Source organism: Shinella sp. SUS2 (genome assembly GCF_001262505.1).
In the GTDB taxonomy this organism is placed as follows: Bacteria; Pseudomonadota; Alphaproteobacteria; order Rhizobiales; family Rhizobiaceae; genus Shinella.
This window is the reverse complement of the sequence record NZ_KQ410726.1, coordinates 166,723-278,228: the sequence shown is the minus strand read 5'-3', so window position 1 is coordinate 278,228 and position 111,506 is coordinate 166,723. Positions and strand designations below refer to the sequence as shown.

Below are 111,506 nucleotides of genomic sequence, written 5' to 3'. Positions count from 1 at the left end.
CCAGGGCCTGATCCGCGACCTCATGGTCACGCTCTACGAGCAGAAGGCGGATTATACGCTCGCCTTCCGGCGCCTTGCCGACGCGGCCGAAAGCGAGGCAGCGGACGCAGCCCTGGAAGACCTTCTCGAAACGCCCGGCACGCTTGCGCCCTGGCTTGCCCTCTGGCGCGCGCGGCTGGCGCGGGAGGCCGGGACCCCGCAGGCGCGCGCTGCGGCGATGCGCAGCGTCAACCCCGCCTTCATCCCACGCAACCACAAGGTCGAGGAGGCGCTGGCGGCGGCGGTCGACCACGGCGACTTCTCGCTGTTTTCGGCGCTGAACGACGTGCTGGCGCGGCCCTACGAGGACCAGCCCGCCTTCGCCGCCTATGCCCTGCCGCCCAAGCCCGGCGAGGAGATCACCGCAACCTTCTGCGGGACGTGACCGAAATGGGGTTGAAGGCCGCCCCTTCCTTGTAGGCGCCCATCACCCGGGGCGCTTGCCCCTCATCCGGCCTGCCGGCCACCTTCTCCCCGCAAGCGGGGCGAAGGGATACGCCGCGCCGTTTTCCCCAAGCAACACCCGTTCGTGGGGCACGTCCCCTCTCCCCGCTTGCAGGGAGAGGGTTAGGGTGAAGGGCAAGTTCCCCGTGTGATGGTTTCGCCCTCAAAACATGAGTCTAAAAGTATTATTTTCTCTTCTCCCCTTCTCCGGGATTGAAGCGCCACGATTCCGCCCTAATTTCTCCCGTGTCCCTCCTTGAGCCGGACGTCTTGTCGGCCTCCTCCCCGGTCGGCAGCACCAACGGAGATCCCCATGTTGCTCACACTGACCGCCGCCCTCTTCGCCATCATCGGATTGGTGCTGACGGGCGGAGGCGGGTGGCTGCTGTCGCTCGGCGGCAGCCCCTATTATCTCGTCACCGGCCTTGCCTTCCTCGTCACCGCCGTGCTTCTGCTGCGCCGCTCCGGCGCGGCGCTCTGGCTTTACGCCCTCGTCATCCTCGGTTCGCTCGGCTGGGCGATCTGGGAAGTCGGTTTCGACTGGTGGCAGCTCGGCCCGCGCGGCGGCGTCATCGTGCTACTCGGCCTGTGGCTGATGCTGCCGGCCATCCGCCGCCCGCTCGGTTTTGCCAGCCCCACCGGCACGCCCTACCCGGCCTCGGCCCTGCCGCTCGCCGTTGCCGTGCTCGTCTCCGTCGGCGTTGCCGGCTTTGCGATGACGCAGGACCCGCACGACGTGGCCGGCAGCCTGCCGACCGACGTCGTCAACGCCACGCCCGCCCTCGGCGGCAATGTGCCATCCGGTGAATGGCACCAATATGGCCGCACGCAATACGGCCAGCGCTATTCGCCGCTCGACCAGATCAACACGGAGAATGTCGGCACGCTGAAAGTCGCCTGGCAGTACCAGACCGGCGACGTGAAGCTGCCCGACGATGTCGGCGAGACCACCTATCAGGTGACACCGCTGAAGATCGGCGACACGCTCTACATGTGCACGCCGCACAACTGGGCAATCGCGCTCGATGCGGCCTCGGGCAAGGAGAAATGGAAATACGATTCCAACTCCGGCATGAACCCGGACCGCCAGCACCAGACCTGCCGCGGCGTGACGTATTATGCCGATCCGGCCGTGGCCGCCGGCACGACCTGCGCCACGCGGGTCTATCTGCCGACCTCGGACGCCCGGCTGATCGCGCTCGACGCGGCGACGGGCGACGTCTGCACGAGCTTCGCCGAAAACGGCGTGCTGCAGCTCGAGCAGGGCATGCCCTACAATCCGGCCGGCTACTACTATTCCACCTCGCCGCCCGTCATCACCGACGGCAAGATCATCATCGGCGGCGCGGTGAACGACAACTACTCCACCCAGTCGCAGTCGGGCGTCATCCGCGCCTTCGACGTCAACACCGGCGCGCTCGTCTGGAACTGGGATTCCGGCAATCCGGACGTCACGACGCCGCTGCCCGAGGGCAAGGTCTATACGGTCAATTCGCCGAATTCCTGGTCGGTCTTCAGCTATGACGACGCCCTCGGCCTCGTCTATATCCCGCTCGGCAACCGCGTGCCCGACCAGCTCGGCATGGGCCGCAGCGAGCATGTCGAGAAATACGCCTCCTCCATCGTCGCGCTCGACATCAAGACGGGCGCGGTGCGCTGGGTGCGCCAGACGGTTCACCACGACCTCTGGGACATGGACGTGCCGGCCCAGCCGGCGCTGATCGACATCACCAGGGACGGCGCCACCATCCCCGCCCTCGTGGGCCCCACCAAGCAGGGCGACATCTACGTGCTCGACCGGCGCACCGGCGAGCCGATCATCGAGGTCAAGGAAGTGCCGGCACCGACCGGCGCCATCCCCGAGGACTTCACCGCGCCGACCCAGCCGGTCTCCGGCCTCACCTTCATGCCGCCGCCGCTCAGGGAAAGGGACATGTGGGGCATCAGCATGTTCGACCAGCTCGCCTGCCGCATCGACTTCCTGTCGATGAAGTACGAAGGCCGCTACACAACGCCTTCGCTGGAAGGCACGATCGTCTATCCCGGTAATTTCGGCACGTTCAACTGGGGCTCCGTGGCGGTCGATCCGGAGCGGCAGGTGATGTTCGGCATGCCGACCTACCTCGCCTTCACCTCCCGCCTCGTGCCGCGTGACCAAATCCCGCCGAAGGGCCAGGGCGAGAAGGGCTCAGAACAGGGCCTCAACCGCAACGAGGGCGCGCCCTACGGCGTCTTCATGGGCCCGTTCCTCGGCCCGCTCGGCATTCCCTGCCAGGCGCCGCCATGGGGCTATGTCGCCGGAGCGAACCTTGCCACCGGCGAGATCGCCTGGAAGCACAAGAACGGCACGGTCATGGACATGACGCCGCTGCCGCTGCCCTTCAAGGTCGGCGTGCCCGGCATCGGCGGTCCGATGATCACCAAGGGCGGCGTTGCCTTCCTCGGAGCCGCAGTGGACGACTACCTGCGCGCCTACGACCTGACGAGCGGCCGCCAGCTCTGGGAGGCCCGGCTTCCCGCGGGCGGACAGGCCACGCCGATGACCTACACGGCCGGCGACAGGCAATATGTGCTGATCGTCGCCGGCGGACACGGCTCCGTCGGCACCAAGCCCGGCGACTACGTCATCGCCTATACGCTGCCGTAACGAAGACGTGATCCGCCATCCGGCCGGCGCGCGATTGCCACCGCGCGCCGGCCTTTTCACTATGCCGCCTCCTCCTCTCCTCCCGGAGATTCGCCATGCAAGACGACTGGCGGCTCATTGCCGCGCCGGTGAAGATCATCCTTGCCAACTACTGGCGCTCCTCGCGTGGCCTGCTGGCGCTCGTCGCGATCATCGTCTTCCTTTCGGCGATCGCCTCCATCGCCGCGCCCTACCTCTTCTCGCGCCTCATCGACGCCATGGCCGCCGACCGGATGGCGGAGATGCTGGCGGCCGGTCTTGTCGTCTATGCGTTGCTCATCGGCATCGCGGCAGCCCTCCAGCACATGGTGCAGTATCTCTCCTACATGAGCGCGGAGAACCTCAGCTTCATCGCCAGCACCAGCCTGTTCGAGCGGCTGCTGAAGAAACAGGCCGCCTTCTTCACCGAGCACAACCCGGCCGAGATCGAAAGCGCCGGCCAGCGCGGCCAGGGCGCGATGATGACGCTGGTGCAGCTCGCGCTCATCGTCTTCATTCCCGGCATCACCCAGATCACGCTGGCGCTCGTCATGCTCGGGGCGACGATCAATCTCGAGGTCGTCTTGATCGTCGTCGCCTATGGCGGCGTCTTCATCACGCTGACGGCCATCGCCAACCATCGCACACGGCAATATCTCGACGCGGCGATCGAAGCCGGGCAGGAGAACGCCAAGTTCATCGGCAATGCCATGACGGCCATGGAGACGCTGCGCCATTTCGGCAGCCATGGCTGGATGCAGGCGCGTTTTGCCGGAAAGGCCGGAGAGGAGCGCGACAACTGGGCGGCCTTCTGCCGCCGACGCATCGGCTATTCGTCGCTGATGGGCGCCGGGCTCGCTTTGCAGTTCGTCATCACCTTCCTGCTCCTCCTGCCGCGCTACCGGGCGGGCGATCTCAGCGTCGGCGACATCGTGCTGTTCAACACGCTGCTGCTGCAGCTCAACCAGCCCTTCGAGATGATCGGCCATGCGCTCGACGACGTGGTGCGCGCCCGCGCCTCGCTGCTGCCGCTCGCCCGCATCTGGGCCGCGCCCGAAGAGCCGGATACGGGCACGTCGGGCGGTTTTTCGCCCGACGACGGGCGCCTCGCCTTCGAAAATGTCTCCTATGCCCACGAGAACGGCCGCGGCGTCGAGAGGATCGGCTTTGCCGCGACGCGCGGGCGCATCACCTATCTCGTCGGCGAAACCGGCTCCGGCAAATCGACCCTGCTGCGCCTCGCGCTGAAATCCATCCGCCCGCAGGCGGGCCGCATCACCGTCGACGGCATCGACCTCGATGGCGTTTCCCAGCGCGACTGGTATGCCGCCGTCGGCATCGTGCCGCAGGAGGCGGTGCTGCTCAACGACACGCTCGCCGTCAACATCGTGCTCGGCCGCGTCCTCGACCCGCAGCGGCTGCGGCGCGCGGCGGAAAAGGCGGCGATCCTAGCCTTCATCGAAGGCCTGCCGGAGGGATTCGAGACCATGGTCGGCGAGCGCGGCATGAAGCTTTCCGGCGGAGAACGGCAGCGCATCGCCATCGCCCGCGCGCTCTATGCCGACCCGCAGTTCCTCTTCCTCGACGAGGCGAGCTCGGCACTGGACGAGGCGACGGAAGCGGGCATCATGCAGCATATCCGCGGGCTTGCGGGCGACGTGACCATCCTTGCCGTCACCCATCGCAAGAGCGTCATCGCCCCGCAGGACCATGTCGTGCGGCTCGGTTCGGGCCGCATCGAGAGCGACGTGTAAAGGGCGGCAAGGCTCGCAAAAGCTGCAACCTGTAATGGTTCCCGCAATCAAGGTTCCGGGAGCCCTTCCATGAAGATCGACGGCAGCATGCTTTCCGCCTACACCTACGGCAAGCCGCGCGCGACGAGCGGGGAAAGCCTTTACGACGGCACGGGCGGCGGCGGCTCGGGGCGCAACGTCCCGACCGTCAGCCCCACGGCCCCGATCCCCTCCGGTCTTGCCAACGCGCTGTGGCTGACCCAGGCCAAGCTCGACAAGGCCGAGGACGAGAGCGCCAGCCTGATGTCCGAGTTCCTGGAGCTTTCCAAGATGACGCCGGCCGAGCGGCTGCGCAAGGAAATGCTGGAGGCCCGCGGCCTGACCGAGGAGAGCCTGGCGCAGCTTCCCGAGGAAGAGCGATCGGCGATCGAGGAAGACATCCGCCGCGCCATCAAGCAGCAGCTCGGCATCGACGACACCCAGCAGGCAGGCACGGCGGAAGGGCAATCCGTCGCCGGCACGGAGGAAGCGGGGGTCTGACCGCCTCCGCTTTCATCCCGCTTTTTGCAGGTGTCGACGAAAGCCGATTGACAAACGGCGCGATTTCGAGAATATCGCCTCCATGATCAAGAGCACGCACATCGCCGCGACGTATTTTTGGCTGTTCCGATAAGGAGCGGCTGTTCGATCATGTCAACAAGCCGCCATCAGGCGGCTTTGTTGTTTCTGGGCACCTGATGGCACAAAACCCTAGGAGCCCGAAATGCAGAATACCGTCATCAAACTCGACCCCGCCGCCCTTGATCGCCCGCCGATGCTGACCATCCGCGCCGCGCGCCCGGGCGACCTGCAGCAGATTCTCGACATGATCGCCCTGCACGCCGAATGCCACGGCGACACGGCGAAGGTCTCGGCCGTCGACCTCGACCGCGATCTCTTCGGCGCCCATCCCTGGATCACCGCGCTCGTCGCCGAAGCCGGCGGCCGCCTGATCGGGTACGCCCTGCTTGTGCCGATGTACCGCGCGCTCGAAGGCCAGCGCGGCATGGAGCTGCACCAGATCTTCGTGCGCAAGGACCATCGCGGCCACGGCATCGGCCGCCACCTCGTCTCGCGCGCCCGCGAACACGCCCGCATCGCCGGCTGCGGCTACCTTTCGGTGAGCGCGGCGACCGGCAATTTCGGTGCGCACCGCTTCTACGAGCAGATGAATTTCCGCGCCGGCCCGGTGACCGGTATGCGATACGTTCAGTCTCTGGGCTGATCGATTCGAAGAGGAGGACACCGACATGGCGAAGAGACTGGCGATCGTGCTGACCGAGGGATATGCCGACTGGGAATGCGGGCTGCTGATGGCGACGGCGCGCGGCGACTGCGGCGCCGAGACCGTCATCCTGACGCCCGGCGGCGCGGACGTGACCTCCCTCGGCGGCGTCTCCATAAAATCCGCCGGCAGGGCGGAGGATGCCGCGCCCGCCGATTTCGACGTGCTCGTGCTGTGCGGCGGCACGATCTGGCAATCCGGCGAGGCGCCCGACCTTTCGGCTCCGGTCGCGCGCTTCGTTTCGGCCGGAAAACCGGTCGCCGGCATCTGCGATGCGACGCTGGCGCTTGGCCGCCTCGGCCTGCTCGACGACCGGGCGCACACCGGCAACTATCGCGGCCAGCTGCCGGACGTCGTGCCGGCCTATCGCGGCGCGGCGCTCTACCGCGACCAGCCGCAGGCCGTCCGCGACCGCGCCGTCATCACCGCCTCGGGCGCGGCCCCGGTCTCCTTCGCGCGCGAAATTCTCGACGCCATCGGCCTCGGCACCACCGAGCTTTTCGACTATCTGGCAATGTATGGTGACGAGCATCGCAAAGCGCCGGCGTGATGGCATGATCGCCCTCCTTTGCCGTGCCGGTTACCCTCCACTTTGGGCGCGGAGGCGTTACTGCCCCGCTCCTCGGTCATGCTCGGCCGTGAGCCAAGCATCCACGTGCCGGGCGAGCCCTGAATCCTCGGCTCAAGGCCGAGGATGACCACAGTGAAATGGGGTGGAGTGAGATGGGCTGACGCTGCCGAGCCGGAGACCGCCCCGCCTCAATGCGCCGGAATCGCCTTCAGATAGGCCGCGATCGCCTCGCGGTCTTCCTTGGGCAGCAGCACCATGTTCTTCTGCACCGACACCATGGCGCCGCCGACGCTGTCGAATTCCGGGGTGAATCCCGTTTCGAGATAGCTGACGATGTCGCCCGCGCTCCAGCTGCCGAAGCCGCCCTCGGCCGGCGTAATGTTGGGCACCCGCCCCTCACCTTCCGGGTTCGGCCCGCCGGCCAGCCACAGGCCCGTCTCAAGCCCGCCGATGACATCGCGCGGCGTATGGCATTCGCCGCAATGGCCCGGCCCTTCCACGAGGTACTGGCCGCGCCTGACGGTCTCGTCGGCATTCGCCAGCGCCACCCGCGGCGCCTCGTTGAGATAGAGGAATTTCCAGCCGCCGAGCGCAAGGCGTATGTTGAAGGGAAACGGCAGGTCGTGGCCGGGCGCGACATTGCCGCTCTTCGGCAGGGTCTTCAGGTAGCCGTAGAGATCGGCGATGTCCTTGACGGTCATGCGCGCATAGGAGGCATAGGGAAAGGACGGGTAGAGATGCTCGCCGTCGCGGCCAGTGCCGCGCTTCATGGCGTCGCCGAACTCCGCCAGCGTCCAGGCACCGATGCCGGCCGTCTCGTCGGGTGAAATGTTCGGCGCGTGGAAGGTGCCGAACGGGCTCTTCAGCGCAAGACCGCCCGCCAGGACCAGCTTCTGGTCATCCGCCGCGCCCGGCGCGGCGTGACAGCTCGCACAGCCGCCCGCATGGAAGATGCGCTCGCCATTCGCAAGATCCGGCGTGCCCGCCGCGGCCCAGGCCTCCGCCGGCAGCCGCTCCGGCGCGGTGAGAAACAGGAAGGCGCCGGCGCCGACCGCACCGAGCACGACGATCCCGCCGAGAAGTTTCTTGAGTGCCATGAAAATCCCCTATCGTCCCCCGTCACCGCAGCATCCGGAACGCCCGTTTTCACACAACCCGGTGCCGATTGGATCTCGCCGCGGGGAATGTTCAGCAACGCCGCCCCGGCACTCTGCCGGGGTGGTCGCTGTTCGCTTCAGGTGGAATGGTCTACCGCAATCACTTCTTGATGCGGTAGACCTCATGACAGCCCGCACAGTTGGGGCCGATCGTGCCGAGCGCGGCACCGACGGCCGCCTGGTCCGCCGGTATGCCGGCAGCAAGGATCGCATCGGCATCGGCGGCAAGCTTGGCGGACTTCGCCTTGAAGTCGTCCATCGCTTCGAAGATCTTGGGGCTCGCTTCGGTTTCGTTGCCCGCCTCGGAACCGGCCGGGAACTGGTCCGGGAAGGCCTTGGCCACTTCGCTCATGGTGGTCAGCGATGCCTTGACGACCTCCGCATCGTAGGGCTTCTCGCCCTTGCCGATGCCGGCAAGCGCGCCCATGGCCCCGCCGACCTTCTTCATCATCTCCTGACGGACGACCTGCGGCTCATCCGCCGCCACGACGGCCCCCGCGCCGATGACCGCAAGCGCGGCCGCGGCTGCCAAAGTCCTGAACTTCATCGGGTTCTCCCGGTTGCTGGCGGGCGGTTTCCTCCGCGCCGCCGGTTTACGATGCGTGGGCATCTTTGCATTTTAGGAAGTCGAGGAAAGTAAAATATTTTTGAAAACCAAAATGATGGGTGTTCACACACTCACACCGTCCCCCAGCCCCGCCACACCGTAGCCACCGCGATCGCCACGAGCAGCACGCCCGCGGCGCGGCCGACGAGGCGGGTGGCGGCAGGATTGCCGGTCAGGGCATCGCGGCTGCGGGCGGCGGCGAGCGCGAGGCCGCCATAGACGGCAAGCTGCGTGGCCCAGATCATCAGCAGCATGACCAGCGCCTGACGCCACAGCGGGCCGAACTCCGGGCGCAGGAACTGCGGGAAGACCGCGAGCATGAAGAGATAGGCCTTCGGGTTCATCAGGCTCGTCAGCGCGCCCTGGCGAAAGCGGGTCGCAAGGCCGCGCCGGTCGAGACTGCCGACAGCGTCCACCACGATCGAGGAGCGGAAGAGCTGCCAGCCGATGAAGGCGACATAGGCGGCGCCGAGAAGCAGCAGGCCGTTGAACAGGCCCGGCGCGAAATGCAGGAGCATGCCGACGCCGAGCGCCGCATAGAGCGTATGCACGAGGCCGCCCGCCATGATGCCGAAGGTCGCCGAGAGCCCCGCCTTGCGCCCGCCGGAAAGGGAGCTCGCCAGCACGAAGACCATGTCCATGCCGGGCACGATGATGATGCCGGAGACGAGCAGGAAGAAGAGCCAGAGGTTTTCGCTGTAGGTCATGTCAGTTGTCCATTGCCGGTGCACGCCCGGAAGCCCATTGCTCCCTTGTGTTTCAAGCGCTTGAAGCGTGCTATAGCGAAGGCCAACTGACAGGGATGTGTCAGTTGTGAAGGGAACAACCATGCGCAAGGCCTCCCGGCTCTTCGAGATCATCCAGATCCTGCGCCTTGCCCGCCATCCGGTGACGGCGGCCGAGATCGCCGCGCGGCTGGAGGTGACGGTGCGCTCGATCTACCGCGACATCGCCGCCCTGCAGGCGATGCGCGTGCCGGTGGAAGGCGAGCGGGGCATCGGCTATATCCTGCGCCCCGGCTTCGACCTGCCGCCGCTGATGTTCTCCATCGAGGAGACCGAGGCCGTGGTGCTGGCGCTGGCGCTTCTGGAGCGCACCGGCGATGCGGAGCTGCAGGCGGCCGCCCGGCGGGTGGGCGACAAGATCGCCGGCGCGGTGCCGCCGCCGCTGCGCCAGACGCTCTCGGCCCGCGCCCTGCATGCCTGGGGCACCGCGCCGCGCCAGCCCAAGGGCATCGACCTTGCCGCGGTGCGCCGGGCGATCCGCGACGAGGAGACGCTGCGCATCGACTACCGCGACGAATATGGCCGCGCCAGCGAACGCACCGTCCGCCCCATCGCCCTCATCTACTATTCCGAGACCGCCAACATCGTCGCCTGGTGCGAGCTGCGCGAAGCCATCCGCAACTTCCGCGCCGACCGGGTGGAGGCCTGTAAAGCGACTGGCCTGCATTTTCGCGGCGAGGGCGACAGGCTGCGGCAGCTGTGGATTTCCGGCTGGGCGGAGAGCCGGCGGCAGGAGGCGGGGTGAATAAAAACCCCGGCCGTTTCCAGCCGGGGTTTCCTGATTTCGAAAGCGAAGAACGCCTTACTTCGTAGCGGCTTCGTAGCGCTCCAGGACGTAGTCCCAGTTGATCAGGCTGTCGACGAAGGCCTCGAGGTACTTCGGGCGGGCGTTGCGGTAGTCGATGTAATAGGAATGCTCCCAGACGTCGACGCCGAGGATCGGGTTGGCGCCGTGCACGAGCGGGTTTTCGCCGTTCGGGGTCTTGGAGATGGCGAGCTTGCCGTCCTTGACGGAGAGCCAGGCCCAGCCGGAGCCGAACTGCGTGGTGCCGGCGGCGACGAAATCGGCCTTGAACTTGTCATAGCCGCCGAGGTCGCTGTCGATCGCCTTCTGCAGGGCGCCCGGCAGGCTCTTGCCGCCGCCGCCCTTCTTCATCCACTTCCAGAAATGGACGTGGTTGTAGTGCTGGCCGGCATTGTTGAAGAGGCCCTGGTTGGTGCCGTAGGACTTCTTGACGATCTCTTCCAGCGAGAGGTCCTGAAGGCCCGCTTCCTCGGCCAGCTTGTTGCCGTTGTCGACATAGGCCTTGTGGTGCTTGTCATGGTGATATTCGAGCGTTTCGCGCGACATGAAGGGCGCGAGCGCGTCGTAATCGTAGGGAAGCGGCGGAAGTTCGAAAGCCATCGTGGTGTCTCCTCTTGGCGACGGAATTTTTTCAATGAAATCCGTGAGCGGAACATAGGAGCGGCGACCGGAAGTGGCAACCGCCCGGGTTCCAATTTTTCCTGACATGCGACAAAATCCTTCCCGTTTCCCGTGTCAGATCAATGACGAATGGAACCGGAAGCGATTCCGGACATTTTGTCCGACACCCCTGACACGGAGCCTGCCCATGCATCTTCGCCTGCTTTCCGCCCTTCCGCTTCTCCTCGCCGCCCCGCTCGCCCATGCCTCCTCGCCCGATGCCTGGGAGGAATTCCGCGCCGACGTGGAGAAGAGCTGCCTGGCGAGCCTGCCGGAAGCGCTCGGCACGCCGAACGTCTTCGTCGAGCCGACAGGCACGCAATCCTTCGGACTTGCGGCAATCGAGGGGCTTTCGCCGGAATCGAAGAGCCAGATCACCTATCTCTGCATCTACGACAAGGAAAAGAAGACCGTGGAGGTCTCCCCGCCCATCGCGGCCGAGTTCCTGCATGTGGTGCGCGAAAGCGAGCGCGAGGCGGCAGCGGCAGAAAAGGCCAAGACGGGCGACAACAAGACGGTGGACGAGGCCGGCCAGGAATAGCGCCGCGCGACCGCCGCCCCGCTGCGGCAGCAGTGTTTCTATCCGCACCTCCCGCCGGAAGCGCCGTCGTGCAAGACTTGGCCACTGATTCCTCATCCGCCGGGAGGCGCTGTTGGACGATCTCAACGCCCTGCTTTCTTCCGGCGGCTCGACGGCGCTGCTCGCCGTCAGGGGCCGCGAGGTGGTTTTTGCCCGCGGCTTCCATGCCCATCGATCGAGCGTCGCCTCGGTGCGCAAGTCCCTGATCGGCATCCTCTACGGCATCGCCGTTGCGGCCGGTGAAATCGACATCCACGCCACGCTCGACGCGCTCGGCATCGACGATCTCTCGCCGCTGACGGCGCAGGAGAAGCAGGCGACCGTCGCCGACCTCATGAAATCGCGCTCCGGCGTCTACCATCCCTGTGTCTACGGCATGGAGCCGGGCCGCCCGACGCGCGGCAGCCACGCGCCGGGGACCTTCTGGTACTACAACAACTGGGATTTCAACGCCCTCGGCACGATCTACCGACAGGAGACCGGACGCACGCTCGCAGCCGCCTTCCGGGAGCAGGTCGCCGAACCGCTTCAGATGCAGGATTTTGCGGCCGAGGATGTTTCCGATGTCTTCGGCCCGCAATCGCGTCACCCCGTCTACAAGATGCGTCTTTCCGGCCGGGATCTGGCGCGCATCGGTAGGCTGGTCCTCGAAGGTGGCCGCTGGGAAGGCCGGCAGGTCGTGCCGGAGGCGTGGGTGGCGGAGAGCACGCGGCCGCTGACCGATCTCGGCGGCGGGCGCGGCTATGGCTATCTCTGGTGGTCGGCGGAAGCGAACGCGCCGGGCGACGACCTCGCGACGGACTGGCCCATCGTCTATGCCAGTGGCGCCGGCGGGCAATATATCATCGTCATTGCGGCGCTCGACCTCGTCGTGGTGCACCGGGCGGCGGATGTCGACAACGGCATCAGCCATGCACGGATGGGACAGATCCTCCGCGCCCTGCTGCGCACCATCGTCTAACCCGCCCCTTCCCAAACAGCGGCCCGATCCGGTATGGAGAAGCGCGCGCCGGTGCGGCGCCGGGAGCCCTTCATGCAGTCCTCGTCGTCAACCGTCTTCTCGCCGGACTGGCCGGCCATTGCCGCCGTCATTCTCGGCGTCACCGCCTTTTCCGTGGCGCAGGGGCTCACCTATCCGCTGATCTCGCTGACGCTGGAGGCGCGCGGTTTCTCGCCGGCGCTGATCGGCGTCAACGCGCTCGCTTTCGCCACCGGCCTTGCCGCCTCGACGCTGCTCCTCGGCAGCCTGACGGCGCGCTGGCGGGCCGACCGGCTGATCATCGCCAGCCTCGTCGGCTGCTCGCTCTGCCTTGCCACCTTCGCGGCCTCCTCCTCGTTTGTGGTCTGGTTCGTCGCCCGTTTCCTGCTCGGCTTCTTCGCCAGCCTCATCTTCATGCTCGGCGAAGCCTGGCTCAGCGCCGCCTGCCCGGACCGGCTGCGCGGCCGGGTCTCCGGCATCTACGGCGCCGGCATGTGCGCCGGTTTTGCCGCCGGCCCGCTCGCCATTCCGCTGCTCGGCAGCGAGGGCGGGCTCGGCTTCGCGCTGACCGCCGTCTATCTCGCCATCGTCGCTTTTGCGACCGCCATGCTGATGTTCTCGACCAGGACCGTGCCGGAGCCTTCCTCGACGGGCGACGTCTTCCGCTTCTTCAGGGCGGCACCGCTGCTCGTCGGCATGGTCTTCGTCTTCGGCTTCGCCGATATCGCCGCCATCTCGGCCATGCCGGTCTATTTCGTGAAGATGGGGCATACGGAGGCCTTTGCGGCGATCAGCGTGACGGTGCTGGCGCTGCCGACGGCGATCGCCCAGCCCTTCATCGGCCTGCTGCTCGACAAGCTGCCGCGCGAACGCGTCGCCATGGCGGCCGTCAGCACCGCGGCGGCGAGCTATCTCATCCTGCCGTCGATGCAGTCGGAAATCGCCATCCTCTCGGTCTTCGCGCTGATGGGCACGGCCACCTTCTCGCTCTACACCTGCGCGCTCACCATGCTGGGCGAACGCTACAGCAGCGCCATGCTGGTGGCCGGCGCCGCCGCCTTCGCCCTCGCCTATGCGGCGGGCAGCGGGGCAGGCTCGGCACTGACCGGCGCAATCATGGAGGCCGGCGGGCCGAAGGCCGGGCCGCTCTCCGTCGGTATCGGGCTGACGCTCTTCACCGCCGCCCTGATGCTGGCACGCCGGCGCTGAGCCCCTCCCGATCCGGCCGCCGCGATTTGACGCATGTCGCCGGCGAAAAACCGCTGTAGGCTCCTGAACGACAGTTTTCAGGGGTATCATGGCCGTTCCGCAGGACAGGGCCGCGCTGATCGCGGCCATCGACACCGAATTCGGCAAGCTTCTGAAAACGCTGGCGGAGGTTCCGGAGACGCGTGTGCACGAGCGCACGATGGAGGGCCATGCCAAGGACACGCGGATGAGCCCCTTCGACCTCGTCGCCTATCTGACGGGCTGGAACGAGCTGGTGCTAAAATGGCTGGCGCGGGACGACGCCGGTGCGCCCATCGACTTTCCGGAAACCGGCTTCAAATGGAACGAGCTTGGCAGGCTCGCCGGAAAATTCTACCGCGACTACGAGGGCCTGCCCTATCCGCACCTGCTGGACCGGCTGCAAACCGCCAAGCAGGCAATTCTCGCCGCGGTGGAGCGGAAGAACGACGCGGCGCTCTACGGACGCTCCTGGTACGAAAAATGGCCTATGGGCAGGATGATCCAGCTCAACACCGCATCCCCCTATGCCAATGCGCGCGGCCGCCTGCGCAAGTGGCTGAAATCCCCGCCATCCGGCTGAGGCGGGAGGCCATCCCGCCGGCGCGGGATGGCGAAGGCCGGATCAGACGAACTGGCTGAGGCCCGGTACGGAGGCGACGACCTCGTCGACAACGTCGGCGCCGGCATGCTCGCGGGCGACCGCCATGGTTTCCTTGGCAAGGCCGGTGATCTCGCCCATGCCGAGGCCTTCGCTCATGAGCTGCTGACCGAGACCCATGACGCCGCCGCCGCCGATGGCGCTCATCAGGCCGCCAAGCAGACCGCCCCCGCCCGTGCCTTCGCCGTTATACTGGGCGACCAGCTCGGAGGCGCCCGGAATGGCCTCGATCATGCGGGCGACCGGGCCGTCGGCGGCCTCGCGCTGCAGGAAGCCGAGCATCATGCCGATGGCCTTTTCCGCCAGGGCGGCGTCGATACCGACGGCATCGGCAACGCGGGTGACGAGTTCGTTCATGGAAAATCCTCCGAAAGGGAATTGACGTTGACGTCAAGGTAAATGAATTCCCCGGCAAACTCAAGCCGGCTGCACGGGGCGTCCACGACCGGGCGGGCGCCCTTTGAAAGCGTGTTGTTCCCGTGCGGGACTATCCTTATAACCTGCCTGAGACGATTCAATGAAAACCTGCCCGGCGCGGCGATCCGCCCGTGGGCAGCGATCGGATCAGAACGGCTTTCGAAGGAGTTTCAACGTGACGGAATCCATTCTTCAGGACGGAAAACTCTATATCGGCACCAGCCGCAAGCCTGACGATACGAACAACAAGCCGGAATATCTGGAGCTGAAGTTCGGCAACCGCCACGGCCTCGTGACGGGCGCGACGGGCACCGGCAAGACGGTGACGCTGCAGATCCTCGCCGAAGGCTTTTCCAATGCCGGCGTGCCGGTGTTCTGCGCCGACGTGAAGGGCGACCTCTCTGGCATCGGCGCCATCGGCGAGGCCAAGGACTTTTTGCAGAAGCGCGCCGACCAGATCGGCCTTTCGCCCTACGAATTCCAGCAGTTCCCGGTGATCTTCTGGGACCTCTACGGTGAGAAGGGCCACCGCGTCCGCACCACCATTTCCGAGATGGGCCCGCTGCTGCTCTCGCGTCTGATGAACGCGACGGACGCGCAGGAAGGCGTCATCAACATCGCCTTCAAGATCGCAGACCAGGGCGGCCTGCCGCTGCTCGACCTGAAGGATTTCCAGGCGCTGCTCAACTATATGGGCGAGAACGCCTCGACGCTCTCCAGCCAGTTCGGTTTCATCTCCAAGGCCTCCGTCGGCTCGATCCAGCGCGAATTGCTGATCCTCGAACAGCAGGGCGCCGAGCAGTTCTTCGGCGAGCCAGCGCTGAAGATCTCCGACATCATGCGCACCACCAATGACGGACGCGGCGCGATCTCGGTCCTGGCGGCCGACAAGCTGATGATGAACCCGCGCCTCTACGGCACGTTCCTGCTCTGGATGCTCTCGGAACTGTTCGAGGTGCTGCCGGAAGTGGGCGATCCCGACAAGCCGAAGCTCGTCTTCTTCTTCGACGAGGCGCATCTTCTGTTCAACGACGCGCCGAAGGTGCTCACCGAGCGCGTCGAACAGGTCGTGCGCCTCATCCGCTCCAAGGGCGTCGGCGTCTACTTCGTCACGCAGAACCCGCTCGACGTGCCGGAAACCGTGCTCGCCCAGCTCGGCAACCGCGTGCAGCATGCGCTGCGCGCCTATACGCCGCGCGAGCAGAAGGCGGTGAAGACCGCGGCCGACACCTTCCGCCCCAACCCGGATTTCAATTGCGCCGAGGTCATCACCAATCTCGGCACCGGCGAGGCGCTCGTCTCGACGCTCGAAGGCAAGGGTGCGCCTTCCATGGTGGAGCGCACGCTGATCCGCCCGCCGGCCTCGCGCCTCGGCCCGGTTACCGAGGCCGAGCGCAAGGAGATCATGGGCGTCAGCCCCGTCGCCGGCCTCTATGACGAGGATTTCGACCGCGAATCCGCCTACGAGATCCTCACCGCCCGCGCCAAGAAGGCCGCCGAAGCCGCCGCCGCGCAGGAGCAGGCGGAAGAGCAGCAGGCAGACACCCCGTCCTCCGGCGGCAGCCGCTGGACCCTGCCCGGTTTCGGCGACGACGAGCCCGCCGCCCAGCCCGCCCCCAAGCAGCCGAAGGCCCGCTCCGGCTACCAGCGCGAGACGGTGGCGGAAGCGGCGATGAAGTCCGTGGCGCGCACCGTCGCCTCCTCGCTCGGCCGGGCGCTGGTGCGCGGCATCCTCGGGAGCCTGCGGCGGTAGGCGCTGCGGGCGCGGCGCGGCTCCTCATCCGGCTGCCGCCACCTTCTCCCCGCAGGCGGGGAGAAGGGGATGCCGATCCGGTTTCCCGCAAGAGGGGCCGGCGGAAATAGGACGGGACCTTGCCACAAATCCCTTCGCCCCGCTTGCGGGGAGAAGGTGGCGGCAGCCGGATGAGGGGCGCCTCCCCGCGCTTGCCAAACACCGCAGGCCAATGCTATCCCTTCCCCGTTCGCAACACGTAAGAGAGGGCTGCGCGTGAAATACGAATTTCTGCCACACCGTACGCACGGCCCTGATCTTGCCCTGCAGATGCGTTTGCAGGGCTGATCGGAACGAACACACTCTTCTTCTGGTCCGCCTTACCCGGCGGATGCGGTCACTCCGCATCCGTGTCCCCTGAGCCTTTTCGCGTGATCGACGGCCGATGCCGCGCCGCGGGGCTCCGAAGACCAGAGATCGTTCCATGTCGCTCATCAATATCCGCGCCCTCGGCGTCACCGTCTCCACCCCGCTTTTCGCCAATCTCAACCTCGCCGTCGCCGCCGGCGACCGGATCGGCCTCGTGGCGGCCAACGGGCGGGGAAAATCCACCCTGCTCAAATGCATCACCGGCGCATTCGAACCGACGACAGGCGAGATCACCCGCGCGCGCGGCCTCACCGTCGGGCATATGGAGCAGAACCTTCCGACCGGCCTCGACGCGCTGACCTTCCGCGAGGCCGTGCTCGGCGCGCTTTCTGCCGAACAGCAGGAGAGCGAAAGCTGGCGGGCCGATGTCACGCTGGAGGAGCTGGAGGTGCCCGAGACGCTGCGCGAGCGGCCGCTCCGCCAGCTCAGCGGCGGCTGGCAGCGCATCGCGCTGATCGCCCGCGTGCGCGTCGGCGAGCCGGACGTGCTGCTCCTCGACGAGCCGACCAACCATCTCGACCTCTCGAAGATCGCCCGGCTGGAGGGATGGCTCGCCAGCCTGCCGCGCGACATGCCGGTCGTCATCTCCAGCCACGACCGCGCCTTCCTCGACGCCGTGACCAACCGCACGCTGTTCCTGAGGCCCGAGCGCTCGCAACTCTTCACGTTGCCCTATTCGCGCGCCCGGGCGGCGCTCGACGAGGCGGACGCGGCCGAGGAGCGGCGCTTCGAGAAGGACATGAAGGTTGCCCAGCAGCTGCGCCAGCAGGCCGCCAAGCTCAACAATATCGGCATCAACTCCGGCAGTGACCTCCTGGTGGTCAAGACCAAGCAGCTGAAGGAACGGGCCGAGCGGATCGAGGATGCCGCGCGCCCCGCCCACCAGGAGCGCTCGGCCGGCGCCATCCGCCTCGCCAACCGCGGCACCCATGCCAAGGTGCTGGTGACGCTGGAGGACGCCGCCGTGGAGACGCCGGATGGCACCCTCCTCTTCCGCACGGACCAGAAGTTCATCTGCCAGGGCGACCGCATCGTGCTGCTCGGCCTCAACGGAGCCGGCAAGACGCGGCTCGTCCAGCGGCTGCGCGCGGCGATCGCGGCAGCGGGCGCCGGTCAGGAGGGTATCAAGGCGACGCCCTCGCTGGTGCTCGGTTATGGCGACCAGGCGCTTTCGGACCTTTCGGACGCCGAGACGCCGCACGGCACGATCATCCATCGCTTCGACATCGGCGACCAGCGGGCGCGCAGCCTTCTGGCCGGCGCCGGGCTCTCCATCGAGCAGCAGGGGCGGCCGGTCGGCCAGCTCTCCGGCGGGCAGAAGGCGCGGCTCGGCATGCTGGTGCTGCGGCTGACCAACCCGAACTTCTATCTGCTCGACGAGCCGACCAACCATCTCGACATCGAGGGCCAGGAGGCGCTGGAGCGGGAGCTGACGGCAAACGAGGCGAGCTGCCTCATCGTCTCGCACGACCGCGCCTTCGTGCGGTCGGTGGCCAACCGCTTCTGGGTGATCGAGAAGCGGCGGCTCATCGAGGTGGACGGACCCGAGGACTTCTTCGCCGAGGCGGCCCTATCCGCCTGAAACGATGCGCGGGTCGCCACGAAAATCCTCGCGGGAGAAGCCGATGCGGCGCGGCGGGTGGTCGCACAGCGCCTGCACGCCAAGCCGCGAAAGCCGGATGCGCCAGGTCTGGCGCTCCACCGGCTTTGGCGCAGCGAAGGCAGAGGCGGTGAGAAGTGCCATGTTGGTGCCGCCGGCCGGATCGCGCACCGAGCGATAGAGGATGGCGGCAAGGCCGGCCGCCCGCGCACCGTCGGCCAGCGACTGGCAGGCGGCGTAGTCGGTCGGGTGCGTCCACACGGCCGCATCGCGGTCGAGCGGTGGGGCGGTAAGGTCGAGCGCCCCGCCGGTCTCGACCAGGGCGGAAAACGCGGTGTAGTCGGCAGCGTTGGCCGGCAGCGGCGTTGCGGGCGACTCGGCGAAGAACAGCAGCCGGTAGAAGGCCATTTCGGAAAGCGCCGTCTCGACGGAAAGCCCGGCATAATAGATGCCGAGCGTGCGCCCGGCGCGGCGGAAACGCGAGCCGTGCGGATAGACGGCGCCGTAGCGGAACGGGGTCGCGAGCAGATAGTCGAGACCGGCGCACTCCGGCGGCAGCACCGGCTTGCTCTCCTCCAGAAGGTCCTCCAGCAGCGCCTGCTCGTCCAGCGTATCGACGAGTTTCAGCGTCGAGACGCGGTGCTGCGCCTCGACGAAACGCCAGACGGGCCCCGCAAAGGGCCGCGCCTCAGACGAGAGCGCGGCGGGCGTCCAGATAGGCGAGGACATCGACGAGGCCGGAAATGGAAACGATGCGGTCGACAGGGCGTTCGCCGAGCACGGTGTTGTCCGCCGTCATCCAGGCGCGGGCGACAGCCTCGTCGCCACCGGTGACGGCATCGAGCGAGCGGAAGAGGCGCACGAGCAGCACCGCCAGCTCGAACGGCTTGGTGCCACGCTCCAGAAGCACGTCCTGCCGCTTCAGCCGGGAGACCGTCGCCTCCGAGACGCCGATGACCGCCGAGAGGATGCGCGCCGTCAACCCCAGCCGCTCCGCCGCATTGACGGCCGCCTTGGTGAGCACGGCGCCTTCGGCATTGGCCTTTGCGATGGGCTTGCGTTGCATGGCGCGATCTCCTTTCATGAGAAACAATGTAGCAATTCTTTTTCTCATGACAAGCTGATCGAGCGCCCTCCCCGCACGACAAAAGGCCCGGAGGCTGGGGCTCCGGGCCTTTCGCTCAAAGGTCTGTGCCGGGGACGCTTACTTGCAGACCTTGATCTTCTTGATGATGACGTTGCCGTAATAGTCGTAGGACTTCACTTTCTTGATGAAGCAATGCGGCTTGTAGCCATAGCTGTAATATCCGGCCTGCGAGGGGGCCGCGAAGGAAACGGCGGCAACGAGGGCGACGGTGGCGGAAACGATGATCTTGCGCATGGGGTCTCTCCTGATCTCTCTTGGATGAGCCTCTCTCATCCGGTGACCAGAAGGTCGCACATCGCCGCGCCCGCCGCTGTTTCGCATGGAACAGGGCCCGCGGGCCGGCCACGCCACAGCGACTGAGCGATTACCGAAAGGTAAATACAACCATAATTAGATATTTCTAAATTTAATATATGCTAAATAAAATTTCTCTACCGTTTACCATCTCCACGGTTCAGAACGGTAAGGCCTTCCCATGCAGATCTCCACGAAACTCAGTGCGGTGACGCTCGTCCTGACGCTGCTGCTCGCCGGCGCCACGCTTTCCACCTATCTCGTTCTCAATGCCATGTCGGCCTCGATGAGCACCATCGTCGTCGACCGGCTGCAGCCCGCCGCAAGCCTGAAGAAGGTCGGCGACCTCTATGCCGTCAACATCGTCGACACCGCCCACAAGGTGCGCAGCGGCGCGCTCGGCTGGGAGGAAGGACAGCGGCTGAACACGGAGGCGCTGGCGACCATCCAGACGATCTGGGACAGCTATGCCGCCTCCTACCTTACCGACGAGGAGCGCGGCCTCGTCGGCCAGATGAGCGCCGAAATGCAGAAGCAGGCCGGCAGCATCCAGGACCTCATCGCGATCCTGAAGGCCAGGGACAAGGCGGCGCTCGATGCCTATGTGGAAACGCGGCTCTACCCGACGATCGACCCGATCGGCACCTATGTCGCGGCCCTGGTCGACCTGCAGATCCGCGTCGGCGAGGAGGAATTCGCCAAGGCCAGCGCCACCAAGACCTTCAACCTCGTCCTGCTGTCGATCTTCGGCGCGGTGGCGCTCGCCGTCTCCGCCCTCGCCTTCTGGATCATCATCGCCGGCGTCTCGCGCCCGCTGAAGACGATCACCGCGATCATGCAGACGCTCGCCCGCGACGTCACCGATTTCGAGGTGCCCTTCCGCGGCCGCAAGGACGAGATCGGCAGCATTGCCGGCGCGGTCGAGATCTTTCGCCAGTCGGCGATCGACAAGCACCGGCTGGAGCGCGCGGCCGAGGCAAACCGCCTGCAGGCGGAGGCCGACCGGGTGCGCCTGCAGGACGAGGCGGAGGCGGCCGCGCAGAAACGCCTGCAGGAGGCGACCGCCGGTCTTGCCGCCGGCCTGCGCCGCCTTGCCGCCGGAGACCTCTCCTTCCGGCTGAACGATGCTTTCGCGCCGGATTTCGAGCAGCTGCGCAGCGACCTCAATGCCGCCGTGGGCCAGCTCGGCGAAGCGCTCGGCGCCGTCGCGCAGTCGGTCGAGGAGATGGATACGGGCACCCGCGAGATCAGCCACGGTGCCGACGCGCTCTCCCGGCGCACCGAGCAGCAGGCCGCCTCGCTCGAGGAAACCGCCGCCGCGCTCGACGAGATCACCGCCAATGTCGGCAATTCGACGCGACGGGCGGAAGAGGCCCGCACGGTGGCGGTGGAAGCCAACGGCTCGGCCAGCCATTCCGGCGAGATCGTCGCGAGGGCCGTCAACGCCATGCAGCGCATCGAGCAGTCTTCGGGCCAGATCTCCAGCATCATCGGCGTGATCGACGAAATCGCCTTCCAGACCAACCTTCTGGCGCTGAATGCCGGCGTTGAGGCCGCGCGCGCCGGGGAAGCCGGCAAGGGCTTTGCCGTCGTCGCCCAGGAGGTGCGCGAGCTTGCCCAGCGCTCCGCCCAGGCGGCAAGGGAGATCAAGGAGCTCATCCGCAACTCCGAAACCGAGGTGCGCAACGGCGTGAAGCTGGTCAGCGACACCGGCGAGGCCCTGCAGGCGATCGGCGGCCATGTCGCGACGATCAACCAGCACATGGAGGCGATCGCCGTCTCCGCCCGCGAACAGTCCGTCGGGCTCTCGGAGATCAACACGGCCGTCAACCAGATGGACCAGACGACGCAGCAGAATGCCGCCATGGTGGAGGAAACCAACGCCGCCTCCGCAACGCTGGTGGCGCAGGCCGAAAAGCTGCGGCAGCTGATCGGCCGCTTCACGCTCGCGCAGCCGGCCCGCGTGGCACAGGCCGCACCGCAGCGCATCGCGCAGGCCCGGCCCCGCCTTGCCGGCAACACGGCCCTGAAGGCGGAGAGCTGGGAAGAGTTCTGATCTGCCCCAAGGACACAAAAAGGCCGCCCGGGACATGTTCCGGGCGGCCTTTTTCGTTTGGCTCGCAAGCCGATCAGACGACGGTGGTCTTGACGTCCAGATTGCCGCGGGTGGCGTGGCTGTAGGGGCACACGACATGGGCCTTCTTGGCGAGGTCCTCGACCACGGCCTTGTCGACGCCGGGCACGGAGACTTCGAGCGCGGCTTCGAGGCCGAAACCGCCGCCATCTTCGCGCGGGCCGATGCCGACGGTCGCCGTGACCTTGGCGTCATCGGGGATCTTTACCTTTTCCTTGCCGGCGACGAACTTCAGCGCGCCGAGGAAGCAGGCGGAGTAACCGACAGCGAAGAGCTTTTCCGGGTTGGCGCCGGCCGCGCCGTCACCACCGAGTTCCTTCGGCAGGGTGAGCGTGACGTCGACGGTGCCGTCTTCGGTTGCGCCATGGCCGGCGCGGCCGCCGGTTGCAGAAGCCTTGGTTCTGTAGAGAATGGGCATGGGATGTCTCCTTCCGGGTTTCGTTGCTGATGGAATCTAGATAGCGCAAAATTAGATTGCGCGCAATATGATTTTGCAAATTGCAATTTTGGCCGTTTGTGCGACAATGGCACCATGACCGACAAACGTGACGAAGCTGAGACGGACGATATCCCCGCGGGCATGCTGGCCCTCGACCAGCAGCTCTGTTTCGCCGTCTATTCGGCCGCCCATGCGCTGAACCGCACCTACAAGCCGCTGCTCGATCCCTATGGCCTCACCTATCCGCAATATATCGTGCTGATGACGCTGTGGGAGGAGGACGGGCGCACGGTGAAGGCGCTGGGCACGACACTCGGCCTTGATTCCGGCACGCTCTCCCCTCTCCTCAAGCGGCTGGAGGCGGCCGGCTACATCCACCGTGCCCGCGACCGGAGCGACGAGCGTCAGGTCCTCATCACCCTCACCGACAAGGGCCATGCGATGAAGCGCGAGGCCGTGGCGATCCGCATGCAGATCGGCAAGGCGACGGGCTGTTCGGTCGAGGCCCTGCAGGCCCTGACCGCGGATCTGCAAACCCTCACCGGGCAGCTCGACACCGGCACGACGCGGGACGATGCCGCCTGACCGGCGGAAATTTTACCGTATCCTTCCCCTACGGCACCTGTTCGCGATGCAACCTTCACGCTAGAGTGCGCGCGGCGGTCGAACCGCGATGGGGGCACTCTTGAATTCTGCATGGTCCTGGCAAAGGGCGAACGTCGCGGCGGGCCTTTGGTGCATCGTCGTGGGCACCGTCATGGTGGCGATCTGGCTTGCGGAGCCCGTCGACCTGGCGAAGCGCCATCCCTACCTGTTCGGCATGAAGTTCAATGCGGCCCTCGCCTTCGCCATCGTCGGGCTCGCGCTCCTTCTTTCCACACGCGGCCTCGCGCGCCTGCCGGCACTGATGATGCTGCCGGTCTTCCTCTACGGCGCACTGGCCCTCTCCCAGCATGTCTTCGGCATCGATGCGGGCATCGACACGCTGCTGCACACGCCGTTCGTCGATATCGGCACCAGCCTGCCGGGGCGGATCGCCCCCAACACGGCGCTCTGCCTGATGCTGGTCAGCCTGGCTCTGGCGCTGCGGGCCCTGTCCGGCCGCAACAGCATGATGCAGATAGCGCTCGGCTTCGTCACCTTCATCATCGCGGCGGCCGCCCTGATCGGCTACGCGATCTCGCTGGACTTCGCCCACGACTGGGTGCGCTTCACGCGCATGTCCTTCCAGAGCGGGAGCTGCTTCGTCGCCGTCAGCGTCGCGCTCATCTTCGTGGGCACGGAAGAGACCGGCCAGGACCGGTTGACGCTTGCCGGCGTGCTCGGCCTTGCCACCTACCTTCTCCTGCTCGGCATGGCCTATTACGAGCTGGAGCGCTACGAGGCCTCGTTCGGCATCACCTTCTCGGGCGACGGCACGAATGCCCGCGCGACGCTCTCCTCGCTGGTGCTGATCTCCGGCCTTCTCTACGGCGCGCTCGTCGCGCACCTCTATTTCTCGTCCCGTCGTGCGCGGCGCATGGCAGCGGATCTCGCAGAAAGCCGCGCCCGGCTCACGGCCATCATCGACAACGCGGTGGACGGCATCATCACCATCGACGACCGCGGCCTCATCCTCTCGGCCAACCCGGCCTGCACGCGCATCTTCGGCTTTTCGCCGGAGGAGATGATGGGGCGCAACGTCAAGATGCTGATGCCCGAGCCCTATCACGGCGAGCACGACCGCTACATTTCCAACTACAACCACAGCGGCGAGGCGAAGATCATCGGCATCGGCCGCGAGGTGGAGGGCCGGCGCAAGGACGGCAGCATTTTCCCGCTCGACCTTGCCGTCGCCAAGCTGGAGCTCGACGGCGCGGTCATCTACAGCGGCATCGTGCGCGACATTTCCGAGCGCAAGGCGAGCGAGCAGGCGCTGATCGAGGCCAATGCCGAACTGGAGGAGTTCGCCTACCGTACCTCGCACGACCTGCGCTCGCCGATCGCCTCCTCGCTCGGCCTGCTCACCATTTCCAGGGACATGCTGGCGGAAGGCGAGATCACGGCGCTCGGCCAGACATTGCAGCGCATGGAGAAGAATTTCCGCCGGCTCGATCACCTGATCCAGAACATCATCACCATCACCCGCAACCGGCTGATGGAGGAGGAAGAGCGGCCCATCGCGCTGCGGGCGCTCGTGTCCGAGGCGGTCGACGCGCTGTCGCATCTTGAGGATTCCAAGCGGATCCGCATCGAAAATCATGTGCCGGCGGAATTGACAATCCTAAGCAAGCCGTCGAAATTCCAGGTCATCGTCGGCAACATGCTCTCCAACGCGGTCAAGTATCACGACCCGATGGAAGCTGAGCCGGTGATCGACATCCGCGCCTTCCGCTATGCCGGCAAGCTGCGGCTGTCGGTGGAAGACAACGGCCTGGGCGTTCCGCCCGCAAGCCGCCATTTGTTGTTCAAGATGTTCAAACGGCTACACCCGAACCGATCCTTCGGCAGCGGGCTCGGCCTCTACATATTGAGAAAGAGCACGGAAGCCCTCGGCGGCACGGCGCTCTATGAAGCTAGAGATAAGGGCAGCCGGTTCATCATAGAACTGCCCGACGGGGACTGAGCATGAATATCCAATCGATCCTGATCGTCGATGACGATGAGAACGACCAGTTCATCTGTGAATACACCATCCGCAAATACGATCCGTCGATCCGCATCCTGAAGGCGTTCGACGGTGCGGAGGCGCTCGACCTCCTGCACCGCGAGACGCCCAACGCCATCATCCTCGACATCAACATGCCCGTCATGAACGGCTTCGAATTCCTCGACCGCTATGCCGAGGAATTCGAGGTGCACGCCCCCGTCGTCGCCATGCTGACGAGCTCCCATCTCGGCAAGGACCGCGAACGGGCGATGCAATACAGCTTCGTGAAAAGCTATTTCGAAAAACCCCTGCAGGCCGATCACCTGCGCATCATGGCGGAACTGCTCGACGAATAGCGCCGGCGGGAGGGGCGCCGGTCCGGATTGCATACAATTTCCGCGCCCGCCCCGCTTTCCCTCTCCCATTCAGGAAATCCTTCGCCATAGTGGCCGCATGTCCACGATTCGCCCCCTGATTCCCCTTCTCGTCACCGCAGGCATCCTGATCGGAGGGAACGGGCTGCAGGGTACGTTCATCGCGCTGCGCGCCTCGCAGGAAGGCTTTTCCACCTCGGTCATCGGCTTCGTCGGCGCGGGCTATTCCATCGGGTTTGCCATCGGCTGCATCTATGTGACACGCGTCCTGCGCGCCATCGGCCATATCCGCACCTTCTCCGCCATGGCGGCCATCGCCTCTGCCTCGGCGATCGCCATGCTCCTGGTCGTCGACCCGATCTTCTGGTTCGCCATGCGGCTCGTCGCCGGCATCTGTTTCGCCAGCCTCTTCGCCACCGTCGAGAGCTGGCTGAACGCCGCCGTCACCAATGCCAACCGGGCGCGCACCCTCTCGATCTACCGTCTCGTCGACCTCGGCTCCGTGACGGCGGCACAGTATCTCATCCCGGGCATCGGCATCGGCGGCTTCGAGCTCTTCGCCATCGTCGCCATGTCGCTGTCGCTGTCGCTGGTGCCGATCTCGCTTGCCGACCGCTCCAGCCCGACGGTGCCCGAGGCGATCCGCTTCGACGTCAAGAAGCTCTGGAACATCTCGCCGCTGGCGACCGTCGGCTGCATCGTCGTCGGCCTCACCAATGCGGCCTTCCGCAATCTCGGGCCGATCTACGCCCACGACATCGGCCTGACGGTGACGGCGATCGCCAGCTTCATGAGCGCCGGCATCGTCGGCGGCGTGGTGCTGCAATATCCGCTCGGCCTCTATTCCGACCGGCTCGACCGGCGCCTGATCATCCTCATCGCCACCTTCGGTTCGGCACTTGCCGCGCTCTACCTCGCCATCTTCGCCGGCGGCGACGAACTGAAGAACCTTGTCGGCATCTTCGTCTTCGGCGCGTTCGCCATGCCGCTCTATTCGCTCTGCTCCGCCCATGCCAACGACCATGCGGGCGAAGGCGAACATGCGCTGGTTTCCGCCGGCATGCTGTTCTTCTGGTCCTGCGGGGCGATCATCGGCCCGCTCTTCGCCTCGGTTCTGCTGCAGTTCTTCGGCCCGCAGGCGCTGTTCCTCTACACCGCCGTCATCCTCGTCGCCTTCATGGCCTATACGGCGCTGCGCATGAGCGCCCGCCCGGCCGTGCCCGCCGGCGCGCGGCGCAGCCGCTTCCGCAACCTCCTGCGCACCTCCTTCTTCTTCAACAAGCTCGCCGACAAGGACCGCAACGGCGAGCCCTGAGCCTGCGGCAATGTGGTCGAGCGGCACTTATTGCTGAGCCATGCCCTCAGGTTTAGAAGCAAGGGACGCACCGGAGGGACTGCCATGCTGACACGCCGCACGCTGATGAAGGGCGCACTCGTCGCCGGGGCCTATGCCGGCGGCGTCGGGCTGGCCGGCCGCTATGGCGGGCTGGCGAAGGCTGCGGCGTCGACAACGCTCGTCGCCCGCCCCGGCGAGGCGATGCTCACCGGCAAGGGCCCGACCAGGGGCGTCATGACCTATGGCGATGCCGAGATTCCACCGGTGCTGCGCATGCGGCGCGGCGAAGCCTTTGCGCTGCGCCTCGACAACAGGCTCGACGAGCCGACGACGATCCACTGGCACGGGCTTCGCATCGACAACAAGATGGACGGCGTGCCCTTCCTGACCCAGCCCTATGTCTATGGCGGCGACGGGTTCGACTATGCCTTCACCCCGCCCGATGCCGGCACCTTCTGGTACCATCCCCACTGCAACACGCTGGAACAGATGGGCCGCGGCCTTGCCGGGCTCATCGTGGTGGAGGACCCGGCAGATCCGGTCTTCGACGCCGAGATCGTGCTCAACCTGCGCGACTGGCGGCTCGGCGGCGACGGCCAGTTCATCGCCCAGTTCAAGCCGCGCGATGCCGCCCGGGCCGGCACCTTCGGCACGGTGCGCACCGCCAACTGGCGGCAGTCGCCGCAATATGACGCGCCGGCCGGCGGCCTCGTGCGCCTGCGCCTTGCCGCGACCGACGTCACCCGCATCCTTGCGCTCCAGGTGGAAGGCGCGGAGGCCACGGTCATCGCCCTCGACGGCAATCCGGCGGCGACGCGCTTTGCGCTCGACCATCTGCTGATCGGCCCCGGCCAGCGGCTCGATCTCGCGCTGCGCATGCCCGACATGGAAGGCGCCGTCGCGGCGCTGAAGGACCTGCGCGGCACGAAGCCGGCAACGCTCGCCACCTTCCGCGCCACCGGCGCCTCGCTGAAGCGCGACGCGCGCGACCTGCCGTTGCTTTCGCAAAATCCGCTGCCCGAGCCGGACCTTTCCGCCGCCACCGAAATCCCCTTCATCCTCAGCGCCTCGGCGGAGGAGCGGCCGAAGGACGGCATCTGCGGCTCGCTCGGCTACAATTTCTGGGCCATCAACAAGGTGCCGTGGGCGGACGACACGGGCGACCCGACCGCCCCGCTCGCCGAGATGAAGGCGGGCCGGACCTATATCTTCAATGTCGAGAACCCGACGCCGCAGGTCCACCCCCTCCACCTGCACGGCCTCGTCTTCCGGCCGATGAATTCCAACAAGCAGGCGATCCGCCCGCATTTTTCCGACACCTACCTTATCCTGCCGGACGAGAAGGTGCAGCTCGCCCTCGTCGCCGACAATCCGGGCGACTGGGTGTTTCATTGCCACATCATCGAGCACCAGAAGACCGGCATGACGAGCTATGTGCGGGTGACCTGACATCCGGAGGGCCAAGTTTTCGATTGTGGCAAAACCGTGGAACGTCTAAAGCTGCCCGATCCAAGAACGAGAAAGTCCGCCCGAGCCGCTATGCAGATCATCGAGACCACCGCAGCCCTTGCCGAAGCCTGTGAGACACTCGCCCGGTCCGAGTATCTGACCATCGACACGGAGTTCCTGCGGGAAACCACCTTCTGGCCGGAACTCTGCCTGATCCAGCTGGCGGGACCAGAGATCGAGGTGATCGTCGATCCGCTGGCCAAGGGTCTCGACCTCGCCCCCTTCTTCGCCCTGATGGCGAACCCGGCGGTGCTGAAGGTGTTCCATGCCGCCCGACAGGACATCGAGATCATCGTCAACCGCGGCGACCTCATTCCGCATCCGATCTTCGACACGCAGGTTGCCGCCATGGTCTGCGGCTTCGGCGACAGCGTGTCCTACGACCAGCTCGTCCAGAAGATCAAGAGCGTGCATATCGACAAGTCCTCGCGCTTCACCGACTGGAGCCGCCGGCCGCTCACCGAAAAGCAGCTCGAATATGCGCTGGCCGACGTGACGCACCTGCGCGACGTCTATCTCGCACTCAAGGAGAAGCTGGAGGCCGCCGGCCGCTCGCTGTGGCTGACCGAGGAAATGGCGGTCCTGGAATCGCGCGAGACCTACGACCTGCATCCGGACGACGCCTGGAAGCGGCTGAAGATGCGCGTCAAGAAGCCGATCGAGCTGGCCGTGCTGCAGAAGGTCGCCGCCTGGCGCGAGCGCGAGGCGCGCGGCCGCAACGTGCCGCGGTCGCGCATCCTGAAGGACGACACGATCTACGAGATCGCCCAGCAGCAGCCGGCCGATGCCGAGGCGCTGGCGCGCCTGCGTACCATTCCCAAGGGCTGGGAGCGCTCGCAATCGGGTGCCGCCCTGCTGGAGGCCATCACCGAGGCGCTCGCCATTCCGAAGACCGACCTGCCGCGCCTGCCCCGACAGGCCCACGTGCCGGAGGGGGCTGCCGCGGCCAGCGAAATGCTGAAGGTGCTCCTGAAGATCGTCTCGGAGAAGGAAGGCGTCGCCGCCAAGATCATCGCCAACAGCGACGATCTGGAAAAGATCGCCGTCGACGGCGAGAAGGCCGAGGTCGCCGCCCTCTCCGGCTGGCGCCGCGAGCTCTTCGGCGAAACAGCCCTCAACCTCATCACCGGCAAGGTGGCACTGCGCTTCGTCGACAAGAAGATCGAGGCGGTCGCGCTTTAGCGCATTTCCAGCCGAAGCGAGATCGCTTCGGCGTCGGACAATGCGGTAAAAACAAGAATCCAGGACATTTCCGGTGAACCGGAGTTCGCCGGAAATGCCCCAGTCAGGCGTGCAGCTTCGCTCCCTTGGTGATGCGGTCGACCGTCTTCTTGTCGGCGTGCACCGCGATGCCGACGACCTTGGCGTCGGCGGGCCCAAATTCTGAAAAGACGGCGCGGTTGGCGGCGTCGTGGCCGGTCGCAAACATTTCCTCGATATAGACGGAGGCCGGGACGTCGCGTTCCAGCGCCCGGGCATGGATCTTCGACAGCGTCGTTCCGTCCCCCGACAACACGATGACCGGCTGCACGCTCAGCGCATTGTAGACATTGCCGGCCGCATCGCGATAAGCTTCGCCGATCAGCTCCGGTTTCCGGCCGATGACGCCGCCGGACAGGAAGGCGGTCACGTTCAGCTTCTGCCAGACCTCCAGGTCCTCGCGCAGGACAATGGCGAACTTGGTATCGAACATGCAGGTATACTCCCGGGAAGAGGCTGCGGACCATTCCGCGGCCAATGCGATAGCAGGCGCGGTCGAAGGCCCGCTTGAACGTTCGTGCACGGAAAGGGACCGCATCCTCGTGGCGCCGGAACTCGCCGGCATCGAACGCATCGAGGCGCGCTTCCACGGCAAGGGCTTCGAGCCGCACCGGCACGACACCTATGCGCTCGGCGTCACAATGGCCGGCGTCCAGACCTTCTCCTACCGCGGCGAGGCCCGCTTCAGTCCGCCCGGCAACGTGATCGTGCTGCATCCCGACGAGATGCATGACGGGGGCGCGGCCACCGAGGACGGCCTCACCTACCGCATGATCTACATCCCGCCGGAGCGCTTCCTGCCTGCGACCGCCGCACGCGGGCGCTCGCTGCCCTTCGTCGCCGCGCCCGTCATTGACGATCCGAAGCTGGCGGGCCTGCTGCTGGACGCCATCGGCAGCATGGATGCGGCAATCGAACCGCTGAAGCTCGACGAGCTGCTGGGAGAAATCGCCGGCCTTCTGCTCGACCATGCCGGCGCGCCGCAGGCGAAGATGGGCCGGCTCGCCCATCCGGAGGTGCGTCGGGCCTGCGATTTCCTCAGGGAAAACCTTTCCCGGCAGGTGAACTCCGCGGAGCTCGAACAGGTGACCGGACTGGACCGCTTCGCGCTGTCCCGGCAGTTCCGCCAGCTGCTCGGCACCAGCCCGCACCGTTATCTCGTCATGCGCCGGCTGGAGCGGGCAAAAACCCTGATCGCTGCGGGGGAAAGCATCGCCGAAGCCGCCTTTGCCAGCGGCTTTGCCGACCAGGCGCATCTCAACCGCCACTTCAAGAAGGCGCTCGGCATGACGCCCGGCCGCTTTGCGGCGCTCGCCGTCTGATCCCAGAAATCCCCCGGACCGTCACGAAAGCGACAAGCAACTGTCAAGCAGCAGTCATGTGCGCCCCCTATCAACGGCCTCGTTTTGCCAACCCGATGGGGATATTCATGACCAGACATCTTTTTTCGACCGCCGCGCTCGCACTCCTGATGGCAACCGCCGCCGGGGCCAGCGACAAGGAATTTCCGGCCACGCTGAAGGCCCATGCGATCCTGCCGGCCAACACGATCATCGCCGCCCCGGCCGATGCCGCCACCTATCTGAAGACCTCGGGCAAGTTCACCACCGCCGACCGCAAGCGCACCGAGGCGCTCGGCACCGTCATGGGCAAGGACGGCGTGCGCGAGACCGGCCTGTCGCTGCCCTTCAACGGCCAGCCGATGCAGGGTTTCTCCGGCATCAAGGCCATGGAGGACGGCTCGTTCTGGACGCTTTCCGACAACGGCTTCGGCAACAAGATGAACTCCACCGACGCCATGCTGATGCTGCACAATGTGCGCTTCGACTGGGACAAGGGCACGATGGAGCCGGTCAAGACCGTCTTCCTCTCGGACCCGGATAAAAAAGCGCCGTTCCCGATCGTCATGGAAGGCGCTGAAAAGCGCTATCTGACGGGCGGCGACTTCGACGTCGAATCCATCCAGCCGGTTGCCGACGGCTTCTGGGTCGGCGAGGAATTCGGCCCCTACATCCTGAAATTCGACCTCGACGGCAAGCTCACCGACGTGATCGCCACCGAAGTGGACGGCAAGCCGGTCACCTCGCCGGACAATGCGACGCTCGCCGTGCAGGCCGATCCCACCAAGAAGATGCCGGCCTTCAACCTGAAGCGTTCCGGCGGCTATGAGGGCCTGGCGCTCTCCAAGGACGGCACGAAGCTCTACGGCCTCCTGGAAGGCCCGATCTGGGTGGACAGCGAGAGCGTCGAGCAGGCGGACGGACGGCCTGCGCTGCGCATCATCGAGCTCGACGTCGCCTCCAGGGCGTGGACGGGCCGCAGTTGGCTCTATCCGCTCGCCGAGGGCGGCGAGGCGATCGGCGACTTCAACATGCTGGACGAAACGACCGCGCTGGTGATCGAACGCGACAACGGCGTCGGCACTGCGGACAAGGCCTGCGCCGACGCCAAGGACCCCAAGCCCGGCTGCTTTGCCACCGCCTCGAAGGTCAAGCGCATCTACAAGATCGCCATGACCGACGAGAACGCCGGCAAGGCCGTGCGCAAGATCGGCTATATCGACCTCCTGAAGATCGCCGACCCCGACAACAGGAAGCGCCAGGGCGGCGGCGAAGGCTTCTACGACATGCCGTTCCTGACGATCGAGAATGTCGACCGCATCGACGAGACCCACATCATCGTCGGCAACGACAACAACCTGCCCTTCTCCGCCGGCCGCGCCCTCGACAAGGCCGACGACAACGAGTTCGTGCTCATCGAAGCGGGCGACCTGCTGAAGGCCGAGTGAACATCTGCGGCGGCGCCTCCGGGCGCCGCTGCTCCCCTTGATGTCTAGCGCGGATCGACCAGTTGCAGGATGAGCTGGTGGACGTTGCCACCGTCGTTGAGTTCGACCTGGTCGAAGTCGCGGCTGCGGGTGCGCTGGGCCTGGGAGAGTTCGCCGAGCTTTGCCTGAAGCTGCGGGCGGATCTTCTGGCAATTGGGATCGTTTTCGACCGTCATGCCGACACTCGCCGCCTCGATCTCCTTCACCATGTCCCTGATGAAATCCCCATGCACCTTCTCATGGGCGGTCACGCCGGCAATGAAAGTATCCCAGCGGCTCTTCAGCGGCTCGGAGAGCTTCGTCTTCAGCTTGGGCAGCGTATAGGTGATGATCAGCTTCGGCCTGTTGACCGTGATGGTGCAGGCATTGCCCTGGCGCTCGTACTTGCGCGTCCAGGTAAGCTTGAAGCCGGTATGGGCGATGACGCGGGCAACGCCGAGCTTCGGGCCGCGCGCGCCGATCGACTGGTAGATCTCGAGCCCCGTCGAACCCGCGACGCTGTAGGGCTCGACGCGCTCGACCGCCTGCCATTCCTGCGCAGCCGCGCTTGCGGCAAAGAACAGGGCTGAAAGAAGGGTCAGGGCTCTCATCGCGGGCCTCACAGGAACCGGAAGGCGAGCTTCCTGCCCGTCAGCTTGGCAAGCTGCTGGAGGCGGCCGTCGAGCCGTTCGCCGGCAAGCTCGGAAAAATCGGCGGGCACGACGAATTCGAGGTCGGTATCCGGCGCGCTCGACTTGCGGATGGAAAGGTGCGGCACGACGCCGGGCATGGAGGCCGAGAACGGGTAGACGATCCGCAGCAGGGCACCGACGAGTTTCGCCAGCTCACGCAGCCGGGGCGTGGCGATCGCGGCCAGCGAACTGCTGACGGCATCGTCGTTCAGGCCTTCGAAGCGGTAGTAGTTGGTGAGTGCGATGAAGGCGCGGCCCGGATGGGTGATGCCGATGAAGGTGCCGTGTGCGATGAGGTTCAGCGCCTGCAGGCCGCGATAATCGGGATGGGCGCGCCAGCTGATATCGGCAAGCAGGCAGGCGGCCTCGCGGTAGCGGCGCTCCTCCTCCGTTTCGGTGATGCCGAAGAACGGCATCATGCGGCCGGTCCATTCGGCAAGCTCGCGGGCATGTTCCGGCGAGCGGGCGCGCAGGATGGCAAGCTCGCCGGCGGCGGCAAGCAGTGGATCGCGCCCCTTTTCCCGGTCGGGCAAGAGCGAATAGAGAAAACCTTCGCGCACGCCCTGCGCGGAGAAGAAGACCCGGGAGGGCTTCATCAGCGCGATCGTCTCCTGCAGGGCGACGGCGCCGAAGGGAAGCAGGTTGCGGCGGCCCTTGGAGATCGCCGCATAGGCGGCGTCCTTCTGATCCTTGGCCGTCACGATGTCCGTCAGGAAATCCATGGCATCGGCAAAGCCGAGCTCATAGCCCTGGATCATGTGCAGCGGATAGTTCTGCACCTCCATGTGCAGGGCGCCGATGGCGCGCCAGGTGCCGCCGACGGCATAGAAGGCGCGGCCGGTGCCGTTCTTCAGGAGGTTGGCGGTGCGAAGGTACTTGCGCGCGACGATACGGGCCTGGGCGGTCGAGCCGCCGGAGGCTTCCGAGAGGCGGATGCCGCCAAGCGGCAGCGTGATGCCGCGGCCGATCATGGCGCCCGCCACGTCGACCAGCTCCAGCGAGCCGCCGCCAAGGTCGCCGACGATGCCGTCGGGATCGTGAAAACCGCTGACGATGCCGAGCGCGGAAAAATAGGCCTCTTCCTCGCCGGTGAGGACGCGGATCTTCTGGCCGAGGATGAGCTGCGCCTGGTGGATGAAATCCGGACCGTTTTCCGCCTCGCGCGCCGCGGCGGTCGCCAGCGCGAACATGGTGGAGGCGCGTGCCTGCCAGGAGAGCGCCTTGAAGCGATGAAGGGCGGCAAGCGCCCGCTCGACGCTGGCGGGATCCATGCGACCGGTCTTGGCAAGACCCTTGCCGAGGCCGCACATGACCTTCTCGTTGAACAGGATGGCCGGCGAACGGCTCATGCCCTCGTAGATCACGAGGCGAATCGAGTTCGAACCGATATCCACGACTGACACCGGGGCAATTCCAGGCAAACGCCCCTGGGCTTCAGACTCAACCATGCATATCCAGTTTACTTCTTACGGCGGCCTTTCCAGCCCGCGATCGCCTTCGGTGCCGAGGACTTCAGAGCTTCACCCCGGCCGGACAGGCTGGGGTTGGTCATGAAGTAGTGCTGAGCGTTGAACGGCTCGGCACCGGGCTGCACTTCCATGCGCCGGGACGTTCCGTCCGCAAGAATCTCGTAGCTCTGCTGGTTATCGATGAGATTGCCCAACATGATCTGCGAGAGAACCTGCTCATGCACCGTCCGGTTGATCAAAGGCACGAGTGTCTCGACTCGCCGGTCCAGGTTTCGCGGCATCATGTCCGCGGAGCTTATATAGACCAGCGCCTTGTCCGAGGGAAGCCCGTGGCCGTTGCCGAAGCAGAAGATGCGGGAATGTTCGAGGAAGCGGCCGACGATGGATTTGACATGGATGTTGTCGGAAAGGCCGGGAACCTGCGGGCGCAGGCAGCAGATACCGCGCACGACGAGATCCACCTCCACGCCCGCCTGGCTCGCGCGATAGAGCGCGTCGATGATGTCGGGATCGACCAGTGAATTCATCTTCATCCAGATGGCCGCCGGAGCGCCGTTCCTGGCATGCGCAATCTCCTCCTCGATATGGCGGAGAATGCGCGGGCGCAGCGTATAGGGCGAGAAAGCGAGCTTCATGCCGGCTTCGGGCTCGCCGTAGCCGGTGATGAAGTTGAAGATGTTCGCCATGTCGTTGGCGATCGTCGGGTTACAGGTGAAGAAGGAAAGATCCGTATAGATCTTCGCGGTGATCGGATGGTAGTTGCCGGTGCCGAGGTGGCAATAGGTGCGAAGCTTGCCCTCCTCGCGGCGCACGACCATCGACATCTTGGAATGGGTCTTCAGTTCGATGAAGCCGAAGACGACCTGCACGCCGGCGCGTTCGAGGTCGCGCGCCCAGCGGATGTTGGCTTCCTCGTCGAAGCGGGCCTTCAGTTCCACCAGCGCCGTCACCGACTTGCCGGCCTCGGCGGCGTCGATCAGCGCGCGCACGATCGGGCTGTCGTTGGAGGTGCGGTAGAGCGTCTGCTTTATCGCCAGAACGTCAGGATCGCGCGCAGCCTGGAGAAGGAACTGGACCACCACGTCGAAGCTTTCGTAGGGGTGGTGGACGACCATGTCCTTTTCGCGGATGGCGGCGAAGCAGTCTCCGGCGTGCTCTCGGACGCGTTCGGGAAATCGGGCATTGTAGGGCTCGAACCGAAGGTCGTTGCGCGGCGCCTTGGCGATTTCCGACAGCGTGTTGAGGGCGAGAAGGCCGGGCAGAACGGCGACACGGTTGTCCGGCACGTTGAGTTCGCCGACGACGAAGCGGCGCAGCGATTCGGGCATTTCCGAATCGGTCTCGATGCGGATCACCGAGCCGCGACGGCGGCGCTTCAGCGCCGTCTCGAAGAAGCGCACGAGATCTTCGGCCTCTTCCTCCACTTCGATATCGCTGTCCCGGATGATGCGGAAGGTGCCCGAGCCGCGCACGATGTAGCCGGGGAAGAGCCTTCCGATAAAGAGGCCGACCGCGTCCTCCAGCGTGATGTAGCGGATCGCGCCCTTGGCGTCGGGCAGGCGGATGAAGCGGTCGAGCGCGACCGGCAGGCGCAGGAGCGCCGTCATCGGCTCCTTGCCCGTCGTGCTTTCCAGCTGCAGGCCGATCGAGAAGCCCAGATTGGGGATGAAGGGGAACGGATGGGCCGGGTCGATCGACAGCGGCGTCAGAACCGGGAAGATCGACTGGGTGAATTCCTGCTGCAGCCAGACCTTGTCGTCGCTCGACAGCCCGGTCGGGCGCACGATCAGGATGTCTTCCTTGGCGAGATACTGCTGGAGCACGGCAAGCGAGGCCTGCTGCTCCATCTGGAGATTGTCGATCTCCTTGAGGATGTCGTCGAGCTGTTCGGCCGAAGTCTTGCCGTCGGGGCTGCGGATGCCGACGCCTTGGCGCACCTGGCCCTCGAGTCCGGCGACACGCACCATGAAGAATTCGTCGAGGTTGCCCGCCGAGATCGACAGGAAACGCACGCGCTCCAGCAGCGGATGGGCGGTGTTCAGCGTTTCCTCGAGGACGCGGCGATTGAACTGCAGCCAGGAGAATTCACGGTTGATGAAGCGTTCGGGGCTTGCCATCAAGGCTTCGACATCGACGGTCGCGCCTTCCGGCGGCGGCACCTGCTCGACGGGCTTTTCCTGCGCATGTTCCGAAGTCGCTGTATCCATTGGAGAGTCCGCCCCACTTTGCCGCCGGATCGGCCGCATGCTTGCCACGCGGGTTCGGACGGAAACCGATTTCCACTTTTCCCCGAACCGCTTAGCGTAGTTTGACGACGGAACTGTGACAGTCAATCCGGCAGGCCGGTTTAGCCGGCGAAATCCTCGCCCCCGGTCATGTCGCCGAGCACCTCCTGCGCCAGCGCGCGGGTGATCCGGCTGCCGCGGGCAAGCGCCAGCCGGTCGAGGCGCTCGACGAGCGTCTGGGCGGCCTCCAGCGAGCGTTCCATGCGGGCGACGATATAGGCCACAAGCCTTTCATCGACGAAGAGCTGACGGTCGGCGAAGAGCTTTATGATGACCTGCGAGAGCAGTTCGTCGTCCGGCTCGCCGATCTCGACCACCGTGGCGGCCTTCAGGCGCGAGCGCAGGTCCGCCAGCTCGACCGGCCAGGACATCGGCCAGAGCCGGCTGGTGATCATCAGCGTATGGCCGTTCTGGCGCACATTGTTGATGATGTGGAAGAGCGTGCGGTCGTCGAAACCGGCCCGGTCGGCGTCCTCGATCAGCACCGGCCCGCGCTCGGCGGCTTCCTCGGCGCCCCTGCCCGCCTTCGCCTCGATGATCTCGGCCCCCGCCTTCTCGCGCCAGATGGCCGCGAGATGCGATTTTCCCGAGCCGACGGGACCGGCGATCACGACGACCGGCGAGGGCCAGTGCGGCCAGGCGTCGATCATCGTCACGGCGGCATTGACCGGCTCGGCGAGCAAAAGGTCGTCGCGCCCCGTCGCGGGGTCGTGCCCGAAGGCCAGCGGCAATTGTTCGGCGGTCTTGCGCGATGTCATGGTGCTACTCGGTACTAACTCTTCGTTCTGGCGCAAGTCCGGGCAAGACTGCTCCCCTTGGGGCAGCCGCGCCATCGGTCAACCCTCGGGCGTGCTCTCTTCGAGCAGGACGGGTTTGCTCGCGCCGTAGTAAAGGTCGCTGTCAAGGTAACGCTGCAGGCCGAAGCGGACAAGCACGCCGACGGCCGCAGCTGCCGGCACCGCGATCATCAGGCCGACGAAGCCGAAGAGCGCGCCGAAGGCGACCAGCGCGAACATCAGCCAGACCGGATGCAGGCCGACGCGTGAACCGACGAGCTTGGGCTGCAGGATGTTGCCCTCGATGAACTGGCCGGCGAAGAAGATGACGGCGATGAGCACCACCATCCAGTAGTCCGGCCAGAACTGCACGACGGCAACCCCCACCGCCAGCACCAGGCCGACCAGCGAGCCGACATAGGGAATGAAGCTGATGAGGCCGGCGAAGAGGCCGATCAGCAGGCCAAAATTGAGGCCGGCAAAGGACAGCCCGATGCCGTAGAACAGGCCGAGGATGATGCAGATAGAACCCTGCCCGCGCACGAAGCCGGCAATCGCCGCGTCCATTTCGGTCGCGATCTGACGCACGTTGGCGACGTGGTCGCGCGGTACCCAGCTGTCCACCTTGGCGATCATGCGGTCCCAGTCGAGCAGGAGATAGAAGGCAACGACGGGCGTGATGACCAGAAGCGAGACGATGTTGACCAGCGCCATGCCGGAGTTCCAGACCTGCTTGAACACCGTGCCGAGGAAACCCGCGCCTTCGGCGAGGATGGAGGAAAAGCTCTGCTTGATCGTGCCCATCTGGCTGCTGATCCAGGTGGGCAGCAGGTCGGGATTGAAGCTCGCCACCAGCTCCTGCAACTGCGTGACGTAGCCCGGCAGCTTCTCCAGGAAATCCGCCGCCTGCGTGGCCAGCAGCGGGATGACGATCATCAGCGACAGCGCGAAGAGGATGACGAAGGCGACGAGGATGACCACCGTCGCCATCAGCCGGCTGAGGCCCCAGCGCTCCAGCCGGTCGGCGACCGGATCGAGGAAATAGGCGAGCGCCATGCCGGCGATGAAGGGCAGCAGGATATCGCTGAACACGAGGAGGAAGAGGAGGAAGAAGGCGAGCGCGATGAGCCAGAAGACCACCTGCCGCTTCAGTCCCGCACCGCTGATATGGGCTGCCATCGCGTTTCTTCCTCGTGTTTTGCCGCAATGCATGAGGAGATAGGATGCGGGCATGAGAAAGGTCAAGGCTCGGTGGGGTGATGGGGGAATGGCGTTTGTCCTCAATTTTCCCTTCATCCGGCCTGCCGGCCACCTTCTCCCCGCAAGCGGGGCGAAGGAAATGTGCCGCGCCGTTTTCCCCTATTTCCACATCATGCGGGGCAGGTCCGCTCTCCCCGCCTGCGGGGAGAGGGCTAGGGTGAGGGGCAAGCAGCGCCGCCATCCCTGCAAACCGGTGAAAAAATCCCTGCATTCCCGGCATTCTGCTTGCACTTCATCCCCCGTCATGCCAATCGGGCGCGACAAGCCTCAAGCGGGCCTCAAGCCGGAGACGTGAGCATGAGCCAGTCGGAAAAGAACGGTCTGACCTATAGCGACGCGGGCGTCGACATCGACGCGGGCAACCTGATGGTCGAGAAGATCAAGCCGGCCGTGCGCTCGACGCGCCGCCCGGGCGCGGATGGCGAGATCGGCGGCTTCGGCGGCCTGTTCGACCTCAAGGCCGCCGGGTTCAAGGATCCGGTCCTCGTTGCCGCCAATGACGGCGTCGGCACCAAGCTGAAGATCGCCATCGACGCCGACAGGCACGACACGGTCGGCATCGACCTCGTTGCCATGTGCGTCAACGATCTTGTCGTCCAGGGCGCCGAACCCCTCTTCTTCCTCGACTATTTCGCCACCGGCAAGCTCGACCCCGACCAGGGCGCCGCAATCGTCGAAGGCATCGCCGAAGGCTGCCGGCAGGCCGGCTGCGCGCTCATCGGCGGCGAGACGGCGGAAATGCCGGGCATGTATTCGCATGGGGACTATGACCTCGCGGGCTTTGCCGTCGGCGCGGCCGAGCGTGGCAAGCTGCTGCCCTCGGGCGACATCGCCGAAGGCGACGTCATCCTCGGCCTCGCCTCCTCGGGCGTGCATTCCAACGGCTATTCGCTGGTGCGCAAGATCGTGACGCTCTCGGGCCTCGCCTGGGATGCGCCCGCCCCGTTCGACACCGCAAAGAGCCTCGGCGAGGCGCTGCTGACGCCGACGAAGATCTATGTGAAGCCGCTCCTGAAAGCGATCCGCGAGACGGGATCCATCAAGGCGCTGGCGCATATCACCGGCGGCGGTTTTCCGGAGAACATTCCGCGCGTGCTGCCGAAGCACCTTGCCGCCGAGATCGACCTTGCCGCCGTCAAGGCGCCGGCCGTGTTCTCGTGGCTGGCGAAAACGGGCGGCGTGGCGGCCACGGAAATGCTGCGCACCTTCAACTGCGGCGTCGGCATGATCGCCGTTGTACCCGCCGACAAGGCCGACGCGGTTATCGCTGTCCTCGCCCGCGAGGGTGAAACCGCCTTCCGTCTCGGCCGCATGGTCGCGCGCGAAGAGGGCGCCGCCGGCACGATCTACAAGGGCACGCTCGCCCTATGAGCGGATCCCGCAAGCGCGTCGTCGCCTTCATTTCGGGCGGCGGCTCCAACATGCTGGCTCTGGCGAAGGCCGCGGAGGCCCCGGATTTCCCGGCCGAGATCGTCGCCGTCTTCTCCGACAAGGCGGAGGCCGGCGGCCTGGCCAAGGCCGAGGCGCTGGGCATCGCGACCCGCACCTTCCTGCGCAAGGACTATGCCAGCAAGGACGCGCACGAGGCCGCCATTCTGGAAGCGCTCGAGACGCTCTCGCCCGATCTCATCTGCCTTGCCGGCTACATGCGCCTCATCTCCGGCGCCTTCGTCAACCGGTATGAAGGCCGTATCCTCAACATCCACCCATCCCTGCTGCCGCTCTTCCCCGGCCTCCACACGCACCAGCGCGCCATCGACGCCGGCATGCGCGTCGCCGGCTGCACGGTGCATTTCGTGACCGAAGGCATGGATGAAGGCCCGGTCGTCGTACAGGCCGCCGTGCCGGTGCTGCCGGGCGACACGTCCGACACGCTCGCCGCACGGGTGCTGACGGTGGAGCACCGCAGCTATCCGCTCGCGCTGCGGCTCGTTGCCGAGGGCAAGGTACGCATGGAGGGCGGCAAGGCCGTTTCCGCCGGTGACCTGCCGCAGATCGACGGCGCGCACCTGATCTCGCCGGCGGCGGTTTAACGCCGTCCTGCGGTTGCTTTCTCCTGCCCGTTCATTCGGGCGGGCTTGCCCTACCCACCAGCGCCATCCTCGGGCTCGCCCCGTAGATCCATCACCGCACCGGAGTGTGGATGGTCGGGTCAGGCCCGACCATGACGAAGGAGGTTGGCGGGGAACGGTTTGCGCTCAGATCACCAGGATCGGCGCCTTGCCCTTCACGCGATCGTAGAGATCCATCACATCCTGGTTGAGCATGCGTACGCAGCCGGAGGACACGGCCTTGCCGATGGATTTCCATTCCGGCGAACCGTGCAGGCGATAGAGCGTGTCCTCACCGTTCTGGAAGATGTAGAGGGCGCGCGCGCCGAGCGGGTTGTTGAGGCCGCCGGGCATACCGCCATTGGCGGCGGAGTATTTGACGAGTTCCGGCTGGCGCGCGACCATCTCGTCCGGCGGCGTCCATTTCGGCCAGGCCTGCTTCCACTGGATAACGCCGCGGCCCGACCAGGAAAAACCCTGCCGGCCGATGCCGACGCCGTAGCGCATGGCGCGGCCGTTCGGCTGGATGAGGTAGAGGAAGCGGTTGCCCGTATCGACGATGATCGTGCCCGGCCGCTCGCCGAACGGGCTCTCGACCTCCTGGCGGTAATAACGCGCGTCGATCTGCTGGTAGGGCACCGCCGGCACCTGATAACCCCCGTCGGAGACCGGGGCGTAGATCGCGGCGTACCGGGAGGATTCGGGCAACAGGCCCGATGGCGGCGTCTGGCCGTAGATGCTGGTCGGCTGCCTGCCGTCGATATATTCCGGCCGGCCTTCGAGCGCGGGATTGCGGAAATAGGGCCGTGTCTCCTCGCGGAACCGGTCGGTGTTCATCGAGGATGTGCAGCCCGCAAGCCCCGTCGCCATGGCAAGGCCGGAGAACTGCAGAAAACGGCGGCGGGAGAGCGCGGTGTCGGTCATGGAGATCGTCAAATCCGTTGTGCGGAAACGTAGAATGGGGCGAGAGGCTGAATCACTAACTAACAAGCGGCAAATTAGGTCCATAACCCTGCCGCAATTGTGGCAGTTGCGGCTGACCTCAGGCTTGCGCGCCCGCTTTTCGCCGCGCTGTCGCCGCCCGGCCACGGCGGACCCGGTTTGTGAACGCTGTGTCAATCACCGGACGAATTGCCGTTTTCGCGCGCGCGGACTATCCCGGATGGCAACTTCAACCGAAACGAGGGTGGCACGATGCTTGTCAACGGCAAATGGACGGAAGACTGGCAACCCGTCCAGGCAAAGGACGCCAAGGGCGGCTTCGTGCGGCAGGTTTCAAGCTTCCGCAACTGGGTGACGCCCGACGGCAGCGCCGGCCCGACGGGCGACGGCGGCTTTGCGGCCGAGGCCGGGCGCTACCAGCTCTATGTCGCGCTGATCTGCCCGTGGGCCTCGCGCACGCTGATCACCCGCAAGCTGAAGAAGCTCGACGACGTGATTTCCGTCTCGGTCGTCGAGCCGGCGCTGTCCGCCCAGGGCTGGCGCTTCGGCGACTATCCCGGCGCGAACCGCGACGACCTCAACGGCGCGACCTACATGCACGAGCTCTACACCCGCGCCGCGCCGACCTTTACCGGCCGCGCCACCGTGCCGGTGCTCTGGGACAAGGCATCGAAAACGATCGTCAACAACGAATCCGCCGACATCATACGCATGCTGAACAGCGGTTTCGGCGCGCTGGCGGACGAAAGCGTCGACCTTTATCCCGAAGCCCTGCGCGGCGAGATCGACACGCTCAACGAACGCATCTATCCCGCGCTCAACAACGGCGTCTACCGCGCCGGCTTCGCCACCACGCAGGCCGCCTACGAGGAGGCCTTCGACGGCGTCTTTTCGATGCTGGACGAATTGGAGGCACGCCTTGCCGCCGGCGGGCCGTTCCTCACCGGCACGACCTTCACCGAGGCCGACACCCGCCTCTTCGTCACCCTCATCCGCTTCGACGCCGCCTATTTCGGCCTCTTCAAGTGCAACCGCCGGCAGCTTGCCGACTATCCGGCGCTCTCGGCCTATACGAAGCGCGTGCTCGACCTCCCCGGCGTGCGCGAGACGGTCAGCATCGACCACATCAAGCACGGCTATTATTCGATCAAGACGCTGAACCCGAGCGGCATCGTGCCGCTCGGACCAGATCTTTCGGCACTGGGGCTTTAAGCCTCCTTCGCCTCCACCATCGCCATCAGCGTCTCCAGCCGGTCGGCGTCGGCGGGCAGCTTGTCCTGTCGCAGGCGGGCGATGCGGGGGAAGCGCATGGCGACGCCGGATTTGTGGCGGGTGGAACGGTTGATGCCTTCGAAGGCGACCTCCAGCACGAAGCCGTAGCCGGGCTCGGCCCGGACGGCGCGCACGGGGCCGAAGCGGTCTGTCGTGTTGTTGCGCACATAACGGTCGAGCACGTCGAGCTCGGCATCGGTGAAGCCGAAATAGGCCTTGCCGACGGGAACCAGCATGGGGCCTTCCGGACCATCGGTCCAGACGCCGAAGGTGAAATCGGAATAGTAGCTCGACCGTTTGCCGTGGCCGCGCTGGGCATACATCATGACGGCGTCGATGTTGAAGGGATCGCGCTTCCACTTGAACCACGGACCCTTCATGCGGCCGGCCTGATAGGCGCTGTCGAGCCGCTTGAGCATCACCCCTTCGATGACCGGATCGGGCGGATCGCGGCGGATTTTCTCCAGTTCCTCCCAGGAGGTGAACGGGACCAGCGGCGAGAGGTCGAACCGGTCGTGCGGCGCCCTTTCGATGATCGCGCCGAGGCGGGCGCGGCGAGCGGAAAAGCCTTCGGGACGCACATCCCCGTCGCCGTCGAAGAGCACGTCATAGGCCCGCACGAAGGCGGGATAGTCTTCCAGCATGCGCGCGGTGACGGTTTTCCGGTTGAGGCGCTGCTGGAGGTCGGAAAAGGTGCGCGTCGGGCTGTTCGTGCGCGCCGTGCCGCCGACCAGCAGCTCGCCATCCACCACGCCCTCGAAGTTGATCGCGTCGAGCACATCGGGAAAGGCGGCGGAGATATCATCGCCGGAGCGGGAATAGAGGCGGCGCGTGCTGCCGGCCGCGGAGAGTTGCACGCGAATGCCGTCCCATTTCCACTCGGCGGCAAAATCCGCGGGATCGAGCGTGTCGAGGTCCCCCTCGCCCACGGGATTGGCGAGCATGACGGAATGGAAGATGGCGGGCGTTGCGAGCACCGGGCGCTCCGCCCTTCCCTCCAGCCAGGCGAAGAGCGGCTCATAGGGCGGCGCAAGCCCGTGCCACAGCGTCTCGATCTCGGCGACATCCTTGCCCGAGAAATCGGCGAGCGCCTGCTTGGCGAGGCGGGCGGAGACGCCGATGCGCAGGCCGCCGGTCGCCAGCTTCAGGAAGGCGAAGCGGGCGGAGGGATCGAGCCGATCGAGAAGATCGCGCACGGCGCCGCGTACCTCCGTGCGGCCGAGCCCGTTCATGCGCGCGACGACCGTACCGAGCCGGGGCTGTGTTTCGTCCGGCACCCGCTCCTTGCGCTCCTGGTCCCAGACGAGCGCGATGGTTTCCGCGAGGTCGCCGACATAGTCGTAGGAATAGCGGAAGAGCACCTCATCCATCCGCTCCAGCACGAGTTCGCGCAGGAGCGCCGGCTTGACGCTTTTCAGGTCCAGCGTGCCGGCAAGGGCGGCAAGGCCGTAGCCGCGATCGGGATCAGGCGTATCGCGGAAGTAGTCGGCAAGCAGCGTGAGCTTGCCGCCCCGCGACGGGGTGAGAACGAGGCGGTCGAGGAGTGTGGCGAAGGCTCTCATGGATGACCTTTCGCGCGATGGCAGCGGGTGCGTTTCAGCCTCAATCCCCCTCATCCTCATAGCCGACGAGATGCAGCGGCCGGGCCGGGACGCCAGCGAGTTCGCACCAGCGCACCAGTGCCTCCTCACGGCCATGCGTCACCCAGACCTCGCGCGGCGCAAGCTCGCGGATCGTCTCGGTCAATTCAGGCCAGTCACAATGGTCGGAGATGACGAGCGGCAGCTCGACGCCGCCCTGTTTTGCCCGCTGGCGCACCATCATCCAGCCGGAGGCGAAGGCGACGAGCGGCTCGTTGAAGCGCCGCGCCCAGCGGTCGGCGAAGGCGGAAGGCGGGCCGACGACGACGGCGCCGCGGAAATCAGCGGGGCTGCTGCCCTCCGTCGTGGCGGGACGCAGATCGCCGAGCGCGATGCCGCAGCTGACATAATAATCGCAAAGGCGGGCGAGCGAACCGTGGATGTAGATCGGTGCGTCATAGCCACAATCACGCAGCAGGCGAATGACGCGCTGCGCCTTGCCCAGCGAATAAGCGCCGAGGAGATGGCTGCGCTCGGGGAACTGCCGCAGCGAGGACAGCAGCTTGCCCATCTCGCCCTTCGGCTCGGGATGGTGGAAGACCGGCAGGCCGAAGGTCGCCTCGGTGATGAAGACATCGCAAGGCACCGGCTCGTAAGGGGTCGAGGTCGGGTCGGCGCCGCGTTTGTAATCGCCCGACGCGACGATGCGCAGCCCGTTCCGTTCGACGGCAATCTGCGCCGAGCCGAGCACATGGCCGGCAGGATGGAAGGAGACGGTGACGCCGGAAAGGTCGATGCGCTCGCCGAAGGCCGCCGCCTGCCTCGTGCCGCAGAAATCCGCGCCGTAACGGATTTCCATGATGTCGAGCGTCTCGCGCGTCGCCAGCACCGCGCCATGGCCGGCGCGGGCATGGTCGGAATGGCCATGCGTGATCAGCGCCCTCGCCACGGGGCGGACGGGATCGATGTAGAAATCGCCGGCAGGGCAATAGAGGCCGGCGGGCGCCGGATGGAGGAGCTGGTCGGGCTTCATCTGGGAGAAGATAGTGGGTTTCGCGCGCGCCGCCAGTGGCAGGCGCGCGCGGCGGGCCGCAAACCGAGGCTCTCGCCCTGTGCGTCCGCTCAGGCGATCGCCAGCATGCCGGCGCGCAGCACCGCCATGTCGACGTCCGAAAGCTGGCGGTCGATCTTCTCGTGCGTTTCCTTCCAGACCGGGAAGGCCTTCGTCAGCAGCCGGCGCCCCTCGCCCGTCAGGCGCAGCAGCCGACCGCGCCGGTCGCGCGGATCGGCCTCGATGACGACGAGGCCGCGACGCTCGAGCGGCTTCAGCGCGGCCGTCAGCGTCGTGCGGTCCATGGCCAGCACGGCGGCGACCGGGCCCATCGGCGGCGGTTCCGGCCGGTTCAGCGCCATCAGCAGCGAGAACTGGCCGTTGGTAAGACCATAGGGGCGCAGGGCGTCGTCGAACCGCCGGGCCAGCGCCCGCGCCGCGCGCTGGGCATGCAGGCACAGGCAATTGTCGCGCACGAAAAGGGTCGTCTCGTAGGGAATCAGGACATCGTCGGACATGCCTCTTACTGTTGATATCAACATAACAATGTCAAGGCCCATTCGGCCCACAAAGAAATCCCGCCTGCGAAAGCCTGACAATCGTCATTTTTAGACTTTGTTTAACAAGAAAATTCATACTTCGTGCACCAGTCGCCGGCAGCGAGGATTCCGCCCCCATGATGACAGACAAGACGCTTCTCGAGCAGATGCGCATCAACGAGATCGAAATCTTTCATCGCATGCAGCTGCTCGACCTCAGCCAGGACGAGCTGGACCTCATCGCCAGCCTGAAGAAACTGATCGAAAGCGAGATCGAGGATATCGTCGAGGCCTTCTACCGGCACCAGACGGAATTTGACGAGATCTCCATCGTCATCGGCGATTCCGAGACGATGCGCCGGCTGCGCGCGGCCCAGCGCAAATACATCATCGAGATGTTCTCCGGCTACTACGACGGCGAATATGTCAACAGCCGCCTGCGCATCGGCCTGGTGCACAAGCGCATCGGCGTCGAGCCGAAACTCTTCCTGTCCGGCGTGCGCACGCTCAAGCACATCCTGTTCTCCACCCTCGAACGGCATTTCGCCGATCCGGCGATCCTCCGCCCGATCATGGTCGCGATCGACAAGTTGTTCTTCTTCGACATCACGCTCGTCTTCGACACCTATATCGACACGCTGGTAAGCGAGGTCGAAAGCGCCAAGAAGCGCACCGAGGCCTATGCCTATGCGCTGGAAGAAAAGGCCAAGACGCTCGGCAACCACGCCGAACGGGACTCGCTGACCGGCCTCTACAACAAGCGCGGCATGATGAAGATCATGAAGAGCGAGCTGCGCATGGCCCAGCGCCGCCACACGCTGCTCAGCCTCATCTATATCGACGTCAACAAGTTCAAGCACATCAACGATACCTACGGCCATGCCAAGGGCGACGAGATCCTCATCTCGCTCGGCCACTGCATGAGCAACCAGGTGCGCTCGGCGGATTTCGCCTGCCGGGTCGGCGGCGACGAATTCTGCGTGATCCTGCCCGATTGCGACCATGCCGGCGCTCAGCAAATCGCCCAGCGCATCGCCAGCGAATTCTCTCTGGAAAACCCGGATTTCTCGATCAGCATCGGCGTGTCGGAAACCGGCACGCAGGAATATATGAGCGAGGACGCGCTCATCAAGGACGCCGACCAGCGCATGTACCTGCACAAGACCGGTGCGAACCTGCGCGCGGGCGCAGCGCCGGAGCAGACCGCGCAGAAGCGCTACAAGGCCGCCGGCTGAAGGCGAGAGCATTTCCGCCTTTCCTTGAATCGCGAAGGCGCTCCAGCTCCTTGTTTTAACGCTATTCCGGGCGCAAAACCGCTGCGCACTTTTGCTGGAATTGCCCTAGAGACTGGGAATACAGAGGATCGCCTGGAGGGCGCGGGCGTCGATGGGGCGGGAAAGGTAATAGCCCTGGATCTCGTCGCAGCCGGCGTCGCGCAGGAAGTCCACCTGCTCGCGCGTCTCGACGCCTTCGGCGATCACCCGCAGCTGCAGCGTATGGGCGAGCGAGATGACGGCGCGGGCGATGGCGGCATCGTCACCGTCGTCGGGAAGGTCCTGCACGAAGGAGCGGTCGATCTTCAGGCGGCCGACGGGAAAGCGCTTCAGCGAGGAAAGGCTGGAATAGCCGGTGCCGAAATCGTCGATGGCCAGGTGCACGCCGAGCTTTTCGAGACGGTGCATGGTCTCCACCGCCTGCTGGACATCCTGCATGATCAGGCTTTCGGTGAGCTCCAGCTCCAGATAGCGCGCCTCCAGCCCGCTTTCGGCGAGGGCTGCGGCGACGCGCTCGACCCAGTCCTTCTCCTGGAACTGGCGGGCCGAGACGTTGACGCTGACGACGATGGGCGGCAGGCCGCTTTCCTGCCACGCCTTGTTCTGCCGGCAGGCGGCGCGCAGGGTCCAGTCGCCGATCGGGCCGATCAGCCCGGTCTCCTCGGCCAGCGGAATGAAATCACCTGGGCCGATCAGCCCGCGCTCGGGATGGCGCCAGCGGATCAGCGCCTCGACGGCGAAGATGCGCCCGGTCGCAAGATCCATCTGCGGCTGGTATTGCAGGAAGAGCTCGCCCTGGGCGAGTGCGTGGCGCAGTTCCTCCTGGCGCTCCAGCTTCTCGTGCGCCCGGTTGGCAAGCTCGGCGGTGAAGACCTGCATGGCATCGCGGCCGATCTCCTTGGCGCGGTACATGGCGGCATCCGCGCGGGCCATCAGCTCGGTCGCGTTGCGTCCGTGCTCCGGATAGGCGGCAACGCCCATGCTGCAGGTGATCTGGAAGGAACGGCCCTCGATGAGAACGGGCTCGGCGACCGCCTCGCGCACGGCGCGCAGCCGGTCCTCCACGCTCTCGCCCTTGCGCATCGCACCGTTGATCAGCACGACGAACTCGTCGCCGCCGAGACGCACGATGCTGTCGCTCGCCCGCACGCACTGCTGCATGCGCGCGGCGACGATCTTCAGCAGCGCGTCGCCGGCATGGTGGCCGAGGCTGTCATTGACCAGCTTGAAATTGTCGAGATCGAGGAAGGCGAGCGTCATCGAACCGCCGCGCTCGTCCGCCGCCTCGATGGCCGAGGCGACGCGCTCGTCGAGCATGCTGCGGTTCGGCAGGCCCGTCAGCGTGTCGTGATGGGCCATGAACTGGATGCTGTCTTCCGCTTCCTTGCGCTCGATGGCGATGCCGGCAATGTGCGTCGCCATGCCGACGAGCTTCATGCATTCGGCAGTGGGCTCGCCGCTGCTGCGCGAATAGAGCGCGAAGGAGCCGAGCACCTTGCCCTGGTAGGAGCGGATCGGCGAGGACCAGCAGGCGCGGAAGCCATAGGGCGCAACGAGCGCCTTGAAATCCTCCCAGAGCGGGTCGGTCTGGATGTCGGAGACGATGACGGGTTCGCCCCGCCACATGGCCGTGCCGCAGGAGCCGACCTTCGGGCCGATCTCGAGGCCGTCGATCAGCTTGCAATAGCCGGGATCGAGATTGGGCGCGGCACCGCTCAGCATGCGCTTGCCGTCGTGCGCAAGCATCAGGACGGAGCCAAGGACATCGGGCACATGCGCCTCGATGAGGAGGATGAGCGAAGAGAAGACCTCGGTCAGCGGCGCGCCGAGCGCGATCATCTTCAGAAGATGCGCCTGGCCGACATGCAGGCTCTCGGAGCGCTTGCGCTCGGTGATGTCCCGCGCGACGCCGACTAGGCCGATCACCTCGCCCTCGCCGTTGCGCACGGGCAGTTTCGAGGTGAGCAGCCATTTGAGCCGGCCCGTGGAATCGCGGATCAGCTCCTCCATGTCGAGCATCGGGCGGCCGGAACGGATGATCTCCTGTTCGGTCTCGAAGAAGCCGCGCGCGACATGTTCCGGATGGATATCGAAGTCGGAGAGGCCTTCGAGGCTCTCCAGCCCCTCGCGCCGGTTGTCGATGACGATCGCGCGGTTGGCGACGACGAAGCGGCTGTTCCTGTCCTTGAAGTAGAGGTAGTCGGGCACCTCGTCGATCATGGCCTCGAGCCACATCGTGCGCTCGCTCTGCGCGGAGGCGAGCGGGAAGAGCCGGGCCGCCTCGCTGATGAGACGCTGGCTGGCGGACATCAACCGCACCGTCGGGTCGGCCTCGTCGTTGCCAAGGTGAGACAGTTTTGTCGACATGAATCCCTGCAAGTCCCAAACGCGAGGAAAGACATTGCCGGCCGCCTCTCCTTTCGGAATGCCCGACGGTACACCTAGAGTCGTTATCCAACCCTAAAGGAAACCGGCGAAATGCTGCCAATCCGGGGCCTTCCGCCCCATTTCGGCAACCCTGGCGCGCAGCATCCTTACCGTGCCGTTTCGGCACAACACCACCTGGCACGGTTCCTGCTCCTTTGCCGGCAAGGAGCTTTCATGGTTAGCAGACGGTTATTCCTCTCAGGTCTCGGTCTCGGCGCGGCAGGCATCGCCGCCCCGGTACACGCCCGCACACAGCTGCCGGTCGTCGACGTCGACCTCAGGGGCAGCATCGATGCGTCGGCGCACGGCATCCGTCCCGGGGCGGGCGACCGCAAGAGCAAGGCCTTCGCCAGGCTGCTGAAGGACGCGGCGGCGAAGAACACGCCGGTCTTCCTGCCGCCGGGCGACTATGTCGTCTCCAACATCACGCTGCCCGACAACACCCGCCTCACCGGCGTACCGGGCGCCACCCGCATCGTCTATGGTGGCGACGGCCACCTCTTCGCGGCCGATGGCGCGGGTCGGATCGAGCTTGCCAATCTCGTCATCGACGGGGCGAACCGCTGGCTCGGCGACACGGTGGACGGTCTCGTGCATTTCAGCAACGTCGCCAATGTGATCATCGAGAACTGCGAGATCCAGGGCTCTTCCAAGACCGCCGTCAGCCTGCAGCGCTGCGGCGGGCGCGTCGAGCGCAGCCGGCTTTCGGGCGCGGCCGAATACGCGCTCTATGCCGTCGAGAGCCGCGACCTCTCGGTCACCGGCAACCACGTCTTCGACTGCGGCAACGGCGGCATCCTCATCCACCGCTGGGAAAAGGGCCGCGACGGCACGATCGTCTCGGGCAACCGCATCGCCCGGATTTCCGCCACCCATGGCGGCACCGGCCAATATGGCAACGGCATCAACATCTTCCGCGCCGACGCGGTGATGATCAGCAACAACCACATTTCCGGCTGCGCCTTTTCCGCCATCCGCGCCAATGCCGGCTCCAACGTGCAGATAGCGGGCAACACCTGTCTCGACAGCGGCGAGACGGCGATCTACTCCGAATTCGGCTTCGAGGGCGCACTGGTCAACAGCAACCTCGTCGACGGCGCCGCCAACGGCATCCTCATCGTCAATTTCGACGAGGGCGGGCGGCTGGCCACCGTCAGCGGCAACGTGGTGCGCAACCTGAAGCTCGAAGGCCCCTATGTCCACGACGGCGCCGGCTTCGGCTTCGGCATTGCCGTGGAGGCCGATACGGTCGTCTCCGGCAACACGGTGGAGAATGCCCCGAAATGGGGGCTGATGCTCGGCTGGGGGCCCTATATGCGCGGCCTCGTCGTCAGCGGCAATCTGGTGCGCCAGAGCCCGGTCGGCTGTGCGGTGACGGTCGTGGAGGAAGCGGGCTCGGCCCTCATCTCCGGCAATATCTTCGAGGATACCCCGAACGGCGCCATTGCCGGCTACCGCTGGAACGAGCGCACCACCGGAGACCTTGCAAGCGAGGGCTCGACCTTCGCGCATCTGACGATCGAACGGAACCGGACGGGCTGACCCCGTTCCGCGACGCGTCTCTCCTTCCTGCCCGAACGGAGAGGCGCCATGGTGGATGAGGGGGCAGCCGCATCGCCCCCTCATCCGCTCTCATCCCCTGGTGGCCACCATCACCCCTTGGTGATCAGGATCAGCACCGTGAAGATCACCGGCACCATGGCGAGCGCCGGCAGGATGATCGCGGGGTAGCCGAAGATCGCGATCGCGAGGATCCAGATCAGCAGGCAATTGACGACGAACAGCGTCTTGGCGACCGCCGGGCCCTCGGCGGCTTCCCGCAGCATCCACCCGAAAACGGGGAAGGCATAGGCAAGCCGCAGGACGAGCGGCCGCCCGCTCGCTCGCGTCTCTTCACCCGCAGCCACTATTGGTGGCCTTCATGGCTGGCGGCGGCGCCGTCAGCCGGCTTGGCACCCGGCTTGGCGGCCTCGATCTTGAAATCCACGTCGATCTTGCCGGCCTTCTCGAAATTCAGCGTCGCCTTGAATGTCTCGCCTTCCTTGAAGGGATGCTTGATACGCATGAACATGACGTGCAGGCCGCCGGACTTCAGCTCGACCTTGGCGCCGGCCGGGATCTCGATGCCGTCGGGCAGCTGGCGCATCTTCATCACGTCGTTCTCCACGGCCATTTCGTGGATCTGCACGTCGTCGGAGACGTCAGGCGCGGTGACGGAGACGAGGCGGTCGGCCTCGGTGCCCTTGTTGGTGATGGTCATGAAACCGCCGCCGACGGGCTGGCCCGGCAGCGTCGCCTTGGAGGCGGGATGGCCGATCTCCAGGTTGCCGAGGGTGAACTCGTGGGCGAAGACGGCCGAGGCGGAGAGCGCCAGGGCGACGACGGAGGCAAGAATACGTTTCATGGAAAAAATCCTTTCTGGCTTTCGGTTCAGGAAAAGAAGCGCCGCAGCGGCGGCACGAAGCGGATGACGACCTGGTCGAGGAGGATCATGGCGAGGATGGTGAGGCCGGTCAGCGGGAAGAGCACGCCGAAGACGGCGGCGATGGCCCACAGGCCCGCATAGATGCGCCCCTCGCGCGGGCCGGGCGGCACGCCGATGCGGCCCTTCGGCCGGCGCTTCCACCACATGACGACACCCGACAGGCTCATCGCGATGACGACGAGGCAGGTGGAGAGCATGAGAAGCTGGTTGAACAGCCCCCACTCCTGCCCCTTGTGCACGTTGATGCCCCATTCGATCAGCTTGCCGGTCGCCGGATAGTCGGCATAGGCGGTATCGACGAGGCGTTCGCCGGTATACTGGTCGATGTGCAGCGTACGCTCGTATTGCAGGTCGGCCGGATAGATCGCCGCAGTGTAGACACCGGTCTCGCCCGAGGGCGGCGAGAGGTCGTAGCCGGGCAGCATGCCGGCGGCGTTGGCGATCGATACAGCATTGTCGAGGCCGATGGCGGGCAGTGCCACCTGCCCCTCGCCCGGCGGCGTGGAAGTCGGCACCGGCGCGTTTTCCAGGAGCCAGGCGGTCTTCGGCAGCACATCCGTGGTGACCAGCATGGAATGCGGCACCCGGTCCCACAGCTCGACCGGATAGCCCATGCCGTTCGCCGTGAGATAACCGTTGACCTTGCTGCCCCAGAAACCCGTCCACAGCAGGCCGCTGAAGGCCAGGAACAGGATGAGCACGGCGGCGAAGATGCCGGTGACGGCATGCAGGTCGCGCCAGAAGACGCGCCGGGCCGGCGTGCCGCGCACGCTGAGCACGCCGCCCGTCTGGTTGCGCGGCCACCAGAGATAGACCCCGGTCAGGACGAGCACCACCGCAAACCCGGCGACGACCTCGATGATGCGCTCCCAGGAGGTGCCGAAGTAATCGAGGCTGTGCAGGTCCTCGACGACCTGGTTGAACTCCTCCTTGGCGCCGACCGTATCCAGAACGGCACCGTCATAGGGATTGACGAAGACCAGCACCTTGCCGGCCTCGGTGGAGACGGTCACGCGGGCCGAGCGGTCCGTGCCGGCCGGCGTGCGGTAGGAGGAGAGCGCCGCGCCGGGCACGGCGGTGACGGCCTTTTCCACGATGGCCGAGGGCGGCAGCTCCGTGCCGCCGACCGCGACATAATTGCGGTAGCGGAACAGGCTGGCGTCGATCTCGTCGTTGAAGAGGTAGAGCCCGCCGGTGATGGCAAGGCTGATCATGAAGGGCACGGCGAGAAGGCCGGCGAAGAAGTGCCATCGCCAGATGGCGCGGTAGAGGCGCTGCGCGAGCGCGGAGGGTTCGGCGGCGGCAACGGCCGGCGCATCGGAAATCACGGACATGCAAGGGTCCTGTCAGGCTGGAGTTTCGGCACACGGCGGTAAACCGGCGTGCGGGCGCAACGATCAGGCAGACAGGAAGGGAGGCGCACGGGGCGGCGCGCCGGGACGCTCGCGCCGCGGGCGCAACGCCTCCTCGATGAGGGGGAGCGCCGCGACACGGCGGAAGACAAACACGGCGCCGTCAAGATCGGCCGGCGCCGGTATCAGCATGGCACTGCCGATGCGGCAGGCCTCGCACTTCACCGGCGTCACATGCTTGACCTTGCCGTCGACCATGTCGTTGAGGCAGATGTCCGGCAGGGTGCCGTCGGGAAGAACGTACTGGGTGAGCTCCAGCGCGCTCGGCTGGGTGGCCGAGGCCGGCTGGTGGGCGAAACCGACGAACAGCAGGGCAACCGCGCAGAGAATGCGCAGGAAAGCGGCCCAGCGTGTCATGCGTCGTGTCATCGGTCGTCCCCATCCGCGATCCGCACGGACCCTTCGCCCTTAGCCCCAGGCCGGCGGAAGGTCAATGCGACAAAGCAGGCCCGGCACCATCACGACAATTCATGGATCGATCAGGCCGGCGCTCTACCGCTTCCCCGAACCGCCGCCTATGGTGCGGCGCGGCCCGGGCCGTTTCGCCTTTCATCTAGCGCGAGAGATCGTCCGGGTTCTTTGTTCTGACGCAAGCCCGCACCAAGCCGGGCATCCCAGGGAGGATCCATGCTCACCATCTACGGCGTCTACCGCTCGCGCGCCTCGCGCAACTACTGGCTTGCCGGCGAACTCGGTCTTCCCTTCGAAAGCGTGCCGGTCATCCAGGCCTACCGGCTCGACGACCCGCAGGCGGCCGACGCCCCGCTCAACACCCAGTCGCCGGCGTTTCTCGCCGTCAATCCGACCGGCCTCATTCCCTGCATCGACGACGATGGCTTCGTCATGATGGAATCACTGGCGATCAACCTCTACCTCGCCCGCAAGCATGGCGGCCCGCTCTCCGGCCAGACGATCACCGAAGAGGCGGACATGCTGCAATGGACGATGTGGGCGGCAACCGAGGTCGAGCCGCATGCCGTGAAGATCATCATGCTGAACAACAGCAAGTCCGCCGAGAGCGAGGAAGGCCGTCTTGCCATCCGCGGCGCCGCGCGGGCGCTGAGAACCTGTTTCAGGCGGCTGGATGCCCATCTTGCCGCCACCGGCCATGTCGTCGGCGACCGCTTCACCGTCGCCGACCTCAACCTTGCGGAGGTCTTCCGCTATGCGATGAGCCAGGAGCAGCTCTTCGACGCGGCACCGAACGTCAAGGCCTGGCTTGCGGCCTGCCAGGCGCGCCCGGCCTTCAAGGCGATGATAGCGACGCGGCTCGCCGAGCCGGAATGACCGCGCCGGCAAAGCCGTCCTCGTCCTCGGCGAGCGCCGCGCGCAGCCAGCGCTTGAACAGCGAAACCTTGCGCGGCTCCGGCACGCCCGGCGCCGTCACGAAATAATAGCCCATGCCGGTTTCCACCCGGATGGGGAACGGTGCGACGAGCCGCCCCTCCTTCAGTGCCCAGGAGGCCAGTACCGGATAGGCCAGCAGCACGCCCTGCCCTGCCAGCGCCGCATCGAGGCAGAGCGAGGCATCGGAAAAGACATGCCGCGCCTTGGGCGGCGGCACGGCGAACCCGGCAAGCGCCAGCCAGCGCTCCCAGGTGAAGGCGTCGTTGCCGTCGACCACGGCCGGTTGCTCCGACAGGTCCTGTGGCGTCCGGATCCCCTCCGCCAGCGCCGGCGCGCAGACCGGGAAGACGACCTGCGGCACCAGGAATTCCGCCGCCACATCCGGCCAGGTGCCCGGGCCGACACGGATGCAGAGGTCGACATCGGAGCGCGCCAGATCGACCAGCGTCGTCGAGGCCTCGATGCGCAGGCTGATATCGGGATGGGCGGCGGCGAAACGGTCGATGCGGTGGATGAGCCAGCGCGAGGCGAAGATCGGCGCGACCGAAATCGTCAGGATCGCATCGTCGCGGCGCTGGGTGGTGGCGACCGCCTCGGAAAGCTGGCCGAAACCTGCCGAAAGCCGCGCGAGGAACGGTGTGCCGAAGGCGGTCTGCTGCAGGCCGCGCGCGGTGCGGTCGAAGATCGCCCGGCCGAGCTGGTCCTCCGCCTTGATGATCTGCTGGCTCACCGCGCCCACCGTTACGCCGAGCTCTTCCGCCGCCGCCTGCAGCGAGCCGAGCCGACCCACCGCTTCCAGCGCCCGCAGGCCGTTGAGATGCACGCGATTGAGGTTTCTCATATAGCTTTTCTATATCCTCATCCTGAACTGCTCGATTGCGGGAACGGCCTTTCAGCGCGATTATCAGCCATCATCCATGGTAACGAACCACAAGGAGAAGGCAATGTTCAAGATTTTCTCCAGAGCCGCAGAAGCACTGCGTGCCGAGGCCGATGCTGCGGAAGCGCCCGTCTGGCTGCGCGACCCGCTGTCCCATCCCGAGATCGAGGCGATGGATTCGCGCGCGCTCGGCGACCTGCCCTTCGGGCTCTTCCGTACCCCGGCCCTGCGGGCCGAGGCCTGCACCCGGCCACTCTGATCCTCCCCTCGCCGTTCCCCCCGGTCCGGTCTATCCTGGCCGGGGAGGATGGCACATGCCTGAAGACACGACCGAAGCGCTCCTGGCGCGGCTCCAGCGCCTCGCAACAGGCCTGCCGGGCGTCGAGACGGGCACATCCTACGGCACGCCCGCACTCAAGGTGGCGGGAAAACTCTTCCTGCGCATCAAGGATGCCGAGACCTTGGTCTTGATGGCGCCGATGGACGAGAAGGAGCGCCTGATCGAGATGGCGCCCGAAATCTACTATGAGACGGACCACTACAATGGTTGGCCGGCCCTCCTCCTGCGCGCCGCCGCGATCGGCGATGCGGAACTGCGGCAGCGGATGACCGAGGCCTGGCGCCTCAAGGCGCCTGCGCGGCTGCGCAAGCTGTTGGCGTAGGATCTTACGGAGCAATCGCCGGGGATGCGGGTCTCATAGAGTGAAAAAGGCCCCTCATCCCGCTGCCGCGACCTTCTCCCCGCAGGCGGGGAGAAGGAGTTGCCGCACCGCTTTCCCGAAACGGCGCCAATTTCCCAGACATTTCCGCCCTTTCCTTCTCCCCGCTTGTGGGGAGAGGGTGCCGGCAGGCGGATGAGGTGCGGGACGCCAGTCTCCGCGCAGTCCCTCGCCCGCCCTCAGCCGCCCGACTGGTCCATGTGCATGAACTCCCAGACATTGCCGTTCGGATCCTGGAAGGAGCAGCCGTACATCGGGCCGAACTCGATGTTCGGCTTCCATTCGCGCCCGCCGGCGGCGAGCGCTTTCACCTTGATGTCGTCGACCTCCTGACGGCTCGTGGCGGAAAGGCAGGTTAGCACCTGCGTCGCCTCCTCGGGATCGCCGACCTTGCCCGTGACGAACTGGGTGAACTTCGGCTCCGTCAGGTGCATGACGAAGATGTTGTCGTCCACCACCATGCAGGCGGCGGTTTCGTCGCTGTAGGCCTCATTGAAGGAAAAGCCGAGGGCGCCGAAGAAACGGCGGGTCGCGGGCAGGTCCTTGACGAGCAGGTTGACGAAGATCATGCGCATGAACGTTCTCCTTGGTTTGCCATGTCGCGGGCGCCGCCGGCGGCGGATCGCCCGTTATGCCACAAGGACGGATCACCGCGCCCCTTCCCGACAGGGACCTGCAAAAATTATGCAGCCGCCGCGCAGCCCGGCACGTCCTCCAGCCGGTGCCAGACCGGAATGCCGCGCTCGCGGGCGATGCGCACGTCGTTGTCCGCCCCCTTGGAGTCCCCCGGAAGGCGCAGCACGCCCTCGCAGAGTTCGAGCAGGCGGTGCGCCGTCGGGTAGAAAATCTCCTCGTGCAGTGCGTCGCCCACCGTCTCGCCCCCGGCCGCATGCCAGACGGGCAGCGCCACCCATTCGCCGATCATCGGCACATGGCCCGCCTTGAACAGCGCATAGGACGGCGCCTCCAGCCGCTTCAGGTTCTCCGTCATCTTCACGGGATCGTCTCCGGTGCCCGAACGATAGGGGCCGGCAATCAAGATCAGCATGTCTTACTCCTTACCATTGATGCATGAAATATCCGGAATTTTCTGGATATTTCATGATTATTCGTGTAATTTCGTGCATAGTCAAGATGGAGCACAGATATGCTGACCAGCCAGAGAAAGACGTTGATCGCCCAGCGTCTCGATCGCGACGGCGAGATCGTCGCAAAGACGCTCGCCGCGGAACTCGACCTGTCGGAGGACACGATCCGGCGGGATCTTCGGGAAATGGCGGCGGACGGCCTGCTCAAGCGCGTGCATGGCGGCGCGCTGCCGCTCGCTCCACCGCTGCCGGATTTTTCGGCGCGACAGGCGGTGGCGACGGACGAGAAGACCGCGCTCGGCGCGCGCGCGGCGGCGATGATCGAGCCCGGCCAGGTGATCTTCCTCGATGGCGGCACGACGACGGCGGCGCTTGCCCGCCTGCTGCCGCGCAATTTCGCCTTCACGGTGGTGACGCACAGCCCGACGATCGCCTGCGAGCTCGAGCGCCACCCGACCGCCGAGATCGTGCTGATCGGCGGCAGGCTCTACAGACATTCGATGGTGTCGACCGGCGCCATGGCGCTGGAGGCGATACGCGGCCTGAAGGCAGATCTCTACTTCATGGGCGTGACGGCCGCGCATCCGACGCACGGCTTCACCACCGGCGACATGGAGGAAGCCGCCACCAAACGCACCATCGCCGAGAACGCCGCAGCGACCTGGGTCCTGCTGACGCGCGAAAAACTCGGCTGCGCCTCGCCCTGGAAGATCCTGCCGCTCGCCGCCGCCACCGGCCTCCTCCTCCCACCCGGCCTGCCGCCGGAGACGATTGCCCCCTACCGGGAAGCGGGGATGGAGGTCATCGAGGCCTGATCAGGCCGCGAAAGCGTCCGTGACGCGGACGTCGCCGACATGAACGCCGTTCCAGTTCGACATGGACCGGTTGGCTTCGGCCATCAGAGCGGCGTGGAGGGCGGGCTCGTCGGAGAAGAAGCGGGCGAGCGTAGCGGCGACCATGCTTTCGGCGGCGCGGGTCGTGCCGTCCTCGCATTTGAGGGCGATGGCGATGCCCTTTTCCGGGATGGCCGCGCAGAAAACGCCCTCGGCGCCGGTCTTGGCGAAGATGCGGCCGGGAGCCGTCTTCATCAGCCGCGTGCAGGCCCGCTTGGTGCCGGCGACGTAGAAGGGCTCGGCCATGCACGCCTCCATCAGCCGGCGCGCGGCCTTCGCGCGCTCAGGGGCAAGGCCGGTGCCGGTCGCCATCTTGGCAAAACCGTGCGCGAGGCTCTTCAGCGGCATGGCATAGGTGGGGATGGAGCAGCCGTCGACGCCGCAATTGTCGGTCGCGAGCGCAGCGCCCGTCAGGCTTTCCATGACGCCACGGATCTCCGCCTGGACCGAGTGCTCGTAGCGCACATAGCCCTTGAGGTCCTTGCCGGTGTGGCAGGCGGCGCAGACGAAGCCGGCATGTTTACCCGAGCAGTTGTTGTGGAGCGCACTCGGCCGCTCGAGGCCGCGCGCCTGACCGATCAGCACCGGCTGCTCGAAGGACCAGTGGGCGCCGCATTCCAGGACGCTCTCGTCGACGCCGGCGGCGGCCAGCATGGCACCGGCAAGGCTTGCATGTTCCGGCTCGCCGCTATGCGAGGAACAGGCGAGCGCCAGTTCCCTGTTGCCGAAGCCGTAGGCGTCCGCCGCGCCGCTTTCGACGAGCGGCAGCCCTTGCATGGCCTTGCAGGCCGAACGCGGGAAGACGCCGGCCTCGATATCGCCCTGCGAAAACACCACCTTGCCATCGCCGTCGACCGCGACGACCATGCCGCGATGGCGGCTTTCGACGAGATTGCCGCGGGTGACTTCGACAAGGACGGGGTTTGCCATGTTCATGCCCTCAAATTTCCGGTTTCCGGTGCGGTATTATCCGAAAACCTGGGTCCGCACACGCGATTTCGGAGGTGCCGCGCATGAAACTGTTGAGGAATGTCCTTGTCCTCTTCCTCGTGATCTACCTCATGCCGGCGCTCGCCTCGGCGGGCTACTGGTACATCAAGGACCGGCCGCAGAACTGGCGGGAGGCGAACTGGAAATCCGCCGGCATCCTGCCCGGGGCCGAAGACACGCCACAGGCGACGATCCACATCTTCTCCGCCGCGACGGGCGGCCTCAAGGGCGCGGTGGCGAGCCACGCCTGGATCGTCACCAAGGAGGCGAACGCCGGAAGCTACAACCGCTACGACAAGGTCGGCTGGGGCACGCCGGTGCGCAAGAACGGCTATGCGCCGGACGCCTTCTGGTACTCCAACACGCCGCGCGTGGTGGTCAGCGTCAGCGGCGAGGAGGCGGCGCGGCTGATCCCGAAGATCGAGAAGGCCATCGCGGCCTACCCCTACTCCAAACCCGGTGGCTATCGCATCTGGCCGGGGCCGAACTCCAACACCTTCGTCGCGCATGTGCTGCGCTCGGTGCCGGAACTCGGCGTGGTGCTGCCGCCGGACGCGGTCGGGCGCGACTACCTGCCGGAGGGCAGGATCTTCGCGATCGATCCCGACGGCAAGGACGTGCATGCGACGCTCTACGGCCTCGTCGGCATCTCCGCCGGCCTGCGCTCCGGGCTGGAGCTGCACATCATGGGCCTCGTCGCCGGCGTGGATTTCTACCGCCCGGCGATCAAGATCCCGGCGATCGGACGCATCGGCGTGTAGCGCCGTCCGCCCGAATCCCCCCTTTACAGATACGCCACCTCGCAAGCCGCAACGCGCGCGGGATCGGCAATGGAATCGATTGCGATGATGTGATCGCCCTCCACCTCCATGAGCACGACGAGCTTGAGCGCGCCGCCTAGAATGACGGCGAGGCCGAGCTGGCCGTCGATGAGCGCGAGCCTTGCCGCCTTCGCCTTGCCCTTGAAGTTGGTCGCCACGGCCTGGGCGCCGTGCATTTCCGCAAGCGAGCCGAGCCGGACTGCATCGGCGTCCGCATGGAAGACGACGTCGGGATCGAGCACGGCGAGCAGGCTGGAAAAATCGCCGTCACGCGAGGCGGCGAGGAAGGCCGCGACGACGTTTTTACGACGGTCGTAATCGGCGGACGGGGTTTCCGGCAGGCCCTGCACGCGGCGGCGGGCGCGGCTGGCGAGCTGGCGGGCGGCGACGGGCGAACGGTCGACGATGCGGCCGATCTCCTCGAAGGGCACGTCGAACATGTCGTGCAGCACGAAGGCGAGGCGTTCGGCGGGCGCAAGGCGCTCCAGCACGACGAGAAGCGCAAGGCCGACCGAATCGGCAAGCGCCGCCTGCTCGTCCGCCGCCGCGCCGGGATCTGCGTGCTGGACCGCGCCGTCCTCGCCGTCGATCGGCTCCTCGCGCCGCCGGGCGCGGGCGCGCAGCATGTCGAGGCAGATGCGGCCGACGACGGTGGTCAGCCAGCCGCCGAGATTATCGATCTCGCCGCCACCCGCCCGCTCCAGCCGCAGCCAGGCCTCCTGCACCGCATCCTCGGCCTCGCCCTGCGAGCCCAGCATGCGCAGCGCAACGGCGCGCAGGCGCCCGCGCTCGGCCTCGAAACGGTCGGTCCAGAAACTTTTTTCGCGCATCGGTCACACTCCTTCGTCCAGCGGCGTCATGGCCATGACGAACGAAGCCGCACCGGTGTGACAGGGCTCGCTGCCGTCGATGCTGAAAACAAATCAAGGAGTGATGAAATGCAATCCCGTATGACCAATATCGTTACCGTGCTGCCCGACGTCATGAAGGCCATGCAGGCGCTGCAGGGCGCTGCCCAGAAGGCGGAACTGCCGGAAAAGACCGCCCATCTCGTGCATCTGCGCGCCAGCCAGATCAACGGCTGCGGCTTCTGCGTCGATCTGCACCCGCGCATCATGAAGAAGGCCGGCGAGAGCGACCGGCGCATCCTCTCCGTCGCCGCCTGGCGCGAGGCGCCGTTCTACACGGACGCGGAACGGGCCGCTCTGGCGCTGACCGAGGCTCTGACGCGCATCGCCGACCGCGAGGAGCCGGTGCCGGATACGATCTGGAACGAGGCTGCCCGGCACTATGACGAAAAGACGCTCGCCGCGCTGGTCGTCGAGATCGCGGCGATCAACGTGTGGAACCGCTTCAATGTCGCGACGCGGCAGGTGGCGGGTGAATGGAACCCGTAAGCCCCGGCGAAGCCTGCCTCACCTGCGCGACGGCCCTTCCCCGAGCCGGGAAGGGCCGACGAAGGCCACCGCCGCGATTGCCGTTTCTGCAAGGCCATGCTTTCATACCCGCCAATCTTTCAGGGGCGAGCGACGCATGGCCGAGCAAGGTTCCCAATCCAGAGCAGCGATCGCTCTTGCGGTTGTTGCCGGCTTCCTGATCCTGCGCTGCCTGTGGAGGGTGCTCATCCCGGGCACCAAATTTGCCCTGCCACCATGGCCCCTCGTCTCGGTCATCTTCGACATTCTCGTGATGATCGCGCTTTTCATCCTGAAGCCCATGGTGCCGGCCGCCACGGCGGGGTCTCCGGCCTATGTCCGGCACGCGACGGCGCTGTTCATCGGCGGCATCATCGCGACCGTGATCATGGTGCTGATCAGGGTGTCCAGCGATCGCGGCTGGTGGACCGGGCATCTGATGTAGGTCTGCCTCCGCGTCTACCGAGCAGCTTTTCATCGGCATCGGCCACGCCCCGCGCCTGACGGCTCCTCTTTCGCCCAAAAGTCACGGCTTGAACTGCCGTGTGCCCCATGCGAGGTCTTCGGCCTCAAATTCGCAAGGCCTATCCATGTCCGACAGTGTCACGATCCCGAAGGATGCCGCACCGCGGCTTTCCAGCCTGTTCTCCCGCGCCTATCTGTTCAGCACGCTGATGCTCGGCGGCGGCATCATGCTGCATGCGGTGGAGACCTATATCACCGCCACGCTGATGCCCTCGATCGTGCGCGATATCGGCGGCCTTTCGCTCTTCGCCTGGGCGACGACGATCTATGTGGCGGCTTCCGTGCTCGGCTCCACCTTCGTCGCCGTGCGGCCGGAAAGGGTGACGCTCAACCATTGCTACAGGGCCGGCGCGCTGCTCTTCGGCATCGGCAGCCTCGTCTGCGCCGTCGCGCCGACCATGGAGACGGTGCTTGCCGGCCGGGCGGTCCAGGGGCTCGGCGCGGGTTTCCTCGTGGCGCTCGGCTATGCCTTCATCCGCCATGTCTATCCCGAACCGCTGTGGAGCACCGCTTCGACGCTCTATGCCGCGGCCTGGGGCATCGCCACCTTCCTCGGCCCGACGATCGGCGGCGTCTTTGCCGCCGGCAGCGCCTGGCGCGAGGCCTTCGCGCTGCTCGTGCCGCTCTCGGTGCTGATGACCGTCGCCGCGCCGCGGCTACTGCCGTCGGACGAAGGCGAGCGCGTAACGACGAAGACGCCGTTCCTGCAGATCGCACTGCTCGTTGCCGCCGTGGTGGTGCTGTCCTTCGCCAGTTCCGTGGCGGCGCCGGTGCTGCGCGGCGCCTTTGCGGCCGCCGCCGTGCTTGCGGTGCTGGCGACGGTCGCGATCGAGCGCCGGGCCGAGGGGCGGCTGCTGCCGGCGGGCACGATCAGCCTCGGCTCGCCGCTCGCCCGCGTCTACCTCATCATGCTCTTGCTGCTGGTGACGATCTGCTCGGATATCTACATCCCCTACTTCCTGCAGGTGCTGCATGGCGTGAGCCCGCTCGTCTCCGGCTATCTCGTTGCGCTGCTGGCGCTGGGCTGGACGATCGCAGCCTTCGCCACCGCCGGCCTCAAGGGGCGCCGCGCCAACCGGGTGATCGTCGCGGGCGCGCTGATCGAGACGCTGGCGACCGTCCTCCTCGTCGTCGCGCTCGCCCGGCACAACCCGGCAAGCGGTCTCGTGCTGCTCACGATCGCCACCATCTTCATCTTCCTCATGGGGTTCGGCATCGGCATGGGCTGGGCGCATCTCGTCACCCTCGTTCTGCATCTTGCGCCGCCCGGCGAGACGGACAAGGCCTCGGCGGCGATCACCACCATGCAGGCGCTGGGGGCCGCCTTCGGCGCGGCGCTTGCCGGCGTCATCGTCAATTCCACGGGCCTCGTGCACCCCGGCGGCGTGGACGGGGCGTTGACGGCGGCGCGCTGGCTCTATGCGCTGCTCGCCCTGCCGGCTGCCGTGGGCATCCTCCTCGCCCTCCGCCTTCCCGCCGTAAGGGGCACGGCGGCGGGTTGAGGATTTGTTAACGGAAACCGAGGGTCTTCGTTGCGACCCCGCCACCTTCTGCCACAAACAATGGCGATCGTCCGGTGTGACACCCGACGATTCGGTCACGAGAAGGAAACGGCGGGTGAAACGCAACGACGGGCACAGGTGGCCGGGCGGGAGCGGCATGACGCATGTCGATGCGATCCTGCCGCTCGCCCTCATCCGGGACCGGGCCACAACGGATCTCATACTGTCCGGGCTCGACGCGTCCGGCGTCGCCTTCGCGCTGTTTTCGCCGGAGGACGAGCTTTCCTATGCCTCGATGGTCTTTCGCGCGCTTTTCGACGTGCAGCCGGGCGCCCGCACCTTTGCCGACATCATGCGCCACTGCCATGCCAACGGTGTCGGCCCGCGGATGAGCGGACCGATCGATGCCTTCCTGGACATGGCCCATGCCAAGCGGCGCAGCCGCCCGCAGCGCGCCTTCGAGATCGACATCGGCGACGACCGCTGGTTCCTGGTGAACGAGACGCTTTTGGGCGACGGCTGGCTGTGGAGCGTCTTCACCGACATCACCATGCTCAAATCCAACGAGCGCATGCTGCAGATCGCCCGCGACGCGGCGCAGCTTGCCGCCGACACGGACCCGCTGACGGGCCTCCTCAACCGCCGCGCGGCGATGGCTAGGCTGGACGCGGAAATGCGGATCGCCTTTCGCGACGGTGCGCGGCTCTCGCTCGCGCTTATCGACCTCGATCATTTCAAGGCGATCAACGACCGCTATGGCCATGCCCGGGGTGACGAGGTGCTCCGGCATTTTGCCGCGGCGGGACGGCAGCAATCGCGCGCCGGCGATCTCTTCGCCCGGATCGGCGGGGAGGAATTCCTCATGCTGATGCCGGGCGCCGGCCTTGGCGAGGCGATGCACGCCATGGAGCGCCTTCGCTGCCATGTGGCGCGGGCAGAAGACCGTGCCGGCCCCGGCTGCGCCTACACCATGTCGGCGGGCGTCGCGGAATTCTGCGGCAATGCGGTGGAGGACCTGTTCGAGCGGGCCGACCGCGCACTCTACAGCGCCAAGCGCCTCGGCCGCGACCGCATCGAGCAGGCGCCTTGAGCCGCCCCGCGCCAAGGCGGCGCCGCTTCGACCGGAAACGCGCTACTCGAAGGTCAGCATGATCTTTCCGATATGATCGCCATGCTCCATCATGCGGTGGCCGGCGGCCGCCTCGCTGAACGGCATGACGGCGTGGATGACGGGGGCGATGCGCCCCCCCTCCAAGAGCGGCCAGGCCTTCTCCAGGAGCGCGTCGCGGATCTCCTGCTTTTCCGCCGCTGTGCGCGGGCGCATGGCCGAGCCCATCAGGTGCAGGCGCTTCTGCAGGATGGGCGCAAGGCTCACCTTCTCCGCGAAGGTGCCGCCGAGGAAGGCGATGATCGACAGGCGCCCGTCGCGGGCGAGCGACTTCAGGTTCCGCTCGAAATAGGCCGCGCCGATCATGTCGAGGATGACGTCGACGCCGGCCCGGCCGGTCTCCTCGGCAATGACGGCGCAGAAATCCTCGCTGCGGTAGTTGATCGCCCGGCTGGCGCCGAGATCGACGCAGGCGGCACACTTCTCCGCCGTACCGGCCGTCGTGAAGACGCGTGAACCGAGCGCGCTGGCGAGCTGGATCGCCGTCGTGCCGATGCCGCTCGAACCGCCGTGGATCAGCACGCTCTCGCCGGGCTTCAGGCCCGCCATCATGAAGAGATTGGCCCAGACGGTGAAGAAGGTTTCCGGCAGGGCCGCGGCCTGCACCGCGTCAAAACCCTTCGGGAACGGCAGCGCCTGGCCGGCCGGCACCGCGCAATATTGCGCATAACCGCCGCCATTGGCCAGCGCGCAGACCCTGTCGCCGAGCGTGTAGCCGGTGACGTCCTCGCCGAGCGCCACCACTTCGCCGGCGATTTCGAGGCCGAGAATGGGGCTGGCATCGGGCGGTGGCGGATAATCGCCCTTGCGCTGAAGCACGTCCGGCCGGTTGATGCCGGCGGCCGCGACGCGCACGAGGATCTCGCCGCGCTTCGGCTGTGGCGTGCGGCCCTCCATCACCATGAGATTGTTGGGGCCGCCATGTTCGCTGAGCCCGACATGGGTCATGGATGAGGGAAGTGACATGGGCTTATCTCCCGGCAGGCATGAGGTGGCGCTCTCTTGCGGCGATTCTAGCCGAAAGCGCGAATCTTTTGAATCGCTTGCGAGGGTTTGTGCGACAGAAACGTTACCGGCGGATATGCCAAGTTTCGGCCGCAAAGCCCTGAAATTCCGGCCGTTTCGCGACAGTCAGAATTAAATCTTGTTAATTTGAAAACGGATTTTTCCGGGCCTACCGTCCATCTCGAAGCCGGGGAGCGCCGGCGGCTCCACCCCCAGGGGGCTGCGACACGACGCTTCCGGACGGTTTCACAGCGCCCCGCCCGGGGCCAATTCAGGACGACACAGATGCGTGTTCTTCTTTCCAATCTCGCCATCGTCACGGTTCTCGCCACCCCGGCGCTTGCCCTCGCCGCCCAGACGGCGACCGGCACGGTCAAGGACTACAACAAGGCGTCGATGTCTCTGACGCTTTCCGATGGCACCGTCTACCAGCTTCCCAAAGGGTTCCACGATCCCGGGCTGAAGGCTGGCGAGAAGGTGTCCGTCTCCTTCGACATGTCCGGCAAGAACCACGAGGCGAAGACGGTGAAGATCCTTCGCTAACGTGGCAGGGGCAGGCTCGAAGGGGCCTGCCCTCCTGTATCAACGGAGGGCGGCCCCCTGCCCTGCGTTCGCGGATGCCGAGGACAGCACGAGCCCCCCGTCGCTGCCCTTGGCATCCGCCTTCAGGCCGGCGATGCGGCTGCTGATCAGCCCCGCCTCGCCGATCACCTCCCCCTCCGGCAACACGAGAACGACGGCCGAGCAGCGCATCAGCGGAAAGGTCGTCTCCTGGCCGGCACGGTCGCGGCCGCGAATTTCTCCGGCCAGCCGATCCTCCGGCGAATAGAGCGAGCGCACCTCGCGGGTGAAATCGGCCAGCAGCCGCTCCAATACCTCCCGCACCGCCTCGACGGAACGCCCGGAAACGCCCGCGAAGAAATCGTCCCCCCCGACATGGCCGATGAAGACGTCCTCGCCGACGAAATCGCGGCGCATCAGCGAGGCGAAGAGCGAGAGCGCAAGGTCCCCCTTGTGGAAGCCGTAGTGATCGTTGAACGGCTTGAAATTGTCGAAATCGAAGTAACACAGGCATCGGGTCTGATCGCCGTCGAGCGCCTTGTCCTGCAGGTAGTCGCGGATCGAGCGGTTGCCGGGAAGGCCGGTCAGCGGGTTCTGGTCCTCCGCCGTCTTCAGGCGCTTCTCGTTGATGATCTTCAGGAGCGAGGAGGCCGAGAGGATGCCGGCATACCGCAGGTTCTCCGTCAGGATCACGCATTCGTTGCCGCCCATGCCGGTGAAGACGTCGAGCAGCTGTTCGGCGGGCGTGTCGAGATCGGCGATCGGCGCCATGGTGACGAAATGCGACAGGCTCTTCTGGTAGAGCTTGTTCTTCAGGAGATCGCGGCCGAAGGGGTGATAGGAGAGCTCCTTGACGTGGTATTCGTGCAGGATGCCGCGCGGCTCGTCATTGGCGTTGAGCACCGGGAAGAAGGTGCGTTTCGGATCGCGCCGGAAGAATTCGAAGACCGATTCCAGGCTCTCGTTCTCGCGCAGCACCGCGACCTGCTCGATCTCGCGGCGAATGAGGATGCTGTCGAGCGTGCGGGAGGAGCGGCGCCGCCCGCCGGCCCGCGCGACCTGCGCGTAGACCGGGCTCAGCGCCGAAAAATCCGTGACCGGACGCGACACGAACCAGCCCTGCACGAGATCGCAGCCGGCATCGCGGCAGGCGATGAACTCCGCCTCGCTCTCCACCCCCTCGGCGATGACGCGGATGCCGAGCACGTGGGCGGCATTGACGGTGTTGCGCACGAGATGGCGCCGGCGCGCGTCGCTCTCCATGCCGGAGATGAAATGACGGTCGATCTTCAGGTAATCGACCGGGTGGTCGCAGAGCAGCTTCAGGCCGTTGTGGCCGACGCCGAAATCGTCGATGGCAAGCTTGAAACCGGCAAGGCGCAGCTTGCGGACGAGCACGGCGAATTCCGGCAGCGTGTCGTTATCGAAGCGCTCGGAGATCTCGAAGCAGATCGAGGAAGCCGGAATGCCGGCGCGAGCGAGATGCCCGGAGAGCCGGTCGACGAGATCGGCGCCGTCAGGCACCAGACGGGAATCGAGATTGACGAAGAGTGTACGCGAGCGGAAGTCCGGCAGCGCGGCGAAGGCAGCGATGGCGCGGCTGTTGACCATGTGCTCCAGCGCCAGGAGTTGTCCCGCCTCGTGCGCCCGGTCGATCAGGTCGAGCGGCGAGCGGAAGCCGAGGCGATCGAAGCCGCGCATCAGCGATTCGTAGCCGAAGACCGCCCCTGTCGCAGCCTCGACGATCGGCTGGAAGGCCGTTTCGATGACCAGCTTGGCGAGCGTGACGATCTCGCCATCCCCGAAGCGGCGAAGGGCAAGCAGTTCGGCGGCGGACATGCGCGGCTCCGAGACGTGGACGTTGCCGCGAAGTTTCTCCACTGAGACCTGAAAAAATCGTTTCCGTACTGTGACAGTTCGGTGAAATCTCAATAACTACAAGGAGTTGAAAAAGAATTCCCTCATATAGGCAGAGCCAGCAGCAAGGCGCCGCCGCCGATCATCAGGACGGCGATCCAATGGGCCGTGGAAAGCTGTTCGCCGAGGAACAGAACGGCGAAGATGGCGACCAGAACGACGGAAAGCTTGTCGACCGGCGCGACCTGGGCGGCCTTGCCGATCTGCAGCGCGCGGAAGTAACAAAGCCAGGAGGCTCCGGTCGCAAGGCCCGAGAGAATGAGGAAAATCCAGCTCCTTGCCGGCAGCGAGCCCGGCGCCTGCCAGTTCCCGGCCAGCGTCAGCATGAGGGCGAGCGCCAGGAGGATGACGACGGTGCGCACGAAGGTCGCGAAGTCGGAATTGACCTCGGAGATGCCGATCTTGGCGAAGACTGCCGTCAGCGCGGCAAAGACCGCCGAGCCGAGCGCCCAGAGCTGCCAGGACGTCAGGAACGCCTTCACATTGCACCTCCTGCGAGCATAAGACGTGAAACTGCAAGTCCCGCCGCCACGGCGAGCAGCGAAAAAATTACTGATGCGCCGACATAAAGCGCCGCCAACCCCGCTTCGCCGCGCTCCCAGAGCAGCGCCGCATCGAGCGAGAAGGCGGAAAAGGTGGTGAAGCCGCCGAGGATACCCGTCGTCAGGAACAGCCGCATCTCCTGCGGCAGGTGACCGCGGAAGGCGAAGACACCGGCGATAAGCCCCATCAGAAGGCAACCGAGCACGTTGATGGCGAGCGTGCCGGCGGGAAAGGCCGTGCCGAACAGCCGGGCGGCCAGCACATTCACCCCATGGCGCCCGGCCCCGCCGATGCCCGCGCCGAGAAAGACGATCAGATAGCTCATGTGCGTTGCCCTCACAGTCCGTTGATGCGACATCCGGACAACAAAAAACCGCCCTCGGGCGGTCGCAGAACATGCTCCCGCCGCCGACGGCCATCGCTGGCCGGTCTTGGCAGGAGCTATCAGCCGGTCAAACGGCGGTTGTCGGGGAGCTCCATCCCCATCCCACGCGATTTTTCTAGGCCTTGCCGTCCCGCCTGTCAAACGCCACCCCACCGGCACCCGGCGGGGCGGCTGAACGGGTGGCTACTTCCGCAGCGCCAGGCCGAAGGCGATCAGCGCCCAGCCCTGCATGGCAAGGTCGAAGGCGAGGAACAGGCCGAGCAGCCAGAGGCTGTTGACCGGCCAGCCGATGAGGAAGACGAGGCCTGCGAGCGCCGTGACGATGCCGCCGGCAAGCAGCCAGCCCCAGCCCTTTTCCGGCCGGACCCGCAGGGCCGCGAAGATGCGGAACAGCCCCGCGACAAGGAGCGCGGCCGCCATCAGCAGGGTCAGCACGGCCGAGGTCAGCACCGGATTGACGAAGGCGAGCACGCCGGCGGCAAGATAGAGCAGCGCACTCAGCGCCCAGGCGATCGTCTCCCGCCAGGCCTTGACCTGGAAGGCATGGGCGAGATGCACCGCGCCGCCGACGATCATCAGCATGCCGACATAATAGACCGAGGCGACCGTCGCCCAGAAGAGATTGGCCGCGGCGATGCCGCCGAAGACGAGCAGGACGACGCCGAGCGCGACGAACCAGCCCCATTTTGCGCGCACGTCCGAGAGGGGGTTCATTCCGGGAGAGAGGACCATGTTGCACCTCGAAAGAAGAATGAAAACAAAGGCAGGCTAACACGGAACGCTCCCTCTTCGCGACAGCGAATTGACGCAGCGTGAAGCGCAAAGATTTTTATTGATTGATCGATCAATTAAAAATACCCTTGCAGAAAATCAGGAAAACGCCATGCCGAAAGTTGGAATGGAGCCGGTGCGCCGCAAGGCGCTGGTGGACGCGACGCTGAGGGCGGTCGGCGATCATGGCTCGCTGGCTGTCACCATGTCGGAAATCGCCCGCCATGCCGGCGTGTCCCCCGCCCTTGCCCATCACTATTTCGGCTCGAAGGAACAGCTCGTCATCGAGACGATCCGCAGCCTGCTGCGCCAGCTGCGCGCCGATGCGGTGGCGGCGCTCGGGGCGGCGGAAACGCCACGGGAACGGCTCTCGGCGATCATCCGCGTGAACTTCCAGGCGCACCAGTTTGCGCCGGAAACGGTCGCCGCCTGGCTTGCCTTCTATACCGAGGCCCAGCGTTCGGAAGCGGTGCGCCGTCTCCTCGTCGTCTATGCACGGCGGCTGAACTCCAATCTCCTGTCGAGCCTCAAGCAACTCTGCCCGGCCGGGACCGCGGGGGAGATCGCCGACGGGGCGGCAGCAATGATCGACGGGCTCTACCTGCGGCAGGGCCTGAGATCCGCGCCGGTCAGCATCGAATCCTCGATCGCGCTGACGGAGAGTTATGTCCAGGCGCAGCTGGCGGCATCAGGTGCGGCCGGGGTTGTCGCAGGATCGCCCCCGCCCGCCGCAGGGCGGCGGCCTTCCGTCGCCGCGCAGCGATAGAACTGTCAAAACCTCGCTTCCCCTTCAAGGATCCGCCCGTGACCGCCAGCAAGCCGAACATCCTGATCATCATGGTCGATCAGCTCAACGGAAAGTTCTTCCCGGACGGGCCGGCGGATTTCCTGCATGCGCCGCACATGAAGGCGCTCGCGGCGCGCTCGGCGCGGTTCCGCAACAACTACACCTCTTCCCCGCTCTGCGCGCCGGCCCGCGCCTCCTTCATGGCCGGCCAGCTTCCGAGCCGCACGCAGGTCTATGACAACGCCGCCGAATACATCTCCTCGATCCCGACCTTCGCCCATCACCTGCGCCGCGCCGGCTACTACACGGCGCTGTCGGGAAAAATGCACTTCGTCGGGCCGGACCAGCTGCACGGCTTCGAGGAGCGGCTGACGACGGACATCTACCCCGCCGATTTCGGCTGGACGCCGGATTACCGCAAGCCGGGCGAACGCATCGACTGGTGGTATCACAATATGGGGTCGGTGACGGGCGCCGGTGTTGCCGAGATCACGAACCAGATGGAGTATGACGACGAGGTCGCCTTCCTCGCCAACCAGAAGCTCTATCATCTCTCCCGCGAAAACGACGACGACGCGCGCCGCCCCTGGTGCCTCACCGTCTCCTTCACCCATCCGCACGACCCTTACGTGGCGCGGAGAAAATTCTGGGATCTCTACGAGGACTGCGCGCACCTTCTGCCCGAGGTCGGCATGCTCGAGAGCCAGGACCCGCATTCCGCCCGCATCCTGCATTCCTGCGACTATGCCAAATTCGCCATCAGCGGCGAGGACGTGCGCCGCTCGCGCCAGGCCTATTTCGCCAACATCTCCTATCTCGACGAAAAGGTCGGCGAACTCGTCGATACGCTGACGCGCACGCGCATGCTGGAAAAAACGCTGATCCTCTTCTGCTCGGATCACGGCGACATGCTCGGCGAGCGCGGCCTGTGGTTCAAGATGAACTTTTTCGAGGGTTCGGCCCGCGTGCCGCTGATGATTGCAGGCCCGGGTGTTGCGCCCGGCCTGCACCTTGCGCCGACGTCGAACCTCGATGTCACGCCGACGCTCTGCGACCTCGCCGGCATTTCCATGGAAGAGGTCATGCCCTGGACGGACGGCGAGAGCCTCTTGCCGGTCATCAACGGCGCCGAGCGGACCACGCCCGTGCTGATGGAATATGCGGCCGAGGCCTCCTATGCACCCGTCGTCGGCATCCGCGAGGGCAAGTGGAAATACATCCACTGCGAACTCGATCCGGAGCAGCTTTACGATCTCGATACCGATCCGCTGGAGCTGACGAACCTTGCGACGTCCGACGATCCCGTCATCAAGGCGACGCTCGCCGCCTTTAGGCAGATGCGCGAAGCGCGCTGGGACATGGAGGCCTTCGACGCGAGCGTGCGCGAAAGCCAGGCGCGGCGCTGGGTGGTCTACGAAGCGCTGAGGAACGGGGCCTATTATCCCTGGGACCACCAGCCGCTGCAGAAGGCATCCGAACGTTACATGCGCAACCACATGAACCTCGACAATCTCGAGGAATCCAAACGCTACCCGCGGGGAGAATGAGATGAAAGCCCAACCGAAAGCCTCGCACTTCATCGACGGCGACTATGTGGAAGACACCGCCGGCACGCCCTTCGACAGCATCTACCCCGCCACCGGCGAGGTGATCGCCCGCCTCCACGCCGCAACGCCGGCCATCGTCGAAAAGGCGATCGCGTCCGCCAAGCGCGCGCAGAAGGAATGGGCTGCGATGAGCCCGACCGCGCGCGGCCGCATCCTGAAGCGGGCCGCCGAGATCATGCGCGAACGCAACCGCGCGCTTTCCGAACTCGAAACGCTCGACACGGGCAAGCCGATCCAGGAGACGATCATCGCCGATCCGACTTCGGGCGCCGACGCCTTCGAATTCTTCGGCGGCATCGCGGCCGCCGGCCTCAACGGTGACTATATCCCGCTCGGCCAGGATTTCGCCTTCACCAAGCGCGTGCCGCTCGGCGTGTGCGTCGGCATCGGCGCCTGGAACTATCCGCAGCAGATCGCCTGCTGGAAGGGCGCGCCGGCCCTCGTCTGCGGCAATGCCATGGTCTTCAAGCCTTCGGAAAACACGCCGCTCGGCGCTCTGAAGATCGCAGAAATCCTCATCGAGGCCGGCCTGCCGAAGGGGCTCTACAACGTCATCCAGGGCGACCGCTCGACCGGCCCGCTGCTCGTCAACCATCCTGACGTCGCCAAGGTCTCGCTGACTGGCTCCGTGCCGACGGGCAAGAAGGTGGCGGGCGCGGCGGCCTCCGACCTCAAGCACGTCACGATGGAACTCGGCGGCAAGTCGCCGCTCATCGTCTTCGACGATGCCGACCTCGAAAGCGCCATCGGCGGCGCGATGCTCGGCAATTTCTATTCGACCGGGCAGGTCTGCTCGAACGGCACCCGCGTCTTCGTGCAGAAGGGCATCAAGGACAGGTTCCTGTCCCGCTTGAAAGAGCGCACGGAAAAGATCCTGATCGGCGACCCCATGGACGAGGCGACGCAGCTCGGCCCGATGGTCTCGAAAGCCCAGCGCGACAAGGTTCTGGACTATATCGAAAAAGGCAAGGCCGAAGGCGCGACGCTGCTGACCGGCGGCGGCATTCCGAACGACGTGTCGGGCGAAGGCACCTATATCCAGCCGACCGTTTTCGCCGACGTCACCGACGAGATGACCATCGCCCGCGAGGAAATCTTCGGCCCCGTCATGTGCGTGCTCGATTTCGACAGCGAGGACGAGGTGATCGCGCGCGGCAACGCCACGGAATTCGGTCTCTCCGGCGGCGTCTTCACGACGGATATCACCCGCGCCCACCGCGTCGTCGACCAGCTCGAAGCCGGCACGCTCTGGATCAACACCTACAACCTCGCCCCCGTGGAAATCCCCTTCGGCGGCTCCAAACAATCCGGCTTCGGCCGCGAGAACTCGCTGGCGGCGCTGGAGCACTATTCCGAGCTGAAGACGGTGTACGTGTCGATGGGCAAGGTCGAGGCGCCGTATTGAGGGGTTGCCCCTCACCCTAGCCCTCTCCCCGCAAGCGGGGAGAGGGAACGTGCCTTACGCACGTCCAGAGAACGGAAAACGGCGCGGCACATCCCTTCTCCCCGCCTGCGGGGAGAAGGTGGCGGCAGCCGGATGAGGGGCATTTTAGGGGAAAGCGAAGTTCACCATGCAGAACGCAGACTATATCATCATCGGCTCCGGCTCCGCCGGCTCGGCGATCGCCTACCGGCTCTCGGAGGACGGCAAGCATACGGTCATGGTGCTGGAATATGGCGGCTCGGATATCGGGCCGTTCATCCAGATGCCGGCAGCGCTTGCCTGGCCGATGAGCATGAAGCGTTATAACTGGGGCTACCTTTCCGAGCCCGAGCCGCACCTCAACAACCGCCGGATCACCGCGCCGCGCGGCAAAGTGATCGGCGGCTCGTCGTCGATCAACGGCCTTGTCTATGTGCGCGGCCATGCGGAAGACTTCAACCGCTGGGAGGCGCTGGGCGCGCAGGGCTGGGCCTATGCGGACGTGCTGCCCTATTACAAGCGCATGGAGACCTCCAGCGGCGGCGAGGCCGGCTGGCGCGGCACCGACGGGCCGCTGCATGTGCGGCGCGGGCCGGTGACGAACCCGCTCTTCCATGCCTTCATCCAGGCCGGCAGCCAGGCGGGCTTCGAGCTGACGGAGGACTATAACGGCTCCAAGCAGGAAGGTTTCGGCCTGATGGAGCAGACGATCCATGACGGCCGTCGCTGGTCGGCGGCGAATGCGTATCTCCGCCCCGCCATGAAGCGGCCGAACGTCTCGCTGGTCCGCTGCTTTGCCCGAAAGATCGTCATCGAGAACGGCAGGGCCGTCGGCGTCGAGATCGAGCGGAACGGCAAGATCGAAGTCGTGAAGGCGAACCGCGAGGTGGTCGTCTCCGCCTCCTCGTTCAATTCGCCAAAACTGCTGATGCTGTCGGGCATCGGCCCCGGCCAGCACCTCAAGGACATGGGGATCGAGGTCAAGGTCGACCGGCCGGGCGTCGGCGCCAACCTGCAGGACCATATGGAATTCTACTTCCAGCAGGTCTCGACCAAGCCGGTCTCGCTCTATTCTTGGCTGCCCTGGTTCTGGCAGGGGGTGGCGGGGGCGCAGTGGCTTCTCTCCAAGGGGGGCCTTGGCGCGTCCAACCAGTTCGAGGCCTGCGCCTTCCTGCGCTCCGCGCCGGGCCTGAAGCAGCCGGATATCCAGTACCATTTCCTGCCCGTCGCGATTTCCTACGACGGCAAGGCGGCGGCCAAGAGCCACGGCTTCCAGGCCCATGTCGGCTACAACCTGTCGAAGTCGCGGGGCAGCGTGACGCTGCGCTCGTCAGATCCGATGGCCGATCCGGTCATCCGCTTCAACTACATGAGCCACGAGGAAGACTGGATCAAGTTCCGCCACTGCGTGCGCCTCACCCGCGAAATTTTTGGCCAGCAGGCGTTCGACGAGTTCCGCGGGCCGGAAATCCAGCCGGGCGCGAAGGTCGAGACGGACGCGGAGATCGACGCCTTCCTGCGCGAGCATCTGGAGAGCGCCTATCACCCCTGCGGCACCTGCCGCATGGGCGCGGCGAGCGACCCGATGGCGGTGGTCGATCCGGAAACGCGCGTCATCGGCGTCGAGGGTCTTCGCGTCGCGGACAGTTCGATCTTCCCGCATGTCACCTACGGCAACCTCAACGCGCCGTCGATCATGACCGGCGAGAAGGCGGCCGACCACATCCTTGGCAGGCAACCGCTCGCCCGCTCCAACCAGGAGCCGTGGAAGAACCCGCGCGCGGCGGTGAGCGACCGGTAAAAAGTTCGGAACCTTAATGGTTGCAAGGGGTTGAGGCGGGCAATCGCCTCAAAGGGGGACCCTGTGGCAATCTACAAAAAGGTTTCGCATCGTCATATCCGCAAGGAGACCGACCTCGTCGTCACGCTCATCGAGGGCCTTGGCGGTCCCTGCGCTTTCCTCACCGACCCGGCGCAGGGCCGCGACACGATCCCCATTCCCGTCGAAGAGGCGCTCGCCGGCGCAGAGCAGGTGATCGCCGGCGCGCCGGCACCGCGCGAGCTGGTCGTCGTCGACGAGGAGGATCTTTGGGATGAGCGCTGGGGCACCCTGACGCCTGACCCCGAGCGCACAATCAGATGAAGGCGATCCAGCGCCCTGCCAACACCGCACCGATCCAGACGGCCAGCGACAACAGCGCCTGCGCGCGCACGAGAGGCGGCACGCTGTCCGTCTCGATCACCCCGCGCCACGCGCCGCGGGCGTGCAGAACAACCGCATTGAGGACGCCGAGGGCGATGAGCGCGACCTTGGCGAGGAAGGCGGGGTTTTCGGCGTATTCCTGCGGACGCACGGAGAAGAGACAAAGGCCGGTCGCGACCGCCGCGGCAACGCCGATCCCTGCTGTGCGTGACAACAGCGGCCCGATGGTCGCGACCGGCGGTGTCCGCAAGACGCCGATGAGGCGCAGATCGAGCGGCAGGATGGCGCCGACGACAAGGCCGATCGCCAGGATGTGGGCGGCGTTAACGAGGAGATAGAACGTGCCGGACGTCTTCAGCGCGGCGGCGACCGGCGTCGTCGAGAGCCAGGCGAGCGCCTCCATGTCCGCCTCGTCAGTTCGTTTGAATGCGCTCGGGATAGATGTCAAAGACTTTTCCGGCAACGGTGATGCGCACGGCCTTCATGCGCTTTTCCGTCTGGTCGAGCGAACGGTTGCCCAGGACGACGATCGTGTCGCCGGGCTTTGCCGAGTCTTGGGCAAAGCCGGACCGCTGCGTCTGGCGTGGATTGCCGAGTTCGATCTTCCACACCCCGTCCGAGGCCGTTTCGACGTCCAGCGAGGGGTGCGGCGGTGCGATCGACACGGTGCGGATCGTGCCGGTGAGGTCGCTCTGCGCCTCTTCGGCCCAACCCCAGCCGTGATGGGCGAAGGCGGCGAAAGTGGTCATCGACGCGGCAGCGGCAAGGACGACCATTCTGGTTGTTGCAGCTTGCATGGCATTTTCCTCTGTCGGTTCTGCCCCGACAGACAGGATACACGCCTCACCGGGTAAGGCTGTTCAAGGATAGTTGAACGGCCTTACCCAAATGAAAAGGCCGGGCAATCGCCCGGCCCTTCCTGTCCGCTTCCGACCGGAGGCTCAGAAGAAGAAGAAATCGTTGGCGTGAAGGTCTGCCTTGTCGATGCCTTCGAGCTTGATGCTGTTCTTGCCGTATTCGATGACGAGATCGCCTGACTTTTCGGTGGCGTGCGAAAGCACGTCGTTGAAGTTCGACAGGACCGACTTGTCGAGGCGGATCACGTCACCCTTGGCGCTGCCGGCCTGGAAGTCGGTGATCGTGTCGTTGCCCTGGCCCTTCTTGAAGATGAAGACATCGTTGCCGGAGCCGCCGGTCAGCCTGTCATTGCCCGTACCGCCGTCGAGCGTGTCGTTGCCGGTCCCGCCCGAAAGCTTGTCGTTGCCGGAATCGCCATAGAGCTTGTCATTGCCCGAGCCGCCGGAAATCGTGTCGTTGCCGCCGCCGCCTTTCAGCGTGTCGTTGCCGTTGTTGCCGGAGATCTTGTCGGCCTTGCCGAAACCGGTGAAGGTATCGCTGCCGGTGCTGCCGGAGAACTCGATGGCATTTGCCTTGAGGATCTTTTCGAGGCTGGTCGTCGCGCCGCCATCGGTGTTCTTGCCGCCCATGATGTCGCTCAGAATCTTGCCGCTGAGGGTCTTGTCCGTCACGTTGAGGCCGGTGATCTCGATATCGGAGACCGACTTGAAGCGGGAACCGACGAGCTCGACCTTGTTGCCGAAGGTGATTGCGTTCAGCGAGCCGGAGATCTTGTGGGTCGCCAGATCGTAGTCCCACTTCGCCTTGCCGGAGGTGAGCACGACGCCATAGTCCTTGGCATTGGTGCTGGCGTATTGCGTGCCGCTCATGGCCATCGGGTCCGTGCTGTTGAAGGAGCCGTAGCCATCGCGGAGGTAGGTCTTGTCGAAGTTGGTGAGGTAAGAGCCGAAATTGATGCCCTTGCCATCCTTGTTCGCATCCTTGACCGAAATCTTGATCGCCATTTGCTCGTTCCTTCCTGTCGGGCGCACGCGCGCATAATACCTGAATTTGATACTCAGCTATTAAATCTGATTTTTTATGTCAAGTTTTTTAAAGCCCCTCTCGGCGTCGATCCAAGGCGGCAGGATTTCTGCCCGTGGCGCGAGATGGAGAGATATTTGCTCCCGCGCCGGTGTTTCAGAAATCCGTTTTGCTGTCTCGCCGGGGACAAGGCTGCGATAATCCGGCAACTTCTCATAAAGGCACCGAACGAATGACTGCTCTTACCGGAAACGGGACCGCGCAGGCCCTGAATGACAAACTCGCCGAACTCGACCTTGCCGGCCGTCTTGCGCTGGTGGCCGGGCTGGGCGGGCGCGCCGTGTTCACCACCAGCCTCGGCATCGAGGACCAGGTGATCACCGCCGCCATCGGCACCGGACGCCTGCCGATCGACGTTTCGACGCTGGAGACCGGCCGGCTCTTCAAGGAGACCGTCGATCTCATCGGCGAGACCGAGGACCAGTACGGCATCACCATCACGCGCTATCATCCCCGTAAGGAGGATATCGACGCCTATGCCGCGCAATACGGCCTCAACGGCTTCTACGAGAGCGTCGAAGCCCGCCACGCCTGTTGTGGCGTGCGCAAGCTGAAGCCGCTTGCGCGCGCACTCGAAGGGGCATCCTTCTGGATCACCGGCCTTCGCCGCGGCCAGTCCGGCAACCGTGCCGACACGCCGTTCGCGGAGTTCGACGCGGAACGGGGCCTGATCAAGATCAACCCGCTGGCGGATTGGGATATCGAGCGCATTAACGCCTATGTGGCCGACAATGCCGTTCCGGTGAACCCGATGCACAAGCGCGGTTATCCCTCGATCGGCTGCGAGCCCTGTACGCGCGCCATCAAGCCGGGCGAACCCGAACGGGCCGGCCGCTGGTGGTGGGAAAACGACGAAAAGCGCGAATGCGGCCTGCACGTTCCCGAATCGGCACTCCCCTCCCTCGAATCGAGCGCCCTTTAAAAAACCATTCGCCTCGACAGGCACAGTTATCCGGAGTTACCCCTTTCATGTCCGATACCCGTCACGAAGCGGAAGCGAAGCACAACGCAACGCCCAAGCCCCCGCTCGATCCGCATCTGAAGGCGCTGGAAAACGAAGCGATCCACATCTTCCGCGAAGTCGCCGCCGAGTTCGAAAGGCCGGTGATGCTCTACTCGATCGGCAAGGATTCCTCGGTTCTCCTGCATCTGGCGCGCAAGGCCTTCTATCCCGGCCGCGTGCCCTTCCCGCTGCTGCACGTCAACACGGGCTGGAAATTCGCCGAGATGATCACCTTCCGCGACAAGATCGTGAAGGACTACGACCTCGACCTGATCGAGCACGTCAATCCGCGCGGCGCGGCTGAGAACGTCACGCCCTTCACCCATGGTTCCGCGCTCTATACGGACATCATGAAGACCGAGGCGCTGCGCCATGCGCTCGACGCCGGCAAGTTCGACGCGGCCTTCGGCGGCGCGCGGCGCGACGAGGAAGCCTCGCGCGCCAAGGAGCGCATCTACTCCTTCCGCACGCCGGACCATCGCTGGGATCCGCGCAACCAGCGCCCGGAACTGTGGAACGTCTATAACGGCATGATCCGCCAGGGCGAAAGCGTGCGCGCCTTCCCGCTGTCCAACTGGACCGAGGTCGACATCTGGCGCTACATCCAGGCCGAAGACATCCCGATCGTACCGCTCTATTTCGCGGAGAAGCGGCCTTACGTGGAGCGCGACGGCATGATGATCCTCGCCGAGGATCCGCGCCTCGAACTCTTGCCCGGCGAAGTCAAGCAGGAAGGCGTCATCCGCTTCCGCACGCTCGGCTGCTTCCCGCTGACCGGGGCGATCCGCTCGCAAGCCACGACGCTCGACGACATCATCACTGAACTGGAGACCGCCACCGTCTCCGAACGTCAGGGCCGCGCGATCGACCGCGACCAGTCCGGCTCCATGGAAAAGAAGAAACGCGAAGGGTATTTCTGAGATGACCGTTTCCGCCACTGCAACCGCCGAAGTGCTTCTCCCCGTAGAAGAGCCGGCCATTGATCAGGTTCGGGCGATCCGCGATTCCCGCCCGCTTCGCCTCATCACCTGCGGCTCGGTCGACGACGGCAAGTCGACGCTGATCGGCCGCCTGCTCTGGGACACCAAGGCCGTCAAGGAAGACCAGGCCGCGACGCTGGAGCGTGATAGTTCCGGCAAGCAGAACGACCTCGGCCTGCCCGATTTCGCCCTGCTGCTCGACGGCCTCCAGGCCGAGCGCGAACAGGGCATCACCATCGACGTCGCCTATCGCTACTTCTCGACGGACCGCCGCTCGTTCATCGTCGCCGACACGCCCGGCCACGAGCAATATACCCGCAACATGGCGACCGGCGCTTCGACGGCCGACCTTGCCGTTCTGCTGGTCGACGCCCGTGCCGGCATCCTCGAACAGACGCGCCGCCACGCGACCATCGCCTCGCTGATGGGCATCCGGCAGTTCGTGCTCGCCGTCAACAAGATCGACCTGACCAACTACGAGCGCGCCCGTTTCGAGCAGATCACGCACGATTTCAAGGAATTCGCGCTGACGCTCGGTGTCAAGCAGATCACCGCCATTCCGATGTCGGCGCTGAAGGGCGAGAACGTCGTCTATGACGGCAGCGCCGCCATGCCCTGGTATGACGGCCCGACGCTGGTCGAGACGCTGGAGAAGGCCACCACCCGCTCGAACCAGACGGTCGGCTTCCGCCTGCCGGTGCAGCGCGTCTCCCGCCCCGGCGAAAGCTTTCGTGGCTATCAGGGCACGGTTGCCGGCGGCTCGGTGAAGCCGGGCGACAGCGTGGTCATCCTGCCCTCCGGCATGGTGGCGAACGTCACCAAGATCGTCACCTTCGACCTCGTGCGCAACGCCGCCGTCGCGGGCGATGCCATCACGCTGGTGCTCGACCGCCAGGTGGACGTTTCGCGCGGCGACATGATCGTCGCCATCGACAGCCAGCCGATGACCGGCCGCGGTTTTGACGCGCAGCTCGTCGCGCTCCAGCCCGAGGGCATCGAACCCGGCAAGCGTTACTGGCTGAAGAGCGGCTCGCGCCGCCAGCGCGTCAGCGTCGATCCGATAAGCCAGCTCGACCTCAAAACCTCGAAGTGGAGTTCGGCCGAAAAGCTTGGCATGAACGCCATCGGCAAGGTGCATCTCACCTTCGACGAACAGGCGATCTTCGACACCTACGAGCAGAACCGCACGACCGGTGCCTTCATCCTGATCGACCCCGACACCAACAACACGGTGGCCGGCGGCATGATCACCGGACGCCGCTCGGAACTCGGCGGCATCCACAAGGACGACCAGCGCGTGCTGCTCTCCCTGCCGGCCGATCTGGCCGAAAAGATCATGGCGACAGAACTCTTCGCGAGCCGCCGTCAGGACGTGGACGTGCGCCACACCAGTGTCGGCCGGGCGGCGGAAATCCTGGCGGATCTCGACGAATAGGGTTTAGCGCAAGACCCCTCATCCCGCTGCCGCGACCTTCTCCCCGCAAGCGGGGAGAAGGAAAGGGAGGCAAGGGTTTCCCGGACATCCATGGCGGCGCGGCATATCCCTTCTTCCCGCTTGCGGGGAGAAGGTGCCGGCAGGTGGATGAGGGACTGCGTCAGCTTCGAGAACAAAAAAGGGGCCGCTACGGCCCCTTTTTCCTGTGTCGTGCGCTCAGAAGAAGAAGTACCAGAGCAGGAGCACGACGAAAAGCGGAACGCCCATCAACCAGAGGATCAAAGCCCGAGCCATCGAAGTTTCCTTTCCCAAACCGTTGTGTTGACCGGGAAATGGCCGAGGCAGCGAATTGTTCCATCAGCGGTTGGTCAGGGACGCCCTCTCTCCCTCGGCGATCAGCGCGCCTGCGTCTCGAGCCGGCCGGCATCCTCGTCGTTCGGTACCTGCGAAAAGTAGTTCGCGATCAGCGCGCCGGAAATATTGTGCCAGACGCTGAAGATGGCGCTCGGAACGGCGGCGACCGGCGAAAAATGCGCGTTGGCAAGCGCTGCGCCAAGGCCGCTGTTCTGCATGCCGACCTCGATGGCGATCGCCTTGCGCTTGGCGACCGAAAGCCCGGACGCGCGCGCGGCTAGGTAGCCGAGCAAATAGCCGATCCCGTTGTGCAGCACGACGACGGCGAAGATCATCAGGCCCGACGAGGCGATTGCCGCCTTGCTGGCGCCGACGACGGCAGCGACGATGAGCACGATGCCGACGACGCTGACGAGCGGCAGGGCCGGAACCGCCGCCTTTACCATGCCGGGCAGCAGCTTCTGCAGCAGGAAGCCGAGCGCGAGCGGCAGGAGAATGACCTTCACGATGCTGATGAACATGGCCATGGCATCCACCGGCAGGAACTGGCTGGCGAAGAGCCAGACGAGGAAAGGCGTGACGATCGGCGCCGCCAGCGTCGTCACGCTGGTGCAGGCGACGCTGAGCGCGACATCACCCTTCGACAGATAGGTCATGACATTGCTGGACGTGCCGCCCGGGCAGCAGCCGACGAGGATGACGCCCGCGGCGACTTCCGGCGACATGGGGATGATCATGGTCAGGATCACGGCGACGATCGGCATGATAAGGAACTGCGCGGCCACGCCGATGCCGACATCCACCGGGCGCCTGGCGACTTCCTTGAAGTCATCCAGCGACAGCGTCAGGCCCATGCCGAACATGATGATTCCAAGCAGGGTGACGATATAGGGCGTCAGTTGCTTGAACGTATCGGGAAGGACGAAGCCGAGCACGGCGAAAAGAATGACCCAGAGGGCAAAGGTCTTTCCGACAAAGGCGGAAAGAGAGGCGATGGCTTTCACGGTTTTACTCCACGAATTGTTCTTCCGCTCGCCCTACGCCTCGGGGACGAATGTTTCAACCCGCTAAATTTACCGAAAATTACGCCTTCTCTCCACTTCCCGACCGATTCATCTCTCCCGGAATGCCTTGGCGAAATAGTCGGCGAGCGGCTTCACCAGATATTCCAGCGGCGAGCGCTCGGAGGTCTGAATGAAGGTTTCCACCGGCATGCCCGGCATGACGTGCTTGTCGCCGAGCTTGGCCATCTCGCCGCTGTCCGGCTTGATCTCCGCCTTGTAGTAGGTGGCGCCGGTGCGCTGGTCGGCGAGCACGTCGGCGGCGACCTTCGTCACATGGCCGAAGATTTCCGGCGTCGAGCGGTGATCGAAGGCGGCGAAGCGGATATGCGCCTTCTGGCCGATATGGACCTGATCGATCTGCGTCGGCGAGATCTGCGTGGTGATGATGAGGTCCTGCTCCTGCGGGATGATGTAGAGCAGCGGGTCGGCCGGGCGGATGACCGAGCGCAGCGCGTGGACCTGCATGCCGAGCACGACGCCGGCCATCGGCGCGGTGATGTCCATGCGGCTCAGCGTCTCCAGCTTGGCGTTGCGGTTTTCCTTGAGCTCGGCGACCTTCGCCTCGATCTCGCGCAGCGCTGTCGTCGCTTCCTCGCGCACCGTCGAATGGATGTTGAGGATGGCGATCTCGATCTCGGCAACGCGGCCGGCATTTTCCGCGATATTGGCGCGGGCCTGGCTGATCGTGCCGAGGATTTCCGCCTCTTCCCGCTGCAGCGCCAGCACGCGGCTGGCATTGGTCAGCGACTGGGCGAGCAGCTTGTTCTGGGCCTCCAGCTCCTTGCCGATCAGGCCGAGCTGGGTTTCCAGCGCCTTGATGCGGCTTTCCAGGCCCTCGTTCTGCTTGGCGATCTGCGCCTTCTTCTCCTGAAGCTGGCCGGCCTGCTTGCCGCGCGTTTCGGCGCGGGCAGCCATCAGCCGCTTCTGGCCGGCGACGATTTCAGCCGCCTCCGGATCGGTGGCAACGGCCTTGAGCAGTTCGGGATCGAAGCTGATCTCGGTCTTCTCGTCCTGCTCCGCCTGCAGGCGCGCCGCCGTGCCGAGCAGGCTGAAGAGCTGGCCTTCGATGACGGCAAGCTCGGAGCGGTCGAAGGTGTCGTCGAGGCGCATCAGCACGTCGCCCGCCTTCACGGCATCACCTTCCTTGACGCGGATATCGCCGACCACGCCGCCCGTCAGGTGCTGCACGATCTGGCGGTTGCTGGCGACCTCGATGATGCCGCCGGCGACGACCGCGCCGTTGATGCGCGTCAGCGCGGCCCAGGCGCCCATGCCGCCGAGCAGCACGAAGACCGTCGCATAGCCGGCGATCGCGTAACCGCGGCTGGTCCACTTCTTGTCCTTGGCACCCGTTTCCCGAACCATGGCTTCAAAACCCTTACTTGTTGCTGCCGCCGGTGCCGGCGACGACCTGCGTGTGGTTGCGCAGATGCGCCCGCAACACGTCGTCGCGCGGGCCGAAGGCCAGGCGCTGGCCGTTTTCCATGATGAGGATGAGCTCGCACTCCTCGATCGCCGCCGGGCGATGCGCCATGATGACGACGGACTTGCCCTCCGCCTTCATGTTGCGGATGGCAAGGTTGAGCGCCATCGAGCCCTCGGCATCGAGATTGGAATTCGGCTCGTCGAGCACGACCAGCACCGGATCGCCATAGAGCGCGCGGGCGAGGCCGACGCGCTGCTTCTGGCCACCGGAAAGACGTCCGCCCATAGCCGGCAGCTTGGTATCGTAGCCGTCGGGCAGGCGCAGGATCATGTCGTGCGCACCGGCCTTCCTGGCCGCCTCCACCACCTTGACCGGATCGGGATCGAGCGCCATGCGCGCGATGTTTTCCGCCACCGTCCCTTCGAACAGCACGACATCCTGCGGCAGGTAGCCGACATGGTCGGCAAGGCCATCCGTGCCGTACTGTTCCAGCGAGGCGCCGTCGAGGCGCACCTTGCCGGCGGCCGGCGGCCAGATGCCGGTCAGCACGCGGGCGAGCGTCGACTTGCCGGAGGCGCTCTGGCCGATGACGCCGAGCGCCTGGCCCGGATGCAGCTCCAGGTTCAGCATGCGGAGCGTTGCGACCTGCTCGCCGGGCGGCACGACCGTTACCTGCTCGACCTCGAGGACGGCGCGCGGCTTCGGCAGCGCGGTGCGCGCGTCTTCCTCCGGCACGCGCGCGAGCAGCTGGGAAAGGTTGCGCCAGCCCTGCATGGCACGCTGGATGAGCGACCACTGGCCAATCGCACCCTCGATGGGTGCCAGTGCCCGCCCGATGATGATGGAACTTGCGATCATCGCGCCGGCAGTGATCTCGTTCTGCAGCACCAGATAGGCGCCGAGCGCGAGGATCGCCGACTGCAGGAAGACGCGGAAGGTCTTCGAGCTGATGGAATAAAAGCCGTTGCTGTCCGAATAGCGGATGTTGGCCTCGAGCGCCTTGTCGCGCAGGAGCTGCCAGCGGCCGGCCACCGCGCGGCGCATGCCGAGGGCGCGCACCGTGTCGCTCTCTTTCTGCAGCGTCTGGGTCATCTCGTCGCTGAGCCGGCCGGCGATCATCGCCCGCTCCTGGTCTTCCTTCGTGCCGTTCTGGTTGAGCCAGGTGAGCCCGACGAGAATGAGGCCGCCGACGACGCCGAGCATGCCCATCCAGGGATGGAAGGTGAAGATGACGAAGAGGAAGAAAGGCGTCCACGGAATGTCGAAGACCGTAAAGAGCGCGGGCGAGGAGAGCACCTTCTGGATCGAATCGAGATCGCGCATGCCGGTGACGGTGGAAATGCCCTGGGCGTGCAGGTTCGTGCGGTCGAGCACGGCGTTGAAGACGCGCTTGTCGAAGCGGGCCTGGAAGCGGGCGCCGATGCGCGCGGCGACGCGGCTGCGGATATGGTCGAGCACGCCCATGACGAGATAGAGGCCGATGATCAGCCCCGTCAGCGCCACCAGCGTCGCTTCCGAGCGGGAGGAGAGCACCCGGTCGTAGATCTGCAGCATGAAGAGCGGCCCGGTCAGCACGAGCAGGTTCACGAAGAAGCTGAAGAGCCCTATGGCAAGGAAGCCCGCAGCGCTCGACTTCAGCGCGGCTCTGAGTTCCTCTACACCGGCCTTGCCCGATGGACGCATGACAATGTCTCTTTAAAGATCGACGCCGGAGGCTGGCCGATGGGACGACCATCATCCGGGCGGCGAAGGGCCACTCGACCGCTCCGCCGCGACAGGCCGGATGCGGGGGCCGCCCGCATCCTTGCGCGCGTCCTCGTTTGAAGACGGTATAGGGCCCGATTTATTCGCAAATCAACAGAATTCCGATGAAATGATCAAAACATAACCTGAACGGTCACGTTTCCTTGTTCCGTGTCGGCTCGTCCTGCGCATCGCTGCCAATCTCGATCTTGGCGAGAATGAAGAGAACGACGAAACACGCAACGGTCGCAACGACCGCCACGAACCAGTAGCCGAGGCCAACCGAAAGCCCGACGACACCGGCAAGCCACATGCCCGCCCCCGTCGTCAGCCCCCTCACCTCGCCCCGTGAAAACACGATCATGCCCGCGGCCAGGAAGGCGACGCCCGAGGTGACGGCCTCGATGACGCGCAGCGGATCGATGCGCACCTGATCATCGGAAAAACCCGTCATGTGCACGCTTTCGATGGAGAGGATGGCGAAGACGCACGCGGCCAGCGCCACGAGGATATGGGTGCGCAGCCCCGCGGCGTGGGCGCGGTATTCCCGCTCCGCCCCGATCACCGCACCGAGCAGGATCGCCCCCGTCAGGCGGGCGAGGAGCACGGGATAGGGCACCGCTGTGCGCGGAAAGAGGTCGGCGATGATCTGTTCCATGGCGCGCAAACGCAAAAACCGAGCGCCGGTTCCCACCATCCACATGCCCGGAACAAAAAATTCCCGGCCTTCCGGCACTTTCCCCAACAGTGCGAATTTTTTTGATATTTTGCGCTTGTCGAAACGAAAAGCCTGTTCTATAGAGGCGCCGCTGGTCACGGAGTGTAGCGCAGTCTGGTAGCGCACCACGTTCGGGACGTGGGGGTCGAGTGTTCGAATCACTCCACTCCGACCAGCTCGAACCCCTGAAATTCAGGCGGTTCTGACATTCTCCCGAATCCCAAAAAAAAATCCTCCTAAGCCCAGCAGACCGGTCGCAGCATCCCGCGCGGCTTTGCGATCTTCATCAAGATAGGATAACGGTCCGGCTTCGCGAACATTGCCCGGATTCACCGTCGAGGAAGACCATGGCCAAGAAACCCAAGCTCGAGCATTCCGAACTGTCCGGCGAATATACCGAGGACGGCGTCACGGTCCTCGTCGACATCTTCCGCCCGGCCGGAACGCAAGAGGACTGGAAGCTGGAGGTCGTCACGGAGAAGGAAGATCTCTTCGAATGGGACGAGCCCTTCGCCACGGACCGGGAAGCCTTCGACGAATTTCTCGCGACCGTCGCCCGCGACGGCATCCAGTCGTTCCTCGAAGACGACGACGTGCCGACGACGCATTGACGGCAGCCGGCCAACCGCACCCTCCCCAGCGCCGAAAACACCCCACCGCGGTTGCGGGCGGGGCTTTTCCGGCGACGGGCAGGCAAGGCGGGCACGAAAAGCGCACATACGACCAAATTTGTTCTTCCGCTCGTGAATAAGGCTTCTTGCATGAACGTCTTGCCGCCATAAGATGCCATGGACTCACGGCGGGGGCCGATCCGAAGCTGCAACGATGCACGCCGGCGGTGACGATACGCGCCCGAAAACGACAACACACGAACTCTGCTTGAAGGAGTACAGCAATGACGGGAACGGGCAAACTCACCAAGACAGTCACCGCGACGGGATCACAATTCGTCGATTCCGTTCTCAGCGGCTTCGCCTGGGGCGGCACCGGCGTCACCTATGCCTTCCCCACATCGACGAGCAGCTACTCCTATAGCGGCGAGCCCGACAACAATTTCGGGGCCGTCTCGGCCATGCAGAAGAACGCCGCACTCTTCATCATGGAGAAGAGCTTCGGGGGCGGTGCGAATGACGGTTTCTCCGTCGAAGGGTTCACCAACCTGAATTTTTCTGCCGGCACGACCAGCACCGCGATCTTGCGCTTCGCCCAGTCGGACGATGCCAAACCGACCGCCCACGCCTACTACCCGGACACCGGCGCCACCGGCGGCGACATCTGGTTCAGCACGGAATATGCCGGCACCATCAACGATTACCGCACGCCGAAGGCCGGCAACTACGCCTGGCACACGCTCGTCCACGAACTCGGCCATGCGCTCGGCCTGAAGCATGCCCATGAAACCGATACGTTCGGTGCGATCCAGAGCGAATGGAACAGTCCCGAATACTCGGTGATGACCTACAACTCCTTCGTCGGCGACAATGCCAGCGGCTATCAGTACGAAGAGTTCGGCGGTCCGCAGACCTTCATGATGGCCGATATCTACGCGCTGCAGCACATGTATGGCGCGGACTACACGACGAACAAGGGTGCGACCGTCTACAAGTGGAAGCCGGGCAGCGGCGATACCTTCGTCAACGGCAAGGTCGCCATCGATGCCGGCGGCGACCGCATCTTCGCCACGGTCTGGGATGGCGGCGGCACCGACACCTACGACCTCAGCGCCTACAAGACGGGCGTCGAGATCGATCTGCGTCCTGGCGCCTATTCCATGTTCAGCAAGACCCAGCTCGGCTATCTCGGCGGCGGGCCGAACGACGGCTATGCCCGCGGCAACATCTTCAACGCGCTGCTCTTCAACGGCGACCTGCGTTCGCTCATCGAGAACGCCAAGGGCGGCTCGGGCAACGACACGATCCTCGGCAACCAGGGCAAGAACTACCTGATCGGCAATGGCGGCAGCGACACGCTCAAGGGCGCGGCCGGCAATGACAAGCTTGCCGGCGGCACGGGCAACGACACGCTGACCGGCGGCAAGGGCTCGGACATCTTCATCTTCAAGAAGGGTTACGGCCGCGACACGATCACCGACTTCAAGAACAATGTCGACGATATCGACCTGCGCTCCTACAATTTCTCCAGCGTCAACAAGGTGCTGGCCAAGGCCGATCAGGTCGGCAGCGACGTGCATATCGAGCTCGGCGGCAACGACGTCCTGATCCTCAAGAAGTTCAGCCTCAGCAATCTCGACAAGGGCGACTTCCTTCTGTGACACCCGCTGCGCGGGGGCCCGGTGCGCGGGGGCCCGGTGCGAAACCGCCGGGTCCTCTTCGCAGGCGGTTGCCGCCGCACCGCAAACTGTTGCAAATCCGCACGTTTGAGACGTCTTCGCTGGGGACGACGGCAAAGTTGGCGCGGCGGCGATTCCCCTTTTCGGCGCGCTGCGCTATGGCGGTGCCAGGCTCACATTCGCGGCCGCACCAAAGCCCCAAGGAAATGGCACCCATGAACTCCCGCATTGCAATTCTGGCAGGCGTCGCGCTTGCCCTCGCCGGATGCACCACCGTCTCCGTCGCGTCCAACCCGTTGCAGGCCCGCTGGAACGGCAAGACCGCCGGCAGCTTCTTCGCGGCCTATGGCCCGCCGATCTCCGACACGGCCGGCGCGGGCGGCACGACGCTCTACAAGTGGCGCGGCGGCTTCGTGAAGGGCAAGTCCTGCACCGTGGAGCTGGCGGTGAGCGAGGCCTACCGGATCAACACCATCCGCGCCGTCGGCGACCGCGTCGATCCGAAGGGCGGCCCGACCCATTGCGAGAAGGTTCTCGACGCGGCGTCGTAAGCGGCGGCCCGACCAACCCTCTCCAAGGCCGCGCGAAAACGCGGCCTTTTTCTTGGAGCACACCATGGACGAAGACCGCCTCTACCACGACCCGGAGCTTGCCGATTTCTACGACCTGGAAAACGGCTGGGAGCGTTCGCCGGATTTCGCCTGTTGCAAAACACTGGCGGAAGGGGCGGCGAGCGTGCTGGATCTTGGCTGCGGCACGGGCGCGCTTGCCGTTGCACTCGCCGGCGGCCGCACGGTGGTCGGTGTCGATCCGGCCCCGGCCATGCTCGCCATCGCCCGCGGAAAGCCTGGTGCCGAAGGCGTCGACTTCGTCGAGGGCGACGCACGTACGCTGCGGCTCGGCCGCCGCTTCGCGCTGGTCGTGCTGACCGGCCATGCCTTCCAGGTCTTCCTGACGCGGGAAGATCGCGCCGCGGTCCTCGCGACCATCGCCGCGCATCTAGCGCCCGACGGCCGCTTCGTCTTCGACAGCCGCAACCCCGCCTGCCGGGAATGGGAGGAGTGGGGGCCGGAGGCGTCGATGCGCCTCGTCGATCATCCCCGCTTCGGTCCCGTCGCCGCCTGGAACGACGTCGCCCACGATGCCGCGACGGGCATCGTCACCTACGGCACCCACTACGAGATCCGCGCCACCCGAAAACGCCTCTCCGCCGCCTCCCGCATCGCCTTTCCCGAAAAGGCGGAGCTGGAGACGCTTATCGCCGGGGCAGGCCTTCGCGTGGAGCGCTGGCTCGGGGACTGGGAAGGAAACGACTGGCAGCCGGACGCACCGGAACTGATCCCGCTGGGCGGGCTTGCCTAGGCATCTTCGGTGAACATGGGTTCACCGGCAACGCTCTAGCCACCGTTCAGGGCGGGATGACGGGCTGTGGGCGTTCGGAAGGCCGACGCGCGTGCCTGACAACGACGGCGCCCTGCGTGGGACATGCGATGCAGGCGGCCTGTTCAAGACACCCGCCAGGCTTTGCCGGCGGGTGTCTGCTTTCGATCAGTCCAGCAGATCGGCAGGCACCTTGCCGCCGTTTTCGGCGAGGGCCTTCAGCAAGGCCTTGTGCAGCCAGATGTTCATGCTGGCGGAATCGTTCTTGTCGCCGGTATAGCCGAGCTCGTCGGCCAGCTCCTTGCGCTCCTTGAGGCTGGCATCCATGCCGAGGGCCTTCATCATGTCAACGATGGAGCGGCGCCAGTCGAGCTTCTGGCCATTTTTGGCAACGGCCGCGTCGAGGACCGCGGCGACGTCCACCGGCTGGCTCGGCGTGGCGACGGCGGGCTGGCTTCCGGTCGTTTTCGCCACCGTTTCGCTGCCGGCCGCCGGCGTGGCGGAAACATCCGCGGTTGCCGGCTTCACGGCTTCGGCCGTGATGGTTTCCGCCGGCTTTTCCTCTGCCTTGCCGAAAAGCTTTTCCTTGATGGAACTGAAGATACCCATGTCTTGCTCCCTGTTGATCTCTACCGGCTCTGACTCGGCAAGACCAACATAGAGGCGCCGCTCTTCATTTCAATGAAAGCTGCGCATGGAGAGGGAGAAACGATGCGGGTCGCCGGCCTGGCTATCACCAGTCCTGCAGCGCAGATGAATCCATGGGGAAAGCCGTGGCTGGGGCGCCAGGATTCGAACCTGGGAATGCCGGTACCAAAAACCGGTGCCTTACCGCTTGGCGACGCCCCAACACGGCGCAAGCCTGATAGCAAAGGCGGGCGGCATGGACAATGCTTAACTTCCGGTTCGGGGTGATTATTCTCCGGGCGGTACGTGCGAATGGCGACGAACTGCCGCTTGGTGCTTGGCAGGGGCGCGAGGCGGCGATAGGGTCCGGTCGAACGATCGCCTTTCGGCGGGCGTCCGGCACCGGCCGGGCTCTCCCCGCCCTGCCCTTTCCCGTGAGGAGCCCGCCATGCCCCAGTTCCGCGCCCGCCCGCCGGCCGTACCCACCGTTCTCCTCGACGATGCCGTCGTGCGTGTCACGCGCTGGGATTTCGAACCGGGCGCCGATACCGGCCATCATGTGCACGGGCTCGGTTATGTCGTCGTGCCGATGACCGATTGCGACTTCCTGATCGAGGAGGAGACCGGCGACCGGCGGGTGCACACCAAGACGGGCGCCGTCTACCGGCGCGAGGCGGGCGTGGCACACAATGTCGTCAATGGCGGCGACGCGCCGATGAGCTTCATCGAGATCGAATACAAGTGACGACGGCAAGCGACACTGGCCGGGAAGCGCCGCGGTTCGACCTCGAATTCAAGCCCGCCCATGGCGAGGCCGTGCCCGTGGCGACGCGCGTGCAGCGCATCACCGTCAACAATCCGGGCCCCTTCACCTTCCACGGCACCAACAGCTACATCGTCGGCGACCGCTCGGTGGCGGTGATCGACCCCGGCCCCGAGGACGAAGCGCATTTTGCGGCGCTGATGCGGGCACTCGCCGGGCGCGACGTGACCCACATCGCCGTCAGCCATACGCACCGCGACCACTCGCCGCTCGCCCGCCGGCTGAAGGCGGAGACGGGCGCGATCATCGTCGCGGAAGGGCCGCACCGCGCCGCACGGCCGCTGCATGCCGGCGAGAGCAATCCCTTTGCGGAAAGCGCGGACGTGGACTTCGTGCCCGATATCGCGCTTGGCCATGGCGAGAGCGTGGCGGGCGACGGCTGGGCGCTGACGGCACTGCTCACCCCCGGCCATACCGCCAACCATGCCGCCTTCGCGCTCGACGGGCCCGATGGCATCGTTTTTTCCGCCGACCATGTCATGGCCTGGGCGACCACCATCGTGGCGCCGCCGGATGGCGCCATGGCGGACTACATGGCCTCCCTCGAACGGCTTCTGGAGCGCGACGACCGGCTCTACCTGCCCGGCCATGGCGGCCCCGTCACCGAGCCGGCGGCCTTCCTGCGTGGGCTGAGGACCCACCGGCGCATGCGCGAGCGGGCCGTGCGCGAGCGTGTGCGCGCCGGCGACCGGCTGATTGCGGACATGGTGAAGGTGATCTACCGCGAAACCGATCCGCGCCTGCATGGCGCGGCGGCTCTTTCCGTGCTGGCGCATCTAGAGGACCTCGTCGCGCGCGGCGAGGTGGTCACGGAAGGCCCGCCTGCGCTGAAGGGGCTCTATTTCCCCGCCCCCGGCCTCTGAGGTTTTCGACACAGCGGCGGATCGAAGGGCCTCAGTCGCCGGCAATGCCCAGGAGCTCGGCGTCGAGCGCCTTCAGGTAGCCTTCGACCAATTCCGCGCCAATGCCGAGATCGTGCGGGCCGTAACGCGATGCGGCGCGCATGTCGACAAGCGTCGTCTCCGCCTCCTCGCGCAGGCGGATGACAAGATCGAAGCGGAAGCCGAAGACCGGCGAGCGCCACTCCCCCTGCAAGAGAACGTCGCCGGGGCCGCCGATGCGGGGAAGAAGCGGCGTATCCAGCGGGCGCGCCTCGGGGATCGGCACGTCACCCAGCGCTTCCTGGCTCTTGGCCACCTTGGCCGGATCGACGACGAGGTCTTCGAGGTCGGCGAGGATGTTGTCGAGCCCGTCCTCGGCGGTAATGGTAATGCCATAGGCGGCGGCGACCTTGCGCACCCCCTGGTAGACACGGTCGAGCGCGCCGTCGTAACGGCGGCCCGAAAGGCCGGGATAGGCCTCGAGCTGCACCGCGCGGTCGCGCGGGCCGACCGGGCCGATGCGCGGCAGCCAGTCCTGCTCGGCGGCGGGCTCGGCAAGCCAGGGCGGGGCGGCGGCCGTATCCGTCGTCACGTCGTAGAGCGCCGGCTTGTAAAAATAGGCATAGGCGGCAGCACCGGTGAAACCGAGCGGCAGCAGGCAGAGCAGCAGCGCCATCAGCGCCGCCTTGCCGCCGCGCGCGCCGACATGCCAGAGCCGCGCGAGACCGATCGCCGCCAGCAGCATGGCAAGGACGGCCATGGCGGCGGAAAAGCCGGCCAGCGCCAGGAAGTGCGGCGTGGTGAGCGGGCCGAAACGATGCGACAGCACGACGGCGACGAACAGCAGACAGGAAAACAGCGCCATGCGCCGCGCCCAGTGCGCCGCATGCGAAACGGGCCGTTCGTACTGGATCGTGATTGCCATGGCCTCACCGGATGCGCGCGCGGCGCTCGCTGCCGCGTCCTTTTCCTACTGCAAATTTGCCGAAACCGGAATCGATTTAAGACATTGCGGCGTACCGTTCAGGTTCTACGGAAACCTGAAGCACCGCCCACCGCGCCATGCGACCTCCTGGCCGGGGACAACATGCGGCAGAGCGGCAAAAATCCTTGCGTGCCGCAAATTCGCCACGCTCGTTAACGACGGTTTACGAACGGGGGTAGACCAAGGAGCAAGATGATGTTGCCGACGCAGACGGCCGCCGACACCGCTATCACCGCGCCCACGGGCGAACCCGCCCTCCCCCTGGAGCTTCTGGAGCTCGAACTGTCGCTCGACGGCTTTTCCGGCGACGAGGCTGGCTTTGCCGAGGCCGTGCGCACCGCCGCCGGCCAACTGGGCGGTGACTTCCTTTTCGACCTGCCCGCCTCCGGCCTTGCCGAGGATTGCCGGCGCATCGCCGCGCTGCGCGTGCCGCAGGGCGAGGGTGGCGCGCTCGCCGTGGTCTTCGCGCTGCTCGATGCGGAGGGGACCGCCATTCGCGTGGAGGCGCCCGACGAGACGACGAAGGACCTCAAGCGATTCGCCGATGCCTTCGTGGACGTGCTGCAACGCATCTAGGTACAAGGCCGCGACCGGGTCGCCACTGCGCTTCGGGATCCTGACTGCACGACTGCCATTGCCGCAAGGCGGCTGCACCCTCGCGCACGGCCGGCTTGGGGACGGCCCCGGCGCCCTCCGCCCGGGTGGAGATTGCCGGAAGCCCTTGCCGCGGCGCGCCGACGGGCCTATCCATGGCGCGCAACAGTTCGCCGGAGCCCGCATGCCCAAGATGCTTCTTCGTTTCGCCGCCCTCGCCGCCACCGCCCTTTTCCTCGCCGGCTGCCAGACGGCTGCCGAAGTGCGCGCCAATGACGAGGCCAAGTGCCGGTCCTACGGTTTTCGCCCGGGCACGGACGCCTTTGCCGAATGCCTGCAGCGTATCGAGCTCGACCGGCGCGCGGACTTCCGCGCGGCGCGCCTGCAATCTCCGATGTGGGATCGGCCGACCTATATCTATGTGCCCGTTCGGCGGCGCTAGAGCCTTTCCAGCCGAAGCGAGACACAGCACAGCGGTCGTCAGGCCTTGCCGTTGAACGCCGCCTGCGCTGCGGCAAGCCGGGCGATCGGCACGCGGAAGGGCGAACAGGAGACATAGTCGAGCCCGGCCTCCTCGCAGAAATGGATCGAGGCCGGGTCGCCGCCATGCTCACCGCAGATGCCGAGCTTCAGGTCGTTGCGCGTGCTCCGGCCGCGCTCGGCGGCGATGCGGATGAGCTCGCCCACCCCGTCGAAGTCAAGCTGCACGAACGGGTCCTGCTCGACGATGCCCTTCTGGATATAGGTCGACAGGAACGCCGAGGCGTCGTCGCGTGAAATGCCGAAGGTCGTCTGCGTCAGGTCGTTGGTGCCGAAGGAGAAGAACTCGGCCGATTCGGCGATGACATGGGCGCGAAGGGCGGCGCGCGGCAGCTCGATCATCGTCCCGACGAGATAGTCGATGGCGACGCCGGTTTCCGCGATCACCGCCTTGGCGACCGCCTCGATGCGGGCCTTGACGTAATCCAGCTCCGCCTTGAGGCCGACGAGCGGCACCATGATCTCCGGCTCGACGGCCGCACCGGTCGTCTTGGCCGCCTCCGCGGCGGCCTCGAAGATGGCGCGCGCCTGCATCTCGGCGATTTCCGGATAGGAGATGGCGAGGCGGCAGCCGCGGTGGCCGAGCATGGGATTGAACTCGTGCAGCGTATCGACGCGCCGGCGCAGCGCCGCCTCCTCGATGGCAAGGGCGGTCGCCACTTCGGCGATCTCCTCGTCGCTCTTCGGCAGGAACTCGTGCAACGGCGGATCGAGCAGGCGGATCGTCACCGGCAGACCGTGCATGATCTCGAACAGTTCGGCGAAATCGGAGCGCTGCATGGGCAGGAGTTTCGCCAGCGAGGCGCGGCGACCGGCTTCATCCTCGGCGAGAATCATCTCGCGCATCACATTGATGCGGCTGCCTTCGAAGAACATGTGCTCGGTGCGGCAGAGGCCGATGCCCTCCGCGCCGAAGGAGCGCGCCGCGCGGGCATCCGCCGGCGTCTCGGCATTGGTGCGCACCTTCATGCGGCGCGTGCGGTCGGCCCACTCCATGATGCGGCCGAAATCGCCCGACAGTTCCGGCTGGAGCATGGGGATCTCGCCCTTCAGCACCTGGCCGGAGGAGCCATCGATGGTGATGACGTCGCCCTTCTTCAGCGTCACGCCATGGGCGACGAGAAGCTCGTTGCGCAGATCGACGCGCAGCGTGCCCGCGCCGGACACGCACGGCGTGCCCATGCCGCGGGCGACGACGGCCGCATGGCTGGTCATACCGCCGCGGGTGGTGAGGATGCCTTCGGCGGCATGCATGCCGTGAATGTCTTCCGGGCTCGTCTCGATGCGCACGAGAATGACCCTGCGGCCCTCCTCCTGCGCCGCGACGGCGTCTTCCGAGGTGAAGACGATCGCGCCGGTCGCCGCGCCCGGCGAAGCCGGCAGGCCGGAGCCGATGACGTCGCGCCGTGCGCGCGGATCGATGGTCGGGTGCAGAAGCTGGTCGAGCGAGGCGGGATCGATGCGCGCGACGGCTTCGCCCTCGCTGATCAGGCCTTCCGTCGCCATGTCGACGGCGATCTTCAGCGCGGCCTTGGCCGTGCGCTTGCCCGAGCGGGTCTGCAGCATCCAGAGCTTGCCGCGCTCGATGGTGAATTCGAGGTCCTGCATGTCGCGGTAATGCCGCTCCAGCCGGTCGCAGATGCCGCGGAACTCGGCAAAGGCCTCCGGCATCAGCTTTTCAAGCGACGGACGGTCGGAGCCGGAGGCGATGCGCGCCTCCTCGGTGATGTTCTGCGGCGTGCGGATGCCGGCGACGACATCCTCGCCCTGGGCATTGACGAGGAATTCGCCGTAGAGCTTGTTCTCGCCCGTCGAGGGGTTGCGCGTGAAGGCGACGCCCGTGGCGGAGGAATTGCCGAGATTGCCGAAGACCATGGCCTGAACATTCACGGCCGTGCCCCAGACGGCGGGAATGTTGTGCAGCGTGCGATAGGTCACCGCGCGCGCGTTCATCCAGCTCGCGAAGACGGCGCCGATCGCGCCCCAAAGCTGGACTTCAGGATCCTGCGGGAACGCTTCGCCCAGCTCCTCCTCGATCGTCTCCTTGTAGCGGGCGATAACGTGCTGCCATTCGACGGCCGAGAGCTCGGTATCCTGCTCGTGCCCGAGCCGGCCCTTCTCGTCCTCCAGGATCTCCTCGAAGACCTCGTGGTCGAGCCCCATGACGACGTCGCCATACATCTGGATGAAGCGGCGGTAGCTGTCCCAGGCAAAACGCGCATCGCCGGCATCATGGCCAAGCGCCTCCACCGTGCGGTCGTTGAGACCGAGGTTAAGGACCGTGTCCATCATGCCCGGCATGGAGGCGCGCGCACCGGAGCGCACGGAAAGCAGCAACGGCTTCGTCATGTCGCCGAAGAGGCGGCCGGTGATGCCCTCCATCTGGCGAAGCGCAGTGCGGACCTGGTCCTTCAGATCGTCCGGCAGCCGGCGGCCGTTGTCGTAATAGTGGTTGCAGGCGGAGGTGACGATGGTGAGCCCGGGCGGCACCGGCAGGCCGAGATTGCACATTTCGGCGAGGTTCGCGCCCTTGCCGCCGAGCGTGTTGCGATCGCCCGCGCTGCCTTCGGCGCGGCCTCCCCCAAAGGTATAGACCCACTTGTTCATGCACGCCTCCCCATATGCGTCCTGACAATCTACATGAACTGCATCTTGTTGAAAACGCGGCATGACGCGTTTTTTGTTGCAACGCATCAAATTTGCGACGGCAATGCAACATTACGAGAGCCAAATAAAAGCCGTGCCCCAGCGGGAACACGGCTTGAGCAATTCCAACAAAGAGCGGGGCGCCTTTGCCGGAACTGCGGCGAAAGAACTGCGGGAGTGTTTTCGCATCTCGAAGACGGCGGACAAGCCCCGGTGAAAAAACGGCTTCAATTCCCCTCGATGGAAAGCCCCTGCTGGTCCAGACGGATCTCGACGCCGTCAGGCTTCTTCTCCTGCTGCCAGGCATAATAGGAAAACCCGGCCACCACGACGACGAGGGCGCCGATGATCATGTAAAGTGCGTCTCTGCTCACGTTTGATCCCCAATTGCACAAGATCCTGCGGGAACGGCAGGCGCTGTTCAATGCATGAGAGGGGTGTTTGTTCCGCTGCGTCACCGTCCAAAAAGAGGAACGGCTACGACGCCTCGCGCAGCTGCTCGGCCGTCTGCAGGTCGACGGAGACGAGCTGGGAGACGCCCTGTTCGGCCATGGTGACGCCGAAGAGGCGGTTCATGCGGGCCATGGTGATGGGATTGTGCGTGATGATGACGAAACGGGTCTCGGTGGAGGCCGCCATCTCGTCCATGAGGTTGCAGTAGCGCTCGACATTGTGGTCGTCGAGCGGGGCGTCCACCTCGTCGAGCACGCAGATCGGCGCCGGATTGGTGAGGAAGACGGCGAAGATCAGGGCCATGGCCGTCAGCGCCTGCTCACCGCCGGAGAGCAGCGTCATGGTCTGCGGCTTCTTGCCCGGCGGGCGGGCGAGGATTTCGAGGCCGGCATCGAGCGGGTCGTCGCTCTCGATGAGCTGAAGCTCGGCCGTGCCGCCGCCGAAGAGATGAGTGAAGAGGCGCTGGAACTGCACGTTGACCACGTCGAAGGCGGCCAAAAGCCGCTCGCGGCCTTCGCGGTTGAGGCTCTGGATCGCCGAGCGCAGCTTGCGGATCGCCTCGATGATGTCCTCGCGTTCGGCGACGAGCGCCTCGAGCTTTTCGGTCAGCTCCCGCTGCTCCTCCTCGGCACGCAGGTTCACCGCGCCGAGCCGTTCGCGCTCCATCTTCAGGCGATCGAGATCCCGTTCGCGCTCGCGCGGATCGGGCAGCGGGCTGCCGGCGGGATGGCCGGTCAGCCGCAGGGCCTCGTGCGGGGCGCAGTTCAGCGCCTCGCGGATGCGCGCCTCGCCCTCGACGCGGCGCTCGCGGGCGGAGACGAGGCGTTCTTCCGTACGGCCCCGGATCTCGCGGGATTCGGCAAGCTGCGAGAGCGCGGTGGCGGCCGTGCGGTCGGCCTCGCGCTGGCGGTTTTCCGCCTCCTGCAGGGCATCGGCGGCCTCGCGGCGGGCAGCCTCGGCATTGCTGAGGCCGGTCAGGAGTTCGCGGCGCTTGTCCTCGATCTCGTCGGGCGCCTCGGCCAGCTCCTCCATCTCCTCATGCGCCTCGGCTTCGCGCTCGCGCAGGGTGGCGATATGGTTCTCGGCATTGGCGGCGCGGCTCCGCCATGTCTCGCGCTCGGCAGAGATCGACATCAGGCGCCGGCGGCGATCGGCCATTTCGCGGGCAAGCCCGTCATGGCCGGCGCGCGCTTCGGCCAGCGTCGCCCGGTCGGTCGCGACATCCATCGTGTGGGCGCGAAGGCGCAGGTCGAGATCGGCAAGATCGGGCGCCTCCTCCAGCGCCGCACGGGCATCCTCCAGCGAGACGGCGGCCTCTTCCACCTGTGCCTCGATCTGCGCGCCGGTTTCGAAGAGCACCGCCCTGCGGCGGATGAGATCACCGGAGGCCCGTTCGGCCGCCTCCAGCCCCTCGCGTGCCTCGGCAAGGGCGCGGGTGGCGGTGCGCTGGGCCTCGCGCGCCTGCTGCTGGCGCTGCGTTTCGGCACGGATGGTCTCGCCGGCACGCGAAAGGTCGGCTTCCGCACCGCCGAGCGCGGCGCGCGCGTCTTCCATCTCGGCTTCGAGCTCGGCAAGGCGGTTCTTCTGTTCGAGGCGGAGCGCGGCGGCGCTCGGCGCATCGGCACCGGTGACATGGCCGTCCCAGCGGAAGACCGCGCCCTCGCGGGTGACGAGCCGCTGGCCGGCCTTGAGCTGCGGCAACAGGGACAGCCCCTCCTCCGCGCTGCCGGCAATACCGATCTGGGAAAGGCGGCGGCCCAGCACGTCGGGCGCACGGACATGATCGATCAGCGCCGGCACGCCCTTCGGCAGGGGCGCGTCGCCGGATGCGTCGCCGGACAGGCGCCAATGAACGGGGGCCGAGTTGTCAGCGGGCGAATCGAGGTCGTCGCCAAGCGCCGCGCCGAGCGCCGTCTCATAGCCGCGGTCGACGTCGACCGCCTCGACGACCGGCGGGAAGGAGCCACCGGTGCTGCCGGCCTCCAGCATGCGCCGGATCGTGCGGGCTTCCGTCTCGATGCCGGCAAGCCGGGCGCGGGCGGTATCGACCGGACCGCGCAGGGCGGATTCGGCAAAACGCGCCTCCTCCAGTGCCTCTTCGACGGCGACGAGCATTTCGCCGGCCGCCTCGAGCACCTCCTCGGCGGACTGCACGGCTGCGCGGCGTTCTTCCGGGTCGGGCAGCGCGGCGATGCGGGCGTCCATCTCCTCGAGTTCACGCGCCTGGGCGGCGTGCTGCTGGCCGAGGCGCAGATGACGTTCGGCAAGGTCGCGAATCGCCTTTTCAAGCTGGTTGCGCGAGGCCTGCGCTTCGGCGCGCTCGGCGGTGACAGAGGCAAGCGCGGCCTCGCTGCCGGAAAGTTTCGCGGCCGCAGCGTCCATCGTCTCGCGGGCGCCGACGGTGCGCTCGTCGGCCTCGGCGAGGATCTCGGCGATCTCGTCTTCCTCGGCGGTCAGGCGTTCCAGCACGGCGGCATTGTCGGCCACCATGCGTTCCTCGCGGATGATGTCCTCGGCAAGCTGGGCAAGCCGGCGTGTCAGCTCGTCACGCCGGCGCAACAGCCGGGCGGAATCCTCTTCGAGCTGCGCGCGGGCGATCTGCAGGCGCTGCAACGCGGCGGCGAGTTTTGCCTCGTTCTCGCGCAGCTCCGGCAATTTGAGGCTGGCGACAGCCTGCTCCTTGGCCGCCTGCATCTGGGCATTGGCGCGCTCGGCAACGAGCGAGGTTGCCTGGTTGAGCTGGCTGTCGGCCTCGGCCTCGGCTTCTTTCGCCTGCGCCCAGCGGATGTGCAGCAACATCGCCTCATGGCGGCGGATATCGGCGGAAAGCGCCTTGAAGCGGTTCGCCTGGCGCGACTGGCGCTTCAGGCTCTCGATCTGGCTTTCGAGCTGCGAGGTGACGTCGTCGAGCCGTTCGAGGTTGGTTTCGGCGGCGCGCAGGCGCAGCTCCGCTTCGTGGCGGCGCGAATGCAGGCCCGAAATGCCGGCCGCCTCTTCGAGCAGCTGGCGGCGCGCCTGTGGCTTGGCCTGTATGAGTTCGCCGATGCGGCCCTGCCCGACCATGGAGGGCGAGCGGGCACCGGTGGAGGCGTCGGCAAAGAGCAGCTGCACATCCTTGGCGCGCGCTTCCTTGCCGTTGATGCGGTAGATCGAGCCGTTCTCGCGCTCGATACGGCGGGACACCTGGATCTCGTCCTCGCCGTTGAAGGCGGCGGGGGCCGTGCGGTCGGAATTGTCGAGATAGAGGCCGACTTCGGCGGTGTTGCGCGCCGGGCGGTTGCCGGAGCCGGAGAAGATGACGTCGTCCATGCCGGACGCGCGCATGTTCTTGTAGGAATTCTCCCCCATCACCCAGCGCAGCGCCTCGACGAGGTTCGACTTGCCGCAGCCGTTCGGCCCGACGACGCCGGTCAGGCCCCGCTCGATGATGAATTCGGTGGGTTCTACGAAGGATTTGAAGCCGAGCAGGCGGAGTTTGGTGAATTTCATGCGGCGCACCTGCGCGGGATGCCCCTCACCTGCCTGCCGGCATCCTCTCCCCGCAAGCGGGGCGAGGAACGATGGGCTCGCCGTATCCCTCCTTCTCCCCGCCTGCGGGGAGAAGGTCCCGACATGGGGATGAGGGGCAACGCAGTCTGATCAATCACAATGCAAAAAGCGGGCGCACGGCTTCCGCCGTCGCCCGCCAGAAATCCGGTCGAAGGGTCAGAGCATGCTGTCGATGAGGGCCGACATGGTGTCAACCGACATGTCCCCCGAATAGCGCTTGCCGTTGATCAGGAAGGTCGGCGTCGCCGCGATGCCGAATTCCTTGGCGCCGCGTTCGCGCACCGCATTCACATCATCCAGAAGCTTCTGGTTCGTCAAGCAGGCCTGGAAGCTCTCCTGTGTAAAACCGGCGAGTTTCGACATCTGCAGCAGCGCCTCGCGGCCATCCTGCGCTGCGGCCCAGGTTTCCTGCTGCTTCATCAGCATGGAGATCATCGGGAAGTACTGCGAGGCGTCCGAAAGCTCGGCCGGGTTCTGCGGCTTGCAGCGCGCCAGCATGAAGGCGGCGGCCGCGCGCGGGTCGAACGGGAACTCGCGCATGACGAAGCGGACCTTGCCGCTGTCGACATACTTCGTCTTGATCGCGTCGAAGGTGTTGTTGTGGAAGGCAGCGCAATGCGGGCAGGTCGTCGACATGTATTCGACGATGGTGACCGGGGCATTGGCTTCGCCGAGCGCCATTTCCGGCAGCGCGCCGGGCTTCATCACTTCCGCCATGTCCACGTCGCCGTCGGCGGTGGGCACCTCGACGGACTTCGCCTCGGCGGCCGGCGCCTGGGCGGTCTCGGTCGTCGTGGTCGTCGTCGTTCCGGAGGAGGTGGCCGGCGTCGAGCTTGCGCTTTCGCCCGTCGTCGTCTGGCTGGTTTCAGGAGCCTTGGCGGTCTCCTCCTTCTTCTCGTCGGAGCAGGCAGCCAGCGTCACGGCGAGCGCCGCAACGGCAACGCCGGTCGCGAGGCGCTTCATCAGGCTCATTTCGGAAAGGGACATGGTCTCTCCTGTCGGGGATGGGAATTCTCGGATCCGTTGACGCAAGTCCCAAGGAGGCTGCTTCGCGCATTCCCCGGAATTGCTATGGGCACTCCCGTTATACCTGCTTTGGGGCGGGAACAAGCGGAGTTAAGGCAAGTAACTTCAAAGAATTGTGACCGTTCGATGGTCGAAAGCGAGGCTTTCGGCCGCACTAGCGGCGCCGGCCGAGCACGGCCGTGCCGAGCCGTTTCAGCGCCGCCTTCAGGGCATCGCCCTCGATGCCGTCGACGAGGTCGTCGAGATGGCGGGCGGCCGCGCCGGTCAAAGGGCGCGGCTTCGGCCGGCGGTTGGCATGGGGGCTGACCGGCTTCTGCACGATCTTCATCTGGTTCACGGCCGGAAAGCCGAAGAAGCCGTTGATGCGCTGGATGATTTCGCCCTGCTGGTGGCTGAGGAAGAGCGCGCGGGCGCCCTCGCAGGCGATCGTCAGCACGCCCGGCTGGTGGCCGCCGCCCTCGCCCGCCATTTCGGAGGCGCGGCGCGGCCAGGTGATACGCTCCGGTCGCGTGCATTCGGCAAATTCCGCGCCCGCGATCTCGTCCCACGAGCCGAGCAGCATGGTGTTGATGCCGGCGCGTTTTGCCAGCACCGGGTCGATGAGGCCGTTGGCCACTTCACTGATCTGGACGACGCCTCGCCGATAGCCGCGCCGGGGCGCCTTGCTGGTGTTCACTTGCCTGCTCCCGATCGGGAAAATATTCCTGTTACGGCGAAAAATCGACTTGAAGATCGCCGCCTGCTTCGCCAGTTATAGAGCAATTCCAGCAAAAGTGTGCGAGCGTTTTGCGTCCGGAGCTGTGTTCGCATCATGGGTCGCTTCGACCCCGTTCAGGCCAATCATGACCCAAGCTCCCCGCATCACGGCGCCTGCCGATCTCGTTCTTGCCTGGTATGACAGGCATCACCGCGATTTGCCCTGGCGGGTGAGCCCGCCGATGGCGGCGCGCGGCGAACGTCCCGACCCCTACCGCATCTGGCTTTCCGAGGTGATGCTGCAGCAGACGACGGTGCAAGCGGTCAAGGCGTATTTCGCGCTCTTCACCACCCGCTGGCCGACGGTCACGGACCTTGCGAAGGCCGAGACGGAGGACGTGATGAAATCCTGGGCGGGCCTCGGCTACTATGCCCGCGCCCGCAATCTCAAGAAATGCGCCGAAGCCGTGGCCTTTCAGCATGGCGGGATCTTCCCCGACAGCGAGGACGGGCTGAAGGCGCTGCCCGGCATCGGCGACTATACGGCCGCAGCGATCGCCGCCATCGCCTTCAACCGGAAGAGCGCGGTGCTGGACGGCAATGTCGAGCGCGTCATCTCCCGCCTCCACGCCATCGAAACGCCCCTGCCCGCGGCAAAACCCGAGATGCGGGCGCTGGTCGCCGCCATGACGCCGGCGGACCGGCCGGGCGACTTCGCACAGGCGATGATGGACCTCGGCGCGACGATCTGCACCCCGCGCCGGCCGGCCTGCGCGCTCTGTCCCCTGAACGCACGCTGTCGCGTGCTCGGGCACGCCGACCCGGAGCTCTATCCGCGCAAGACGGCGAAGAAGGCAAAGCCCGTGCGGCTCGGTGCGGCCTTCGTCGCCGAGGACGAGACGGGCGCGGTCTTCCTGCGCAAGCGCGGGGAAACCGGCCTTCTCGGCGGCATGACGGAGGTGCCGGGCAGCGGCTGGACGGCACGGATCGACGGCGAGACCGGCCTTGCCGCCGCACCCTTTGCGGCCGACTGGCAGGCCTGTGGCACCGTCACCCATGTCTTTACGCATTTCGAGTTGCGCCTCTCCATCTACCGCTCCAGGCTGCCGCGCCAGACGCAGAGCGGCGACGGATGGTGGCAGGCCAGGGAAACGCTTGACGGCGAGGCGCTGCCGACCGTCATGAAGAAGGCAATAAAACAGGCCATACCCGACGCGTTTGGACGAACAGCGAGGAAAGCATGAGCAGCATCGAGATCCGACACATCGTCTTCGACATCGGCCGGGTGCTGATCCACTACGACCCGCACATTCCCTATGCCCGCCTCATTCCCGACGATGCCGAACGCAACTGGTTCTTCAGCAATGTCTGCACCCATGACTGGAACCTCGAACAGGACCGCGGCCGCGCCTGGGGCGATGCCGAGGCCCTGCTGATCGACGCGCATCCCGACCGGGCAGAGCATATCCGGGCGTTCCGCAAGCACTGGCACGAGATGGTCTCGCATGCCTATGTCGAGAGCGTCGCGATCATGGAGACGCTGATTGCCGAAGGCCGTGACGTGACCATGCTCACCAATTTCGCCGCCGATACGTTCAAGGAGGCGCGCAAGCTCTTCCCCTTCCTCGACATGCCGCGCGGCGTGACCGTTTCCGGCGAAATCGGCCTCATCAAGCCCGACCTTGCGATCTACGAGAAACACAGGCGCGATTTCGGTCTTTCGCCGGGCCACACGCTCTTCATCGACGACGCCCCGGTCAATGTCGAGGGAGCGCGCCTTGCCGGGTGGAACGCGGTGCAGTTCACCGACCCCGAAAAACTGAAGGCAGACCTTGCCGCGCATGGCATCGCGCTCTGAGCAGCAGAGGGTAGAAACCGAAACGCCCGGAGCCAGAAGGCTCCGGGCGTTTTCGCATTTCCGGGACTGAAGGTACGAAAACCGGAAAAGCGATATCCGGCCTGCCCGGCCGGTTGATCGGCCCTGGCTTTCCGCAACGATTTCCGTTGCTTGGCCTGATGTGCTTTCGAAATCACACTAAGCCATTGATGGTTAACATCCGCTGAATCGCGCCAGTGGAAAATCGGGAGGCGCGACCCGAACGACCCTCCCCCAAAAAAGCCACAGCCCCCGGTGCAGGGAACACCGGAGGCCGCAGCTGGAGAAACGGTAGTTCGGTGCCGGCCTATTCCAGGCCGGCCATGCCGGAGCGCACGACGGCACGCAGCGCATCGATCGGCTTCAGCTCGGCGCCATCGGCATAGTGCCAGAACGTCCAGCCGTTGCAGGCATCGAGCCCCTGCACCCTGGCGCCGACGCGGTGAATGGAGCCGGCGTCGTTGCCCGAGGCGAGCGTACCATCGGCGCGCACGATGGCGCTGTGGCGGCGACGGGCATCGGTGAGCACCGTGCCGGGTGCGATCAGCCCGCTTTCGATCAGCGTGTTGAAGGCAACGCGCGGTTCGGCCTTCTTGCCGCTCATCACCGACAGGGTTCCGCTGCCGAGCGGCTCGACTGCCTCGATGCGCTCGCGGGCAGCGTCGATATAAGCCTGCTCGCGCTCGATGCCGACGAAGTGGCGGCCGAGGCGCTTGGCGACGGCGCCGGTCGTACCGGAGCCGAAGAACGGGTCGAGCACCACGTCGCCGGGCTTGGAGGAAGCCATCAGGATGCGGGCGAGCAATGCTTCAGGCTTCTGCGTCGGATGCACCTTCTTGCCGTCTTCACCCTTCAGGCGCTCACCGCCGCTGCAGATCGGGAACAGCCAGTCCGAGCGCATCTGCACGTCGTCGTTGGCGGCCTTCATGGCGTCGTAATTGAAGGTGTAGCCCTTGGCCTTCGGATCGCGCGTCGCCCAGATCATCGTCTCGTGCGCGTTCTGGAAGCGGCGGCCCTTGAAGTTGGGCATCGGGTTGGTCTTGCGCCAGACGATGTCGTTGAGGATCCAGAAGTTGAGATCCTGCAAGGTCGCGCCGACGCGGAAGATGTTGTGGTAGGAGCCGATGACCCAGATCGTGCCAGCGGGTTTCAGCACGCGCCGGCAGGCGAGCAGCCAGGCGCGGGTGAAGGCGTCATAGGCCTCGAAGGACGCGAACTGGTCCCACTCGTCGTCGCAGGCGTCGACCAGGCTCTGGTCGGGACGGTGCAGCGCACCGCCAAGCTGCAGGTTGTACGGCGGATCGGCAAAGATGACGTCGACGGACTGGTCCGGAAGCGCCTCGAGCGCGGCGACGCAGTCCCCCTTGATGATCGTGTCGAGCCAGCCGCTCTTGCGGGGCGAACGGGAGACGTCTGCAAGCGAAAGGACAGATGGCATTGAATACTCGCTGATACGCTGACTCGGAACTGAACTGGGGCTTATGGTTACCGAAGATGGTTACCAAAGGCTGAAGGGCCTGGAGAAAAAGCCAAATACGTTTCGCAACGGGATTTGCGCGCTTCATTCAAGGAACCGCGAATAGACTCCCCGCCTCGCCCGTCATGAAACAGCATCGCTGAGCCTTGCCGGCGTGGACGGCTGGCGTTTCCAGGGAAAACGGGGAGGAAAAACGTGCGTTTGAAAGCCGCCTTCATGCTTCTGGCGGGGCTTCTTGCCGCCACAGAGACGATTGCCGCCGACAAGACGATGATCGTGCTCGACGCGTCCGGCTCCATGTGGGGCCAGATCGGCGGACGCAGCAAGATCGAGATCGCCCGCGAGACGCTGGGCACGGTGCTGAAATCGGTGCCCGCGGGCACCGAACTCGGCCTGATGGTCTATGGCCACCGCGAAAAGGGCTCGTGCAGCGACATCGAGCTGGCCGTGCCGCCGGGCGCGGGCACCGGGGAGGCGATCACATCCTTCGTCTCGGGCCTCAACCCCAAGGGCAAGACGCCGCTGACGCAATCCGTCGAGCAGGCCGCCGACATTCTCAAATACACCGAGGACAAGGCGACCGTGGTGCTGGTGACGGACGGGCTGGAGACCTGTGAGGCGGATCCCTGTGCGCTCGCCTCCGCGCTCGAAAGCAAGGGCGTCGACTTTACCACCCATGTCGTCGGCTTCGGCCTGACGGAAGAAGAAGGCAAGCAGGTCGCCTGCCTTGCCGAAAACACCGGCGGCAAATACTTCCAGGCATCCGACGCTGCCCAGCTCGTTGCCGCGCTGACGGCGACGGTGGCGGAAGCGCCGATGTCGAAGCCGGCCGAGGAAGTGGCGGAAGCCGAACCCGAGCCGGAGCCCGCCGTCGCGTTCAACACGGAGTTCGACAGTGTCCTTTCCGAGGGCGGCCCCTCGCTCGGCGACAACGACAATGTGTTCTGGGAAATCTACAAGGCGGATGCGGACGGCAAGCCGGCGGGCGACTACCTGGAGAGCCAGTACAAGGGCAAGTTTTCCGGCAACTACCCGCCGGGCAAGTATATCGCCGTGGCAACGCTGCAAAGCGCGGTCAAGCGCGAGGTACCGTTCGAGGTGAAGGACGGCGCGGTCGCCAAGCCCTTCATCAACTTCGACGCCGGCCACGTGACGATCCACCCGAAGCGTACGCCCGAGGCTGCCGAGGACGATGCGGACGCGGCCGTGGAGATTGCCTTCGGCGGCTACTCCACCACCTATTACGGCACGGCCAAGTTCTATGCCTCGGCCGGAGACGTGAAGCTGATCGGCAAGATCGGCCCGTCCATCGTCGAGGAGACGGTTTCCGTCAAGGCGGGCGAGACCATCGAGCGCGACCTCGTCATCGGTTCAGGCGTCGTGCTCAACAAGGCGATCTATGCGGAAGGCGGGACGGCGGTGGATTCCGGCAACGTCTTCTTCGAGGTGGTGGCGGCCAACAAGAACATCGACGGCACCCGCAAGAGCATCGCCTACAATTACGGCACCGGCACGAAGCTGGACGTCCCGCCGGGCGAGCACGTTCTGACGGCAAAGCTCGGCTCGGCGACGGGCGAGATCCCCTTCACGATCAAGGCAGGGGAGATGAAGGAGGTCACCGTCAACATCAATGCCGGCGTGCTGGCGATCACCGCGCCCGGGGCGAGCTTCATCGAGATCCTCAGCGCCGCGAAGGACATCCAGGGCAACCAGAAATCCATGTCCTACAACTACGGCGCCGAATGGCAGGACACGCTGCCGCCGGGGGACTACATCGTGGCCGTAAAATACGAGGGCGACGTCGCGCCGAAGCAGGCCAAGGCGACCGTCAAGGCCGGCGAGCGCTCGGAAGTGGCGGTACAGTAGGCGGAAAGCAACCTGCCGGGAAAACAGCGGCGCCCGCCTCCCCCTTTTCGGGCGAGACGGGCGCCGCATCCGTGATCGTACCAGCCGCGCTACGCCGCGTGAAAGGCCCGGTTGTCGTCCGGGGCCTCGTTGCGGTCGTTGAGGCCGTAGTCCCTGACGACGCTGGCGATGCGCAGCCGATAATTGTCGAAGGTGCCGTTGCGGCCGAGGGATTGGGCGGCACGGTGCTGCTCGCTGTTGCGCCAGGCCTTCACCGCCGCCTCGTCGCGCCAGAAAGAGAGCGACAGGAGGCGCGTCGGGTCGGTGAGGCTGCGGAAGCGCTCGATCGAGATGAAACCTTCGCTGCTTTCCAGCAACGGGCGGAGGTCCCGCGCGGTATCGAGATAGAGGTCGATGCGGCCGGGCGCCGGCACCACCTCGAAGATGACGGCGATCATGGCGTCACCCGCGGCGCATGCGGCAGCGAGACGTTCTTCAGGAAGATCCGGTCCTCCTTCAGGATGAAACGCTCGCTGCGGGCGAAATCGTAGTTCTCGCGGCCGAGCGGGTCGGCGGCAAGCCGGGCGCGATAGGCCTCGTAGGCGGCTAGGCTTTCAATGTTGTAGACACCGTAGGCGGTGGTGGCGGAGCCCTCGTGCGGGGCGAAATAGCCGATGAGATCGGCGCCGCACCGCGGGATCGCCTCGCCCCAGTTGCGGGCATAGGCGGCGAAGGCGTCCTTGCGGAACGGATCGATCTGGTAGCGGATGAAACAGGTGATCATGGTCGTCTCCTCGTTCTGGCCTCGTCCCGGATGCAAGAGCGCTCACGCGCCTGCTGGAATTGCCTGTGTTTACGCTGCCCTTTTCCCACATTGCCGAACGCGAATGCTTCGTCTATCATCGAAGTATGAAAGAAGGCCCCGACATTTCCCAGATCGGCGCGCTGATCGGCGATCCCGCGCGCGCCAACATGCTGACCGCGCTGATGGGCGGGCAGGCGCTGACGGCGACCGAGCTTGCAGGCGCGGCCGGCGTCACGCTGCAGACCGCCAGCGCCCATCTTTCGAAGCTGGAGGGCGGCGGGCTGGTCGCCCAGCGCAAGCAGGGCCGGCACCGCTATTTCGCGCTCGGCGACGACGAGGTGGGGCTGCTGCTCGAAAACATCATGGGTTTTGCGGCGAACCGCGGGCTGATGCGCACCCGGCCCGGCCCGAAGGACCCGGCACTGCGCAAGGCGCGCGTCTGCTACAACCACCTTGCCGGTGATTTCGGCGTGCGCATGCTCGACCGGCTGGTGGCCGACGGGGATGTGGCGCTTGACGGCGAGGACGCGGCGCTGACGCCCACCGGCGAGGCACGCATCACCGCCATGGGCATCGACGTCGCCGCGCTGAGGACCCAGCGCCGCCCCGTCTGCCGCACCTGCCTCGACTGGAGCGAGCGGCGCTCGCACCTTGCCGGCTCGCTCGGCGAGGCGCTGCTCGCCCGCTTCATCGCCGACGGCTGGGCGAAGCGCGAAAAGGACAGCCGCGCCATCCGTTTCACGCCGGACGGCGAGCGACGCTTCCTGGCACTGTTCCCGGACTAGCCGCCGCATAGCTCGTCTCCGGAATCGGCAATTGTCGCCGCGCGCCCTTTCGTGTAGGGAGACCGCGGCTTCACGGGCGATCCCGCCCCATCGTTCTACCGCAATTCCCGACGCCCATCCGCGTCCCGCCCCTTGCGGGCAATTGCGCCATTGAAAGACGGTTTGTCATGGACGGTTTCGATCTCATCATCTTCGACTGCGACGGCGTTCTGGTCGATTCGGAAATCATCGCTGCCGAGGTTGAATCGGCGCTTCTGACCGATGCGGGCTATCCGATCAGCGTCGAGGAGATGGGCGAGCGCTTTGCCGGCATGACCTGGCAGAACATCCTGCTTGCCGTCGAGCGCGAGGCCGACATCCCGCTCTCCGCCTCGCTGCTCGACAAGTCGGAAAAGCTGCTCGATGCGCGCCTCGCCCAGGAGGTGAAGGTCATCGACGGCGTCAAGCTGATGCTCTCCCGCATCCGCAAGCCCTATTGCATCTGCTCGAACTCCTCTGCACCCCGCCTCGACATGATGCTCTCGAAGGTCGGTCTGCGGGAGGTCTTCGGCCCCTATGTCTATTCGGCCAAGGACCTCGGCGCCGACCGCGTCAAGCCGAAGCCGGACATTTTCCTGCACGGCGCCAAGCAGTTCGGCGCGAACCCGGCCAACACGCTGGTCATCGAGGATTCCGTGCATGGCATCGCCGGTGCGCGCGCCGCCGGCATGCGCGTCGTCGGCTTCACCGGCGCCTCGCACACCTACCCCTCGCACGCCGATCGCCTCACCGAAGCCGGCGCCGAGACCGTGATCTCGCGCATGAGCGAACTGCCGGACGTCATCGCGGCGCTTGCCGAATGGCAGGAAGCGATCTGAGCCGATTGCATCCAGGAACAAAAAGGCCGCGGAAGCATGCTCCCGCGGCCTTTTTCATTCCCTCCGGCCGGAGCCGTCATTTCGTGTTGTACGGGCCTTCGTCGAAGCCGACATAGACCTTGGTGAAGCCGCCGGAACCACCGGGCAGCGCCACATCACCCTTGGTGAAGATGAACTGGCCGGCGTCCGTGTTCACGGCATACTGGACGAGTTCGGAATAGAGCGTCGTCTTGCCGTCCGTGGCGGCGACGCGGATCGGCACGTTGACCGTTCCCCCGCTGCCGGCAGGGCCGGACACG

Annotated in this window: 111 protein-coding genes, 2 tRNA genes and 1 riboswitch (2 of these 114 only partly in view); of the genes, 60 read left to right on the top strand and 53 right to left on the bottom strand. The window is 65.8% G+C overall.

From position 1 onward, the window contains the following. The 6 genes from AKG11_RS08270 to AKG11_RS08245 all read left to right on the top strand — a co-directional run. Nucleotides 1–424, top strand: the final stretch of a protein-coding gene (locus AKG11_RS08270; protein ID WP_050743527.1) for a protein adenylyltransferase SelO. 1,088 nt of this gene lie to the left of the window's left edge; only the last 424 of its 1,512 coding nucleotides appear in the window; its start codon lies beyond the left edge, outside the window; the stop codon is at nt 422–424. Nucleotides 425–796: 372 nt separating this feature from the next. Further along, on the top strand, nt 797–3,130 hold the full coding sequence (locus tag AKG11_RS08265; protein WP_050743526.1) for a glucose/quinate/shikimate family membrane-bound PQQ-dependent dehydrogenase: 2,334 nt from the start codon (nt 797–799) through the stop codon (nt 3,128–3,130). Nucleotides 3,131–3,225: 95 nt separating this feature from the next. After that, nucleotides 3,226–4,902 carry an ABC transporter ATP-binding protein gene (locus AKG11_RS08260; RefSeq protein WP_050743525.1) on the top strand — a complete coding sequence of 559 codons (1,677 nt, stop codon included), beginning with the start codon at nt 3,226–3,228 and terminating at the stop codon, nt 4,900–4,902. A 69-nt stretch (nt 4,903–4,971) separates the two neighbouring features. Beyond that, nucleotides 4,972–5,421, top strand: a complete 450-nt coding sequence (locus AKG11_RS08255; protein ID WP_050743524.1) for a hypothetical protein — start codon at nt 4,972–4,974, stop codon at nt 5,419–5,421. Nucleotides 5,422–5,644: 223 nt separating this feature from the next. Beyond that, nucleotides 5,645–6,145 carry a GNAT family N-acetyltransferase gene (locus tag AKG11_RS08250; protein ID WP_023516107.1) on the top strand — a complete coding sequence of 167 codons (501 nt, stop codon included), beginning with the start codon at nt 5,645–5,647 and terminating at the stop codon, nt 6,143–6,145. Nucleotides 6,146–6,170: 25 nt separating this feature from the next. After that, nucleotides 6,171–6,755 (top strand): DJ-1/PfpI family protein, encoded by a 585-nt coding sequence (locus AKG11_RS08245; RefSeq protein WP_050743523.1) that lies wholly within the window; start codon nt 6,171–6,173, stop codon nt 6,753–6,755. A gap of 209 nt (nt 6,756–6,964) precedes the next feature. On the opposite strand, the gene AKG11_RS08240 is transcribed toward AKG11_RS08245, so the two are convergent. The 3 genes from AKG11_RS08240 to AKG11_RS08230 form a co-directional block, all read right to left on the bottom strand. Then, nucleotides 6,965–7,873, bottom strand: coding sequence for a c-type cytochrome (locus tag AKG11_RS08240; protein ID WP_050743522.1), 909 nt, complete (start codon nt 7,871–7,873; stop codon nt 6,965–6,967). 160 nt (nt 7,874–8,033) lie between these two features. Then, complete coding sequence (locus tag AKG11_RS08235; RefSeq protein ID WP_023516104.1) at nt 8,034–8,480, bottom strand: c-type cytochrome; 447 nt, start codon at nt 8,478–8,480, stop codon at nt 8,034–8,036. 131 nt (nt 8,481–8,611) lie between these two features. Beyond that, on the bottom strand, nt 8,612–9,247 hold the full coding sequence (locus AKG11_RS08230) for a LysE family translocator (protein ID WP_023516103.1): 636 nt from the start codon (nt 9,245–9,247) through the stop codon (nt 8,612–8,614). A gap of 121 nt (nt 9,248–9,368) precedes the next feature. Between AKG11_RS08230 and AKG11_RS08225 the strand changes: the two genes are divergently transcribed. After that, nucleotides 9,369–10,070: a helix-turn-helix transcriptional regulator gene (locus tag AKG11_RS08225; protein ID WP_050743521.1), complete on the top strand. Its 702-nt coding sequence runs from the start codon at nt 9,369–9,371 to the stop codon at nt 10,068–10,070. 57 nt (nt 10,071–10,127) lie between these two features. Here the strand turns inward: AKG11_RS08225 and AKG11_RS08220 are convergent, their stop codons facing one another. After that, nucleotides 10,128–10,730: a superoxide dismutase gene (locus tag AKG11_RS08220; RefSeq protein WP_024270857.1), complete on the bottom strand. Its 603-nt coding sequence runs from the start codon at nt 10,728–10,730 to the stop codon at nt 10,128–10,130. A 208-nt stretch (nt 10,731–10,938) separates the two neighbouring features. Between AKG11_RS08220 and AKG11_RS08215 the strand changes: the two genes are divergently transcribed. The 4 genes from AKG11_RS08215 (at nt 10,939) to AKG11_RS08200 (ending at nt 14,159) form a co-directional block, all read left to right on the top strand. After that, complete coding sequence (locus AKG11_RS08215; protein WP_050743520.1) at nt 10,939–11,331, top strand: hypothetical protein; 393 nt, start codon at nt 10,939–10,941, stop codon at nt 11,329–11,331. A gap of 112 nt (nt 11,332–11,443) precedes the next feature. Further along, nucleotides 11,444–12,331 (top strand): serine hydrolase domain-containing protein, encoded by an 888-nt coding sequence (locus AKG11_RS08210; RefSeq protein ID WP_050743519.1) that lies wholly within the window; start codon nt 11,444–11,446, stop codon nt 12,329–12,331. Nucleotides 12,332–12,403: 72 nt separating this feature from the next. After that, a complete protein-coding gene (locus AKG11_RS08205) occupies nt 12,404–13,558 on the top strand; it encodes an MFS transporter (RefSeq protein ID WP_023515238.1) in 1,155 nt (384 codons plus the stop codon). Nucleotides 13,559–13,646: 88 nt separating this feature from the next. After that, entirely contained in the window at nt 13,647–14,159 is a 513-nt protein-coding gene (locus tag AKG11_RS08200; protein ID WP_050743518.1) for a ClbS/DfsB family four-helix bundle protein, read from the top strand. Between the two features lie 42 nt (nt 14,160–14,201). Here the strand turns inward: AKG11_RS08200 and AKG11_RS08195 are convergent, their stop codons facing one another. Further along, complete coding sequence (locus tag AKG11_RS08195; RefSeq protein ID WP_023515240.1) at nt 14,202–14,594, bottom strand: hypothetical protein; 393 nt, start codon at nt 14,592–14,594, stop codon at nt 14,202–14,204. 247 nt (nt 14,595–14,841) lie between these two features. Between AKG11_RS08195 and AKG11_RS08190 the strand changes: the two genes are divergently transcribed. Continuing rightward, a complete protein-coding gene (locus AKG11_RS08190; RefSeq protein WP_037407989.1) occupies nt 14,842–16,407 on the top strand; it encodes a helicase HerA-like C-terminal domain-containing protein in 1,566 nt (521 codons plus the stop codon). A 463-nt stretch (nt 16,408–16,870) separates the two neighbouring features. Continuing rightward, complete coding sequence (locus tag AKG11_RS08185) at nt 16,871–18,397, top strand: ABC-F family ATP-binding cassette domain-containing protein (protein WP_050743517.1); 1,527 nt, start codon at nt 16,871–16,873, stop codon at nt 18,395–18,397. On the opposite strand, the gene AKG11_RS08180 is transcribed toward AKG11_RS08185, so the two are convergent. The 3 genes from AKG11_RS08180 to AKG11_RS34480 all read right to left on the bottom strand — a co-directional run bounded on the left by AKG11_RS08180 (nt 18,386) and on the right by AKG11_RS34480 (nt 19,796). Beyond that, nucleotides 18,386–19,144, bottom strand: coding sequence for an RES family NAD+ phosphorylase (locus tag AKG11_RS08180; protein WP_050743516.1), 759 nt, complete (start codon nt 19,142–19,144; stop codon nt 18,386–18,388). The genes AKG11_RS08185 and AKG11_RS08180 overlap by 12 nt on opposite strands. Beyond that, on the bottom strand, nt 19,104–19,481 hold the full coding sequence (locus AKG11_RS08175) for an MbcA/ParS/Xre antitoxin family protein (RefSeq protein WP_050743515.1): 378 nt from the start codon (nt 19,479–19,481) through the stop codon (nt 19,104–19,106). The genes AKG11_RS08180 and AKG11_RS08175 overlap by 41 nt, the downstream gene beginning before the upstream one ends. Before the next feature lie 138 nt (nt 19,482–19,619). Continuing rightward, entirely contained in the window at nt 19,620–19,796 is a 177-nt protein-coding gene (locus AKG11_RS34480; protein WP_023517002.1) for a hypothetical protein, read from the bottom strand. 241 nt (nt 19,797–20,037) lie between these two features. On the opposite strand from AKG11_RS34480, the gene AKG11_RS08170 reads away from it, so the two are divergent. Then, nucleotides 20,038–21,912, top strand: coding sequence for a methyl-accepting chemotaxis protein (locus AKG11_RS08170; protein WP_050743514.1), 1,875 nt, complete (start codon nt 20,038–20,040; stop codon nt 21,910–21,912). Between the two features lie 73 nt (nt 21,913–21,985). Here AKG11_RS08170 and AKG11_RS08165 read toward each other — a convergent pair whose 3' ends face one another. After that, nucleotides 21,986–22,408, bottom strand: a complete 423-nt coding sequence (locus AKG11_RS08165; protein WP_024270860.1) for an organic hydroperoxide resistance protein — start codon at nt 22,406–22,408, stop codon at nt 21,986–21,988. 114 nt (nt 22,409–22,522) lie between these two features. Here AKG11_RS08165 and AKG11_RS08160 point away from each other — a divergent pair, with 114 nt between their 5' ends. The 6 genes from AKG11_RS08160 to rnd all read left to right on the top strand — a co-directional run bounded on the left by AKG11_RS08160 (nt 22,523) and on the right by rnd (nt 29,459). Then, on the top strand, nt 22,523–23,014 hold the full coding sequence (locus AKG11_RS08160) for a MarR family winged helix-turn-helix transcriptional regulator (protein ID WP_023515241.1): 492 nt from the start codon (nt 22,523–22,525) through the stop codon (nt 23,012–23,014). A 100-nt stretch (nt 23,015–23,114) separates the two neighbouring features. Further along, a complete protein-coding gene (locus tag AKG11_RS08155; protein WP_197283965.1) occupies nt 23,115–25,034 on the top strand; it encodes a sensor histidine kinase in 1,920 nt (639 codons plus the stop codon). A 2-nt stretch (nt 25,035–25,036) separates the two neighbouring features. After that, nucleotides 25,037–25,414, top strand: a complete 378-nt coding sequence (locus AKG11_RS08150; protein WP_050743512.1) for a response regulator — start codon at nt 25,037–25,039, stop codon at nt 25,412–25,414. Nucleotides 25,415–25,511: 97 nt separating this feature from the next. Continuing rightward, nucleotides 25,512–26,747, top strand: coding sequence for an MFS transporter (locus AKG11_RS08145; protein WP_050743511.1), 1,236 nt, complete (start codon nt 25,512–25,514; stop codon nt 26,745–26,747). Between the two features lie 84 nt (nt 26,748–26,831). After that, complete coding sequence (locus AKG11_RS08140; RefSeq protein ID WP_050743510.1) at nt 26,832–28,217, top strand: multicopper oxidase family protein; 1,386 nt, start codon at nt 26,832–26,834, stop codon at nt 28,215–28,217. 96 nt (nt 28,218–28,313) lie between these two features. Then, nucleotides 28,314–29,459, top strand: a complete 1,146-nt coding sequence (gene rnd / locus AKG11_RS08135) for a ribonuclease D (RefSeq protein WP_050743597.1) — start codon at nt 28,314–28,316, stop codon at nt 29,457–29,459. Nucleotides 29,460–29,562: 103 nt separating this feature from the next. Here rnd and AKG11_RS08130 read toward each other — a convergent pair whose 3' ends face one another. After that, entirely contained in the window at nt 29,563–29,970 is a 408-nt protein-coding gene (locus AKG11_RS08130) for a DUF2000 family protein (RefSeq protein WP_023515247.1), read from the bottom strand. On the opposite strand from AKG11_RS08130, the gene AKG11_RS08125 reads away from it, so the two are divergent. Beyond that, nucleotides 29,969–30,859, top strand: a complete 891-nt coding sequence (locus AKG11_RS08125; protein ID WP_082342371.1) for an AraC family transcriptional regulator — start codon at nt 29,969–29,971, stop codon at nt 30,857–30,859. The two genes, AKG11_RS08130 and AKG11_RS08125, sit on opposite strands and share 2 nt — an antisense overlap. Before the next feature lie 107 nt (nt 30,860–30,966). After that, nucleotides 30,967–32,325: an esterase-like activity of phytase family protein gene (locus AKG11_RS08120; RefSeq protein ID WP_050743509.1), complete on the top strand. Its 1,359-nt coding sequence runs from the start codon at nt 30,967–30,969 to the stop codon at nt 32,323–32,325. 44 nt (nt 32,326–32,369) lie between these two features. Here the strand turns inward: AKG11_RS08120 and AKG11_RS08115 are convergent, their stop codons facing one another. From AKG11_RS08115 to AKG11_RS08095, 5 genes are all read right to left on the bottom strand, one after another. Further along, nucleotides 32,370–32,954, bottom strand: a complete 585-nt coding sequence (locus AKG11_RS08115) for a DUF922 domain-containing Zn-dependent protease (protein WP_050743508.1) — start codon at nt 32,952–32,954, stop codon at nt 32,370–32,372. Nucleotides 32,955–32,962: 8 nt separating this feature from the next. Further along, nucleotides 32,963–34,483 (bottom strand): Ppx/GppA family phosphatase, encoded by a 1,521-nt coding sequence (locus AKG11_RS08110; protein WP_023515251.1) that lies wholly within the window; start codon nt 34,481–34,483, stop codon nt 32,963–32,965. A gap of 11 nt (nt 34,484–34,494) precedes the next feature. Continuing rightward, nucleotides 34,495–36,711, bottom strand: coding sequence for an RNA degradosome polyphosphate kinase (locus tag AKG11_RS08105; protein WP_024270861.1), 2,217 nt, complete (start codon nt 36,709–36,711; stop codon nt 34,495–34,497). Nucleotides 36,712–36,851: 140 nt separating this feature from the next. Continuing rightward, on the bottom strand, nt 36,852–37,547 hold the full coding sequence (hdaA, locus tag AKG11_RS08100; protein ID WP_050743507.1) for a DnaA regulatory inactivator HdaA: 696 nt from the start codon (nt 37,545–37,547) through the stop codon (nt 36,852–36,854). 78 nt (nt 37,548–37,625) lie between these two features. Beyond that, nucleotides 37,626–38,744 carry an AI-2E family transporter gene (locus AKG11_RS08095; protein WP_023515515.1) on the bottom strand — a complete coding sequence of 373 codons (1,119 nt, stop codon included), beginning with the start codon at nt 38,742–38,744 and terminating at the stop codon, nt 37,626–37,628. Nucleotides 38,745–39,122: 378 nt separating this feature from the next. On the opposite strand from AKG11_RS08095, the gene purM reads away from it, so the two are divergent. Together purM and purN are read left to right on the top strand one after the other, a co-directional pair. Beyond that, nucleotides 39,123–40,196, top strand: a complete 1,074-nt coding sequence (gene purM / locus AKG11_RS08085) for a phosphoribosylformylglycinamidine cyclo-ligase (protein ID WP_050743505.1) — start codon at nt 39,123–39,125, stop codon at nt 40,194–40,196. Beyond that, the gene (gene purN, locus AKG11_RS08080; RefSeq protein ID WP_023515071.1) at nt 40,193–40,858 is read left to right on the top strand and encodes a phosphoribosylglycinamide formyltransferase; all 666 of its coding nucleotides are present in this window, start codon (nt 40,193–40,195) and stop codon (nt 40,856–40,858) included. Before purM ends, purN begins: the two co-directional genes overlap by 4 nt. 165 nt (nt 40,859–41,023) lie before the next feature. Here purN and AKG11_RS08075 read toward each other — a convergent pair whose 3' ends face one another. Then, on the bottom strand, nt 41,024–41,800 hold the full coding sequence (locus AKG11_RS08075) for a L,D-transpeptidase (RefSeq protein ID WP_023515072.1): 777 nt from the start codon (nt 41,798–41,800) through the stop codon (nt 41,024–41,026). 270 nt (nt 41,801–42,070) lie between these two features. On the opposite strand from AKG11_RS08075, the gene AKG11_RS08070 reads away from it, so the two are divergent. Next, nucleotides 42,071–43,030, top strand: coding sequence for a glutathione S-transferase family protein (locus tag AKG11_RS08070; RefSeq protein WP_023515073.1), 960 nt, complete (start codon nt 42,071–42,073; stop codon nt 43,028–43,030). Here the strand turns inward: AKG11_RS08070 and AKG11_RS08065 are convergent. From AKG11_RS08065 to AKG11_RS08055, 3 genes are all read right to left on the bottom strand, one after another. Continuing rightward, on the bottom strand, nt 43,027–44,652 hold the full coding sequence (locus tag AKG11_RS08065; protein ID WP_023515074.1) for a cisplatin damage response ATP-dependent DNA ligase: 1,626 nt from the start codon (nt 44,650–44,652) through the stop codon (nt 43,027–43,029). The genes AKG11_RS08070 and AKG11_RS08065 overlap by 4 nt on opposite strands. Before the next feature lie 40 nt (nt 44,653–44,692). Beyond that, nucleotides 44,693–45,703 (bottom strand): ligase-associated DNA damage response exonuclease, encoded by a 1,011-nt coding sequence (locus tag AKG11_RS08060; RefSeq protein WP_037407979.1) that lies wholly within the window; start codon nt 45,701–45,703, stop codon nt 44,693–44,695. Between the two features lie 89 nt (nt 45,704–45,792). Next, nucleotides 45,793–46,239: a MarR family winged helix-turn-helix transcriptional regulator gene (locus AKG11_RS08055; RefSeq protein WP_024271212.1), complete on the bottom strand. Its 447-nt coding sequence runs from the start codon at nt 46,237–46,239 to the stop codon at nt 45,793–45,795. 158 nt (nt 46,240–46,397) lie between these two features. On the opposite strand from AKG11_RS08055, the gene AKG11_RS08050 reads away from it, so the two are divergent. Then, the gene (locus tag AKG11_RS08050) at nt 46,398–47,495 is read left to right on the top strand and encodes a GGDEF domain-containing protein (protein WP_050743504.1); all 1,098 of its coding nucleotides are present in this window, start codon (nt 46,398–46,400) and stop codon (nt 47,493–47,495) included. A gap of 105 nt (nt 47,496–47,600) precedes the next feature. Here the strand turns inward: AKG11_RS08050 and AKG11_RS08045 are convergent, their stop codons facing one another. Then, complete coding sequence (locus AKG11_RS08045; RefSeq protein WP_050743595.1) at nt 47,601–49,901, bottom strand: EAL domain-containing protein; 2,301 nt, start codon at nt 49,899–49,901, stop codon at nt 47,601–47,603. A gap of 234 nt (nt 49,902–50,135) precedes the next feature. Between AKG11_RS08045 and AKG11_RS08040 the strand changes: the two genes are divergently transcribed. Further along, complete coding sequence (locus tag AKG11_RS08040) at nt 50,136–51,503, top strand: TIGR03808 family TAT-translocated repetitive protein (RefSeq protein ID WP_050743503.1); 1,368 nt, start codon at nt 50,136–50,138, stop codon at nt 51,501–51,503. Between the two features lie 110 nt (nt 51,504–51,613). Here AKG11_RS08040 and AKG11_RS08035 read toward each other — a convergent pair whose 3' ends face one another. The 4 genes from AKG11_RS08035 to AKG11_RS08020 all read right to left on the bottom strand — a co-directional run bounded on the left by AKG11_RS08035 (nt 51,614) and on the right by AKG11_RS08020 (nt 54,227). Continuing rightward, nucleotides 51,614–51,868 (bottom strand): hypothetical protein, encoded by a 255-nt coding sequence (locus AKG11_RS08035; protein ID WP_050743502.1) that lies wholly within the window; start codon nt 51,866–51,868, stop codon nt 51,614–51,616. After that, nucleotides 51,868–52,365 carry a copper chaperone PCu(A)C gene (locus tag AKG11_RS08030; protein ID WP_050743501.1) on the bottom strand — a complete coding sequence of 166 codons (498 nt, stop codon included), beginning with the start codon at nt 52,363–52,365 and terminating at the stop codon, nt 51,868–51,870. The genes AKG11_RS08035 and AKG11_RS08030 overlap by 1 nt, the downstream gene beginning before the upstream one ends. Before the next feature lie 26 nt (nt 52,366–52,391). Continuing rightward, a complete protein-coding gene (locus AKG11_RS08025) occupies nt 52,392–53,771 on the bottom strand; it encodes a PepSY-associated TM helix domain-containing protein (protein ID WP_037408663.1) in 1,380 nt (459 codons plus the stop codon). Nucleotides 53,772–53,843: 72 nt separating this feature from the next. After that, nucleotides 53,844–54,227 (bottom strand): hypothetical protein, encoded by a 384-nt coding sequence (locus AKG11_RS08020; protein ID WP_082342370.1) that lies wholly within the window; start codon nt 54,225–54,227, stop codon nt 53,844–53,846. 258 nt (nt 54,228–54,485) lie between these two features. Between AKG11_RS08020 and AKG11_RS08015 the strand changes: the two genes are divergently transcribed. Beyond that, a complete protein-coding gene (locus AKG11_RS08015) occupies nt 54,486–55,145 on the top strand; it encodes a glutathione S-transferase family protein (RefSeq protein WP_050743500.1) in 660 nt (219 codons plus the stop codon). Here AKG11_RS08015 and AKG11_RS08010 read toward each other — a convergent pair. Beyond that, a complete protein-coding gene (locus tag AKG11_RS08010; RefSeq protein ID WP_024271214.1) occupies nt 55,105–56,046 on the bottom strand; it encodes a LysR substrate-binding domain-containing protein in 942 nt (313 codons plus the stop codon). The two genes, AKG11_RS08015 and AKG11_RS08010, sit on opposite strands and share 41 nt — an antisense overlap. Before the next feature lie 103 nt (nt 56,047–56,149). On the opposite strand from AKG11_RS08010, the gene AKG11_RS08005 reads away from it, so the two are divergent. Beyond that, a complete protein-coding gene (locus AKG11_RS08005; protein ID WP_023515003.1) occupies nt 56,150–56,344 on the top strand; it encodes a hypothetical protein in 195 nt (64 codons plus the stop codon). Nucleotides 56,345–56,399: 55 nt separating this feature from the next. Then, on the top strand, nt 56,400–56,747 hold the full coding sequence (locus AKG11_RS08000; RefSeq protein ID WP_050743499.1) for an MmcQ/YjbR family DNA-binding protein: 348 nt from the start codon (nt 56,400–56,402) through the stop codon (nt 56,745–56,747). A gap of 236 nt (nt 56,748–56,983) precedes the next feature. Here AKG11_RS08000 and AKG11_RS07995 read toward each other — a convergent pair whose 3' ends face one another. Beyond that, nucleotides 56,984–57,379, bottom strand: a complete 396-nt coding sequence (locus tag AKG11_RS07995; protein ID WP_050743498.1) for a VOC family protein — start codon at nt 57,377–57,379, stop codon at nt 56,984–56,986. 107 nt (nt 57,380–57,486) lie between these two features. Beyond that, nucleotides 57,487–57,852, bottom strand: a complete 366-nt coding sequence (locus AKG11_RS07990) for a hypothetical protein (RefSeq protein ID WP_023515000.1) — start codon at nt 57,850–57,852, stop codon at nt 57,487–57,489. A 99-nt stretch (nt 57,853–57,951) separates the two neighbouring features. On the opposite strand from AKG11_RS07990, the gene AKG11_RS07985 reads away from it, so the two are divergent. Then, a complete protein-coding gene (locus AKG11_RS07985) occupies nt 57,952–58,707 on the top strand; it encodes a DeoR/GlpR family DNA-binding transcription regulator (protein WP_050743497.1) in 756 nt (251 codons plus the stop codon). On the opposite strand, the gene AKG11_RS07980 is transcribed toward AKG11_RS07985, so the two are convergent. Next, nucleotides 58,708–59,715, bottom strand: a complete 1,008-nt coding sequence (locus AKG11_RS07980; protein WP_050743593.1) for an asparaginase — start codon at nt 59,713–59,715, stop codon at nt 58,708–58,710. Nucleotides 59,716–59,798: 83 nt separating this feature from the next. On the opposite strand from AKG11_RS07980, the gene AKG11_RS07975 reads away from it, so the two are divergent. Next, nucleotides 59,799–60,536: a DUF3750 domain-containing protein gene (locus tag AKG11_RS07975; protein WP_023514997.1), complete on the top strand. Its 738-nt coding sequence runs from the start codon at nt 59,799–59,801 to the stop codon at nt 60,534–60,536. A gap of 23 nt (nt 60,537–60,559) precedes the next feature. Here AKG11_RS07975 and AKG11_RS07970 read toward each other — a convergent pair whose 3' ends face one another. Beyond that, nucleotides 60,560–61,426 carry a sigma-70 family RNA polymerase sigma factor gene (locus tag AKG11_RS07970; RefSeq protein ID WP_050743496.1) on the bottom strand — a complete coding sequence of 289 codons (867 nt, stop codon included), beginning with the start codon at nt 61,424–61,426 and terminating at the stop codon, nt 60,560–60,562. 108 nt (nt 61,427–61,534) lie between these two features. Between AKG11_RS07970 and AKG11_RS07965 the strand changes: the two genes are divergently transcribed. From AKG11_RS07965 to AKG11_RS07950, 4 genes are all read left to right on the top strand, one after another. Further along, on the top strand, nt 61,535–61,993 hold the full coding sequence (locus AKG11_RS07965) for a carboxymuconolactone decarboxylase family protein (RefSeq protein ID WP_050743495.1): 459 nt from the start codon (nt 61,535–61,537) through the stop codon (nt 61,991–61,993). A gap of 136 nt (nt 61,994–62,129) precedes the next feature. Further along, entirely contained in the window at nt 62,130–62,456 is a 327-nt protein-coding gene (locus AKG11_RS07960) for a hypothetical protein (protein WP_050743494.1), read from the top strand. A 145-nt stretch (nt 62,457–62,601) separates the two neighbouring features. Continuing rightward, on the top strand, nt 62,602–64,038 hold the full coding sequence (locus AKG11_RS07955; protein ID WP_050743493.1) for an MFS transporter: 1,437 nt from the start codon (nt 62,602–62,604) through the stop codon (nt 64,036–64,038). A gap of 157 nt (nt 64,039–64,195) precedes the next feature. Next, nucleotides 64,196–65,128, top strand: coding sequence for a sensor domain-containing diguanylate cyclase (locus tag AKG11_RS07950; protein WP_050743492.1), 933 nt, complete (start codon nt 64,196–64,198; stop codon nt 65,126–65,128). A gap of 42 nt (nt 65,129–65,170) precedes the next feature. On the opposite strand, the gene AKG11_RS07945 is transcribed toward AKG11_RS07950, so the two are convergent. Beyond that, the gene (locus tag AKG11_RS07945; RefSeq protein WP_082342369.1) at nt 65,171–66,172 is read right to left on the bottom strand and encodes an NAD(P)H-quinone oxidoreductase; all 1,002 of its coding nucleotides are present in this window, start codon (nt 66,170–66,172) and stop codon (nt 65,171–65,173) included. 324 nt (nt 66,173–66,496) lie between these two features. On the opposite strand from AKG11_RS07945, the gene AKG11_RS07940 reads away from it, so the two are divergent. Next, nucleotides 66,497–66,754: a DUF1344 domain-containing protein gene (locus AKG11_RS07940; protein ID WP_023514432.1), complete on the top strand. Its 258-nt coding sequence runs from the start codon at nt 66,497–66,499 to the stop codon at nt 66,752–66,754. Nucleotides 66,755–66,793: 39 nt separating this feature from the next. On the opposite strand, the gene AKG11_RS07935 is transcribed toward AKG11_RS07940, so the two are convergent. From AKG11_RS07935 to AKG11_RS07920, 4 genes are all read right to left on the bottom strand, one after another. Next, nucleotides 66,794–68,611 carry a GGDEF domain-containing protein gene (locus AKG11_RS07935; RefSeq protein WP_023514431.1) on the bottom strand — a complete coding sequence of 606 codons (1,818 nt, stop codon included), beginning with the start codon at nt 68,609–68,611 and terminating at the stop codon, nt 66,794–66,796. A gap of 122 nt (nt 68,612–68,733) precedes the next feature. Continuing rightward, nucleotides 68,734–69,171 (bottom strand): EamA family transporter, encoded by a 438-nt coding sequence (locus AKG11_RS07930; protein ID WP_050743491.1) that lies wholly within the window; start codon nt 69,169–69,171, stop codon nt 68,734–68,736. Then, nucleotides 69,168–69,557 carry a fluoride efflux transporter CrcB gene (gene crcB / locus AKG11_RS07925; protein WP_050743490.1) on the bottom strand — a complete coding sequence of 130 codons (390 nt, stop codon included), beginning with the start codon at nt 69,555–69,557 and terminating at the stop codon, nt 69,168–69,170. The genes AKG11_RS07930 and crcB overlap by 4 nt, the downstream gene beginning before the upstream one ends. A gap of 103 nt (nt 69,558–69,660) precedes the next feature. Beyond that, nucleotides 69,661–69,725: riboswitch (Fluoride riboswitch) on the bottom strand. A gap of 75 nt (nt 69,726–69,800) precedes the next feature. Then, entirely contained in the window at nt 69,801–70,349 is a 549-nt protein-coding gene (locus AKG11_RS07920) for an HdeD family acid-resistance protein (RefSeq protein ID WP_023514428.1), read from the bottom strand. A gap of 151 nt (nt 70,350–70,500) precedes the next feature. Between AKG11_RS07920 and betI the strand changes: the two genes are divergently transcribed. The 5 genes from betI (at nt 70,501) to AKG11_RS07895 (ending at nt 76,348) form a co-directional block, all read left to right on the top strand. Continuing rightward, the gene (gene betI / locus AKG11_RS07915; protein ID WP_050743489.1) at nt 70,501–71,154 is read left to right on the top strand and encodes a transcriptional regulator BetI; all 654 of its coding nucleotides are present in this window, start codon (nt 70,501–70,503) and stop codon (nt 71,152–71,154) included. A gap of 38 nt (nt 71,155–71,192) precedes the next feature. Next, nucleotides 71,193–72,722 carry a choline-sulfatase gene (gene betC, locus AKG11_RS07910; protein WP_050743488.1) on the top strand — a complete coding sequence of 510 codons (1,530 nt, stop codon included), beginning with the start codon at nt 71,193–71,195 and terminating at the stop codon, nt 72,720–72,722. A gap of 1 nt (nt 72,723) precedes the next feature. After that, complete coding sequence (betB, locus tag AKG11_RS07905; RefSeq protein WP_050743487.1) at nt 72,724–74,187, top strand: betaine-aldehyde dehydrogenase; 1,464 nt, start codon at nt 72,724–72,726, stop codon at nt 74,185–74,187. A 166-nt stretch (nt 74,188–74,353) separates the two neighbouring features. Next, entirely contained in the window at nt 74,354–76,006 is a 1,653-nt protein-coding gene (gene betA, locus AKG11_RS07900) for a choline dehydrogenase (RefSeq protein ID WP_050743486.1), read from the top strand. A 63-nt stretch (nt 76,007–76,069) separates the two neighbouring features. After that, entirely contained in the window at nt 76,070–76,348 is a 279-nt protein-coding gene (locus AKG11_RS07895; protein ID WP_023514423.1) for a hypothetical protein, read from the top strand. Here the strand turns inward: AKG11_RS07895 and AKG11_RS07890 are convergent. The 3 genes from AKG11_RS07890 to AKG11_RS35100 form a co-directional block, all read right to left on the bottom strand. Then, nucleotides 76,341–76,811, bottom strand: a complete 471-nt coding sequence (locus AKG11_RS07890) for a DUF6644 family protein (RefSeq protein WP_050743485.1) — start codon at nt 76,809–76,811, stop codon at nt 76,341–76,343. The two genes, AKG11_RS07895 and AKG11_RS07890, sit on opposite strands and share 8 nt — an antisense overlap. Nucleotides 76,812–76,821: 10 nt before the next feature. Beyond that, nucleotides 76,822–77,184 carry a DUF6152 family protein gene (locus tag AKG11_RS07885; RefSeq protein WP_082342368.1) on the bottom strand — a complete coding sequence of 121 codons (363 nt, stop codon included), beginning with the start codon at nt 77,182–77,184 and terminating at the stop codon, nt 76,822–76,824. A 165-nt stretch (nt 77,185–77,349) separates the two neighbouring features. Next, entirely contained in the window at nt 77,350–78,270 is a 921-nt protein-coding gene (locus tag AKG11_RS35100; RefSeq protein WP_050743483.1) for a calcium-binding protein, read from the bottom strand. Nucleotides 78,271–78,521: 251 nt separating this feature from the next. On the opposite strand from AKG11_RS35100, the gene AKG11_RS07875 reads away from it, so the two are divergent. Genes AKG11_RS07875 through cysN form a run of 3 tightly spaced genes read left to right on the top strand, consistent with a single transcriptional unit; the run spans nt 78,522 to nt 81,767 of the window. Continuing rightward, nucleotides 78,522–79,271, top strand: coding sequence for a phosphoadenylyl-sulfate reductase (locus AKG11_RS07875; RefSeq protein ID WP_050743482.1), 750 nt, complete (start codon nt 78,522–78,524; stop codon nt 79,269–79,271). Nucleotides 79,272–79,318: 47 nt separating this feature from the next. Then, nucleotides 79,319–80,272, top strand: a complete 954-nt coding sequence (gene cysD / locus AKG11_RS07870; protein WP_023514418.1) for a sulfate adenylyltransferase subunit CysD — start codon at nt 79,319–79,321, stop codon at nt 80,270–80,272. A 1-nt stretch (nt 80,273) separates the two neighbouring features. Further along, entirely contained in the window at nt 80,274–81,767 is a 1,494-nt protein-coding gene (cysN, locus tag AKG11_RS07865) for a sulfate adenylyltransferase subunit CysN (RefSeq protein ID WP_050743481.1), read from the top strand. A gap of 395 nt (nt 81,768–82,162) precedes the next feature. On the opposite strand, the gene AKG11_RS07860 is transcribed toward cysN, so the two are convergent. From AKG11_RS07860 to AKG11_RS07845, 4 genes are all read right to left on the bottom strand, one after another. Then, nucleotides 82,163–83,125, bottom strand: a complete 963-nt coding sequence (locus tag AKG11_RS07860) for a bile acid:sodium symporter family protein (protein ID WP_050743480.1) — start codon at nt 83,123–83,125, stop codon at nt 82,163–82,165. 108 nt (nt 83,126–83,233) lie between these two features. After that, nucleotides 83,234–84,550, bottom strand: a complete 1,317-nt coding sequence (locus AKG11_RS07855; RefSeq protein ID WP_023517090.1) for an HlyD family type I secretion periplasmic adaptor subunit — start codon at nt 84,548–84,550, stop codon at nt 83,234–83,236. 13 nt (nt 84,551–84,563) lie between these two features. After that, complete coding sequence (locus AKG11_RS07850; RefSeq protein WP_023517089.1) at nt 84,564–86,294, bottom strand: type I secretion system permease/ATPase; 1,731 nt, start codon at nt 86,292–86,294, stop codon at nt 84,564–84,566. A 214-nt stretch (nt 86,295–86,508) separates the two neighbouring features. Further along, nucleotides 86,509–87,012, bottom strand: a complete 504-nt coding sequence (locus AKG11_RS07845) for an MgtC/SapB family protein (RefSeq protein WP_050743479.1) — start codon at nt 87,010–87,012, stop codon at nt 86,509–86,511. Nucleotides 87,013–87,170: 158 nt separating this feature from the next. Here AKG11_RS07845 and AKG11_RS07840 point away from each other — a divergent pair. From AKG11_RS07840 to AKG11_RS07820, 5 genes are all read left to right on the top strand, one after another. Beyond that, nucleotides 87,171–87,247: transfer RNA gene (locus AKG11_RS07840), tRNA-Pro, on the top strand. Between the two features lie 172 nt (nt 87,248–87,419). Continuing rightward, on the top strand, nt 87,420–87,683 hold the full coding sequence (locus AKG11_RS07835; protein WP_023514766.1) for a hypothetical protein: 264 nt from the start codon (nt 87,420–87,422) through the stop codon (nt 87,681–87,683). A gap of 284 nt (nt 87,684–87,967) precedes the next feature. Continuing rightward, entirely contained in the window at nt 87,968–89,344 is a 1,377-nt protein-coding gene (locus AKG11_RS07830; protein ID WP_023514765.1) for a M10 family metallopeptidase, read from the top strand. Nucleotides 89,345–89,577: 233 nt separating this feature from the next. After that, entirely contained in the window at nt 89,578–89,913 is a 336-nt protein-coding gene (locus tag AKG11_RS07825; protein ID WP_023514764.1) for a hypothetical protein, read from the top strand. 64 nt (nt 89,914–89,977) lie between these two features. Next, complete coding sequence (locus AKG11_RS07820) at nt 89,978–90,724, top strand: class I SAM-dependent methyltransferase (protein ID WP_050743478.1); 747 nt, start codon at nt 89,978–89,980, stop codon at nt 90,722–90,724. A 186-nt stretch (nt 90,725–90,910) separates the two neighbouring features. On the opposite strand, the gene AKG11_RS07815 is transcribed toward AKG11_RS07820, so the two are convergent. Both AKG11_RS07815 and AKG11_RS07810 read right to left on the bottom strand, forming a co-directional pair. Continuing rightward, nucleotides 90,911–91,351 carry a DUF3597 domain-containing protein gene (locus AKG11_RS07815; RefSeq protein ID WP_024271220.1) on the bottom strand — a complete coding sequence of 147 codons (441 nt, stop codon included), beginning with the start codon at nt 91,349–91,351 and terminating at the stop codon, nt 90,911–90,913. Between the two features lie 165 nt (nt 91,352–91,516). Beyond that, nucleotides 91,517–91,591: transfer RNA gene (locus AKG11_RS07810), tRNA-Gln, on the bottom strand. Between the two features lie 226 nt (nt 91,592–91,817). Between AKG11_RS07810 and AKG11_RS07805 the strand changes: the two genes are divergently transcribed. Together AKG11_RS07805 and AKG11_RS07800 are read left to right on the top strand one after the other, a co-directional pair. After that, the gene (locus AKG11_RS07805) at nt 91,818–92,114 is read left to right on the top strand and encodes a cupin domain-containing protein (RefSeq protein ID WP_023517389.1); all 297 of its coding nucleotides are present in this window, start codon (nt 91,818–91,820) and stop codon (nt 92,112–92,114) included. Then, the gene (locus AKG11_RS07800; RefSeq protein ID WP_050743477.1) at nt 92,111–93,055 is read left to right on the top strand and encodes an MBL fold metallo-hydrolase; all 945 of its coding nucleotides are present in this window, start codon (nt 92,111–92,113) and stop codon (nt 93,053–93,055) included. Before AKG11_RS07805 ends, AKG11_RS07800 begins: the two co-directional genes overlap by 4 nt. 31 nt (nt 93,056–93,086) lie before the next feature. Here the strand turns inward: AKG11_RS07800 and AKG11_RS07795 are convergent, their stop codons facing one another. Further along, nucleotides 93,087–93,992, bottom strand: coding sequence for a DUF1499 domain-containing protein (locus AKG11_RS07795; RefSeq protein ID WP_050743591.1), 906 nt, complete (start codon nt 93,990–93,992; stop codon nt 93,087–93,089). 258 nt (nt 93,993–94,250) lie between these two features. Between AKG11_RS07795 and AKG11_RS07790 the strand changes: the two genes are divergently transcribed. After that, complete coding sequence (locus tag AKG11_RS07790; RefSeq protein ID WP_088016479.1) at nt 94,251–94,634, top strand: hypothetical protein; 384 nt, start codon at nt 94,251–94,253, stop codon at nt 94,632–94,634. A 202-nt stretch (nt 94,635–94,836) separates the two neighbouring features. After that, nucleotides 94,837–95,094 carry a hypothetical protein gene (locus AKG11_RS07785; protein WP_023516954.1) on the top strand — a complete coding sequence of 86 codons (258 nt, stop codon included), beginning with the start codon at nt 94,837–94,839 and terminating at the stop codon, nt 95,092–95,094. Nucleotides 95,095–95,132: 38 nt separating this feature from the next. On the opposite strand, the gene ppdK is transcribed toward AKG11_RS07785, so the two are convergent. Then, on the bottom strand, nt 95,133–97,799 hold the full coding sequence (gene ppdK / locus AKG11_RS07780) for a pyruvate, phosphate dikinase (RefSeq protein ID WP_023516955.1): 2,667 nt from the start codon (nt 97,797–97,799) through the stop codon (nt 95,133–95,135). 61 nt (nt 97,800–97,860) lie between these two features. Here ppdK and AKG11_RS07775 point away from each other — a divergent pair, with 61 nt between their 5' ends. After that, on the top strand, nt 97,861–98,055 hold the full coding sequence (locus AKG11_RS07775; protein WP_050743476.1) for a hypothetical protein: 195 nt from the start codon (nt 97,861–97,863) through the stop codon (nt 98,053–98,055). Nucleotides 98,056–98,065: 10 nt separating this feature from the next. Here the strand turns inward: AKG11_RS07775 and AKG11_RS35095 are convergent, their stop codons facing one another. From AKG11_RS35095 to AKG11_RS07760, 4 genes are all read right to left on the bottom strand, one after another. After that, nucleotides 98,066–98,212, bottom strand: a complete 147-nt coding sequence (locus AKG11_RS35095) for a hypothetical protein (RefSeq protein ID WP_037408656.1) — start codon at nt 98,210–98,212, stop codon at nt 98,066–98,068. Nucleotides 98,213–98,315: 103 nt separating this feature from the next. Continuing rightward, nucleotides 98,316–101,780, bottom strand: coding sequence for a chromosome segregation SMC family protein (locus tag AKG11_RS07770; RefSeq protein WP_050743475.1), 3,465 nt, complete (start codon nt 101,778–101,780; stop codon nt 98,316–98,318). A 216-nt stretch (nt 101,781–101,996) separates the two neighbouring features. Further along, entirely contained in the window at nt 101,997–102,827 is an 831-nt protein-coding gene (locus AKG11_RS07765; RefSeq protein WP_050743474.1) for a DsbA family protein, read from the bottom strand. 193 nt (nt 102,828–103,020) lie between these two features. After that, nucleotides 103,021–103,542 carry a DUF721 domain-containing protein gene (locus tag AKG11_RS07760; RefSeq protein ID WP_023516536.1) on the bottom strand — a complete coding sequence of 174 codons (522 nt, stop codon included), beginning with the start codon at nt 103,540–103,542 and terminating at the stop codon, nt 103,021–103,023. A 166-nt stretch (nt 103,543–103,708) separates the two neighbouring features. Here AKG11_RS07760 and mutY point away from each other — a divergent pair, with 166 nt between their 5' ends. After that, nucleotides 103,709–104,806, top strand: coding sequence for an A/G-specific adenine glycosylase (gene mutY, locus AKG11_RS07755; RefSeq protein ID WP_088016478.1), 1,098 nt, complete (start codon nt 103,709–103,711; stop codon nt 104,804–104,806). Beyond that, nucleotides 104,803–105,420 (top strand): HAD family hydrolase, encoded by a 618-nt coding sequence (locus tag AKG11_RS07750; protein ID WP_023516538.1) that lies wholly within the window; start codon nt 104,803–104,805, stop codon nt 105,418–105,420. Before mutY ends, AKG11_RS07750 begins: the two co-directional genes overlap by 4 nt. A 325-nt stretch (nt 105,421–105,745) precedes the next feature. Here AKG11_RS07750 and AKG11_RS07745 read toward each other — a convergent pair whose 3' ends face one another. Continuing rightward, nucleotides 105,746–106,876, bottom strand: coding sequence for a site-specific DNA-methyltransferase (locus tag AKG11_RS07745; RefSeq protein WP_023512584.1), 1,131 nt, complete (start codon nt 106,874–106,876; stop codon nt 105,746–105,748). A 234-nt stretch (nt 106,877–107,110) separates the two neighbouring features. Between AKG11_RS07745 and AKG11_RS07740 the strand changes: the two genes are divergently transcribed. Beyond that, on the top strand, nt 107,111–108,781 hold the full coding sequence (locus AKG11_RS07740) for a vWA domain-containing protein (protein ID WP_245290168.1): 1,671 nt from the start codon (nt 107,111–107,113) through the stop codon (nt 108,779–108,781). Between the two features lie 89 nt (nt 108,782–108,870). Here the strand turns inward: AKG11_RS07740 and AKG11_RS07735 are convergent, their stop codons facing one another. Further along, complete coding sequence (locus tag AKG11_RS07735) at nt 108,871–109,218, bottom strand: antibiotic biosynthesis monooxygenase family protein (protein ID WP_050743472.1); 348 nt, start codon at nt 109,216–109,218, stop codon at nt 108,871–108,873. Beyond that, on the bottom strand, nt 109,215–109,544 hold the full coding sequence (locus AKG11_RS07730) for an NIPSNAP family protein (protein WP_023512587.1): 330 nt from the start codon (nt 109,542–109,544) through the stop codon (nt 109,215–109,217). Before AKG11_RS07730 ends, AKG11_RS07735 begins: the two co-directional genes overlap by 4 nt. A gap of 125 nt (nt 109,545–109,669) precedes the next feature. Between AKG11_RS07730 and AKG11_RS07725 the strand changes: the two genes are divergently transcribed. Continuing rightward, complete coding sequence (locus tag AKG11_RS07725) at nt 109,670–110,350, top strand: ArsR/SmtB family transcription factor (RefSeq protein ID WP_050743588.1); 681 nt, start codon at nt 109,670–109,672, stop codon at nt 110,348–110,350. A gap of 167 nt (nt 110,351–110,517) precedes the next feature. After that, nucleotides 110,518–111,207: an HAD family hydrolase gene (locus AKG11_RS07720; protein WP_023512589.1), complete on the top strand. Its 690-nt coding sequence runs from the start codon at nt 110,518–110,520 to the stop codon at nt 111,205–111,207. Between the two features lie 76 nt (nt 111,208–111,283). On the opposite strand, the gene AKG11_RS07715 is transcribed toward AKG11_RS07720, so the two are convergent. Then, nucleotides 111,284–111,506 carry the final stretch of a hypothetical protein gene (locus AKG11_RS07715; RefSeq protein WP_371260045.1) on the bottom strand. Its footprint extends 335 nt past the window's final position, so only the last 223 of its 558 coding nucleotides appear in the window; the start codon falls outside the window, past its right edge; it ends in the stop codon at nt 111,284–111,286.

Coding starts and splice junctions, on each gene's coding strand:
- AKG11_RS34480 (WP_023517002.1), bottom strand. CDS start 19,796: ATGCGCAAGATCATCGTTTCCGCCACCGTCGCCCTCGTTGCCGCCGTT.
- AKG11_RS08265 (WP_050743526.1), top strand. CDS start 797: ATGTTGCTCACACTGACCGCCGCCCTCTTCGCCATCATCGGATTGGTG.
- AKG11_RS08095 (WP_023515515.1), bottom strand. CDS start 38,744: ATGGCAGCCCATATCAGCGGTGCGGGACTGAAGCGGCAGGTGGTCTTC.
- AKG11_RS08200 (WP_050743518.1), top strand. CDS start 13,647: ATGGCCGTTCCGCAGGACAGGGCCGCGCTGATCGCGGCCATCGACACC.
- AKG11_RS07985 (WP_050743497.1), top strand. CDS start 57,952: ATGCTGACCAGCCAGAGAAAGACGTTGATCGCCCAGCGTCTCGATCGC.
- AKG11_RS08165 (WP_024270860.1), bottom strand. CDS start 22,408: ATGCCCATTCTCTACAGAACCAAGGCTTCTGCAACCGGCGGCCGCGCC.
- AKG11_RS08125 (WP_082342371.1), top strand. CDS start 29,969: ATGCAGGTATACTCCCGGGAAGAGGCTGCGGACCATTCCGCGGCCAAT.
- crcB (WP_050743490.1), bottom strand. CDS start 69,557: ATGAGCTATCTGATCGTCTTTCTCGGCGCGGGCATCGGCGGGGCCGGG.
- AKG11_RS08170 (WP_050743514.1), top strand. CDS start 20,038: ATGCAGATCTCCACGAAACTCAGTGCGGTGACGCTCGTCCTGACGCTG.
- AKG11_RS08225 (WP_050743521.1), top strand. CDS start 9,369: ATGCGCAAGGCCTCCCGGCTCTTCGAGATCATCCAGATCCTGCGCCTT.
- AKG11_RS07750 (WP_023516538.1), top strand. CDS start 104,803: ATGAGCAGCATCGAGATCCGACACATCGTCTTCGACATCGGCCGGGTG.
- AKG11_RS08145 (WP_050743511.1), top strand. CDS start 25,512: ATGTCCACGATTCGCCCCCTGATTCCCCTTCTCGTCACCGCAGGCATC.
- betA (WP_050743486.1), top strand. CDS start 74,354: ATGCAGAACGCAGACTATATCATCATCGGCTCCGGCTCCGCCGGCTCG.
- AKG11_RS08010 (WP_024271214.1), bottom strand. CDS start 56,046: ATGAGAAACCTCAATCGCGTGCATCTCAACGGCCTGCGGGCGCTGGAA.
- AKG11_RS07785 (WP_023516954.1), top strand. CDS start 94,837: ATGCCCAAGATGCTTCTTCGTTTCGCCGCCCTCGCCGCCACCGCCCTT.
- AKG11_RS08185 (WP_050743517.1), top strand. CDS start 16,871: ATGTCGCTCATCAATATCCGCGCCCTCGGCGTCACCGTCTCCACCCCG.
- AKG11_RS07955 (WP_050743493.1), top strand. CDS start 62,602: ATGTCCGACAGTGTCACGATCCCGAAGGATGCCGCACCGCGGCTTTCC.
- AKG11_RS08205 (WP_023515238.1), top strand. CDS start 12,404: ATGCAGTCCTCGTCGTCAACCGTCTTCTCGCCGGACTGGCCGGCCATT.
- AKG11_RS08070 (WP_023515073.1), top strand. CDS start 42,071: ATGCTTGTCAACGGCAAATGGACGGAAGACTGGCAACCCGTCCAGGCA.
- AKG11_RS08235 (WP_023516104.1), bottom strand. CDS start 8,480: ATGAAGTTCAGGACTTTGGCAGCCGCGGCCGCGCTTGCGGTCATCGGC.
- AKG11_RS07965 (WP_050743495.1), top strand. CDS start 61,535: ATGCAATCCCGTATGACCAATATCGTTACCGTGCTGCCCGACGTCATG.
- AKG11_RS08040 (WP_050743503.1), top strand. CDS start 50,136: ATGGTTAGCAGACGGTTATTCCTCTCAGGTCTCGGTCTCGGCGCGGCA.
- AKG11_RS07875 (WP_050743482.1), top strand. CDS start 78,522: ATGACTGCTCTTACCGGAAACGGGACCGCGCAGGCCCTGAATGACAAA.
- cysD (WP_023514418.1), top strand. CDS start 79,319: ATGTCCGATACCCGTCACGAAGCGGAAGCGAAGCACAACGCAACGCCC.
- AKG11_RS08130 (WP_023515247.1), bottom strand. CDS start 29,970: ATGTTCGATACCAAGTTCGCCATTGTCCTGCGCGAGGACCTGGAGGTC.
- AKG11_RS08000 (WP_050743499.1), top strand. CDS start 56,400: ATGCCTGAAGACACGACCGAAGCGCTCCTGGCGCGGCTCCAGCGCCTC.
- AKG11_RS08255 (WP_050743524.1), top strand. CDS start 4,972: ATGAAGATCGACGGCAGCATGCTTTCCGCCTACACCTACGGCAAGCCG.
- AKG11_RS07805 (WP_023517389.1), top strand. CDS start 91,818: ATGCCCCAGTTCCGCGCCCGCCCGCCGGCCGTACCCACCGTTCTCCTC.
- AKG11_RS07890 (WP_050743485.1), bottom strand. CDS start 76,811: ATGGAGGCGCTCGCCTGGCTCTCGACGACGCCGGTCGCCGCCGCGCTG.
- AKG11_RS08260 (WP_050743525.1), top strand. CDS start 3,226: ATGCAAGACGACTGGCGGCTCATTGCCGCGCCGGTGAAGATCATCCTT.
- AKG11_RS07885 (WP_082342368.1), bottom strand. CDS start 77,184: ATGGTCGTCCTTGCCGCTGCCGCGTCGATGACCACTTTCGCCGCCTTC.
- AKG11_RS08160 (WP_023515241.1), top strand. CDS start 22,523: ATGACCGACAAACGTGACGAAGCTGAGACGGACGATATCCCCGCGGGC.
- AKG11_RS08120 (WP_050743509.1), top strand. CDS start 30,967: ATGACCAGACATCTTTTTTCGACCGCCGCGCTCGCACTCCTGATGGCA.
- AKG11_RS08215 (WP_050743520.1), top strand. CDS start 10,939: ATGCATCTTCGCCTGCTTTCCGCCCTTCCGCTTCTCCTCGCCGCCCCG.
- AKG11_RS07845 (WP_050743479.1), bottom strand. CDS start 87,012: ATGGAACAGATCATCGCCGACCTCTTTCCGCGCACAGCGGTGCCCTAT.
- hdaA (WP_050743507.1), bottom strand. CDS start 37,547: ATGACATCGCGCAAGACCGCCGAACAATTGCCGCTGGCCTTCGGGCAC.
- AKG11_RS08075 (WP_023515072.1), bottom strand. CDS start 41,800: ATGACCGACACCGCGCTCTCCCGCCGCCGTTTTCTGCAGTTCTCCGGC.
- AKG11_RS07735 (WP_050743472.1), bottom strand. CDS start 109,218: ATGATCGCCGTCATCTTCGAGGTGGTGCCGGCGCCCGGCCGCATCGAC.
- ppdK (WP_023516955.1), bottom strand. CDS start 97,799: ATGAACAAGTGGGTCTATACCTTTGGGGGAGGCCGCGCCGAAGGCAGC.
- AKG11_RS08055 (WP_024271212.1), bottom strand. CDS start 46,239: ATGTCCGACGATGTCCTGATTCCCTACGAGACGACCCTTTTCGTGCGC.
- AKG11_RS07960 (WP_050743494.1), top strand. CDS start 62,130: ATGGCCGAGCAAGGTTCCCAATCCAGAGCAGCGATCGCTCTTGCGGTT.
- AKG11_RS08245 (WP_050743523.1), top strand. CDS start 6,171: ATGGCGAAGAGACTGGCGATCGTGCTGACCGAGGGATATGCCGACTGG.
- AKG11_RS07835 (WP_023514766.1), top strand. CDS start 87,420: ATGGCCAAGAAACCCAAGCTCGAGCATTCCGAACTGTCCGGCGAATAT.
- AKG11_RS08045 (WP_050743595.1), bottom strand. CDS start 49,901: ATGTCGACAAAACTGTCTCACCTTGGCAACGACGAGGCCGACCCGACG.
- AKG11_RS08015 (WP_050743500.1), top strand. CDS start 54,486: ATGCTCACCATCTACGGCGTCTACCGCTCGCGCGCCTCGCGCAACTAC.
- AKG11_RS08150 (WP_050743512.1), top strand. CDS start 25,037: ATGAATATCCAATCGATCCTGATCGTCGATGACGATGAGAACGACCAG.
- AKG11_RS08005 (WP_023515003.1), top strand. CDS start 56,150: ATGTTCAAGATTTTCTCCAGAGCCGCAGAAGCACTGCGTGCCGAGGCC.
- AKG11_RS07855 (WP_023517090.1), bottom strand. CDS start 84,550: ATGGTTCGGGAAACGGGTGCCAAGGACAAGAAGTGGACCAGCCGCGGT.
- AKG11_RS07825 (WP_023514764.1), top strand. CDS start 89,578: ATGAACTCCCGCATTGCAATTCTGGCAGGCGTCGCGCTTGCCCTCGCC.
- AKG11_RS07950 (WP_050743492.1), top strand. CDS start 64,196: ATGACGCATGTCGATGCGATCCTGCCGCTCGCCCTCATCCGGGACCGG.
- AKG11_RS08020 (WP_082342370.1), bottom strand. CDS start 54,227: ATGACACGACGCATGACACGCTGGGCCGCTTTCCTGCGCATTCTCTGC.
- AKG11_RS07920 (WP_023514428.1), bottom strand. CDS start 70,349: ATGGTCCTCTCTCCCGGAATGAACCCCCTCTCGGACGTGCGCGCAAAA.
- AKG11_RS08180 (WP_050743516.1), bottom strand. CDS start 19,144: ATGTCCTCGCCTATCTGGACGCCCGCCGCGCTCTCGTCTGAGGCGCGG.
- AKG11_RS07975 (WP_023514997.1), top strand. CDS start 59,799: ATGAAACTGTTGAGGAATGTCCTTGTCCTCTTCCTCGTGATCTACCTC.
- AKG11_RS07820 (WP_050743478.1), top strand. CDS start 89,978: ATGGACGAAGACCGCCTCTACCACGACCCGGAGCTTGCCGATTTCTAC.
- purN (WP_023515071.1), top strand. CDS start 40,193: ATGAGCGGATCCCGCAAGCGCGTCGTCGCCTTCATTTCGGGCGGCGGC.
- AKG11_RS07935 (WP_023514431.1), bottom strand. CDS start 68,611: ATGTCCGCCGCCGAACTGCTTGCCCTTCGCCGCTTCGGGGATGGCGAG.
- AKG11_RS07970 (WP_050743496.1), bottom strand. CDS start 61,426: ATGCGCGAAAAAAGTTTCTGGACCGACCGTTTCGAGGCCGAGCGCGGG.
- AKG11_RS08220 (WP_024270857.1), bottom strand. CDS start 10,730: ATGGCTTTCGAACTTCCGCCGCTTCCCTACGATTACGACGCGCTCGCG.
- AKG11_RS08065 (WP_023515074.1), bottom strand. CDS start 44,652: ATGAGAGCCTTCGCCACACTCCTCGACCGCCTCGTTCTCACCCCGTCG.
- AKG11_RS08195 (WP_023515240.1), bottom strand. CDS start 14,594: ATGAACGAACTCGTCACCCGCGTTGCCGATGCCGTCGGTATCGACGCC.
- purM (WP_050743505.1), top strand. CDS start 39,123: ATGAGCCAGTCGGAAAAGAACGGTCTGACCTATAGCGACGCGGGCGTC.
- AKG11_RS08175 (WP_050743515.1), bottom strand. CDS start 19,481: ATGCAACGCAAGCCCATCGCAAAGGCCAATGCCGAAGGCGCCGTGCTC.
- AKG11_RS08230 (WP_023516103.1), bottom strand. CDS start 9,247: ATGACCTACAGCGAAAACCTCTGGCTCTTCTTCCTGCTCGTCTCCGGC.
- AKG11_RS07725 (WP_050743588.1), top strand. CDS start 109,670: ATGAAAGAAGGCCCCGACATTTCCCAGATCGGCGCGCTGATCGGCGAT.
- AKG11_RS07730 (WP_023512587.1), bottom strand. CDS start 109,544: ATGATCACCTGTTTCATCCGCTACCAGATCGATCCGTTCCGCAAGGAC.
- AKG11_RS07770 (WP_050743475.1), bottom strand. CDS start 101,780: ATGAAATTCACCAAACTCCGCCTGCTCGGCTTCAAATCCTTCGTAGAA.
- AKG11_RS07995 (WP_050743498.1), bottom strand. CDS start 57,379: ATGCGCATGATCTTCGTCAACCTGCTCGTCAAGGACCTGCCCGCGACC.
- AKG11_RS07775 (WP_050743476.1), top strand. CDS start 97,861: ATGACGCGTTTTTTGTTGCAACGCATCAAATTTGCGACGGCAATGCAA.
- AKG11_RS07720 (WP_023512589.1), top strand. CDS start 110,518: ATGGACGGTTTCGATCTCATCATCTTCGACTGCGACGGCGTTCTGGTC.
- AKG11_RS35100 (WP_050743483.1), bottom strand. CDS start 78,270: ATGGCGATCAAGATTTCGGTCAAGGATGCGAACAAGGATGGCAAGGGC.
- betI (WP_050743489.1), top strand. CDS start 70,501: ATGCCGAAAGTTGGAATGGAGCCGGTGCGCCGCAAGGCGCTGGTGGAC.
- AKG11_RS07980 (WP_050743593.1), bottom strand. CDS start 59,715: ATGGCAAACCCCGTCCTTGTCGAAGTCACCCGCGGCAATCTCGTCGAA.
- AKG11_RS07940 (WP_023514432.1), top strand. CDS start 66,497: ATGCGTGTTCTTCTTTCCAATCTCGCCATCGTCACGGTTCTCGCCACC.
- AKG11_RS07850 (WP_023517089.1), bottom strand. CDS start 86,294: ATGCGTCCATCGGGCAAGGCCGGTGTAGAGGAACTCAGAGCCGCGCTG.
- AKG11_RS07945 (WP_082342369.1), bottom strand. CDS start 66,172: ATGTCACTTCCCTCATCCATGACCCATGTCGGGCTCAGCGAACATGGC.
- cysN (WP_050743481.1), top strand. CDS start 80,274: ATGACCGTTTCCGCCACTGCAACCGCCGAAGTGCTTCTCCCCGTAGAA.
- AKG11_RS07815 (WP_024271220.1), bottom strand. CDS start 91,351: ATGGGTATCTTCAGTTCCATCAAGGAAAAGCTTTTCGGCAAGGCAGAG.
- mutY (WP_088016478.1), top strand. CDS start 103,709: ATGACCCAAGCTCCCCGCATCACGGCGCCTGCCGATCTCGTTCTTGCC.
- AKG11_RS07790 (WP_088016479.1), top strand. CDS start 94,251: ATGATGTTGCCGACGCAGACGGCCGCCGACACCGCTATCACCGCGCCC.
- AKG11_RS08110 (WP_023515251.1), bottom strand. CDS start 34,483: ATGGTTGAGTCTGAAGCCCAGGGGCGTTTGCCTGGAATTGCCCCGGTG.
- AKG11_RS08140 (WP_050743510.1), top strand. CDS start 26,832: ATGCTGACACGCCGCACGCTGATGAAGGGCGCACTCGTCGCCGGGGCC.
- AKG11_RS08240 (WP_050743522.1), bottom strand. CDS start 7,873: ATGGCACTCAAGAAACTTCTCGGCGGGATCGTCGTGCTCGGTGCGGTC.
- AKG11_RS07745 (WP_023512584.1), bottom strand. CDS start 106,876: ATGCCATCTGTCCTTTCGCTTGCAGACGTCTCCCGTTCGCCCCGCAAG.
- AKG11_RS07830 (WP_023514765.1), top strand. CDS start 87,968: ATGACGGGAACGGGCAAACTCACCAAGACAGTCACCGCGACGGGATCA.
- AKG11_RS07990 (WP_023515000.1), bottom strand. CDS start 57,852: ATGCTGATCTTGATTGCCGGCCCCTATCGTTCGGGCACCGGAGACGAT.
- AKG11_RS07765 (WP_050743474.1), bottom strand. CDS start 102,827: ATGTCCCTTTCCGAAATGAGCCTGATGAAGCGCCTCGCGACCGGCGTT.
- AKG11_RS08050 (WP_050743504.1), top strand. CDS start 46,398: ATGATGACAGACAAGACGCTTCTCGAGCAGATGCGCATCAACGAGATC.
- AKG11_RS08105 (WP_024270861.1), bottom strand. CDS start 36,711: ATGGATACAGCGACTTCGGAACATGCGCAGGAAAAGCCCGTCGAGCAG.
- betB (WP_050743487.1), top strand. CDS start 72,724: ATGAAAGCCCAACCGAAAGCCTCGCACTTCATCGACGGCGACTATGTG.
- AKG11_RS08115 (WP_050743508.1), bottom strand. CDS start 32,954: ATGAGAGCCCTGACCCTTCTTTCAGCCCTGTTCTTTGCCGCAAGCGCG.
- AKG11_RS08030 (WP_050743501.1), bottom strand. CDS start 52,365: ATGAAACGTATTCTTGCCTCCGTCGTCGCCCTGGCGCTCTCCGCCTCG.
- AKG11_RS08250 (WP_023516107.1), top strand. CDS start 5,645: ATGCAGAATACCGTCATCAAACTCGACCCCGCCGCCCTTGATCGCCCG.
- AKG11_RS08060 (WP_037407979.1), bottom strand. CDS start 45,703: ATGAAGCCCGACCAGCTCCTCCATCCGGCGCCCGCCGGCCTCTATTGC.